Genomic DNA, 115,343 nt, shown 5'->3' with positions numbered 1-115,343 from the left:
GATGAGAATTTTATTTAAAAATTAATTTATTAAAAAATTTTAGCGCTCTTAAAAATTGAATAAGAAGAATAGCATTTTGAATGAAGGATAAGAATTACAAAGATATGAACCAAATTAGAGTAGCTCAATTAAAAGTGATAATTATGTAACTAAAATAGTGAAAAACATACTTTGATTGACATAAGTGACGAAATGACACAATTTTTTGTAAGGAGAATAAAAATAATTTGGTAAATAAAATGAAAGAAATTCAATTAATTAATAAAAAAACAAAAGAAAAAATACAACTTAATGCTGATACGGTTCGAGTTGATCAAAGCTCCATTGTAAAAATCAAAATTTCTAAATCAGATATTGTCCAGATGTCTCAAGACGGTACAAATCTGATTTTAGTATTGAGAAATGGCAAAAGATTGGTGGTTGAAAATTTTTATGCAAACAATCATGAAGGTTTAACGTCTAGTCTTGTGATTGAAGAGCAAAGCGGTACTTTATATTGGTTTGATGAGGTGACCAAGCAATATAAGCAGATTTCAAGGACAGATACATTATTACCATCTTCCTCGTTTCTTGCAGAAAATTGGGAGTGGATAGCGATTGGTACATTGCTCATTGGTGGAGTTGCAGCGACAGACAGTGGTGAGGTTGAAGATGATGAACAGTTAGAGCTAAATGAGCCAGTGCCAATAGATCCTGTGCCGGAAGTGCCAGTAGAACCTGAACCGGAAGTACCGGTAGAGCCAGAACCTGAACCTGAGCCTGAACCGGAAGTACCGATAGAACCTGAGCCAGAAGTTCCGGTAGAGCCAGAACCGGAACCAGAAGTGCCGGTAGATCCAGAACCTGAACCAGAAGTACCGGTAGAGCCTGAACCGGAACCAGAGCCGGAAGTACCGGTAGAACCTGAACCGGAACCAGAGCCGGAAGTACCAATAGAACCAGAGCCGGAACCAGAAGTGCCAGTAGAACCTGAGCCAGAGCCGGGGCAACCAGAACCAACAAATCCAACACTTCGACTAGCTCGACTTAACCTAGTTGAACAAAATGAAGATACCGTTCCTGATCAAGAAGCTGTGAGCAGATTCAAAACATCACAAGAATTTATGAGGAATAGCTTTGAAGAGCAACAAGTGGCAGTTGATACTAATCATGATGTTATTCCATCAGATGGGAACGAGGACATTATTGATGCTAAACAGCTCATAGATTTTATTTCTTCGGGCTTAGATAGCAATACGCAAGTTTATAAAATACTAAATACAGCGGATGCAATTTCAAATTTAAATAATCAGATGAATCTGTTGTTAGAGGGTACAGAAAAAGAAAGTAGTTTGATGGATATCGACTTTATGCGAACAGATACTGTTTCATTAGCTGAACTGCTTTCTGATTCTAGTCATGTAGACAATATTATTGTAGTAGGGAATGAAGGGGATCAAATTATTATTCAAACTGATGCTGAAGAGGTTGCGCAAGCCAGCGATCCGTTGATATTGGAAAATCAATCAGATCTCATGTTGCAACAGCTTTTATCTGAGCAGCAACAGATTATTGGTTAAATATTTACCTGATCGATAGTTGCTAAAAAGCAGTCCTAAAACTGCTTCCTTACTAATTTTTAAGGCACCAGAATATCCAGCTCACGCAAGATATTACATAGCTTGATCATCGGCATGCCCATTAACGTCGTCTGGTCCTGACCAATCATTTCTTCAAACAGACTAATGCCTAAGCTTTCACATTTAAAGCTACCAGCGCAGTGCAGAGGCTGTTCAATGTCAATATAACGTTCGATTTCAGCTTGAGATAGCTTGCGGAATTTTACCTTATAATGCTCAACCAGAGTTTGCTCAAAACCGCTAGATTTCTGTTGTACGCTCAGTGCTGTACTAAAATATACAATCTTGTCTGAATTGGCCTGTAACTGGCGAACTGCCTTTTCAGCAGTTAAGGGCTTGCCAATAAAGATATCTGGTGCGCCTTCACGCCAAGCCACCTGGTCAGAGCCAATGACGATTGCATCTGGGTGTTGCTCAGCCACATGTCGGGCTTTTTCAAAAGCCAGTCGCTTGGCTAAGTCATCCGCATGATTTTCACCTTGCGGTGATTCATCGATATCCGGGACGATCGATACGTAGTCAAGACGTAAGCGATTCATCAATTCTTTACGGGTCTGGCTGGAAGAGGCCAGAATAATCTTTGCGGTATTCATTAGACAGCGTATTCTTCTAAAACATGCAGGGGGACATAGGCTAGAACTGCTTTATGACAGGCTTGCAGTTTGATTGGTGGCGCCTGGCCTGCTTCATAAGCTTCCACCCAGCGCGTCACGCAAATACACCAGAAATCACCTGGCTGAAGCCCCGGAAAACCGACTTCTGGTAACGGTGTAATCAGATCATTACCTACTTTTTGGGAGAAATTTAAAAACTCCGAAGTCATCTGTGCACAAACTGTATGCTGGCCCAGGTCGCTAGGGGAAGTGTGGCAAAAACCATTACGGAAGTAGCCGGTAATCGGGTCAAAACAGCAGCTCGCCAATGGCTCGCCCAAAACATTTAAACGGTTTAAATCTGGATCTGGATGTATCGACATGGGTACTGAATCTGATGGATGCTTTTTCCTATCATAACAAAACTTTGGCAATCGTTAGCTTTTCTGCAAAAGATGCTAACCTTTTTCTGCATAATCATTTAAAATCGCCTCGTTTTTAATATCTATAAAGAGAGCTCTAGATGAACTTTCAACGTATGACTGACCTTGACCTTGCGGGTAAGCGTGTTCTTATTCGTGAAGATTTAAACGTCCCTGTTAAAAATGGCGTGATTACTAGCGATGCGCGTTTACGTGCAGCATTGCCAACTATTAAAGCTGCCGTAGAAAAAGGTGCAGCGGTTATGGTGTATTCACACCTTGGTCGTCCAGTTGAAGGTGAGCCTAAAGCTGAACAGTCACTTGCACCTGTAGCAGCATATTTGACTGAAGCATTAGGTCAGGAAGTAAAGTTATTCACTGACTACCTGGATGGCGTTGAAGTTCAACCTGGTCAAGTGGTTTTACTTGAGAACTGCCGCTTCAACGTCGGTGAAAAGAAAAATAATCCTGAGCTTGCAGCGAAATATGCAGCACTTTGTGACGTATTTGTAATGGATGCATTTGGTACAGCACACCGTGCAGAAGCATCTACTGAAGGTGTGGCTCGTCTGGCGAAAGTGGCGGCAGCGGGTCCTTTACTTGCAGCAGAATTGGATGCTTTGGGTCGTGCGTTGAAAACTCCTGAAAAACCAATGGTGGCAATCGTTGCTGGTTCCAAGGTTTCAACTAAACTAGACGTATTGACTTCACTTTCTGATATCTGTGATCAATTGATCGTAGGTGGTGGTATTGCAAATACTTTCCTTGCAGCTGCTGGCTACAATGTAGGTAAATCACTGTGTGAAAGTGATTTGATCGACACAGCTAAAGCAATTGCAGCAAAAGTTTCTGTGCCACTTCCAACAGACGTTGTGGTTGCTAATGCATCTGAAATCAATTTTGATGACTTCCTGGGCTCATTAGCTGCTGCTAAAGCGGTTGTGAAAAAAGTTGAAGATGTTGCTGACAACGACATGATCCTTGATGTAGGTCCAGAAACTGCAAAAGCATTTGCTGAAATTTTGAAAACGTCTAAAACGATTCTTTGGAACGGTCCAGTGGGCGTATTTGAAGTAGATCAATTCGGTGAAGGCACGAAAACTTTATCATTAGCGATTGCTGAATCGGAAGGTTTCTCGATTGCAGGTGGTGGTGACACGCTTGCTGCGATTGATAAATACAACGTTGCTGACAAAATTGGTTATATCTCGACTGGCGGCGGTGCATTCCTTGAATTTGTCGAAGGTAAAACCCTTCCTGCAGTTGCGGTACTCCTAGAACGCGCTTAATTGCATGTTTTAGCCTAAAAAAAGCTGGCCAAGTGTCAGCTTTTTTTATGTCATTTTTTTTGACAGCGGATACTTACCATTCATGGCTTCGTCATTAAAATGCAATAAATCTGTCATAAGATGCAGATATTAAATCACCAAATGACGAGATTACGTGATGAAAAAACAGTTAACTTTAGCGGCATTATTGGCAGCATCATTGGCTCTGACTGCATGTGCGAAACAGGAAAATGCCCCAGCAGCTGAAGCAGAAGCTTCGGCAGCTGTTGCAGATGAGACTGTAACGCCAGAACAGCAAGCAGCGATTGATGCAATTGATCAGCCGGTTCTAGATGAAAAAAATACCGACATTCCTGCTGAAATTGCGAATGCTCCAGCAGATGCAGCGACTGCAGACGAGTCAGTTGCAGCAACTTCGGAAGCTGTGGCACCTTAATTGGATCAATGTGAGACAAAATCCCTGCAAATGCAGGGATTTTTTTTAAATAGTGTTATTTGTTGCTGAATTGAAACCTTTGTGCATGTAGAATATGTGGCATTCACTGGGAGGATATTATGGCTCTTATTTCATTGCGCCAGCTCTTGGATCACGCCGGCGAACATGCTTACGGCGTACCAGCATTTAACGTAAACAACTTAGAACAAATGCGTGCCATTATGTTGGCAGCAGACCAAACAAATTCACCTGTAATCGTACAGGCATCTGCGGGTGCACGTAAGTACGCAGGTGCACCGTTCTTGCGTCATCTGATTTTGGCAGCAATCGAAGAATGGCCACACATTCCAGTGGTAATGCATCAAGACCACGGTACCAGCCCTGACGTATGTCAACGTTCTATCCAGTTAGGCTTCTCATCAGTGATGATGGATGGTTCTTTGGGTGAAGACGGTAAAACACCAACTTCATATGAATACAACGTCGATGTCACTCGTCGTACGGTACAAATGGCGCATGCGTGTGGCGTTTCTGTTGAAGGGGAAATTGGTTGTTTGGGTAGCCTGGAAACAGGTATGGCGGGTGAAGAAGATGGTGTAGGCGCTGAAGGTGTGCTCGATCATTCTCAGCTTTTAACTTCAGTTGAAGAAGCGCGTCAATTCGTTGCTGATACTAACGTCGATGCTTTAGCAATTGCTGTAGGTACTTCTCACGGTGCGTATAAATTCACGCGTCCACCTACAGGTGATATTCTTGCGATCGACCGCATTAAAGAAATTCACGAAGCACTGCCAAATACGCACCTTGTAATGCACGGTTCAAGCTCTGTGCCACAAGAATGGTTAGCTGTAATTAACCAGTATGGCGGCGACATCAAGGAAACTTACGGTGTTCCGGTTGAACAGCTGGTTGAAGCGATCAAACACGGCGTGCGCAAGATTAACATCGATACTGACTTGCGTTTAGCATCTACTGGTGCAATGCGTCGTATGATGGCTGAAAAACCAAGTGAATTCGATCCACGTAAATTCTTTGCTGCAACAGTTGAAGCAATGAAGCAAATCTGTGTAGATCGTTACGAAGCATTTGGTACAGCAGGTAATGCTGACAAGATTCGTCCAATCTCATTGGAAAAAATGGTTTCTCGCTACTAATTGCTAGCCTGAAATCATGCTTGAAAGCCCACAAAAATCTTGTGGGCTTTTTTTGTATTAAAATAGCGTACTTAAAAATAATGATGAGCATGCAATGGAACTGATCTTTGCAGCTGCACTATGCAGCGTTATGGTCTCGATTTTACTCAAGACAGGAAGGAACAGGGGACTCAATCCCATTCATCTGATTGCTTGGAACTATGCCACAGCAAGTGTTCTTTGCTATTTCTGGTTTAAACCTGATCTGGCACATGTATCAGTCACTCATACGCCGTGGTTACTGATTTTTGCTTTAGGCATCTTGTTGCCAAGTGTATTTCTGCTACTGGCTCGGGCTTTGCAAACAGCGGGGATCCTAAAGACAGAAATTGCCCAGCGTCTATCAGTCGTACTTTCTCTTGCAGCAGCTTACTTCATCTTTCAGGAACAGTTTAGCCAGCTGAAAATCATTGGAATCGGCCTTGGAATCACTGCGGTGATTTGTGTCCTGTTATCTAATCGGAATGATAATGGCAAAGGAACTCGAGGTATACTGTATCTGGGATTAGTGTGGGTCGGATATGCACTGATTGATGTGTTATTGAAATACACCACCAGTTTGGGATTACAGTTCGCTGTGACGCTGAACCTGATGTTCATTTGTGCCTTTATTTTCTCAATGACTTATCTAGTGATTAAATATCATCATCTTGGTGATTTGAAGCATATTGGCGCCGGGCTGGTTCTAGGGGGGCTGAACTTCGCCAATATAGCGTTTTATGTTAAAGCGCATATGCTGCTAAAAGATACACCAGCGATTGTGTTTGCGGGAATGAATATTCTGGTAGTGGTGTTTGGGGTACTTGCAGGCCTGGTCTTCTTTAAAGAGCGTCTAAAGCCTGCAAGCAGTCTCGGGTTGGTGCTGGGGCTTGCCAGTGTTATCTGCTTAGCCTATGCCATGTCTGCTTGACATAGGCACTGGCATAATCTAATGGTAGGCGAATCAGGTCTTCTTTTTCAGCCAGGCCCAGAAGCATGCCAGCCTGTCGGCAGTGTGGACAATGCGGATAACGATGCTGTTCATGCTTATATTGATGTAGATAGATTTTTTCGCAGTGTTTGCATTCAAATTTCATTGGTCTGGATGGAAGAACTGACATGGATACCTCTATTGTTATTCTGAATTATAAGTGTTCTTTAGTTAAGCAAAAATTAGGCCCATAATGACAAGTAAAGGGGCTTTGCGCCCCTTTTATAGCATAAAATGCTTACAGTTTGGTGAAAACATCTTCAGCTTTCAGACGGGATTTTGGCAGCTTGGCATTGAAATCATTTTCACTGCGGTAACCCAAAGTCATAATTACAGATGGAATCAAGCCTTGTTCATTGAGCTTCAATTCTTCAGTAAGAATGCCTTCATCAAAGCCACCAATGGGCGTTGCATCTACACCTTCGATTGCTGCAGCAATTAACATTTGACCCAGTGCAATAAAGGTCTGGTTTTCTGCCCAACGCTGAATATCACCTTTTTCATTACGGTAATATTCAACATAACCTGTACGGGTATTGCGCTGTGCTTTTTTGGCGATTTCATCTTTAAAACGGCCGAGTACATCATCACGTTCCAGAAGATTATCTAAATGCTGCTCAGTAATGTCAGCTTTAGTGCAGAAAAGAATCGTATGCGAAGAATCCAATACTTTTGGTGCATTATAGGCATATGTGCCCACCAAAGCCTTGGCAATACGTGCTTTGGCATCCGCATGGTCAGCGATAAAAAAATGCCAGGGCTGGATATTAATTGAAGAGGGAGCCAGGCGAAGAATCTCGGACAAACGATCAAACTGTTCCTGCGGAATTTTCTTGGATGGATCATAAGCCTTTGTCGTATAACGAGATTCAGAAACCTTAAGTAAATCCATGACTGGACTCCATTCGTCTTTGTTGATCTTGGATGGGGGCATACAGTAAAGTCATGCTGTAAGTGAAGTGGATTATTACAATAAATTTCCTTCAGGCAAAGCGTAAGTTGTGCAGATATCTACTATTTATAATGTTAGCACTTAGAGCTTTGGCTAATGATAAAAGAGCTTTTCACTATTGGCACTTTTTGCCAAGAGGCGTTTAATAAGCTTATAAGCAATAACATGCAAGCGAGCGGGCGTATGCAATACACCAATTACTTCAAAAGAAAACTCAAAACTGAACAGCAAATCGGGTTATGGGTCGGTCTGGCAGATGCTTACGGTACAGAAATTGCTGCCAATGCCGGCTATGACTGGCTGCTGATTGATGGTGAGCATGCACCTAGTGATTTAAGAACCACGTTATCGCAACTACAAAGTATTGCAGCCTATCCATCCCAGGCAGTGGTACGCCCACCCATTGGCAGTGTACAGCTCATCAAGCAGCTTCTGGATATTGGCGCGCAAAGCTTACTCATCCCCATGGTTGAAACGGTTGAACAGGCCGAGCTGATGGTAAAAGCGGTACGTTATCCACCAGAAGGGATCCGGGGTGTTGGTGCAGCGCTGGCACGTGCTACTCGCTGGAATAGTATTCCGAATTAGTACCAAACCGCTCATGAAGATATCTGTCTGTTGATTCAGATTGAATCGGTAAAAGGTCTGGAAAATCTGAATGAAATTTTAAAGGTTGATGGTATTGATAGTGTTTTTATTGGTGCAGTGGATCTGTCTGCGACCATGGGGTATCAAGGCAATCCAAATCATCCTGAAGTTCAAAAAGCCGTGATTGACGCGATTCAGCGGATTCGTGCTGCTGGTAAAGCGGCCGGTATTCTGTCGACACAACATGATATTACTCAAAAATATCTCGATTTGGGTGCTGAATTTGTTGCGGTTGGCGTGGATACCAGTGTACTGATGAATTCTTTGCGTGAACGGTTATCTAAATATAAGCAGGGTACTGAAGTGGTGAAATCTGAAGGTGGATATTAGCCACCTAGTATTTTCCAAAATAACGAAAGCAACTGATTACAGTTGCTTTTTATTTGTCTTGGTTTTATGAGGTCAGGTTTTTAAACTGTTTCAGAAATCAATGCAAAGCTTTGATTGCAATATATTTAGTAATGCCAGGTCATCAGCTGTATTTCTTGCTCAGGATCACCAGAAAGTTCAAGAATCTGCGCAGATTCTTCTCGCCAGTCGCCTAATACAATCCGCTTTTTTCCATTTACATCATGAATATTGGCACGATGAGTATGACCATGAATCAGCAGATCGACATCTTGTAGTGCGGTGTTAACAGCATCTTGATTCACGTCCATAACCTCATAGCTTTTGAATTGCTGCGCTTCATGGCTTTTCTTGCGAAAACCTTGTGCCAACCGGGCACGAAAAGACAACGGCATTTTTCTTAAAAAGCCGACTAACCAGGGATGACGGATAATTTTACGGAATCTTTGGTAGCTGATGTCATCAGTGCAGAGTTCGTCGCCATGTTCTATACGAATCTTTTTGCCAGTAATCGTTAAGAACTGAACATCGGGCAAAAGTTGTCCTGTGAACTGATTTAGAAAATCTTTGCCCAAAGCGAAGTCACGGTTACCGACCAGAAAATAAACCTGATTACCCACTTTGGTAAACTGTTTTAAATGCTCAACAATTTCATCCAGCCAAGGAGCGGTATAGTCGTCACCAATCCAGGCATTAAACCAGTCACCCAGAATATAGAGTTGGGTATTCTTATCTTTATAGGTATCTAATAAATCTAAAAACCCCCGAACGAGTCGAGGGTGATCAGGTGACAAATGTAAATCGGCGATAAACAGATGGGTCACAAATCTTTTCCTTTTATTCCTCTCTAGATCCCTCATTCATATGAGGGATTTTCCATTACACCGTTTTAAAGCATCGCTTTAAACTCATAAAGAACGGAGAGGACTTTTTTTATTCAGAAATGATTTTTGCAGACTCGATTACAACGTTCTCTAGTGGAACGTCAGCGTGGTAGCCACGGTTACCAGTGCGAACACCTTTGATTGCATCAACAACGTCCATGCCTTCAACAACTTTACCAAATACTGCATAACCCCAACCTTGTGCAGTTTTGCCAGTATGGTTAAGGAAAGCGTTGTTTTTCACGTTAATGAAGAACTGAGCAGAAGCAGAGTGAGGTGCTTGAGTACGTGCCATTGCAATGGTACCAACGTCGTTGCTCAGGCCGTTGTCAGCTTCGTTTTCAATCGCGTCACGCGTTGCTTTTTCTTTGAAGTTTTCGTCCATGCCGCCGCCTTGAATCATAAAACCATCAATAACGCGGTGGAAAATTACGCCGTCATAAAAACCGTCACGTACATATTCTAAGAAGTTTGCCACTGTTTTAGGTGCTTTTTCAGCGTTTAATTCAAGAACAATACGACCTTTATTGGTGTTTAATTCGACTTGAGGAAAACTCATTGTGTAATCTCCTGATCATGACCTTTGAAGTCATGGGTTTTTTTGAATGAGAGAAGCATAAGCAAACTGTAATCGACAAGGCAAGCAAAAATATACTTTTCTCGGATAAAATTCTGAAAATCGTATCTTATTTATGCATTGTTCCAGCAGGCAAATCCAGATGGTTGCCTGCGCTTTACCAATTAACAATGACACATTTTTTTGCAAGAGTATGTTTCTTTTCTTAAACAGCGACATGCGATTAGATTTATGAAAAAGTTCCGGATCATTCATCCAAATTTGCATGCAATTGCAGCAGACCTAGCCTGATCATTTTAAAATGATTGAATAGAAAACAAATGCCACAGTTAGCAGTTGAGAGATTGATCACCTAAAGTTAAACTAGGGGACTTTAGTTTATGTTTTACGGCATGTCTAAAGCCTCCCGTAACAGGACATAAAACCCTTAATTTTAACTTTAGAAGTGAATGATTGATCATGAAGCCAAATGATGTTGTTACATCTCTGCCCGAGAACCCGACCCAAAACAAGAATGCAGTCGATTCAGCGCAGCAGCAGGAACAACAACCGGGCTTAGATTTTGTGCGCCAGGTCATCACTGATGATTTAGAAGCAGGCCGTACCCAACAAGTGGTGACACGTTTCCCACCTGAGCCGAATGGTTACCTGCATATCGGACATGTAAAAGCGATCTGTCTGAACTTTGGTATTGCTCAAGAATTTAATGGTTTATGTAATCTGCGTTTTGACGATACTAACCCGGATGCTGAAGAACAAGAATATGTTGATGGTATTGCCAGTGATGTGAAATGGTTAGGTTTTGAATGGAATGGTGAGCCGCGCTATGCATCGAGCTATTTTGATCAGCTTTACACCTGGGCTATTCAACTGATCGAACAGGGCGATGCCTATGTGGATTTACAGTCTCCAGAAGAAATCAAGTTAAACCGTGGTAACTTTGTAGAACCAGGTAAAAACTCGCCACAACGTGATGCCACTGTTGCTGAAAACCTAGAGCGTTTTGAAAAAATGCGCAATGGCGAATTTGCGGAAGGTCAGGCTGTGCTTCGTGCCAAGATCGACATGGCGTCTCCAAACGTGCATATGCGTGATCCGATTCTGTATCGTATCCTGCATTCTGAACATCATCAGACTGGCGACAAATGGAAAATCTATCCAATGTACGACTATGCGCATCCATTATCCGATGCCATTGAAGGTGTAACACACTCTTTATGTACACTGGAATTTCAGGATCATCGTCCATTCTATGACTGGGTGATCGAGAAAGTTCAATCACCAGCTGTTCCACGTCAGTATGAATCAAGCCGTCTGAATGTCGACTACACCATTACTTCTAAGCGTAAGTTGCGTAAACTGGTTGAAGGCGGATATGTGAATGGTTGGGATGACCCACGTATGCCAACTGTCGTGGGTATGCGCCGTCGTGGTTTCACCCCGGAAGGCCTGCGTGACTTCTGTAAGCGTGTAGGTGTATCTAAGGTTGATGGCAGTATTGTTGATGTAGCAATGCTGGAGTATTGCATTCGCCAGTCTCTAGAAAATGCGGCTGCACGTGGTATGGCAGTACTTAATCCACTAAAAGTGACTTTAACCAATCTGCCAGCGGATATGGATCTGACGCATTCTCGTCACCCAAATGTGGATATGGGCGAGCGTGTGATTCCATTGACCTCTGAAATTTACATTGACCGTAAGGACTTTGAAGAAGAACCACCTAAAGGCTTTAAACGTCTGATTCCTGGCGGTGAAGTGCGTCTTCGTCATGCTTATGTCATCAAGTGTGATGAAGTGATTAAAGATGAAAATGGTGAAGTCGTTGAGCTGAAGTGTTCAATTGATCCTGAAACTTTAGGTAAAAACCCGGAAGGCCGTAAAGTCAAAGGTGTAATTCACTGGGTATCTGCAACGAAAGGTATTCCTGCAGAAGTTCGTATCTATGACCGTCTGTTCACTGAATCTGATCCAGAAACTGGGGATGATTTCCTGGCGAACTTGAACCCTGAGTCATTGAAAGTGGTACAAGCCGTGATTGAGCCAGCACTTGCAGAGGCTAAACCGGAAGATCGCTTCCAGTTTGAACGTGAAGGCTACTTTGTGGCAGATCAATATGATCACTCAAGCGAAAAGCCAGTGTTTAACCGTATTCTGGATCTAAAAGACAGCTTTAAGCCAGGTAAATAAGTTGTATCCGGTGAGTGATTTAAATTGTATTGACTATCTTCTACCAAGGCAAATTGGCTTCGGCAGAGTCAAAACAGTTTGGTTCTAATAAACCTTTAGATAGCCCAACTTCGGTTGGGCTATTTCTATGGAGTGTAAAACAAGAACATGATCGTCCGTGATAAAAGTAATAGTTTTAGCCTGCTGTTTGCCTGGCATGGCACCATTTTGCCCAAGGTATTACCCGCGCTTATTTCAGTGATTCTGATTTCTGGGGTACTGGTTTATTTGAGTCGGGAGCATTTTTTTAGCCTGCCTGCAGTGCCTGCAATTGGCTTCACCATCTTTGGGGTAATTCTTTCGATCTTTCTGAGCTTTCGAAATACCGCCTGCTATGATCGCTGGTGGGAGGGGCGTAAGCTTTGGGGTGCATTGATCGCCACCACGCGTCACTTGAGTCGGGATACTCACATACTCGATACTGAAGACAGGGAACTGCTCTTATACCGGATGATGCTGTTTACCCATTTATTGCGCGATCGTTTGCGTCAGCAAGAGAGTAACATTGAGCATTATCAGCTTGATACTCAGTTTGATCCAATTGCTTTCAATCAGCTTAAGCAGCAGGTTAATCCTGCGCAATGGGTACTGGAACAGATGCAGAAGCATTTAGTAGAATGTTATCGATCAGGGCAGATCTCCGATATTATTTATAATAACCTGAATCAGCATACGGTAGAGCTCGGAAATATTCAGGCAGGTTGCGACCGGATTCTGTCGACGCCGTTGCCATTTTCTTATTCCGTACTGTTACATCGAGCGGTGTATTCTTTCTGTTTTATTCTGCCTTTTAGTCTGGAAGCCAATTTAGGGTTATGGACGCCAGTCCTGGTGGCATTGATTGCCTATCTGTTTTTAGGCCTGGATGAGCTGAGTGCCGAGCTGGAAGAACCTTTTGGACTACAGGACAATGACCTGGCGCTTGATTCAATTGTGCGCCTGGTTGAGCGGGAAACTTTAAGCTCTATAGGACGGGAAATACCTGAACCTTTACAGTCCTGGAAAGGACATCTGAGTTAAGTTGGTTATTTTTGTCCATATTAAAAGCCCCATTTATTTGGGGCTTTTAATTAGCGTTTTTTCAGGTTGCTGAGTATGTTCCTGGAACTGTTCCTGTAGCTCACGGTATTGCTGCAAACGTCGTTTTGCTTTGTCGCGTAATTTCTTTTTAATATACAGTGCCAAGGCAAAGCAGGTGGTGGTTAAGGTGAGAAACATACTGTTCATGAAGCTCATCATCGAACTGATATAACCAATGGTGGTTAGACGGTTCATCATGCGGATCACCTGCGGGCTGCTTTCCACGCCAGTAATTGCCCAGGTACATAAATGTTCACAGTTATTGATAATCAGATGATAATTATTTTCATGCATGCGTGAACGCATACGACGCACAACTTTACGGCCTTTATATTTGGTATGCGCATATTCCTGAACCTGGATTGGTTTACCATGACTAAACTTGTCAATCGAGGTAATTTCAATCGGGTGCTTTTTAAATAAGTGCGCAAAACCGGAATAATGGATCACACGACCTCGTCCGGCATAAATACCATGATGGGTATAGCCGAAGTGTTTGACCATAAGGTGAGCACCTAAGGGAAAACGTTGAGTTTGTTGCATATGCCACTGAATGCCAATTGATGTACAAATGTTTCAAGAAACCAAGTTTAACGGGTTTTTGTGATTTTATCGATGGTTATGTCTGAAAAATCAGCGAACTGATCAGTTGTGTTAATAATGGAATGATGAAAAAAAGTAGAAAGCTTAAGATTAAAATAGCCTAAGCACTATTGAGGATCACTACTCAACCAAGACAAGAGCTAGAGCAGAACATACAGATTGAATAATGCTTCTATTTAAAAGTTCCAGCCAATAAAAAAGCATTTGCTTTCACAAATGCTTTTTTAAAATAAAGCCTGACCACTACTGTAATGGCAAGTGCTGCAGTTCATTCAGTTCCTTACGGCTATAGCCGCGAGAAGCGAGAACTTTTTTGATACCGACAATCACGTCTTCATCAGTTGCTTTTGCCAATGCTTCAAGAAGCTGTTCATTTGACTTACAAGCGCAGTCATTTTCAACACAAGCAATTTGATTCTTGTGTTCATTTTGTTGTTCAGCAGTGAACAACTTTTGCCAAAAACTCATAGAGCCTTCATACATGATCTAACATAGCTTGAAATATAGCCAATTAAATAAATAAAGCAATAGGACCTATGTGATAAAAGCAGCAAACGGTCTTCAAAATTTCCGATTGCAGCCGGTGTTTCAAACGATATTATTCAGTTGAAATAATGAAATTCATGTATAAGTCCATTATTTTAAAAACAAAAAATGGAGCTATTAGAAACTCCATTTATGTAACAAAAAAATAAATTGAAACAATATTTTTAGCGTTTTTCCAGCAGCACACCTGACTCCACATGATGGGTATATGGGAACTGGTCGAACAGGGCAAATTTAGTAATTTTATGCGTCTGAGACAGCTGTTTCAGATTGTCATGCAATGTATCTGGATTGCAAGAAATATAGATGATACGTTCGAAGCGCTGCAGTAACTTGAGTGTTTCATCATCAATACCGGCACGTGGTGGGTCGACAAAGACGGTATCGAAGTCATAAGTTGAAATATCAATTTTGGCTTCTTGCAAACGACGGAACACACGTTCACCGTTATAGGCTTGGGTGAATTCTTCAGCAGACAGACGAGCCACCTGAATATTGTCGATACCGTTCTGCTGAATATTCCATTCAGCTGCATAGACTGAAGATTTCGCCAGTTCGGTCGCTAATACACGACGGAAGCAGGTAGAGAGTGGTAAGGTAAAGTTGCCATTACCACAGTAAAGCTCCAATAGGTCTTTATCAGACTGCTGTGCAGCATTGCATGCCCATTCCAGCATTTTCTGGCAGACTTGCGCATTGGGTTGAGTAAAACTGCTTTCAATTTGCTTATATTGATACTTGCGATCGAACACAGTCAATTCTTCAACAACATAGTCATCAGTTAAAATGACTTTCTGCCCACGACTACGACCAAAAATCTTAATATTGAGTTGTTCTGATATGGCTTTAGCTGCAGCTTCCCATTCAGCAGTCAGTGGGCAACGATAAACCAGTGATACCAACATTTCACCTTTTAAAGTGGCAAGAAAATGCGCTTCAAAGAGACGATTTGATAAAATAGGCTCAGCCTTAAGTGCTGCCAATAAGAGTGGCATTAAGGCATTAATACTGCGGTCGGCAACCGGAAACTCATCAATACGGATGACTTTTTTATTATTGTTCTCATCACGTTCAAACATGGCATAAAACAGGTCATCTTCTGTATGCCAGATCCGAAACTCAGCACGCATGCGATAGTACTGTTCAGGTGATTCGAATACTTCTAAAGCAGGTGGTTGATATTCGGCAAATTGCGCGCTAATGCGTTCAACTTTGGCATCCAGTTGTTGCTGATAAGATGAGGTCATATGCAGTAAAAATCGCAAATATTTTGAAAGCCAAGATGGTAGCAAAAAATTGCTGTTCTGCCTAAGACTATTCAGGGAAACAGGCTGGAAAATCTGCTAAAAAAAGGCCAAATCTACAAAGGGGAGAGATTTGGCCTTAAGAGGAAAGAAATTAAAATAAAATAAGTGATAAAGCTGCTTATAAGCCTGACATGGTCATCAAACTGGCATTACCACCCGCTGCTGCGGTATTAATGCTAATTGCACGTTCAATTACAAAACGTTCCACCGGAATCTCATAATTTCCGGAACTTAGATGAGTAATACCTACAATTGGACCTTGACGTGTTGCAATACGCTGCTGCAGATCAATCAGTGCAGAAGCATCACCATGATGCAGTACAGCTTCGAAATCACCAGATTCGATATCTTTAATCACTTTAATAGCCTTTACCACTTTTGCTGACATACTTTGTAAATGTTTAAGTATGAAAGTATTGTCTGCCAGTACAGCCGGGCGACTACCCACCGATATAATCGCCAGTAATTGCTGAATCTGATCAGCATCATTCGTTGCCAGAGATAATACACTTTCACGTGGCAAGATCATGTACTGGTTTTCTTCACCTGTTGGACCTTGCAGGCTAAAACTGTGCCCAGTTGTGATTTTAGCCGGAGTGGTTAAGGAAATCGTTGGGAAAGTTTTATATACCCAGGCTTTAAATTCCTGTAGCAATGGATTTTCAAGCGTTGCCTGAGCAGAATTCATCGCATAAGGTTGAGCTAACTTTTTCTCAGATACCTGATGCATTAAACGGTAAATATAAAGTGGACCACCGGCTTTTGGACCAGTGCCGGATAGACCTTCACCACCAAATGGCTGTACCCCAACGACTGCACCGACAATATTGCGGTTAATATACAGGTTGCCGACATGTGCTTTCGAGATCACAGTCTGCATGGTTTCATCGATCCGGGTATGTAAACCCATAGTCAGGCCATAACCCTTACTATTGATCTGATCTAGCAATTGTGGCAGTTGGCCAGCTTTATAGCTAATCAGATGTAGCACCGGACCAAAAACTTCACGTTCCAGATCATTCAGGTTGGGCAGTTCAATTAAGGTAGGCGGAATGAAGGTGCCTTGAGCCAGTTCAGAAGCATCCTGATTAAACATCAATTGATGGACTTTATGGCCTTTGCTGCGCATCTGGTCAATATGCTTCTGAATGTTCTGCTGGGCTTCGGCATCAATGACCGGACCAATATCGGTTTTAAGCAGAACTGGATTGCCAACACGCAACTGCTGCATGGCACCTTTTAACATATGGCGTACAGTGTCCAGATTATCTTCCTGTACACACAATACACGCAGGGCGGAACAACGCTGACCGGCACTATCATAAGCAGAGTTAACTACATCCAGCACTACCTGTTCGGTCAATGCAGATGAATCGACAATCATGGCATTCTGGCCACCAGTTTCGGCAATCAGGGTCACACTTTCGCCAAACTGGTTTAACCGTTTGGCTACAGTTTTTTGCAGAATCTTTGCTACTTCGGTAGAGCCGGTAAACATGATGCCTTGAATGCGGGAGTCCTGGCTCAGCTGGGCACCAATGGTTTCACCACGACCGGGCAACAGTTGCAATACATCTTGTGGAATGCCAGCTTCCCAGAGAATTTGTACAGCTTGGGCGGCAATCAGCGGAGTCTGCTCAGCCGGTTTGGCAATCACAGTATTACCCGCCACCAGTGCTGCAGAAATCTGGCCGGTAAAAATTGCCAGCGGGAAGTTCCAGGGGCTAATACACAGTACGATGCCCAAAGGCTGGATATGGACATTTTCAGACAGATCTGACATCTGGCCAGCATAATAACGCAGGAAGTCAATCGCTTCACGTACTTCAGCAATGGCATTGGCATAGGTTTTACCAGCTTCACGCGATAGCAGAACCATCAAGGGCAGCAGGCGTTGCTGCATCAGCTCGGCGGCTTTATTCAGACAGGCGGCACGTTCATTCTTTGGCAGATTGGCCCAGAAATGTTGTGCATTGGCAGCTTGGATCAGGGCAATTTCTGCCTGTTCAGTCGTTGCTTCATAAACGGTACCGACGATATCCTGATGCTGAGCTGGATTGATTACGTGTACAGTATTACTTGTATCAGGTTCTGAAAAAGCTGTGCCCATTGCTGCTGCCTGGAACTGGGTATCAGCCAGACTTGCTGCAACTTCATTTAAAGCATTGAGTTCCGCGTCATTGGCCAGATCCAGTCCAGATGAATTGATACGTGTGCCATAAAGATCTTGAGGATAGGGAATATGAGGATGTTTGGTACCCAATACATTTTCCTGTTGAGCGGTCTTTATAATTGTCTGACGAGGATTCTCGATCAGATCTTCAACTTTTAAGCTCTTGTCCGCGATGCGATTCACGAAAGAAGTATTGGCACCATTTTCCAGCAGACGGCGTACCAGATAGGCCAATAGGGTTTCATGATTGCCGACTGGGGCATAGATACGACATGGAATACCGAGCTTGCCAGCCGCTTTGTCACCGACCACATTTTCATATAGCGGTTCACCCATGCCGTGCAGGCACTGGAACTCGTATTGACCGGCGTAGTAACGTTCCGGGTTGGCAAGTTGGTAAATGGTGGCCACAGTCTGTGCATTGTGAGTAGCAAATTGCGGATAGATATAATCAGGTTCTGCCAGCAGTTTACGTGCGCAGGCAATATAGGACAGGTCAGTATGTACCTTGCGGGTAAATACCGGATAATCCGCCATACCTTCGATCTGGGCTTTCTTGATTTCGCTGTCCCAATACGCACCTTTGACCAGACGGATCATCAGGCGTTTCTGGCTGCGTTTAGCCAGATCAATGATGTAATCCACGACATAGAAGCAGCGTTTCTGGTAGGCTTGAATCACGAAACCAATGCCTTTCCAGTCATTGAGTGTCGGTTCAAAACACAGGCGTTCTAAAAGCTCTAAGGAAATTTCCAGACGCTCGGTTTCTTCCGCATCGATATTCAGACCGATATTGTACTTTTTCGCCAGAACCGCCAGATTCAGTACTTTGCTATACAGTTCATCATTAACACGATCCATCTGTGAGCGTTGATAACGTGGATGCAGCGCAGACAGTTTAATGGAAATACCCGGGCCGTTATAAACATCTTTATCTGTTGATGCCTGACCGATGGCATGAATTGCATTTTGATAATCCTGATAATAACGTTCTGCATCCGGATAGGTTAGTGCTGCTTCACCCAGCATGTCATAAGAATATTGGAAACCTTTTTCTTCCAGACGTTCGGCATTTTTCAGTGCTTCATCAATGGTTTCGCCAGTCACAAACTGTTCACCCATCATACGCATCGCCACATCGACCGCCTTGCGGATAATGCCACGGCCACTGCGTGCCAAAAGGCCAGTTAACAGACTTGACAGACTTTTCTGTTGTGGGGTTTCCATCAGCTTTCCGGTCAGCATCAGTCCCCAGGCCGCAGCATTGACAAACATCAGCTGGCTTTGCCCGAGATGTTCTTTCCAGTTGCCCTGATTGATCTTGTCACGAATTAACAGGTCGCGGGTCGCCGTATCCGGAATACGCAGCAAAGCTTCTGCCAGACACATCAATGCAATACCTTCCTGAGAAGACAGCGAAAACTCTTGTAATAGCCCTTGCACAATGCCGGCCTTGCCACCTGAACCTTTACGTTCACGTAAGGAATGCGCCAGATCAAAAGCCAGGTTCTGGATTTTGTCCGTCAGTTCCGAGGAAATTTCACTATGTTCCAGCAGGGTTTCCACGCACTCGGATTCTGCACGTCGCCATGCAAAATTAATGCGCTGTTCATATTCATTTTTATCCTTAAATTCAGCAATATAATTCGATTGCTGCATGGCATTCGAGTGCGAATTTGGGCGTAGGATGGTGGACATAGTGACTTCCTGTACTGCGTCAAACGTTTCTTTGAGTTGAATGAGTTTTAATCTATAATCCCAAAATAATTGACGAATATCTCACTATAGTTTGTATCATTTTTAGAGAATAATTCTAATGAATAGCCCATATGTAAGCCTTGACCGAATAGATATTCGTATTCTTGATTTGCTGCAATCTGAATCGAAAATTTCCAATATCAAACTGGCAGAAATGGTGAACCTGTCGCCAACAGCAGTACTGGCACGGGTGCAAAAATTGACCAAGGAAGGATTTATTCTCGGTTATGAAGCCCGTCTGAATCCCGTCAAGCTGAGTAACGGTTTTGTAGTTTTCGTCGAGATCTTGCTGGATAAAACTACACCGAATGTACTGGAAGAATTTTCTGAAGCAGTGCAGCATATTCCGGATATTGTGGAATGTCATATGATCAGTGGTGGCTTTGATTTTGTAGTAAAAATCCGCTGTGCGAATATGGATGAATTCCGTAAAATTTCCGGAGATATTCTGTGGCAGTTGCCGGGCGTAAAAGAAACCCGCAGTTATCCGGTGATGGAAGTAATTAAGGAAACCCAGCAGATCAGGCTGAAAGTACCTGCCAAAGCTAAAGTATAAAATGCTGATAAAACAAAAGGAACATAAAGTCCCTTTTGTTTTTGAAATAGAAAGACTATTTCTTCATTTCTGCCATTTCTTTTTGATATTCGGCTTTCGCCAGTTCAAAACGATTGACTACATCGTGACTTGGAGCCTTATCTAGCAAACTAACAATCACAATGCTAAGCGCTGCCAGAATAAAGCCGGGAATAATCTCGTACAAACCTGTATCGCCCATATAATTTTTCCAGGCAATTACGGTTACTGCACCTACTACCATGCCCACAATTGCGCCATTGAGAGTCATGCGTTTCCAGAACAGCGAGAAGATGATCAATGGGCCAAACGCCGCACCAAAGCCTGCCCACGCGTAAGCCACTAGACCGAGAACCTTGCTGTTCGGATTGATTGCCAAGGAAATTGCAATCAGGGAAATCACAATCACCATGCCACGACCAACCCAGATCAGTTCTTTTTGCGAAGCATTTTTACGCAGGAAACCTTTGTATAAATCTTCGGTAAGAGTCGTAGAACAGACCAGCAGCTGACAACTTAACGTACTCATAATCGCAGCCAGAATTGCAGCCAGAACGATGCCAGCCACCCAAGGATTAAACAGGATTTTGGTCAGTTCCATAAAGACTGTTTCAGGATTCTGGTTCACGATCGCTGCAGCAGGTAAATCAGGATTAGCTGCAAAATAAGCAATTCCGATATAACCTGCAGACATTGCACCCACCAAACACAGGATCATCCAGGTCATGCCGATACGACGTGCAGCGGGAATGGTTTTTACCGAATCTGCCGCCATAAAACGCACTAAAATATGCGGTTGGCCAAAATAGCCTAAGCCCCATGCCAAACTTGAAATAATCGCCACTATACTCAGACCTTCCAGCATATTGGATGCATGTGGACGGGCTGTTTCAAGCAATGTACCGACCTGTTGAGCATTATCACCCAATGCCAGATAGGTAATGATCGGGGTAATTAACAAGGCGAAAATCATCAAACCGGCCTGAAAGGTATCGGTCCAGCTGATCGCCAGAAATCCACCGATACACACATACAGAATCGTGGCAACAGCACCGAGCCAGAGTGCAGTGGTATAGTCCCAGCCAAACAGGCTTTCAAATAAGCGTGCACCTGCAACCATGCCGGAAGCACAGTAAATCGCAAAGAACACCAGAATCACGATTGCAGAGAGCAAGCGTAAAATCCGCTTCTTATCCGAAAAACGGCTGGTAAAATAATCGGGCAATGTCAGGGCATTGTTCTGGTATTCGGTGTGGGCACGCAGGCGGCCAGCCACCAGGAGCCAGTTCAGCCAGGCACCAATAATCAGACCAATCGCAATCCAGACTTCAGACAAGCCAGACAGGTAAATTGCACCAGGCAGACCCATCAGCAGCCAGCCGCTCATGTCGGAGGCGCCTGCCGAAAGTGCAGTCACCACACTGCCCAGACTTCGCCCACCCAAAATATATTCATCAAAATTGGACGTTGCACGATAGGCGTATAAACCAATTCCAATCATGGCGACGATATAAAACAGAAAAGTAATCAGTGTCGGGTTTAGCGAGCTCATAGGCAGAGTATCCTTAAATATTGCACATCATCATCCGGGATGATTTTTTGTACTGCGTTCACAGGGCAGTGATTCAAACACGGTTTAAAAATTACACTCTGTAACAGTTAGGCAGTTTTTATGTATGCTTTATGTAGATTTGATTTTTTAAATATAATCTTATGAAATTTAAAATGGCTAAATAAAGCCAAGAATAGTCTAATTTAGAGCTAAGAAGCTAATTTTTAATAAATAGTTAAAATCATTAAACTTTTGTTATTTTATTACACAAAGTTACAAAACTAACAGCAAATGCGAATTAGACATATTTTGTTGCAAATATCACTTAAAAGATTTCTATTTGTTTCTGACCACTCCGCGCATAGTGAAAGAGCACCATTAAGGTGCATCATCGCCAAGAGTAAAAAATATGGATAATATGCTTCAAATTGACTTGAATAGAATCGAACAGGATTTATTGGGTAAAAAACAGATTCCACAGCATAATTATTATGGAATTCATACTATACGTGCGCTGGAAAACTTTCAGATATCAGGTTTAACTGTAGGACAGCAATTACACTTTATCCGCGCTTTAGCACAAGTTAAAAAAGCGTCTGCACAAACCAATCTACATTTTCAGAAAATTTCAGAACAACAATGTGCAGCCATTCAGCAAGCCTGTGATGAGCTGATTCAACATCCGGAAAACTGGCAGGATGCTTTTCCACTGGATCCTTATCAGGGCGGAGCCGGTACTTCCATCAATATGAATGCCAATGAAGTAATTGCCAACCGTGCGCTGGAACTGATGGGGCATCGTAAAGGGGAATATCATATTCTGCATCCGAATGATCATGTGAATACATCGCAATCTACCAATGATGTCTATCCCACGGCACTGCGTCTAGCGACTTATACACGTTTAGATGAACTGCTCAATGTGCAAAAATCTTTGATTGATACTTTATATAGTAAGGCTACAGAATTTCAGTATGTGATCAAGATGGGCCGTACTCAATTGCAAGATGCCGTTCCTATGACTATGGAGCAGGAGTTCCGCGCTTTTGCGACTTTATTAAAAGAAGATTTTAAGCTGATTGAGCAGATGCGTCAGTTATTGCTGGAAGTTAATCTGGGTGCAACAGCAATTGGAACTGGTGTAAATACACCAACGGGTTATGCCAAGCGTGTTGTAGAAACTTTGGCACACATTACTGATCTGCCTTTAAAAGGCGCGGAAGATTATGTAGAAGCGACCAGTGATTGTGGCGTATTCATTATTCTGTCTAGCAGCCTGAAACGTCTGGCAGTCAAGTTGTCCAAAATCTGTAATGACTTACGTCTCTTAAGTTCTGGACCACGTACCGGTTTGGCAGAAATCCGCTTGCCAGAATTACAAGCAGGTTCTTCGATCATGCCAGCCAAAGTGAATCCAGTGATTCCGGAAGTGGTGAATCAGATTGCATTTCGGGTAATTGGCAATGACCTGACCGTGACCATGGCAGCGGAAGCTGGACAATTACAGCTCAATGTCATGGAACCTGTCATCGCGGTATCTTTAAATGAATCGATTCAATTACTGACCCACGGTATGCAGACGCTACAGCAAAAATGTATTGCCGGCATTCAGGCTAATGAGCAGAACTGTTTAAATGCCGTGATGCGCAGCATCGGTATTATCACTTTACTGGAACCACTGCTAGGGCACGGCATGTGTGATGAAATCGGAAAACAGTGTATTCGTGAAAATAAAACTGTGCCTCAAGTCGTACTGGAGCTGGGTCTGCTCAGTCAGGCTCAGTTAGATCAAATCTTTGCCTTTGAAAATCTGGTCTCGGAAGTACCTAGCGAGATCAATCAGCTGGAGCAAGTATCCTGAAGTTCTTAAGGTTTTGAATCACGATTTATAGGTTCGTGCTGATTTTAACCATTTGCCTCAAATCCCGTCTGTGGGTTTGGGGCATTTTCATCTAGACTATATCGATCATACGATGAATTGAGTGTATAGCATGTTTGAAAAAATCAGTAACTTATTTAAATCAAACAAACCTGATCCGGCTCAGGCTTTTTTGGAAGAGAATCATATCCAATATATAGAAGGGACTGGTTATATTGTGGATGGAATTAATTTAAATCAGGAGCTAGGTGAAAGACTGGAATATCTGTCTAACCGACGCATGAAAACATTTAATGATTTGAAAGAATTATATTCTACAGCTATGATCATTAATGAAAAAATTGATCTGGAAATTGCCAATCAACGTTTTAATTCAAGATTAGGCAATACTGAAGAAAATTTGCTGCAATTTAAAGTAATCGTAGAAAAGTTGAATGATTACTACCGAAATTTTCTGCGTGAGAAAAAATAGCATTTGAAGTGGAAAGAAACCATTATTCTCCTGATAGCAAAGACTGCATAAAAATAACGAAATGCGCAGATACCATCGTGATAGTATAAGGGATATGTTGTTTAGACTTTAAAGCTATATACATGTTCCAACAAGAAATTTCCCAACTCAATTTAAAACAACTCAAGGCTGGTGAACGACGCTGGTTAGGCAACCTGCAGGGATCATCCACAGCATTATTGCTGAAGGAAATTGCCAAGCAGCATAAACAGTTATTTGTGGTTGTGGCCCGCAATAATCAGCACCTTGGTCAGCTGGAAAGTGAACTGGAATTTTATGGCATCAAGCCGACTATATTTCCAGACTGGGAAATTTTGCCTTATGACCGTCTGTCTCCGCATCAGGACATTGTCTCTGAACGTCTGGCAATTCTTTCCAATATGCCGCAAACCGGGGTGTTGCTGTTATCTGCTTCTACGCTGGCACAGCGTGTAGCACCAAGCTCATGGGTATTGGGTGAACACTTTGATATTCGTGTCGGGCAAAAGCTTGATCTGGAACAGCAAAAGAAAAAACTGATTCAGGCGGGTTACCATCTGGTTGATACGGTATATGACCATGGTGAATTTGCAGTCCGCGGCAGCATCATGGACATTTATGCCTCTGGTCAGGATGCACCGATCCGGATTGACCTGTTCGATGATGAAATTGAAACGCTGAAATTTTTTGATCCGGAAACCCAGCGCACTACGCGAACTTTAGAACAATTTACCGTATTACCGGCACAAGAATTTCCACTGAAAGAAGGGCGCGCCACTTTCCGGGACCGTTATGGTGAGCTGTTCCCGACAGCAAACCCCAAGAAAAACCCGATGTATCAAGATGTCATGGATGGTATTGCTTCGCCGGGTATTGAGTTTTACATGCCGCTTTTCTTTAGTGCAGAAGCGATGCAAGCTCACAGCACTTTGGCTTCATACTTACCAAAGAATGGCATTGTCATTACAGATCGCGGTCTGGAAGAGTCATTAAACCAGTTTTGGGCTGAGGTGGTACGTCGTTATGAGGATCGCCGTCATAATGTGGATCAGCCAATTCTACCTCCGGAAATGCTGTTTACCCAGACTAATCTTGTGCTGGAACAATTGAACCAGTTTGGTCGCATTATTGCCTCTCAAGATGTTTTTGATGAAAAAGCTGGCGTGATAAATCTGGATACTCAGACACCGCCACGACTGCCGGTCGATCCGAAACGGGAAAAGCCATTCATCGAAGTTAAAAAATATATCGATGCAGCTAATCATCCTGTTCTACTCGTGGCTGAAAGTGCAGGTCGCCGAGAAACTCTAAAAGATGCACTGCGTCCAAGTCTGGGTGATATCCCGACTGTCGAGAATTTTGATGCCTTTGTCGCATCATTACATGCGATTGCCATTACTAGTGCACCCTTAGAACGTGGTCTGGTTTTGACTGATCGTATCACTGTGATTTCGGAAAACCAGCTCTATGAACATCGGGTGGTACAGCGCCGTCGCAAGCGTCAACAGGAAGTATCCGAAGAATTCCTGATTCGCAGTCTGACCGAGCTGACCATTGGTGCCCCAGTTGTACATATTGATTATGGTGTAGGGCGTTATGCCGGCCTGATTACTTTGAGCATTGACGATCAGGACCATGAATTCCTGCAACTGGATTATGCCGATGATGCCAAGGTTTATGTACCAGTCACCAATCTGCATCTGATCAGCCGTTATAGTGGTGGTGATCCTGATCTGGCACCACTACATAAGCTCGGAACAGATGCCTGGAGCAAAGCAAAACGTAAGGCACTGGAACAGATTCACGATGTCGCAGCCGAATTACTGGATATACAGGCACGACGTTCATCCAAGCCCGGGATTAGTTTTGAACTGGATCAAAGCCTGTATATGCAGTTTGCCAGCGGTTTTGCCTATGAAGAAACGTTAGATCAAGCCAATGCCATTGAAGCAACTTTATATGACATGCAGCAGGCCAAACCAATGGATCGTCTGGTTTGTGGTGATGTGGGCTTTGGGAAAACTGAGGTCGCAATGCGTGCTGCTTTTGTGGCGGTGCAGAATAACCGTCAAGTCGCAGTTCTGGTCCCAACCACTTTGTTAGCACAACAGCACTATGAATCCTTTAAAGACCGCTTTGCGGACTGGCCAGTACGCATTGAAGTGTTGTCACGTTTCGGTTCTTCTAAGGCACATACTAAAACGATTGATGACCTGGCAGAAGGCAAAGTGGATATTGTGATTGGTACGCATAAAATTTTGCAGGAAAATGTCCAATTCAACAATCTTGGCCTGATGATTGTCGATGAAGAACACCGTTTCGGGGTGCGGGACAAAGAACGTATTAAGGCTCTACGTGCCGATGTGGATATGTTGACTCTGACCGCAACACCAATTCCCCGTACCCTAAACATGGCTTTTAGTGGTATGCGTGATCTTTCAATAATCGCGACACCACCAGCACGTCGTCTGGCAGTAAAAACCTTTGTACAGGAACAGACCAATGACACCATTAAAGAGGCGATTCTGCGTGAATTGCTGCGTGGTGGTCAGGTTTATTTCCTGCATAACGAAGTGGATACCATTGACCGTGCGGCAGAAAGCCTACGTGAACTGGTACCAGAAGCGCGTGTCATTGTTGCCCATGGGCAGATGCGTGAACGTGAGCTGGAGCAGGTCATGCAGCAGTTCTATCACAAGGAATACAATGTTCTGGTGTGCTCGACTATTATTGAAACCGGAATCGATGTGCCGAGTGCCAATACCATCATTATTGAACGTGCGGATAAGCTCGGTCTGGCCCAGTTGCACCAGTTGCGGGGGCGTGTTGGTCGTTCCCATCACCAGGCGTATGCTTATCTCTTGGTTCCATCGATAAAAGGTTTAAAAGGCGATGCTGAAAAACGCCTGGATGCGATTCAACGGGCTTCAAATCTGGGCGCGGGTTTTATGCTGGCAACCGAAGATCTGGAAATCCGGGGTGCAGGTGAACTCTTGGGTGAACAGCAAAGTGGTTCGATGCAGGCGATAGGTTATAGCCTATATATGGAAATGCTGGAAAAAGCTACCAAAGCCATTCAAAAGGGCAAGACACCGAACTTTGATGCACCATTATCTTTAACGGCAGAAATTAATCTGCATATGCCAGCCTTGATTCCGGATGACTATCTGGGGGATGTACATCAGCGTCTGCTGTTCTATAAACGTATCAGTAATACCAATACCCAAGACAAACTCGACAATATCCGTATGGAGCTGATTGACCGTTTTGGTATTCCACCACAACCAGTGAAGCAGCTATTTGCAGTACATCAGCTTCGTCTAAAAGCAGAACAGCTGGGCATTACCAAAATCGACATTGGCGGTCAGGGCGGTCATATCGAATTTGCTCCGGATACGCCAGTGCAGGCCATGAGTATTATCCAGATGATGCAGAAACATCCGACCTATTTCCGGATGAATGGCGGGCAACGTTTGAAAGTCATGGTCATGCTCGAAGACTATCAGAAACGTATTCAGTTTTTAAACGATTTGCTGGATAGCCTGCTGAAAGAGCTGCATTAAAAAGGTTTTAAAAAATGGGTCAGAAAAGGAATTCTGACCATTCGTTTAAATCGATGGCGAAGTCACCCCTCAATGGAAAGAAAGTCTTGATTAATTTGTGTGATTCGGTAAAGTCTGAGTTGTGACCGAGTTCATAACAAATCCTCCAAATTTGTATTTAAACACATTGCTCACAATATTCAGCTAGCACTGGATATGTTAGTATTAGCCATCATTCTAATTTTGCATCATTTATAAAGATATGTTTAGTTTGCATCCTCAACTTGCTCAAGATACGTTTTTTGTAGGCGACTTTCCTTTATCAACATGTCGTTTGATGAATGATATGCAATTTCCGTGGTTAATCCTGATTCCACGTGTGCCGGGCATTACAGAATTATATGAACTTAGCCAGGCCGACCAGGAACAGTTCCTGCGTGAATCAAGCTGGTTGTCTAGTCAGCTTGCGCGTGTATTCCGTGCAGACAAAATGAATGTGGCTGCATTAGGTAATATGGTTCCACAGCTGCATTTTCATCATGTAGTTCGTTACCAGAACGATGTGGCTTGGCCAAAACCAGTGTGGGGAACTCCTGCGGTTCCTTATAGCAGTGAAGTTCTTGCTCATATGCGTCAGACGTTAATGCTGGCTCTACGTGGTCAGGGAGATATGCCATTCGACTGGCGTATGGATTAATTTGATCCCATGCTGCAATCAGGCCTGTAAATTATACAGTGCTGCAAGGAGCAACTGAGTGCAAATAGACGATTGGGTACATAAAGAGCCGAAACAGTTTGAATATTTCCATCGATTGATGGGATATATCATGCTGTCGCTGGTCATCGTCGTTTTTCACTATACAGAGCCTGATACGCAGTACCAGATTTTTATCCCGTTTTTCTTTCTTGCGATTATACTGGCTCTGCCGAAGCTGTCGCGCTGGCTCATCTATCGCTACAATACTAGTATCAAGCGTAATGTCTTCTTTGTGCTCGACATTGCTGTAATTGCAGTCATTCTTTCTGCAATGCATATGAGTCTGGTACTGTCTTTATTGGGATTGGTCGCATTGCTGTATACCGCAATCAGTAACAAAATTTCATTTTTGACGTTTTCATTGGCAAGCCTGATCGGTATTGCCATTTTTTATTTCTGCAATATTTTTATCTTTGGTTTTGGTGAATATTTTCAGCCAACCAGCAATGAGTTGACGGTTCTGGGCTTCCTTTGTCTGGTGACCTATTTTGGTGTGGGGAATTACTATCAAACCACGCGTGCACGTTATATGGCGCAGAAAAAGAATCATTATTATGATCAGATGAACCGTTATATGGAATTTGCCAACCAGCTGAGCCGTTATGCACCCTTGCAGCTGTGGCAATCAATTATGAAAGGTGAGTCTGAAGCCAAGATTGAATATAAACGTAAGAAACTTACTGTATTTTTTTCCGATATCCAGGGTTTCACGGAACTCTCTGAAACGCTCATTCCAGATGACTTGGCCTTCCTGCTGAATGACTATCTCAGTCACATGACAGAAATCGCCAAGCACTATGAAGGCACGGTAGATAAATTCATGGGTGATGCGATCCTGATCTTTTTCGGTGATCCGCATTCTGATGGTGTTGAGCAGGATGCCAAAAACTGTCTGGATATGGCGATTGCCATGCGTCAGCAGATGAAAATCCTGCGTGAACGCTGGGTGAAAATGGGCTATCCACCGCTACACATCCGTATGGGTATTTCGACGGGTTATTGTCACGTTGGCAATTATGGTGCTAATCACCGTATGGCTTATACGATTGTGGGACGGGATGCCAACCTGGCAGCACGATTGCAATGTGCTGCTGAAGTAGATGAAATCCTGATTTCTGAAGATACCCATACACTTATCAAGAATGACTATCTTTGTGCAGGAAAAAAACCAGTATTCCTGAAGGGGATTAAAGAGCCAGTACGTACCTGGCAGGTAATGGAGCGATTTACTTCAGAGAAAATTGATTATCAACGCTGGTTTGACTACGAATATAAAGGTTTCCATCTGTTACTTAATCTGGATGAAGTACAGAACTACGAATATCCTAAACTGGTGCATGTGCTTGAAAATATGATTAAGCGGATTCAGACCCAGCAGAAGATGACCAATTCACAAGGTATTGTAAAGTTAAAACTTGAAGATGAAATCATTGAACATCTACCAGCGAGTACAGCAGAACCTGTGGTATTAGAAAAAGAGACTGAGAAGCAGGAATATGAAACCAGGTCAGATCAATCAGAAAAAAAGACCAGTCGCGCGAGTTAAGACAAAAATCAATCGCCATAAAGATCAGATGTAAAAAAACCACGCTCAAGCGTGGTTTTTTATGAAAATCGCTTAGTGATTTTCTGAAGCATGGTTGATGGTGTATTTCGGAATTTCAACTTCCAGATCTTCGTCCACCACTTTGACCTGACAAGACAAACGTGAATCAGGCTCAAGGCCCCATGCACGGTCTAACAAATCTGCTTCAACATCATTCATTTCTTCCAGGCTGTCAAAGCCACGACGCACAATCACGTGACATGTGGTACATGCACATGACATATCGCAAGCATGTTCAATCTTAATCCCGTTATTTAGCAGGCTTTCACATAAATTGGCATCTTGTTCAACTTCAAACTCAGCACCTTCAGGGCAAATTTGCGCATGTGGAAGAACTTTAATACGTGGCATAGTCTTTACCTTAAATTAGTTTGAGTTTGACCAGTCGTCGAGTTTAGTACCTTTCAGTGCTGCATCGATATGCTGGTTCATACGAGCAGCTGCAAATGCATCACTATGTATTTTAAGCTGTTCTACGGCAGATTCAATCGCTTTGATATCTGTACCTTGCAGCTCCTGTTCAAGCTTGGCTTGAGCAGCTTGCAGATCAGTAAGCTGCTGTTCACTTAACAACGTCGCATCCATTTTCAGGGCCTGAGTAAGTGCTTCAAGTTCACGTTGGGCTTCAACTTTAGTTTCCTGAAGATGACGCAGGTTCTTGTCTTCTTCAGCAAATTTATAACCTTCAAGCAGTAAACGCTCTGTATCTTCGCTCGATAAACCATAAGATGGCTTGATATCAATCTGTGCTTTCACACCAGATGTGGTTTCTTGCGCAGCTACGGTTAATAGACCATCAGCATCCACCTGGAAAGTCACTTCAATACGTGCCTGACCTGCAGTCATTGGGGGAATACCGTGGAGCACGAAGCGACCCAAGCTACGGCAATGCTCCACCAGATCACGTTCACCCTGAACTACATGGATCAACATCGCGGTCTGACCATCTTGATAGGTGGTGAATTCTTGACGGCGTGCCACAGGAATCGCGGTATTACGTGAAATCAGACGTTCTACCAGACCACCCATGGTTTCAAGACCCAGAGACAATGGTGTTACGTCTAATAATAATGAACCGTCGGTTGAATTACCAATCAATTGATTCGCAGTAATCGAGGCACCAATTGCAACTACTTCATCCGGATTGATGGTACATAGAGGTTCTTGATTGAACACTTCACGCACTGCTTTCTGAACGGCATAGGAGCGGGTAGAACCACCTACCAGAACAACATTTTGAATATCGTCCAGTTCCAGTTTGGCATCACGCATTACACGTTTACAAACGCTAATCGTTTTATCCAGTGCAACTTTAATGATTTCTTCAAACGTTGGACGATCTAATGTTAAGACATGATCCAGCAGTTTTAATTCTACAGACTCTGCATCAGAAAGCGCTTCTTTGGCTTTACGCGCAGCTGTAATGAAATGTGCATATTCAGCATCATTGAGGGTTTCAATATTCAGCTGTTTCTTGGCCCATTTTAGAATCAGACGATCCAGGTCATCACCACCCAGAGCAGTATGGCCACCAGTCGCTAATACTTCGAATACGCCTTGCGAGAAACGCAGGATAGATACGTCAAAAGTACCACCACCTAGGTCATAGATCACATAGTTGCGATCTGTACTGAGGTTAGTTTCCTGATCCAGACCATAAGCTACAGCAGCAGCAGTAGGTTCATTCAGTAAACGAAGTACATTTAAACCAGCCAATTGTGCCGCATCACGAGTTGCCTGACGTTGTGCTTCATCAAAATATGCAGGAACTGTGATGACAGCGCCATTAATCTCATTTTTCAAGCTTGCTTCTGCACGGTCTTTCAGCTGTTTTAAGATTTGTGCTGAAATTTCGACGGGTGTTTTACGACCTTGAGCAGTCTCAAATGCTGGCATTTCATTCGCTTCACCCACTAAGGTATACGGGTGGTGGAATTTAATATCCGCTTGAGAACGACCCATAAAACGTTTTACAGAAACGATGGTATTCTTTGGGTCGGTCATTATGAATGGTGCAGCTTCATAGCCGTACTGAGTGCTTTGCTCTGCATAATGAACGATAGAAGGAAGTAACACACGTCCTTGTTCATCATTAAGTACTTTGGCTTTACCTGAAAGAACCGTGGCGACCAAAGAATGGGTGGTGCCTAAATCGATACCAATCGCAATGCGGTGTTCATGCGGTGCACTTGATTGACCTGGTTCTGCAATCTGCAAGAGAGCCATAGTGTTACATCCTTTGCACGTTAAATATTAAAGAGAGAAATTAAAAATCGTCATCGAGGTCAAAGCTGTCGTCATCGAGGAAACGGTCTTCCGCTTTATCGATATCGGCCATGACTTTGACAAAGAAGCGCAGTTTACGCACAGTATCGCGAGCCTCAGCCCAGTCTTCCTCTTCATAATCTATTTTGAATTCACGCACCAGACCATCAATCCACTGTTGAACTTCAACTTTCAAGGAAGATAAATCTTCTGCCGAAGCTGCATCATCAAGCTGCTCACGAATTTCAAGCGCATCTTGCAGGAACTCAAAATCACTGATGGACTGATCCAGATGATAATCCTGTTTTTTCAATGAAAGTAAGTAAGCAGCGCGACTATCCACGGCCGACAAAACCTTATATGCCTGATTGATTTCACTTGATTTGATCAGGGCCTGGTCTTTGTCTGCAGCTTTATCTGGATGATATTGTTGCTGTAACTTTAAAAATTCAGCTTTTAAAGCAGCTGAATCAATATCAAGTGCGACAGGGAGGTTGAACAACTCAAAATGATTCATGGGAGATTGGATCCACGATTAATATGCAAATTAACTGCAATGTACAGCTAAAAACTACTGCCTAAATGCAATTAAAACAGTGTAGAGGACACTGTTTTAATGATGCAAGGATAAATGTACGCTAATGATTAAGCCTTATACAGTGAAGGATTCACCGCAGCCACATTCACCTTTCTTGTTCGGGTTGTTAAATTCGAAGCCTTCATTCAGACCATTTTTTACGTAGTCCATCTCCATACCTTCGAGATAAACCAGGCTTTTCGGGTCAACGAAAACTTTAACACCAAACTGTTCAAATACTTCATCATGTGTATCAGCGTCATCGACAAATTCAAGCACATAAGCCAGACCAGAACAGCCTGAAGTTTTCACACCAACGCGAATGCCTTCACCCTTACCACGATTTTTCAGGTAATTGCTGATATGAGTTGCAGCATTTTCAGTTAAATGGATCATGAAAACTCCGTTAATCTTTCTTCAAAAATACACGTCAGCAATTAAGCTTTCACTTTTTTGCTACGATAATCTTCTACAGCAGCTTTAATGGCATCTTCAGCAAGTACAGAACAGTGTACTTTTACTGGAGGAAGAGCAAGTTCAGTTGCAATATCAATATTCTTGATCGCTTGAGCTTCGTCCAGAGTTTTACCTTTTAGCCACTCGGTTACCAGTGAGCTAGAGGCAATTGCTGAACCACAGCCATAAGTTTTAAAACGTGCTTCTTCGATCACACCTTCATCATTCACTTGAATCTGAAGACGCATCACGTCGCCACATGCTGGTGCACCCACCATGCCTGTACCTACGTTTTCTGCATTTTTATCTAAAACACCAACGTTACGTGGGTTTTCGTAATGGTCGATTACTTTTTCGCTATAAGCCATGTTGCTTCTCCAAACCTCGGGGTCAGCCTAATATTAAATATGGGGATTAAAAAACTTTTATCAATGAGATAACAACATAAATGCTGTTATCTTTGATGCAAGATTAGTGTTCAGCCCATTCAACTGTAGAAAGGTCGATACCTTCTTTGTACATATCCCAAAGCGGAGAAAGTTCACGTAACTTCTCAACAGCAGCTTTAGTGACTTCAAGTACATGATCAATATCTTCTTCAGTGGTGTATTTACCCAAGCTAAAGCGGATTGAGCTGTGTGCCAATTCGTCTGATAGGCCCAATGCACGTAGAACATAAGACGGTTCTAGTGTTGCAGAGGTACATGCTGAACCTGAAGATACTGCTGCATCTTTCAGAGCCATCATTAGTGATTCACCTTCAACAAAGTTGAAGCTCACGTTTAGGTAGTTCGCAACGTTATAAGTTTCGTGGCCATTCAGGAATACCTGTTCAAGGTCACGTAAACCATTCCAAAGTTTGTCACGAAGTACACGTAAACGCGCTTGTTCAGAATGCAAGTTTTTACCTGCAAGTTCGAATGCTTCACCCATACCTACGATCTGGTGAGTCGCAAGCGTACCAGAACGCATGCCACGTTCGTGACCGCCACCATGCATTTGTGCTTTCAGGCGTACACGTGGGCTACGACGTACGAACAGAGCACCGATGCCTTTAGGACCATAGATTTTGTGTGCAGAGAAGCTCATCAGGTCGACTTTCAGTTGAGAAAGGTCAATTTCAACTTTACCTGCAGCCTGTGCAGCATCTACGTGGAAGAAAATTTTCTTGGCACGAGTGATTTCACCAATTGCAGCAACATCCGTTACGGTACCAATTTCGTTGTTTACCATCATCAGGGAAACAAGAATGGTATCTGGACGAATTGCAGCTTCAACCATGTCTGGTGTAATTAAACCAGTTTTTGGTTGTGGTTCCAGGTAAGTAATTTCAAAGCCTTCAGACTCCAGCTCACGGCATGTATCCAAAATTGCTTTATGTTCAATTTTAGACGTAATAATGTGTTTACCTTTAGATGCATAGAACTGAGCTACACCTTTTAGGGCAAGGTTGTCAGATTCAGTTGCACCAGAAGTCCATACGATTTCACGTGGGTCAGCTTTGATAAGGTTAGCGACCTGTTCACGTGCGTATTCAACTTTTTCTTCCGCTTGCCAGCCGTATGCATGTGAACGAGATGCAGCATTACCGAAGGTACCTTCGAAAGTTAAGCATTCCATCATGCGTTCTGCAACTTGAGGGTCTACAGGAGTGGTTGCTGCATAGTCAAGATAAATCGGACGTTTCATGTCAAATACCTGTAACCGATAAAAGAGCTGAATCAAAAGATGCTGAATTTTGGCGAAGTGAAACGGTTTGAACGTTGTCACGTGCTACAAGGTCAGCAAGCGAGATTTTTGCGAGATAATCGGCAATGTGGTGGGAGAGTTCCTGCCATAAATCGTGAGTCAAGCACATCGCACCATTTTGGCAGTTGCCTTTATGGTCGCAGCGAGTGGCATCAACAGTTTCGTTTACAGCTTCAATGATTTCTAACACAGTGATGTCCTGAGCATTACGCGCCAAATGATAACCACCATTGGCACCACGGACACTTGAAACTAAGCCATGACGTTTTAGTTTCGCAAATAACTGCTCAAGATAGGCAACGGAAATAGTTTGACGAGCTGCAATTTCAGCAAGCGTGATCGTTTGTTCAGTTGGCTGCAAAGCTAGATCAAGAAGAGCAGTCACTGCGTAGCGACCGCGAGTGGTTAAGCGCATGATTCGATACACATGGTTAGACTAGATGTGTCGATTTTAAGAATCCTGACTAAAATAGTCAAGTTTTTTTATTATGCAAAGTGAAACGTTAAATCGTACCAAAAAGAAGGCTTTATTAAGCAAGCCAATTATATACTAATAACGTAATTAAACCTACAGTGATAAGACCAAAGATTATATTAATTTGCTTCTGACGACGTTGCATGCGTCGAATCCGGTTTTCATACTGCTTAACTTCTACTTGTAGGGTGTTAATTTTAGAACGTTGCTGGTCAATTTTATCTAGAAGTGGGGCCAGACGATTACGTGAAGTAACGACTTCAGACTCGTCTCTTGGTTCATACAGCCACTGTTTCCAGTCAGCAAGCAGTTTCGGCAGGGCAAACAGGGTCAGCAGATCACGGAATTCGTCTTTCAGGATCTGATTGCCATCAATACGCATAGCCTTAATACTGCGACGATTACCAAAAATAAAGATTTTGATCAGATCGGATAGATTAGTACGCACATCAAGGTCAATGATCTTATTTGGCGCTTTATGGTCAAATAGCAGACCCTTATCGGTAAACTGCACATAAAAGTCGAAATAAGGAATATAACTATTAATCTTAATAGCGATATTTTCATCAATAAACTTTTTAGCTTGTAATGCAACAACGCGATCATGTTTTAGAATAAAAGTGAAAATTGTTTCTAAAACAATTAAAGTCATTGTCAGCAATAAGTGCGGCTGCTTTTGACTTTGCTGCGATTCGCTCATAGATACAACCAATCCTTTCCTGAAAAATTTGAAATATAAAACATCCTGCCTAATTGATATTTCAGGGATTAAACTTAAAACATGAAATAAATTGCTTTGTAGAACAGTTTAGCAAAACTGGCAAGTATTAAATTTGCTAATATGCTGTAATTTTGTAGATTTCTATATAAAATTTGCATAGAAAATAATCAGGAGGCGTGCACATGGACAAATCTGAAGCGGCAATGGATGCAATTCCGGAAACAGAACAAAAAATATCAAAAGCTAAGTCGAGATTAGGATCAGAGCGTAAGTCGGTCCTCGACTTTCGAAAATATACCAAACAAATCTGGCTGGCTGGACTGGGTGCATTCTCTCGTGCCGAAGAAGAAGGCAATAAATTATTCGACTCTTTGGTCAAGGTGGGAGAAGAGCTAGAATCCAAAACGACTGACATTGCCGACCAAACTGTCGAAAAAGTCTCAGAAAAGGCCAAAGAGTCTGTCACAGATACCAAAGATAAAGTTGAAAAATTAATTGATCACTCTGTTCATCATTCCTTGAATCGTATAGGATTAGTGACGCTGAAGGACGTACAGCATCTAGAAAAACTGATCCTGCAGCTGCATGCTAAAGTCGATCAGTTGATGGAAGAACAGGGGAAAATACAGGATGAATTGTCTAAAAAATCACAACGAAAGTGACTTTATTCATTATTCAATGTTTTTTTCGCTTATTTTTTAAAAAAAAAGAGGTCGAAGAGTATTGCGTTTAGCCCTAAACCATTGTTATAAAGTCGCTATGGCAATTTAAACAAATTCTTGGACCTTAAATAAACGATATTAAGAGGACGTAATTTTCATGAATAAATCAGAATTAATTGATGCAATTGCAGAGAAAGGGGGATTATCTAAGGCTGACGCTGGTAAGGCTTTAGATGCTACAATTGCTTCTGTTACTGAAGCGCTTAAATCAGGTGATACAGTTACTCTCGTTGGTTTTGGTACTTTCGGTGTTAAAGAACGCGCTGCACGTACTGGCCGTAACCCACAAACTGGTGCTACGCTAGAAATCAAAGCAAGCAAAGTACCTAGCTTCAAAGCTGGTAAAGGCTTGAAAGACGCTGTAGCTTAATCGCCAACAGCAACCAAACGCGCCTCACTAGGCGCGTTTTTTTATTGATTAATTAAATAGTCAGGATTAACACATTCATTCAGTGGGTTTTTTCGGGTAAAATCCCATGCAAATAAAATATTGGAATACTTATGGAATCTTTTCGTAAAGTTATTAAGGGTTGGCTGGGCAAGGTCTTGCTCGTTCTGTTTTTAACCCCTTTAGCGCTTGTAGGTATTGAAGGATATTTTAGTGGTGGGAACAAAGATACAGCCAAGACGGTAAATGGCACAGATATCTCTAAAAAAGAACTGGAATCTCTGACAAAATCATTCAAAGAACAATATCTCAGTTATGCCAATGGCGATGAAACATTATTAAATCAGGCATTCATTGATCAAAAAGCAATGGATACGCTGGTTGCACGTACAGTTTTGCTGCAACAAGCTGAAAACCTGGGCATCAGCCTCAGTGATCAGCAAATTGAGCAAATGATTGCTCAGCAACCGAGTTTCCAGCAAAATGGTCAATTTTCAAATGCGCTCTATGAAAACTATTTGCGCTCTGTAGGCATGAACAGCCAGCAGCTGATTGCAAGCCTGCGCACTGACCATGCTCTTAAAATGTTGTCATCTACCTTTATTGACTATCCATTGGTTAGTAAACTGGAAATTCAGCAGATTGCTGACTTGCAGACTGAACAGCGTCATGTGCATATTGCCAGTGTCAATCTTGAGAACTACAAGAAAAACGTTAAGGTGACTGATGCAGAAATTGCAGCTTATTATGAAAAGCATAAGACTGTATTCAAGCAGCCAACGAGTGTGGATGTAGATTACGTAGTTTTAAAAGCGGGTGATATTAATACCGCTGCTGTTACGGTAACCGATGCCGAACTACAAGATGCCTATAACAGTTTTGTTGCGGCGCAAAAATCGACTGCTAAGCCAGAAGTGAAACATATCCTGATCACTGCGGATAACCGTTCTGAAGCTGAAGCGCAAAAACTCGCAACAGATGTAGCAGCTAAGATCAAGGCGGGTACAACATTTGCTCAGGCTGCAGCTCAGTATTCAGAAGATCCTGAATCTAAGGCCAAAGGCGGTGCAATCGCAGTTTATGAAGCGGGTGTGTTCGGTAATGCTTTTGATAAAACTGTTGCTTCATTACAATCTGGTCAGGTTTCTGCACCCGTGAAAACAGATTACGGTTATCACATCATTGCTGTACAGGCACCTGATGTAGCTGTGCCATCATTTGAATCACAAAAAGCACGTCTGACTGAAGAGGTGCTGGCTTCTAAAAAATCAAATGCATTCTCTGATACTGTGAATAGCCTGAATGATATGGTGGTCAGCAGTGACTCACTGGATGTGGTAACACAAGAAGTTAAAGGTGTTCGTGTACAATCAGCCAAAGGCGTGACATTGTCTACACGGGATCCGTTACTCAGTGATGCCAATGTGAAAGTGAAGCTGTTCAATGACGATGTGAAGAATGGTGACCGTAATGTATCTTCTAGCATACAGTTGGCAAACGGTGATGTAGCCTGGGTGAAAGTGCGTGATTACCATGCAGCAGGTGAGCAATCACTGGCGGAAGCGAAACCACGTGTTAAAGCAGAACTGATTGAAGAAAAAGCGCGAGCTCTTGCAAAAGCCCAGATTCAGAAATCATTGGATGAGTTTAAGACCAAACCTGCTGCTTCTGTAGCAAAAGGTAATCTGGTGTTTGAAGATGCGGGTATCTATACCCGTGCTGAAGGCTTGCTAAAGCGTGATGTACAGCGTGCAGCATTTAGCCTGAAAGCACCTAAAGCTGGATTCTGGTCTGTGACGACTGCAAGCTTGCCTAATGAGCTGGTAGTGGTTGCTGTATCTGAAGTGAAGAAGAATCCGATTGATGTCTTAAGCGAAGAACAGCGTACTGAACTGGCAAAACTTTATGCCCAGTTACGTGGTCAGCAAGAATTTGATGATTATACGCGTTATCTGAAATCGCAAGCGAAAATCAAATAACAGATTTTCCTTTAAAAAAACCGGCTTTCGAGCCGGTTTTTTTATTTTCTGGGAAAGTTTTTGCTCTATAAGAGCGCCATCTTTAGAGTCAAGGATACATTGAAATGCTGAAACGTGTTTTAAATTTTGGTAGTAAATTCCCTGATGAGTAAATAAAAAAGAGGGACATTTTATCCCGCTTTTTTAAATAGTTCGATTTACTCGGCACGAACCTTAATTTCATAGCCGGTATATTTACGGATATTAATAACACCGGTATCCAGGATCAGGTACTGGCCTTTGATACCTTGTAATTTGCCACGGATCACTGGGGTTTTATCCAGATTATGTGATTTGATCTTTTCAGGATAGCTTTCTACCGGATAAATAAACTCGCGTGGGCGCTCTTGTTCCAGAATCTTGACATTTTCATTAAAGTCCAGACTCATGCTGAATTCATCACGAATACTGGTAATTTGCGGTTCGAATTCATCCAGCAGCTGATCACGGATATCAATCAGGTTAAGGGGCTCAGCCTCACCTTTGAGCAGTTTGCGCCAATCGGTTTTATCGGCAACCTGGGTGCCAAACATGACTTCCATTTGACCTGAAAGACGACGAGAACCTACTTTCATGATGGGTAAGGCTTGCGTTGCACCCTGATCCAGCCAGCGTCCTGGCATATGGTTGACACGGGTAATTCCGACTTTAAGTCCACTGGAATTGGCTAAATATACAATATGAGGCTGGAAGCATACTTCATGCGCAAAGGTGTCTTCACGGCAGGTACCTAAATGATAGTGGCAGCTCTCAGGCTTCATAATACACATGTCACAAGATGCTTTGGTTTTAAAGCATTTGAAGCAGTGACCTTGAGAAAATGATTTTGATGTTTTGGTACCACAAGACACGCAGTAGATATTACCGGTCCATTCGATCTCGATTTCTTGACCCAGACTAAATGGAAGATCAATTTCTGAACGATCTAATATGAATTTATATTCAACATTTGCCCTGTGTATATCTTGATCAGTTACACTAAGGTTCTTGAGACCGGCATGCATTTTATGGCAAATGCCTTGAAGTTCCATATAAATTACTCACTTAAATCATAAGGATGCTGTTATGACTGAACAGAATGTCATCACTTCGATGCTAGACGATTTTGCGCAGGAACAGCCCATAAAAACTGCGATTTGTATTGGTCAGGATTTGACCCAAATCAAGTTTAATCAGTCCATTCAATGGCATTATTTTAGCGTATCTGACTTTTTAAGTCTGCCTTTTCAGCAACGTTATGATCTGGCAGTAGTGATGCTAGATACACCTGAAACGAGTGAGTTATCAGATCAATTGATCAGTCAGATATTGGTCAAGTTGCGTGACTTATTTGCAAAACGTCTGGTCGTAGTAAGCCGTTTGCAGGATGAGAAACTACTTCGTTCTTTAGGGCTCACCCAACTTATTGATAAAACAACACATAAGGCCGACTTTGCCCTATGGCAATTTAATATTCTGACCTATAAGCATGTACCAGATTGGTTTAATTCCAAATTCTGGGCCAATCCGGAAAATTGGAATAAGTTCCGTTGGTAAGGAAAAAATCTAATAAATTTCATTGCAAATATTAACATATTCATCCATTTCAACCTTCTGTTCAGCACGTATGCTGTAAGAAAGATTGACAGGATAAGCAGTATGACAAACCTCAGTAATATTGTAGAGATGCTGGCCAAGCAGGCCTTAGGCGGTAGTCAGCAACAGCAGAATACCAATCAGCATCAATCCCAAAACCAGTCGCAACAGTCACAAGGTGGTTTGGGTGGAATTCTTGGTGCCGTACTTGGACAGTTAAATCCGGGTAATACGCATCAAACTGGTCAATCCCAGCAAGGCGGCTTGGGTGGGATTTTAGGTTCTGTACTGAGTCAACTGGGTGGTGCTGGTCAGCCACAGCAGCAGTCAAATCAGCAGACGCATCAGCAACCTCGATCATCAGGATTGGGTGCAGGTGGAACTAAGACCTTACTTATTGCCGTATTGCCATTGGTACTTGCCTGGATTCAAAAGCAGGGTGGTTTACAGGGAGCACTGGATAAGCTTAAAGGTCAAGGCTTAAATAGTCAGGTTGATGACTGGGTGTCTACAGGTCCTGGTGAGAATGCGCCCGTGGATAACCAGCAGTTACAGCTGTTATTTGATGATCAGGAAGTCGAACAGGTGGCTGAGCAGGTGCATGCCCCAAAGCAGGATGTATATAGTGCTATTTCTAAAGTCTTACCGCAGATAATTGATTCATTAACTCCGCAGGGTGAGCAAACCAGCAAGCAGGAAGCCAATAATGATATTCAGAATGTCCTGAACATGGTTTCAGGTTTCTTAAAGCGTTAACTGAAATTTCTTTAAAAAAAGCCCGGCTATAAATGCCGGGTTTTTTGTATTTTTATAAATTATGAGTGTTCCAAATCCAAGCTAAACAGACGATTAGATTTGCTGATTTTTTTGGCAACATAATGTGATTTGCGCAGACGTATTAAAATAATCTGAGATTGGAATTCTAGCTCACCAAATTCCGGCTCCACCTGCACATAATGTAGCTGACCAAATTCATCCCTTACACGGGCTTGAGCTGAAAATCCGGGACGAGCATTGCCACTGGAAATGGTTGCCAGACGACCAATCAGATTGACATGGTGCTTTTTGTATTTAGGTGGAATCACCTGATCCAGACAGTGAATCATAAATACTGTAAAAAAAATTGCAATAATCAACGCAGGAATAATCAGGTAATACACCGGTAGAAATTCCTGTTCCTGAGAATAGATCAGCAGTTGCAGCACATAACCGGCAACACTAAAATTCATCAGCAGGAAAAATACAATTAAAATTTTCGAAAATTTAACATTAAGCAGGTCGAGATTGCGGAAGTAGAAAGGGGAAATCTGTTTCAAAAATTTCGTCGGGCGAATTTTAAATAAATAACCTAAGGTTTCTACCACGCCCAGCAAAATCACAGCGAATAAACTTAAATGAAAAGGCATCAAGTTATAGTCTACGAAAAATGCCGGCATGGTAGCGTCCAATTTCAGAGTTATTCTGTGAGGTAAATCCCACCATCAGAATGCACGTTAATCTCTACTTTTTCAAGTGCTTGACCTTGACATGGACCAGAAATACATTCTCCGGTTTCAACCAGGAATAAAGCACCATGGGTTGAACACTCAATAAATTCCTGATCACGATCTAGAAACTGGTTTTCCAGAAACTCCAGTTCAACCTGCAAGTGTGGACACAGGTTCTGGTAAGCATAGAACATACCATCGCGTTGAGTAATGAAAATGGTGTCGCCATTTGGCGTTTCAAAAGAACGTGCTTCACGTTCCGGGATGTCTTCGGTCATGCAAATTTTAAACATTAAGCGCATTCCTTTTGGAAGTTTTCCAATAACGCAGCATAGTCAGCAATGGCCAGACGTGGGCCAAATTGTGAAACCACCTGACTTGAAATCAGAATTGCCAATTCAGCTGCAACTTTCCAGCCTAGGCCTGCATTCAGTGCATACAGGAAAGCACCGGCAAAGGCATCACCAGCACCATTGGTATCAACTGCAGTTACAGCACGACCCGGTACAGTAAAGCTTTGACCTTCATTGCAGATCAACGCGCCTTTGGCTGACAATGTAATGACAATGTGTTGGCTGATTTCTTGCAATTTAACTAAAGCGGCTTCAAGCGTTTCAGTCTCAGTGTACATCAACGCTTCTTGTTCATTACAGAACAATAGATCTACGCCATCTGCAATCATTTCGTCCAGGCCGGCACGTGCATATTGCACCATGGCTGGATCAGACAAGGTTAAAGCAATTTTCGCATCACTGGCACGGGCAATGGTACGTGCCTGTTCTACAGCATGACGGGCAGTTTCTGAAGTCGACAGATAACCTTCGATATATAGCCATTTTGCAGTTTTGAGAGGTGTGAAATCAATTTGAACGTCAGTCAGTTCCGCAGTGATACCCAAATAAGTATGCATGGTACGTTCTGAATCTGGACTTACCAGTACCATACAGGTACCAGTAACACCTTCACTGATTGAACGGGTTGTGGTTTGTATGCCGGCTTCATTTAAACCATCCAGGTAGATTTGACCCAGATCATCATTCCCGACACGGCAGGCATAGAAAGCTGAACCACCGAGCGCAGCAAAAGCCACAGTCGTGTTTGCAGCTGAACCACCAGATGCCTGGCCTTTATAGTTTTGCGTGGCTTTCAGGTTCTCATACAGCGCAGCTTGTGTTTCACCATCAGTCAGTTGCATGGTGCCTTTTTGCAGGTTGTGTGCAGTTAAAAAGTCGTCAGATACTTTAAATTCCTGGTCAATTAGCGCATTACCAATTGCAAAAAGATCAACATTTGCCATGTCAGAGAGTCACATTCAAAAAACGAAAGTCATAAGTTTACACGAATGCTCAGGTTTGCTATAGGGTGTTAAATCATTTTCAAAAAGTTTTAGGGTATGCTGTAAGGCATTCATTTCGCACTTTGGTCGAATTAAAGCAGATAAATTTCGTAATCCTGCGGTCGTGCCATTGATTTAAATAGCGGATTTTATTTATAAGTGTTATATCACCTGTAACTGCATATTCATGCAAATGCAGGTTGAGCCGAGACTACAATTTCTGACAGTGTGTATATATGGATATTAAAATCGTAAAAGCCGAGCAATTACCAGATCAAATCGAAACTTTTGCTGCTCTGGCAAAAAAGGAAGGCTATGATTTAATTGAGAAATTAGTTGAAGAATATCGCACAGGAAAAAACTCCTTCAGTAAAGATAATGAATATCTTGCTGTGGCTTATGATGGAAACAAGCTGATTGCTTGTGGCGGTTTGAACCAGCAATGGGGACCAGATGGTGTGGAAGAGCGTATTGGCCGTGTACGTCGTTTCTATGTACATCCGAAATATCGCCAGCATGGAGTAGGCAAGCAATTACTGGCTTATCTGGAACAGTTAGCACGTCCGCATTATTCTGCACTTTGCCTGCATACTGAAACCAAACTGGCGGCGAGCTTTTACCAGAAGCAAAATTATGTGTTTGTCGAAAACCATCCGAATTACAATTACTTTAAATATCTGATCTAGCCGATTTTCAATTTTACAAATACGGTTCATAAACTTGGTGATTCAATTTCTGAATGACCAAGTTTACTTAATTCGATCAAAATGATCGGTTTTCAGCGTGAATAATAACAAAAACTACAGCTATAATGCGATCAGTTGTTTTTTATCTAAAAATTAGGAGATCGCATGACTGTAGATGTCACTGAAACCATTTCACAAACTGTACATCCTGCGTTTCAGTTGGTACGTCAACACCATGTTGAAGCTTTAGACATTTTAGTGTCTGAATATAAACATAATGTGACCGGCGCCATTCATTATCACCTGGCGACCAATCACGATGAAAATGTCTTTTTAGTGGCTTTCCGTACGCAGCCAATGGACTCTAAAGGCGAAGCGCATATTCTTGAACATACCGCGCTTTGCGGTTCAGAAAAATTTCCGGTACGTGATCCATTCTTCCTCATGATTCGACGTTCCCTGAACACGTTCATGAATGCCTTTACTGCGGCGGACTGGACAGCTTATCCGTTTGCCACCCAGAATGATAAAGACTTCCAGAACCTGTTAGAAGTATATATGGATGCTGCTTTTGCAGCGAACCTGAATCCGCTGGATTTTGCCCAGGAAGGGATCCGTATTGAGCTGGAAAATGGTGAACCGGTTTACAAAGGTGTTGTGTTTAATGAAATGAAAGGTGCAATGAGTTCACCTTCAGATCAGCTCTATCATACGCTGGCGCATTACCTGTTCCCGGATACCACCTATCACTACAACTCAGGTGGTGATCCTAAAGATATTCCAGATCTGACTTACCAGGAATTAGTTGATTTCTATAAGTCACATTACCACCCAAGTAATGCGGTATTCATGACCTTTGGCAAGAAGTCAGCTTATGAACTGCAAGAACAGTTTGAAAACTTGGCACTGTCTAAATTTGAACAGGGTGAGACTTTATACTCCACACCTGAAACCCGTTTGTCTGCACCGGTATCAGTGACTGATACTTATGCAGTTGATGCAGAGGATTTACGTGATAAAACCTATCACGTTATTTCCTGGTTACTACCGGAAGCAAGCGAAATCAAACTTCGTCTGGGTATGCGTCTGGTAGAAGGTATCCTGTTAGAAGATTCGGCATCTCCACTACGTCATTATCTGGAAACCTGTGGTTATGCAGATGCAACAGGCCCATTCATGGGGGTTGATGACTCTAACTTTGAAATGACTTTCTATTGCGCAGTTCAAGGCTCAAACCCAGAACATGCTGAAGAATTTAAAAATGGCGTATTCAAGATTCTGGAAGATGTTGCTGCGAAACCGGTAGATCAGCAGGCAGTAGATGCGATTCTGCATCAGATTGAATTGCATCAGCGTGAAATCAATGGTGATGGTACGCCATATGGTTTAAGCCTGATCCTGAATGGTTTAGGTAGCGCAATTCATCACCGTGATCCGGTTGAAGTCTGGGATGTGGATTCTGCAATTGCCGCAGTTAAAGAAGAACTGAAAGACCCGATGTGGCTGTCTAATCTGATCAAAGAACATCTGATTGATAACCCGCACCGTGTGCAACTGACACTGGTTCCAGATGCCACCAAATCTGCGAAAGAGGCCGAAGCGGAAAAAGCACGACTGGCAGAAATTGGCAAGACACTGACTGAAGAACAAAAAGCTGAAATCGTTGCGCAGACTGAAGCTTTAAAAGTTCGCCAGGATACACCGGATGACCTGAACCTGTTACCTAAGGTTGGCCTAGAAGATGTGCCTGCTGAAATGCAGATCGTACAAGGTCAGTTGCGTGAAGTGATTTCCAATGGCATCGATACGCCATTAAACCTTTATTATGCTGGTACCAATGGTATTTATTACCAACAAGTCTTGGTACAGATTCCTGATGAAGTGGTGCAATCGCCATATTTTAACCTGCTGTCGATTCTGGTTGGTGAAGTGGGTGCGGGCGAATATGATTATCTTGAATTCCAGCAAATCCAGACTGCTGTTAGCGGCGGATTGGGTATGGGAGCTTCATTACGTTCAAAAGTAGATGACAAGAATAAGATTTCTGCCTGGTTAACGCTCACAACTAAATCTCTAGTAAATAACCTGCAAGCGATTCAGTTGCTGAAAACCGGTTTTGAGCAGCTTCGTTTTGATGAAAAAGGCCGTATTATCGAATTGCTGCAACAGCGTAAAACACGCTGGCATTCGCGTATTTCGGGCTCAGGCCATAGCTATGCGATGCAGGTAGCTTCACGTCAGCACAGTGCTTTAGCGACCCGTGATTATCATAACACTGGTCTTGGTGCATTGAACTGGCTGATGAATCTGGTTGCTCAGATTGAGAAAGATGAAGCTGCTTACGATGCCATGATTGAAGAGCTGAAACGCATTCATCGTATTTTACTGCAAGCTCCAAAACAGTTCTTACTGGTTTGTGAAGAACCGCAAGCGGACCATCTGGTAGAAGAAGTTCAGAATGTTTGGGATAAAGTTGCTGTGGACCGTAATCCGGTACAACTTGCTCAAACTGAAAAAGTACTGAATGAAGCAGATGAGGCATGGCTGATTCAGGCCAATGTTCAGTTCTGTGCAGCAGCTTATCCGGCAGTAGAAGTATCTCATCCAGATGCAGCACCATTGATGGTCTTGGCAGGTTATTTGCGTAATGGATACCTGCATAGTGCGATCCGTGAAAAAGGCGGTGCTTATGGTGGCGGTGCCAGCTATGATGGTAATGCCTGTTCATTCCGTTTCTACAGCTACCGTGATCCACGTTTAGCAGAGACTTTCAAGGACTTTAATGCAAGTGTTCAGTGGCTATTAAATGCGGAACAACAGCCACATCAACTGGAAGAAGCGATTCTGGGTCTGATTGCCAGCATGGATAAGCCGGGTTCACCAGCAGGTGAGGCAATTACAGCTTGTTATGCTTACCTGCATCAGCGTACTCCAGCATTCCGTAAGCAGTTACGTGAACGTCTGCTCAATGTGACGCTGGAAGACCTGAAACGTGTGGCTCAGCAATATCTGGTAGAACAACAGCCGTCGCGTGCTGTGGTTGCACCCGTGGCAAAACGTGAAGCACTGGAACAGCTCGGATTTGTAATTCAACAAGTTCAATAAAATAAAAAAGGAAAATTGAATGGCGCTTAATTCGTTTAAGCGCCCAACTTTGCAGCTGAGCATTTTGCTGGGCTGTATGGGTGGGGCGCAGGTGTATGCAGAAGAAAATCAAACGACTATCCCCAGCAGTCCGATGCCAGCAACGGCTGAGGCCTGTGCCGCGGTAGAAACCAGTGCAGAACGTCTAGCATGTTATGATGCTTTGTTCAAAGTACCAGAAGCTGAAAGAGTGGTACTGGTATCTGAACGCCGCGCAGCTGCTGAACTTGCGCCTGAACCCGATAACCTGAAAGCTAGAATTGATAAAACTGTTTCTACAGTAACGGTCAGTGAAGGCTCGCCACTGAAACCAAACCTGTCTTTATTGGACAGCCGTTGGGAACTTTCACCGGAAAGTAAACTGGGTACTTGGAATATCCGTTCTTATCAGCCGGTGTATGTATTACCAGGATTTTGGACCTCTGAGAAAAATGAGTTTCCTGAAAGTCCGAATGAACGTAATACGGTAACAGAAGATCAGAACCTGAAATCCATGGAAGCCAAGTTTCAGCTTTCACTAAAAACCAAAGCAGTAGAAAATATTTTTGGTAATAATGGTGATATCTGGCTGGCGTATACCCAGTCTTCACGCTGGCAAGTATATAACTCTGAAGAATCACGTCCATTCCGTGAAACCAATTATGAACCAGAAGCCAGTATTGTATTCCGAACCAATTACGATTTATTTGGTCTGGACTGGCGTATGCTAGGTCTGACCATTAATCATCAGTCAAATGGCCGTTCCGATCCACTATCACGTAGCTGGAACCGGGTGATGCTGAATCTGGGCTTTGAGCGTAATAACTTTGCCCTGATGCTACGTCCCTGGTATCGTTTTGAAGAAGACCTGCCAGATGATAACAATCCGGATATCGTCGACTATGTCGGTCGTGGCGATTTGACTGCATTTTATCGCTGGAAAGATCATGACTTTTCACTTATGTTGCGTCATACCTTAAAAGGCGGTGATGACAGTCGTGGTGCAGCGCAATTTGACTGGTCATTCCCGATCAGTGGTCGTCTGCGTGGACATTTTCAGCTGTTTGATGGCTACGGTGAAAGCCTGATCGACTATAACCATAAGGCGACGTATGTCGGCTTGGGTGTTTCGTTGATGAACTGGTTCTAAAAAGCATTATCATCAAAAAATCCACGTGCTGACATGGATTTTTTGTTTTATATCGAAATTACCCAACCTGAATTTCTGAAGGTGGATGTTTAAGGCGGCTCTTTTTCGGTGTGGCAATAAAATAGGCCAAGGTCAAAGGGCCTAAACGACCTGCAAACATTAACAGCATCAGAATCAACAGACTGGCTGGCTGTAATTCAGAAGTGATGCCACGAGACAACCCAACTGTACATGCGGCAGAAACCGTTTCAAACAGCAGATCCAGAAAGTCCTGATCTGGCTCCAGAATAAGCAGACTCATAAATCCGGTTGCAATCAGGAGAGCAGTAATACAGACCACTGCCAATGCTTTAAAGGTGGTTTTCTCTGGAATCGAATGCTTGAATAAACGAATTTCATCTTCACGCCGTAGGAAGCTAATTACACTAATCACTACAATGATAAAAGTTCCGACCTTAATGCCACCTGCGGTACTTAAAGAACCACCACCAATAAACATCAGGAACATGGTAACTAAGGTGGATGCATTGGTCAGCTGATCCATCGGCAGGCTGTTAAAACCTGAAGAACGCGGTACTGTGGCATGGAACCAGGCATTGACCGCCTGATCGCCCATACTCATCAATGCCAGTGTTTGAGGATTAGAAGCTTCCAGAATCCAGATCAGGATAAAGGCAGAAAGATTCAGTGCAGCAATGGTACTCAAAATCAGCTTACTATTGGTACTCAGTTTGCGCCAGCGTTTATGCTGTCGTACATCCATCAACACCAAAAAGCCAATGCCGCCAATGATATACAGCATGCTAATGGTGAAGGTAATAAGATACTGATCGGCAAAGCTCATTAGACTATTCGGGAACAGGGAAAAGCCACCATTGTTAAAGGCAGAAATACTATAAAAGGAAGCGTAGAAAAAAGCCTGGGCAAAGTTATAGTCCTGCAGCCAGGCAATAGTCAGAATTACTGTGCCAATTGCTTCAAAGAACAGCGAATATAGAAACACACCTTTAATGGTAGTACTGATCTTTTTCAGGCTGGTCTGACCGATGGACTCCTGAGCCATGACCTGTTGCCTTAGTCCCATTTTAGGCGCCAGACTCATGGCAGCCAGAATGGCAAAGGTCATAAAGCCGAGTCCGCCACATTGCAGGAGAATCATGATTACGATCTTGCCGAAGACCGTATAAGCTTCTCCGACATTGACCACAGACAAACCGGTAATGGTCACCGCAGAAGTTGCAGTAAAAACAGCCTGAAACCAAGTGACATCACCATGATGAGAAACTGGCAGTATTAACAAGATTGAACCAACCAGAATCAATGCCAGAAATCCCAATGCGATAATGCTGGGTGGACTGAGGTTAATAGTCCGGTTTTTATGAGCAGTTATTTTCATAGATTTTTAAAATGTTTGGACAGGCGACGTAAAGGTTCCAGCAAGCCCTCAACAAGCAGAATATCACCTTCTTTAAGAATAAGATGCGGGTCGAGGATATATTGAACCACGGGGCCACGCTTGTGCAGAATGGTTTTAATTTCTGATGCATGATCCATCAGCTGATTGAGTTTGATACCACTTTGTTCGGTATGAATCTCAATTTTGACCAGATAACGATTATCCTCAAGCGCCATATAGCGGCTGACCATCGGATAACTTAAGGATTGCGCGATCCGAACGCCCATATCTTCCTCGGGATGAATAATCTTATCCACCCCAAGATGAGTCAGGATCATATGATGGGCTTTGGACTTGGATTTGGCCCAGATTTTTTTAACTCCCATATTCTTGAGGTGTAGGACGCAGAGAATACTGGCTTCAATATCTTCACCAATCGCCACCACCACCGCTTCACAGTTCTGAACATTTAGTTCGTCCAGCACATGTTCATCCGTGGCATCTGCAATCACGGCATGGGTGAGTTCATCTGAAATGCTTTCAACATATTTTTTATTCAGGTCGATGCCAATTACTTCATGTTTGAGTGACATCAGTTGTGTGGCAACAGTGGCACCGAAACTTCCTAAACCGATCACAGCAAACAGTGCCATGTATTTTTCCTAAAGTTGCTGCGCTTATACATGCGCTTTCTATTAATTTACGTGCTTATCTTAGTGCTTAATTAATTTTTCAGCTATTTGCTTTACATAAATATTATCAAAGACCTGCGTTCTTATTTGCTTATATCAAAAAACCGCCTCGAAAGACGGTTTTTAGTTTAGATATCAGAATCTGAAATTATTTCAGGAAGCGTTGATAACCCAGGTTATTGGTAATCTCGTCATATGGATAGGTGATACTCTCCAGAGTTTCGATCAAACCGTCTGGATTCTGCTTTGCATCTTCAGCTTCCAAACCGACTAGTACACGACCTTCAGCCGCGCCGTGGTTACGGTAGTGGAACAGAGTGATGTTATGAGTTGGGCCTAGACGTTCAAGAAAAGTCAATAATGCACCTGGACGCTCCGGAAATTCGACACGGAACAAACGTTCATTTTCAATGTCTGCGTGACCACCAATCAGATAACGGATGTGCAGTTTTGCTACTTCGTCGTCAGACAGATCATCAACGTCATACTGGAATTTCAGGTTTTCATAAATTTCCTGACGTTCTTTTTCGCCATTTTTCAGGCTAATACCCACGAAGACCTGAGCTGCAGTTGCATCGCTGGCACGGTAGTTAAACTCGGTGATGTTGCGGCCTTGCAGGGCACGACAGAAACTCAGGAAAGCGCCTTTCTGTTCAGGAATGGTCACGGCAAAGATTGCTTCTTTACGCTCACCGAGTTCAGTACGTTCGGCAATATAGCGTAAACGGTCAAAGTTCATGTTGGCACCACAAACAATCGACACGATATTTTTACCTTGAATGCCGTGTTCAGCGACGTATTTTTTAATCCCTGCCAACGCCATTGCACCAGATGGTTCTACAATACTACGGCATTCGTCATAGGTATCTTTAATTGCTGCACAGACTTCATCAGTATTGACCAGTACCACATCAGGTTCAACAATTGGACCAGAATTATCTGATTTTTGCAGGCGGATGACCTCAAAAGGTTTTTCACCAATTTGTGCCACTGCAGTACCATCGGCAAATAAACCGACAGATGGAAGAATCACACGTTCATTGGCTTCTAAGGCCGCTTTTAAGCACGCGGATTCATCATATTCCACAGGAATAACTTTGACATGCGGAGCAACATCTCCCAAGTACGCTGCAACACCGGCTATCAGACCACCACCACCAACAGCAACGAAGACATATTCTACATCACGCCATTGACGCAAAATTTCATTGGCAATGGTACCTTGACCGGCCATCACCAGTTCATCGTCATAAGGTGGAATAAAGGTCATGCCATCTTCTTCGGCACGTTGAATCGCATATTTATTGGCAACGTCGAATGAATCACCGTGCAATACGACTTCGCCACCTAAGCGTTTTACCGCCTGAACCTTGATATCAGGCGTAGTTTTTGGCATCACGATAATCGCGCGAATCCCCAGCTTTTTCCCTGACAGCGCCACACCTTGGGCATGGTTGCCTGCTGAAGCTGTGATAACGCCACGTTCGAGTTGTGATTTCGGTAATTGACTAATACGGTTATAGGCACCGCGTAGCTTGAATGAAAAAACCGGTTGTAAATCTTCACGTTTAAAGCGAATGTTATTATTTAAGCGTTCGCTAATTCGTGGCGCTGCTTCGAGTGGGGTTTCGATTGCAACATCGTATACAGTTGCTTGTAAAATTTGTCGAACCAAACGAGACAGCATGTTAATTTTCCATCTAACAGTTTAAAATAAGCACTTATTGTAACAAACCACGCGGCTTTGCGGTTTAAAAATACTGCAAAAGTCCAAAATAGTTGAGTGATGTCATGAGTCTATATGCAACCCAAGATGAGAAAAAGCAAGCTGCAGCAAAAGCAGCGTTAAAGCACTTACCAAAAGGGGGCATTTTAGGCGTCGGTACTGGGAGTACTGTTAACTTCTTAATCGAACTTTTGCCTGAACTTCAATTGGAAGCAGCAGTTGCAAGTTCTGAAGCCACTGCACAACGCCTTAAAAAATTAGGCATTGAAGTTGTCGATATGAATAGCGTAGGCGGTCTGGATGCCTATGTCGATGGTGCGGATGAAATCGACCGCCATATGCACATGATCAAAGGTGGCGGTGCTGCGCTGACACGTGAAAAAATTGTTGCATCTATTGCGAAAAAATTCGTTTGTATCGTTGATGATTCTAAGTGGGTGGAACAGTTAGGTCGTGAATTTCCGCTTCCTGTAGAAGTGATTCCAATGGCACGTTCTGCAGTCGCACGTAAAATTGTTGCTTTAGGGGGGGACCCTGCGTACCGTGAAGGTGTAGTCACCGATAACGGTAACGTAATTTTGGATGTTTATAACTTAAATATTTTGAATGCATTAGAGTTAGAAAAAACTTTGAATGACATTCCAGGTGTTGTTTGTAACGGTATCTTTGCATTAAATAAAGCTGATATTGCTGTGGTTGCTACTGATAACGGTATTGAAGAGCGTACTGCGGTTTAATTAAACTTTCTAAAAAAATCCCCCTAAATCTCCCTGAGTGAAGTTTTAAAGCACTGCTTTAAAACAAGCGCAAGAAGGGAGACTTTTGAAAGCCCCTCTTTGAGAAAGAGGGGTTTGGGGAAATTAAAAAAAGAATAAAAATGACCTTATCCGACTTACCTGAAATTCAAATTGTCCGAAATATTCGCTCAACACGTTTAAAGCTTCGTGTGGATGGTACTCAAATTCGCCTGACTGCACCCGTATTTTGCACAAAAAAACAAATCCAGAATTTTATTAATGACGCCGAAAGCTGGTTACTCAAAACCTGGCAATCCCAGCAGGAAAAAATTCAAAGTATTGATCGTAGTTTGCCTGCTAGCTTGCAGCTATTTAATCTGAATCAGCCAATATCAGTTCAATACCAGGCTCAGAAGCATAATTTTATTCTGGATCATGAAAACTATACGCTCTATATCAGTGATCGAAATCCTGAAAGCTACTTAAAAGCTTTTGTGATTGCCTATGCCAAACAACAGTTACCGGTTTATCTTGAACAGATTGGTCGGGAAACAGGATTATCTTTCAATGTCTGTAATATCCGCCAGCCGAAAACCCGTTGGGGCAGCTGTTCTGCCAGACATGACATTATGCTGAATAGCGGTATTATTCTGTTTCCTGAAAATATCGTCCGTTATCTCTGCGTGCATGAACTGGCACATACCCGGCATTTTGATCATAGCCCGCATTTTTGGACTGAAGTGGCCCGGCATGATTCAGACTATCTAATCCATCGAAAAATATTGAAAAACACTGCAATGCCATGGTGGTGGGTCAGTCAGAATTAATGCAAGAATCATTGGACTTCTTTCATAAGTCATTTTTTACTCAGCTCCAAATTATAGATTCCCGCGATTAAACTAAATCTTAATCCTAGTCTTTTGCCTCTGTTACGATATCGCTCGGCAAGGATTTTGAAGGTTTTCAAACTGCCAAATACATGCTCAATCCCAATTCTTCTTTTATTGATTTCCTGATTGTAAGGTTTTAGCTCGGGATCTAGTTTGCAGCGTTTTTTTTGCTTTTAATGGCAATAAGCTATTTGGATACACTGTATAGATCCCTTGATAACCCTTATCTGCAAGGATAAAGGCGCCTGCAGGAATCTGATTCAAGTTGCGTTTGAAAAGCTCGAAATCATGTACAGCACCACGACTCGTGCATAAACTCAGAATTTTCTGAGTTCTATAATGAATGATGGCTTGAACTTTGAAGGTATGTGTTTTCTTTTTGCCACTATAGCTTTTTTTCTGTTTTTTTAGGCCTTTGTATTGGAATTTCTGTGGCATCTACGATCACTACATTCCAGTCGATGCCTTCACCTTCGGGCAAGTTTTTCGGTAAATTAAATAGTTTAGACTGAATCAGGCAGTCTTCAACATGACGGACGATTCTTGAGGCAGTCGGTTCTGAAACCCCATAACTCGTAGCAACGTGAAATAATGTCCGGTATTCACGCCAATAGCTCAGACAGAGTAAAACCTGATCTTCTACACTTAACTTAGATGGTCTACCTTTAGCAGGGACATGCATTTTCAGTTGTTCAACCATTAAATCAAAGGTTGACCATGAGATGCAGGTGTATCGCTTAAACTGTGTTTCAGAAAGCTTCTTTGAATCGATGTATTTCATCCGCAGATTATGCACGAATGCCAAGAAATCCGGAGTGCAAATATTAACCAAAAAGAAGATCGTTTTTTGATTTATGAAAGAGATCTAATGATAACGATAAATTAGAACTCCTCATGATGCGGTTAATCCTCACAATTTTAATTTTTATAGTCTCGCTTCCTGCGCTGTTTTTTTACGGACTATTTTTATACAGTATTTTTTTCCCAAGTTTACCCATGGATTATCCTTTAACCGTCAAATTTTTTATGCTGACAGGAGTGCTCGCGTGGGGAATGCTATTTTATATGGCTATTTTATGGGTTAAATATCGCCAAATACCTAAAACAATTTCAGCCAGTGCAACACTATTGGCTATTTTAGGGTTAATTCCATTTATGATTCGACTAGACGCCATTATCTTTTTGGCATTACCTGCTTTCTTATTTGTAATTTATCTTTGTCATTATAGTTGGTCTACTCCAGTAACGAGCAAACACGTATAAAGGTGTTTCAATTTTATCTTTAAACATGCATTTCAAAATATATAAAATCAGCATTCCTCAGTGAAAGAGTTTAGAAAATGTGAACTTCCTGTCATACTACCTGGCATAAAGGAAACATCTAGTTAGAGGTAATTATCGTGATTTCAGTGGGTATTGTGGGTGGCACAGGTTATACAGGCGTTGAACTTTTACGTCTATTACTGCGACATCCAAACGTTAGCGTCAAAGCACTGACATCACGTACCGAAGCAGGTCGCTGTGTAGACGATATGTTCCCAAGCCTGCGTGGTCATACTGATCTTGAATTTTCTGATCTCAGCCTTGATTTATTAAAATCTTGTGATGTCGTATTTTTTGCGACACCACATGGCGTTGCGATGAAACATGCAGAAGAACTGCTAGCTGCAAATACCAAGGTAATTGACCTTGCCGCAGATTTCCGTTTACAGAATTTGGCACAGTTTGAAAAATGGTATGGCATGCAACATGCTTGTCCATCTATATTACAAGATTCTGTATATGGTCTGTCTGAACTGAATCGTGACAAGATCAAACAGGCGAATGTGATTGGTAACCCGGGTTGTTATCCAACAACCGTGCAGCTCGGCCTTGCACCAGTATTAAAATCTGCGGAAGCTTTAGTGAAACCTGAAAGTATTATTATTGATGCTAAATCAGGAGTTTCAGGCGCAGGTCGTAAAGCCAGCCTAGGCATGATCTATTCTGAAAATGCAGATAACTTTAAAGCTTATGGCGTAGCAGGTCACCGTCATCATCCTGAGATTGTAGAATCGTTAGAAAATATCTCAGGTCAAAAAGGTGTATTTGACCATATTTTATTTGTACCACATCTGGTGCCAATGATTCGCGGTATGCTGTCAACTATTTACATTGACCTGACTGAAGCAGGCCAGATAGCAGATTTGCAGGCACTCTATGAACAGTTCTATGCCAATGAACAGTTCGTTGATGTCATGCCATCAGGCAGTTCGCCAGAAACCCGTTCAGTACGTGGTGCCAATGAACTCCGTATTGCACTGTACAAGCCTCAACCAACGAAACTGGTTATTCTGGTAGCACAAGATAACCTGGTGAAAGGTGCAGCAGGTCAGGCGGTACAGAATATGAACCTGATGTTTGGCTTTGCTGAAAACGCTGGCTTGCAAAACATTGCTTTATTACCATAAAAAACGTATTACAACTTCACACACATTTGAATTTCGATTTAAATGTGTGTCTTGAAAAAGATAGAAGAGATGACAATGCCGAATAATGAGCCTCACGATCTGACCACAGATGACAAGAAGAAAATGCCATTTCTGAAAGGGAACACGCCACTTGCGATAGGTGCTGCAATTCTGGTACTGAGTAGTGGTTTACTTGGCTATTCGATAGGTCATCGTCAAGGTCTGACCGTTGTAGGTTTTGAGGCGGATGCTGAACAGCTGGTTGAGGTTGTACAAAAGCAGAAAGCCAGTCTGGAAACACTGAATAAAACCCTGAATACAGCAACGCAGGAACGTGATCTGGCCGTAAGTAATGCCAATGACCTGTATCTTGCGATGAATAAAACCCGTGATGAATATACGCAGGCAGAAAGCCTGGCGACCTTATATCGTGAAGTACTGCGTCAGCGTGGTGGTATGCCTTTATCTGTTCAGCACTTGGCAGTAAAGCCTCTGCCTGAAAATGCCTTTGAATATCAGCTTGATCTGATTCAGGTAAGTCCAAGCAAGGGGCGTGTTTCCGGTTCGGTTGAATTGCGCCTGATTCGGGGAACTGAAATTTTAATTGTGCCTTTGGCAGATAAAAACTTCAATTTCGAAAATTATGAACGTCTGACTGGTCGTTGGACAATGCCGAAAGGTTTTGTACCAGAATTTATAGAAGTTCGACTGACTGGTACAAGCAAGCCTGTTACCCGCCGTTTTAGCTGGAGTAAGGGCGAGGCAATTGAAAATCAATCTGCATTCCTGTCAGAGATTCCTCAGACAGAAGCCAATGCAAACTAAAGTGTGAAATGTAAATCTTATGCCTAGCAACAAGCGTCATATTTGTTTAAGTGAAATCAAGAACTCTTTTAATCAGTCCGGGGTGGTTGACTGGCACATAAGCCCACGCTTGGCAAACGACCCTTTTCATGACGAAAATGCTGATATTGCAGTACAAACAGCACCGCCAGAGTTGAAGCGTCCACCGATGTATGCGGTGGTATTGATGAATGACGATTACACCCCAATGGAGTTTGTAATTGAAATTTTACAACAATACTTTGCAATGAATCTTGACCAAGCTACGCAAGTAATGCTAACTGTACATTATGAAGGAAAAGGTGTTGCTGGCGTCTATCCAAGAGACATTGCGGAAACGAAAGCGAACCAGGTCAATAATTACGCTCGATCACAAGGTCATCCTTTACTTTGCCAGATAGAGCCTAAAGATTAAGGGGGTTGCATGCTCAGTCGTCAATTAGAAGTATCACTACGTTTGGCTGTTAGCATGGCTCGTCAAAAGAGACATGAGTTTCTGACAGTAGAACATTTATTATTGGCTTTACTCGACAACGATTCTGCCGTGAATGCCCTTAAAGCATGCGGTGCAGACATTATTGTGCTGCGTAAAGAACTTGAAGAATACGTAGAACAACACACTCCAAAACTCGGCGAAAATAACGATCAGGCACCTCATCCGACTGAAAGTTTTGACCGGATCCTGCAGCGTGCCATTTTCCATGTACAGTCAAGTGGTGGAGACCGTACGGTAGAAGGTGCGGATATTCTAGTTGCGATGTACTCAGAGCGTGATTCGTTTGCAGTGTATCTGCTGAAACGTCATCAGATTAACCGTTTAACCTTGACTCAATATTTGTCGCATGGCACCCGCAAGGAAGAAGTGCAGAACGAAGAAGAAATTGAAGAACTGGACGGCGAAACTGGTTCATCGAATGCTTCAGGTCCACTGGATCTTTATACCACTAACCTGAATCACGAAGCGCAAAAAGGTAAAACTGATCCATTAATTGGTCGTGAAAAAGAAATTGAGCGTGCTGCACAAATTCTTTGTCGTCGCCGTAAAAATAATCCGTTGCTGGTCGGTGATCCGGGTGTGGGTAAAACATCGATTGCTGAAGGTCTAGCTTGGCTGATTGTCAATGGTAAAGCGCCTAAACCATTAGAAAACGCTGAAATCTATAGTCTGGATATCGGTGCACTGGTGGCAGGAACCAAATACCGTGGTGACTTCGAAAAACGTCTGAAACAACTTCTCAATGCCTTAAAGAAAAAACCGGATGCAGTGCTGTTCATTGATGAGATTCATATGATCATTGGTGCAGGTTCTAGTATGGGCAGCACCATGGATGCCTCGAACCTGATTAAGCCAGCACTGGCAAATGGTTCATTGCGTTGCATAGGTTCGACCACATTCCAGGAATACCGTCAGGTCTTTGAAAAAGATCATGCTTTATCGCGCCGTTTCCAGAAAATTGATGTGAATGAGCCTTCTATCTCTGAAACTATTGATATTTTACGTGGTCTGAAATCTAAGTTTGAAGATTTTCATCATGTTCAATATGAAGATCAGGCTTTGGTATCAGCGGTAGAACTATCAGCGAAGTTTATTAATGACCGTTTCTTGCCAGATAAAGCCATTGATGTGATCGATGAAGCGGGTGCGCAACGTCGTTTAAAAGCCGAGCAAGACGATAGCCTGATTACGGTAGAAAATATCGAAGACATCGTGTCGAAAATTGCCCGTATTCCACCAAAAACAGTTTCTAAAGATGACAAGACTGTATTAGAAAATCTTGAGCGTGATTTGAAACGTGTGGTCTTCGGTCAGGATGAAGCCATTGAAGCACTCGGTTCGGCAATCAAGCTGTCTCGGGCAGGCCTGAAATCTCCAGATAAGCCAGTCGGTAGTTTTGTCTTTGCCGGTCCAACGGGTGTAGGTAAAACTGAAGTCACCAAGCAATTAGCAAAACTGATGGGCGTGGAGCTGGTTCGCTTCGATATGTCTGAATATATGGAACGTCATGCGGTATCCCGTCTGATTGGTGCACCTCCAGGCTATGTTGGTTTTGACCAAGGTGGTTTGTTGACCGATGCGATTCACAAGAATCCGCATTGTGTATTGCTACTGGATGAAATCGAAAAGGCACATCCGGATGTATTTAACCTGTTGCTGCAAATTATGGATCATGGCTCATTGACCGATAACAACGGTCGTAAGTCAGACTTCCGTAATGTGGTGCTTGTACTGACCACCAATATTGGCGCTGAAAGCATTTCACGTGTCAGTATCGGTTTCATGGAACAAGACAACAGCAATGATAACCAGGAAGCGATGAAAAAAGCATTCTCACCTGAATTCCGTAACCGTCTCGATGGCGTGATCCAGTTCAAGGCCTTGCCAAGTACGATCATTGAAAATGTAGTCGACAAGTTCTTAACCGAGTTGCAGGCACAGCTAGATGAGAAGAAAGTTATTCTGGAAGTGGATCAGAGTGCACGTGAATGGATGGCTGAAAATGGTTATGACCGTTTAATGGGTGCTCGTCCAATGCAGCGTCTGATTCAGGAACATCTGAAAAAACCATTGGCAGAAATGATTCTGTTTGGTGAGCTGGCAGATAATGGCGGTAATGTTGCTGTATCTGTGAAGAAAGAAAATGGCAAAGCTGTAGGCTTGAAACTTGAAGTGTTTGAAGATCAGACTGCTGAACCAGCCTAAATTCTACTCATCGTGAAATAACCCGTGCTTGCACGGGTTATTTTATTTCTTTATTGCTATGATCTGATCAAGATTTATTGCCTGGCTAAGATTTAACAAGATATGGAATTTCAGTTCACTAAACTTATTACGACTTTTTTTCTGTTCCTGGTCACGGCGGTGATGGAAATTCTAGGCTGTTATTTTCCTTATCTGATTTTGAATCAGGGAAGAAGTCACTGGTTATGGATTCCGACAGCTCTGGCTTTGGCAGCTTTTGTCTGGCTATTAACTTTGCATCCAGCTGCTTCAGGCCGGATCTATGCAGCTTATGGTGGTATCTATATCTTTACTGCTTTGATGTGGTTGCGTTTTGTAGATCAGATCAGCCTGTCTCGATGGGATTTGCTTGGTGGTGCAGTGGTGATATTTGGGGCGCTGATTATTATCATACAACCCCAAGGTTTAATCCGTTGATTGACTTCCTGTAGAAACTTAGTTCCCTTTACAGTCCTTCTGTGATATTTCAACGTCATAAGATCGAGTAGTGGAACTCAGTTCTAGCATCACTTTATAGGGATTTTCTAACTGATAACGGTGCTCAAAGAAAATACCGCAGTTCTGTAATAAGTTTTTGCGGATAAGCTGAGTCACTTCCTTAGGACCTAGATCTTTTTCAAACTGGGCAAAGTCGGGAGTAATAATTAAACCTTTTAATTCGGTTTTATTAGCAGTGAGTTTCAGTCGTTCAATAATTGTGTTGTGATCAATTTGCAGGGGCAAAGTTTTAGAATCTTCCGCACTTAATACAGCCAGCATTTCATTCAGTTCTGCTTTTTTCTTGATTTTAAATTTTGAATCAATGATCTGTTGCTGTTGCAGGTATTGATCAAATTCGGAAGCATTAACCTGACTACTAAGAAAACTAATGCCAAGGGTTAAAGCAGTGAATAGATTTATTTTATATTTCATTTAAGGCCACAAATTATTACTGTGTTTTGCGGATTATAAGAGCATGAATAAGATCTGTACGCAACTCTACCTTGGTTAATTCTCCTGCCTCCTCAGATTTCTTCTTTTTGCTTATTTTTAAATATTAAAGTTTTAACGATCTTTTATGTGAAAAATCTATTAATAATTACACTTTATTTTTTGTGTGGGATTTCATCTAGGTTTATAGTCTTACACCTCCCCACGCAGCATACCGGTAAGTACGTAGGGTGCATGCAAAAAAATATCTAAGTTTAAAGGCATAAAATATTGACCTATAAACAAGAAACTTCAATGATTTAAAAATAAGGATGTCATATTTTGAGTCAAGCTTATTCCAAGCAGGAAAAAAACAGTCGTATTAAAGGAATTGTCGGGGCAGCCTCCGGTAACCTGGTCGAATGGTTCGATTTTTATATCTATGCTGTATTTGCGGTTTATTTTACCAAGGCACTCACTGCACCAAATATGGACAGTTCAACTCAGGCAATTTATGTTTGGGGTGTATTTGCTGCCAGCTTCTTTATGCGTCCGATAGGTAGCTGGCTATTTGGCCGTATTGCCGATAAACATGGCCGTAAAAAATCCATGGTCATTTCGATCTGTTTAATGGCCATCAGTTCATTCCTATTCGCAGCTTTACCAACTTATGAGCAGGTGGGTATGGCAGCACCATTCTTGCTGCTGCTGGTGCGTCTGTTACAGGGCTTATCAGTCGGTGGTGAATATGGCGCTGTTGCGACCTATATGAGTGAGCTGGGTTTAAAAGGTCAGCGTGGATTTTTCTCATCTTTCCAATATGTGACCTTGACCGGCGGTCAGTTGCTGGCAAGTTTACTCGGGGTTATTTTCCTGGGCTTTATGAGCGAACAACAATTACTTGATGGTGGCTGGCGTATCCCGTTTGTGATTGGTGGTATTGCGGCAATTGTTTCTTTATTGGCACGTAGCCGTCTAGAAGAAACGCTATCTACGGAAGATAGCGATAAGGAAGATTCAGGTACACTTAAAGAATTGTTCAAGAACCATTGGAAAACATTCTTGCTGGTGGTTGGCTATACTTCAGCGGGTTCACTAAGCTTCTATGTAATTACGGTTTATTCAAAAACCTATTTAACCAATATCGGTATTGATCCAAAGACTGTCGGATTTATTATGACCGCCTGTATCTTTATATTGATGATTGCACAGCCAGTTTTTGGTGCTTTATCGGATCGAATTGGTCGTCGTACCTGTATGCTGCTGTTTAGTGGGTTGATGGCGATTGCGATTTATCCGGTCATGGCGGTCGGTATGCGGGCCTTCAGTGATACCCCAGTAATCGTTGCATTATTGCTGATTTTCCTGATGATGTTACTGAGCCTCTATACTTCGATTGGCGGTATCGTAAAAGCAGAAATGTTCCCGCCACATGTACGAGCTTTAGGAGTAGGTTTCTCTTATGCAGTGGGTAATGCCGTCTTTGGTGGTTCAGCACCTTCGGTCGCATTACAGTTTAAATCAGCAGGTATTGAAAATACCTTCTTCGTGTATGTCATTGTGATGCTGATTGTATGTTTCTTCTGTAGCTGGCAATTACCGAAAGAACCAAAATATTTAAAAGATGATCATTAATCTTTGAGCAATAAAAAAGCACCAAATTCGGTGCTTTTTTATTAAAAGAGCACTTAGTCTTTTTTCAGATTTTCATTAATCAGAAATTCAACCAATGCTTTCTGAGCATGTAGACGGTTTTCAGCTTCATCCCAAACCATAGCATTTTTGTGATCCAGCATATTCTTTGAAATTTCTTCGCCACGGTGTGCTGGCAAACAGTGCATAAACAGGCAGTCGGGGTGAGCCAGATCCATCAAGCGCTCATTAACCTGATAATCAGCAAATGCTTTTTCACGGATTTTCTGTTCTTCTTCCTGTCCCATACTTGCCCAAACGTCAGTCACGATCAGGTCAGCATTGACTGCTGCATCTTCAGCTGAGTCAACCAGCTCTACACAGTGTGCAAATTCAGACAGGAATTTTTCTTGTGGCTCATAACCTTTAGGAGCAGCAATTTTCAGCTTAAAGCCCCACATATGCGCAGCTTCAATATATGAATTACACATATTGTTGCCATCACCGATCCACGCCACAGTTTTACCTTCGATTGGACCACGATGTTCCAGGTAAGTCTGCATGTCAGCAAGCAGCTGGCAAGGATGGTGGTCATCAGTCAGAGCGTTAATCACGGGTACTTTTGAATAAGAAGCAAAGCGTTCAACGATGTCATGACCAAAAGTACGGATCATCACTACATCAAGCATGCTTGAAATAACACGTGCAGAATCTTCGATAGGTTCGCCACGGCCCAATTGAGTATCACGTGAAGACAGGAAAATTGCGCTGCCGCCGAATTGGGTCATGCCAGCTTCAAACGAAACACGCGTGCGGGTACTGGATTTCTCAAAAATCATCCCCATAACTTTACCAACAAACGGTTGGAAAACTTCATTGTTATGCTGTTTGCGCTTGAGCTCGATGGCGCGTTGCAGTATCTGGTTAAGTTCTAAAGTCGATAGATCGCGTAAAGTCAGAAAGTGACGGAGAGCCATTCGTTACTCCACAATAATTGCTGAAAAACTGGTTCAACAATTAGTTGTTGGTTAGTTAAAAAAATACGGAATCGGCTAATATACTATATGAATAGGAAATTGCAAAAAAACTAGACTTTTTGATGACCGTCCAAGAAACGATCGACACAATAATTCACATATTCGACAGTTTCCTGATCAGTTTCATCGCTTGGCAAACCCATTAAAATGCGCCATTCCATATTTCTTAAAATACCGAAATACAATTGTGCAGAAAATAATGGATTTGGACAGCTAAGTAGTCCTTTGGCATGTGCCTGTGATAAAACTTCAGCAATCGAGTGCTGGATATGTTTTGGTCCCTGTTCATGAATATGCCGAGCAATATCCAGATTGCGTCCACTTTGTTCCAGCACCAGACGCATAAATGCGGCATTTTCCGGCTGTTTGATATGCTGGTAGAAGTTCAGCAAGGTCTGAATCAAATAGCTTCTAAAGTCTTTAGAACTGTCTAAAGAGAAGGGCAGACAGATATCTTTAAAGAACTGGGTACGGCGATAATCACAAATCGACTTAAATAGGCCTTCTTTATTGCCAAAGTATTTATAAATAGACGCCTTGGAGCCACCGGCATGATTGACAATATCATCCAGTGATACAGCATCATAACCATGTTCCAGGAACAGTTCTGTTGCACTGATCAAAAGGGCGAGACAGCGCTCATGACCACGCTTGGTCTGTGGCACATCTTTGGCTAAGGGTTCCAGTTGAACGAGATCCTGCATATTGACGACTAAATCAGCACTTTTCGATTATTTCAGTTGCCATCATAACAAAGTTGTGCACACATTTCATGGAGACTGCTGTATCTATTATCTTGACTAAGATTTATGTTAAATCTATCCGCATTATTTGACTAAAGTTTTAGAGTTTTTATTCTATCAGACCATGGATTGAGCATTTTGAATAGGTATACTCGAACTTCAATAATTATAGCCAACACTGTGGAAAGGGAAGATGACACAACAAATGTCTGCAGGTTTAAAGTTTAGAGAAGCATTAGAAACTGAGAAACCACTACAAATCATTGGAACCGTAAATGCCTATGCAGCCATGATGGCGAAACAGGTCGGTTATAAAGCCCTTTATGTCTCTGGTGCCGGTGTGGCCAATTATTCTTATGGATTGCCTGACCTGGGTATGACCAGTCTTGATAATGTCCTTGAAGATGTACGCCGTATTACTGAACGTGTGGATACGCCATTACTGGTAGATATTGATACAGGCTGGGGTGGCGCATTTAATATTGCTCGTAGCATTAAGCAGATGATTGCAGCTGGCGCAGCAGCCGTGCATATTGAAGACCAGGTAGCACAAAAGCGTTGCGGCCACCGTCCAAATAAAGAAATCGTATCGCAACAGGAAATGGTAGACCGGATCAAGGCGGCAGTGGATGCCAAAACGGATTCTAACTTTGTAGTCATGGCACGTACCGATGCCTTGCAAAAAGAAGGCTTACAGGCTGTGATTGATCGTGCTTGTGCATGTGTAGAGGCGGGTGCGGATGCGATCTTTGCTGAGGCAATGACGGACATCACTATGTATAGAACAGTCTGCGATGCGGTGGGTGTACCTGTTTTGGCAAATATCACTGAATTTGGTGATACACCGTATTACACCACCGAAGAACTGGCTGAGCAGGGCATTCGTATGGTGCTATATCCACTGTCAGCTACCCGTGCAATGCAAAAGGCTGCTTTGGAAGTGATGCAGTCGATCCGTCAAAACGGTACTCAAGTAAATGTACTGGACAAAATGCAGCAACGAAAAGAACTCTACGAATTTTTAGATTATCACAGCTTCGAAGACACATTAGATAAACTGTTTAAGCAGGAGAATTAAAACAATGGCTGAAGGAAAAGTACTCACTGGCGCAGGATTGCGTGGACAAGTTGCAGGGAAAACGGCACTTTCAACAGTAGGCAAAAGCGGTGCAGGACTGACATATCGTGGTTACGATGTGCAGGATCTGGCAGAACACTGCCAGTTTGAAGAAGTGACTTATCTGATTTTCTTTGGTGAATTGCCAACTGCTGAGCAGCTTGCAGCTTATAAGACAAAACTAAAGTCATTACGTCGCCTTCCGCAAGTACTGAAAGAAGTGCTGGAACGCATTCCGGCGGACTCGCATCCAATGGATGTGATGCGTACCGGCGTCTCCATGCTGGGTAATCTGGAAACAGAAAAGTCTTTTGCTGAACAGCAGGATGTAGCGGATCGTATTCTGGCAACGCTACCCGCGATTATCTGTTACTGGTATCGCTATAGCCATGACGGCATCCGTATTGATGAAAATACCGATGATGATTCAATCGGTGCTCAATTCCTGCACTTACTGCGTGGTGAAAAGCCAAATGCGCTGCATGAGCAGGTGATGAATGTATCACTGATTCTATATGCAGAGCATGAATTCAATGCTTCAACTTTCACTGCACGCGTATGTGCATCGACATTGTCTGATTTGCATTCTTGTATTACCGGTGCGATTGGCTCACTACGTGGTCCCCTGCATGGTGGTGCCAATGAAGCCGCGATGGATATGATTGAAAACTGGAGGTCGCCAGAAGAAGCTGAGCGTGAAATGCTGGGTATGCTGGAACGTAAAGAAAAGATTATGGGCTTCGGTCATGCAATCTACAAAGACAATGATCCGCGTAATGGCATTATCAAGCAGTGGTCAGAGAAGCTGGCGAAAGATGTAGGCGACACCGTACTTTATCCAGTCTCAGTCCGTTGTGAAGAAGTCATGTGGCGTGAGAAAAAATTATTCTGTAATGCTGATTTCTTCCATGCATCTGCTTATCACTTCATGGGTATTCCAACCAAACTGTTTACACCGATCTTTGTGATGTCACGGGTTACCGGTTGGGCAGCGCATGTAATGGAACAGCGCGCAGATAACCGTATTATCCGTCCGAGCGCAGACTATACGGGTCCGGAACTACGCAAAGTGATTCCAATTGCTGAGCGCGGCGCCGTAGCAGTTTAAGGTGCAGATATCATAAAAAAATAAGGTCTCCAGTCAGACCTTATTTTTTTATACACTATTTTTATTTAGTTCTAGTTTTATTAAATTTTCGTTTAACGGCTGAGCAGGGCGGGATCTTCAATGTGATACCCGGTTTCAAATTGAATGCCTAAATATTTTACAGTGACCAGTAATTTATCCTGTTTCGGAATTTTATAGATCTGATTCAATCTTAAATCAGGTTTATAGCTGATGGCCTGTTGTATTGGACTCTTATAGTGACCTGATTCAATTCGATATTGATAGGTCCATTTAGGTACGCTTTGTTTCGGATCATGCCATGCAGGTGCAGTGCCTTTTCTGGTCTTTAGTAACTTGAGCTGAATATTCTGCTTCGGAAGAGGAACTACCGGAGTCAAACGTTTTTTGATTTTGGCAATTTCCTGATCAAACTTCTTGCTATTCTGATCATAGTCAATTTTCTTGGTTTTAGGATTGATATATAGGGAATTGACCTGAATCAGCTGGTTTGGCATCTTGGATTTAAAATTATAATAATACAGTTGAGGCAAGCGTCCACGCCCATCCAGATAATGGCGCAACAGATAGAGTTTTTGATCCTTGGCTTCATAACCCAAAACTTCAAGGTTTTGTGGGCCGCCCACCGTCGCAAGGCTCAATGGACTAAGACAAAGACCAAGTAAAAACAAACTAATATTAGCTTTCATCATTATCCTCATCCACTAATTTTTTATAAAGACGCGAAATTAAGCAGTTTTGCTATCAATTAAATCCATCATTTGATCCGCAATCTGTTCTGTCAATATATCCAGGCGTTCCTCAGGTGTACCATCAATCAGATAGCGATAATCATAAGTTTGACCTTTATAGAAAACCGAAACAAAAAACGTTCCTACCGGTTTTTCTTTACATTCACTGCCACCAGGTTTGAGCAAGCCGGTACAAGCTACGATCAAATCTGCTTCTTGAAACAGCTTCTGACCGGTAATCGCAAGCGTATTCGTCACTTCCGGGGATTCTGGGGAATATTTATCAATTAAATCCTGAGGTACCCCTAAGATTGACATTTTCAGATTGGCATCATAACAAACCAGTCCACCGAGTAAAATTTGTGCACCACATTCTTTATAAAGTGAAAACTGGCTGCTTAAATAGCCTGAGCTTGCACTTTCTACAAAAGCAACTTTCAGTTTTTTTTGTTCGAGTAAATCACAACATTCTTTTAACATGGCTATCATTTTTATTTGAGGGTGATGTATTCAATGTATAGACGAAATGCGGGTTCTTCAATCACCCTTACGATTGTATACATTTATACAAAACATGCTGTTAAAAGCTAAATATGAGATACACATGTTCAAAATTCAGCTGATGAGGCTGTTTGACCAAGAGTTAAGCAAAATTTGCATTTAACGGTATCATCTCAGCTTAAACAGTGGTAAAAATAAAAATAAAGTGCTTGATGAAAGTAGGTTGTTACAATGAAAACTACAGTTAAATATGTAGTCCTGAAAAGTCTGGACTATCAGTTGGGTACCCCTTTATTTCAGGAAGAAATTGATGCGGATGCACAATATTTTGATCAGATTCCTGCGATTATTACCTACCAGAATTTAAAATTAAAGGTGAAAAGCAAGGAGTTAAAACGTTTGCAATTACCCGATGAAAAAGAAGATACCCAAACGATTATTGTAAAAATGGTCGCGATTTAATTGATAATTTGAATAAGATTAAAAAAAAACCTCTTTCTTAGAGGTTTTTTTAATAAACTATTAGATAACAATATATTATAAAATATTTACTTGCTTATTTTTATTTATAATATAAAGTGTTTATAATGCAGTAATTAATATCTTAAAAGGGTTACTTTGTTTTGTTTTTGTTCCTCGCTTTAATCATATACTAATAATTAAAAATAAAATTTTCCTTAATTTTTAGGGGAATATCATGAAAAAACTTTTATCAGCAGTAATTCCTTTGGTTTTTATTTTTGGTCTTTCTGCATAAGTGAATGTATTGATCAATCTTCAGATGGTTACAGATTGCGGAAACTATGTCGTAGCGCATGGGATTAACGATTCTGCTTATATACAAAATTATAATATGATGGAAAGCTATACTAATTGACTTAACTATATTTAGACTAGAATGATCGGTAATTGGGTCTTCGCCCCATACTTACCCCAATTGTTTAATCTTCTCAAAAATGACTTATATTTTAATTGAGTGTATAACCAATCTTTGATATTCCCTGTATAAAGTATTTAGAATCTTTATATAGGTTTTGATGTCTTGAAAAAATATTAAATCTAAGTTTTATAGTTAATAATTTTACGAATTATACATAAAATATTTATATTTTAAAAAAATAGAATTTTGCATTTTTTAAGATATAGATTTCATCTGCACATATTAGTAGCTATTCTTATTATTTACGAGATGCTTGGGTAAATAATGTAAGTGTAAAAATGGATTATCAATAGTTTAAATCAATTTATTTTACATTGAATTAGTCTGTAACAGGTTATGACTTGGAGTTTATGCAGAAGGCTGTAGAGTAAATACTGAACTCGTAAAGATCGGTTCATTTACTTATAAAGGAAAAAGGAGCGTCTCCAATGGCTAACCAAAACCAACAAAATCCGAACCAGAATCAGCAACAGCGTCAGCAAAATCAGCAAGACCAATGGCAAAACCCAAATCAACAGCAACAGCAACAGCCTAACCAGCAAAATCAACAGAACCCAAATCAACGTCAGCAAAATCAGCAGAACCAGCAAGATCAACAGAATCAGCAGGATCTGCAACAGCAACAGCAGCCTAATCAACAAGGTCAACAGCAAGATTCAACACAACAAGCTCATCAGCGTGATCAACAAAATCAACGCGGACAACAGCGCTAAGTATTGAAACTTGAAGAAAGCCGCTATAAGGCGGTTTTCTTTTGGGCTTCATAACTGAATTTAAGTTTGGAAGGACGTTGATGAAGAAAATGTATAATAAAGTACAATCCCAAAAATTATGCGCCTTATTTTTAAAGGTTATGTAAATAGATAATAGTTAATTAAATTTTTGATCATTCTATAAATCAAAGAAGCTAAATTGATTGTAAATTAATCAATAAAAAATATATTAGTTTCATTTATTATTAGACTTGTTAAAGTTGGCCTGCATTGTAATAGGTGGACTTTGATAGGACAGTCTGATTTTTATTGATGAAATTTGAGTCTAAACCTCTACGATCCAGCGTGGATAAAAAGTATTTTCTGTTTCTTCAACGAAAATAATATTATCAACATGAAAATTTCGGATACCATCTCTGCGAATGTCATAACAAAAAAATTTCTCAGTCTTACCTTTACGACGATAACTATAAGGTTCCGCCTCGCGTGTTTCAATTGAACCGTCATCTTCTCGCGCAGTGATGATAATGGTATGCAAGTTACGTCCAGCTGAGGAAATTATTTCTTTGATATGCCGATTACTCATATTAACCTCGATATCAATATAAATATCGCATGAAATACAAATGATAAACTCATGTTTTAAAAATAATTCTAATCGGAGTTTTATTATGTAGTATCTCTAGAAGGTTATGGTTTTGTTGTGTATCCATCCCTTAATAAAATTTCTATTTTAATCAGCTATAAGATAACTGATTATCTTTGTTAGCTGACTTTCAAGAAAAATTTTATTTTTAAATCATTTGAATTATAGATTTAGGCTAAGAGCAAAATTAGCGTATAATTTTTTTTAAAACATTTTAAATTTTACTCTTCTTTCTTTTTAGTTACACAAATGATGATTGTTGACTATTGAATAACTTTAACCAATGTTTGAGCATAAGAATTTCTCATGATAATTATGAAGGGATCGCCATGAAAGATGAAGAAAAGCCTTTAAACTTTAATGATGATAATGAGCCTCTGGAATTTGATGACGAGGAATTTATTGATGATAAGAAGGAAGATGAATTATATAATGCAATTACTAAAGATGGTTCAAGTGTTGACCCGGCAGATGATGCTACGCGTCATACACGTCCGGAAGATGGTGATCCTATAGAAGTGGAAGAGTGAAACTAATTTTAATCCAATAAAGCCCAATTTTATTTGGGCTTTTAATTGTCTTTTAAAAAGTGTTAATAAAATATTTTTGCTCTATAAGTATTTAAATAAGTAAACTGAATGCTGTTATGAGTACTTAATTTTTCTTATCTAATAAATTTTCTTTATTCTGAGGCTTGGCAATAAATTCGTCTTTCATTTCAATAAAAAAATCATTGGCTTCTTCATGACTACAGTGCAACCAGTCATAGCGCAATTCTTCTGGGATGACAATAATCGAACGCTTTTCATCGTCTGGACGGTGAAACTGTTTCATAAATGGATGTTTATCTGCGTTCATGGTCAACATTGAAAAAGATCTGATTCTCTTGCCATCAATATGGGCATCATCATAAATTGCAGCAACAGTAAAAGGGTTACCATCTGCATGTGAAATTCCAAACCAATGTGAATTTCCCTCTATATATTTAGGTTCATAGAACACATCTACAGGCACCAATGCAAATTGGTTTTTTACCCAGGCATGCCGAAAACTGGGTTTGCTGGCAACTGTTTCAGTACGTGCATTGTAGGTGTGACGACCAAATTTTAATTCTTTTGCCCAGGAAGGGATTAGTCCAAAATGAGCAATATCGAGTTCAAAATTTTCCGTGCCACGCATAATGATAGGAGCAGGTGCAAGTGGATAGACATGAGATTTAATTTCTAATTCTAGCTGCTCTTCATGAATGTCGAGTAAAGACAAGCGTTGTTTCGAAGGAAACTCATAGTTTGAGCACATAATTGACCTCTACATTCTAATTTTTATCTGTAATAAAAATTAAGATAAGATGAATATAGACACAAAACCACTTAAAAACGTAATTACACTTTTTGCAGGTTTGGAATAACTTTCCACTCAGTATTAAACATGAAATATAAATATTTTACTCTTTAAGAAATTGATCATGTAATGCACTCAGACTTAGTATGCCGGATGCCTGTTATTTTATTTTTATTAGAATAAGAACATAATTAAACAGAAGTAATTTAAGTCATAATTAACTTAAATTGACCTTTTTGACAAAACTGTGGTGCAAGACAGTAGGTTAATTACAATGTTTACTTAACTGTATATTTTTTACCCAACACCATTTATCTTACCTACATTCAATTACATACAGAACATAAAATCATCAAAACTAAGTTGGAAGGCAACAATTTTGAATGATAGTTTAAGTTTAACTTTTTAGTATCTGAGGTGAACAATGAAATTGTTGACATTATTAGGTGTAGGTGTGGCTGCAAGCTGTTGCTATCAAGTTATTAAAAATAATCAGCCAATTCTCGCAAATCCGGATTTTGATGAGACAGTAAAGCGATTTTTATTAAAAGAGTTCTCGGCTTAATTGCTGGAACAATATTGTTAAGTAGATTCCTCAAATTTTCTTAGATTCAGGAAATTCTTAATGTGATGTAAATGATCTTATTTAATTTTTAATAAGATGATATTTAAATCAAGGCAGTTAAAAGAGGAAAATACTTAAACATTCCCATAAACTTATTCATAGGAAGAAAAATTATGCTAAACCTTATATTTTGTTTATTGGCTTTGAAGGGTGCAACTGAAATTGATCATCAGGTCCATGGGGGCGAGGTAGGTGACAATAACGATTGAGTCTAATTAAATAGACGCTCATAAAACCCGCTAGAGAGAAAATTTTATCTTTATCAATTAAGATTTTAGTTAAATATTTTATTGACAGTTTCTTAAATCTTGATTATTTTACTAGGTGTTCAAAAAGCTCCACACTTGATTAAATATCGAGTTTTATCCGCATCTTCCCCAAGGTGCGGTTTTTTTTATAAAAAAATATTAATTTTTGCCCTTCCTAAGAAAAAAACGATGTTTTAAATACTCACTTAAATTTAATTTTTTCTAAATCTGCTGGGAAAAATATAAATAGGGCAAGAAATGTATTTTCATTTATTTCTGCCGTTAAAAATACCTGCATGTACCCTGATAAATAAGATAGCAATCCAGATATTGCTTCTTACTCTATTATCAAAATCGATAATGAAGTCTCAGCTGGTTGATAAAATCAGGAGGGTGTTACGATGAGTAATTTCAGTTTATCATCACTATTCCGTCGGAGTATTGGTTTTGACCACTTAAGTGATCTATTCGATTTTGCATTACAAAGCGATACGCCAAATTACCCCCACTATAATATTGAAAAAACAGGAGATAATAATTATCGTATTTCTGTTGCAACTGCAGGATTTAATCAGGATCAACTCGAGATTAATTTGGAAAACAAGGTACTGACTATAACTGGTAAAGTAGTAGAAGAAAACGATCCAAACGTTGAATATTTATATAAGGGAATCGCAAGCCGTTCATTTAAGTTATCGTTACGCCTGGATGAACATGTAGAGGTTCAGCAGGCAGATTATGATAATGGTTTATTGACTATAGATCTGCAACGGAGAGTCCCTGATGAGGTGATGGCACGCTAGATTCCTATTGGTCGTAAAAATAATGAAAAGCTATGGGGAGAGTCGAAGACTCAATAATAAAAATAGTTTTTCTAATAAGAATAGAACAAATTTAAGCCACCTTCGGGTGGTTTTTATTACCTTCAGAACTAAGTTGCTGGTTTGATTATTTGTTGCAATAATTAAATTTCAGACTTATTTAATATGGATATATATTTAATTTGTATATATATTTATATTTTTTATAGATTGTCTATTGTTTGATCGTTGTATGTTTTATCAACGATTCTAAATCAGCGCAAAATGGTTAAGGGGAAAGCTCACAAGAATGTGGGCTTTTTTATTTTATACACATAAATTAACCTTTCATTTAAAAAAACTTTCCAAATAGCTTTGGAATGCAATCCATATAGATGATACCTATAGAGGTTGTTATTTCTAATCTATTGAGGTGAGCAATGAAATTACTAACATTGATTGGCGCAGGCGTATTGGCTGGATATTGTTATAAAAAGGCTAAATACAAAAAGGGAAATGCAAAAAACTGTTCTCATCACGAAGCGGAGACAGAATCTAAGGCATCAAATACCCCTGAATAAATTAATAAAAGACCTCACAAATGAGTGAGGTCTTCGACTATTTAGAAAGGAAAAATAACAATCAAATGCAAATATTGGCTAAATTAATCCTTGGCCTTGTTTAACTGAAGAAACGACTAGGCTGAGTATTTGTTGATTTTGCAATTAGTAGCTTTCTAGGTAATTTATATATTTATGAGAAGTCCTCAACTAGTTTAACAAGTACTTAAAGAAACATAAAACTAACGGGTAAGAACTATTAGTATATATTTCCTATACTTAAATGAATCTATTCAGAAGTTATCTTTAAATAGTTTAAAGAGAAAATATTTGGCTAAGGACCATAAAATGGTAATCAGGGATTGATTTGTTTAATTTTATATTAATTTCTATAGTTAGATGAGATTTTTAAATTCTAGGGATCATTCCCCTTATATTTTGAAATAGGGGGGGCACTAAAGCAAGGAGATCGATATGTTCCAGTTCGTACTTTGCTTATTTGGCCTACATAGTACGATTGAGTTTGAATGTACGGCTGATAGCGAAGAAATTAAGTTATGTCGCGATTGCTTGAAAGAAATTAAATAGTTTTAGTAGAGCAGGGCTACATGTATTTGGATATAAAGTTACCCTGTTTCTTAAGGTGAAGTCAGGGTTTGTCTATTAGAAGCTAAAAAATATCATTAAATATTCAATAGAAACTAAAAATGATAAATCTTTGTATGTGGTTCAATGATTTTGATGAAAATGATCAGTGTGAATAATGAAAGTCATATTTTTAAAGATTGCATATTGAAGTATATCGTCTGTCGATTTAATGATAGAAAATATAATTAACTGGATTCATTAGATTTAATCTGAATTAATAAAGTGCAAATATTTTAAAATTTCTAGTAATCCTTTATATTTAGGATTCAGTGTTAAGATAGGCTACAATATAAGTAACAAGAAGTCAGAGTGTCCTTTAATGACTAAGCTTGAAATATTAATAACTTTATTGGCTATCGTAATTATTAGTACAGTCATCTACGTATTGGCCCATACTTTGTAATCAAACCTCCCTCGGGAGGTTTTTTATGAAGTATTATTTGTGGATACTCATTCATATAAAGCTGTAATGAACCAAAAGCTCATAAAAAATATACCAAGTATCAAATGTTAATGAAATAAGGTGGATATTTTTATTGATAATGAGAAATTTCTGATATTATTTGATGTATGACAATGATTTAATTAACAAAAAATTGGATAAAATTTTGTAAAATTAATTTCGTAAAATCTAAGAATTTACAAAAAATAAACTTTATAGATTGTTGAGCCGAGATGAAGACAAACGAATACAATATGATTCATTCTTAAATCTTTTAAGTTTATAAATCATTAGGTAAGCCTATTTTAATGCTCAATCTTCCCCTCCAGTCGCGACTTGGCGGATTCTATTTCTGTTATAGCATACTTGTGGGGTAGGTTAATTTATTAAATTAAATAAAAACAATTATTTATGGTGATTTTGAAGGGTGTTTTATTGATTAAAAGTTTGACTTGTAGACTATTTGTAGACTGTTGAGAAACATGATTTAATCATTGCGAGCTAAAATTTTGATGATCAAATTATGAAACTCAACAAGTCCAATGTTGATGCTATCTCATTGTGTGATTCTGGTCAAAAGATATACCGTGACCAGGAGTTAATCGGATTCGCTGTCCGAGCTACCACCAAATCCAAATCTTATATTGTGGAGCGCCGTCATGCAGGGAAGCTTTACCGAGTCGTACTCGGTAAGACCAATGAAATATCTGCAATCGCTGCACGTGCCAAAGCACAAATGATTTTGGCTCAAATTGCTAATGAGGAATACCAGAAACCAGTAAAAGGGAAGGCTGCTGAGAACCCACTGGATATCACAGTAGGTCAGGCACTGGATATCTATATCAAGCGCAATGACTTTAAACCTAAAACTATACGTCAATATAATAAATATTTTGACCTATATTTAGGCTGGTCAAATCGAAAGCTATTTGAGATTACTAAAAATGAAGTACTGGATAAGTTCCTGACAGTTTCAGAACTAAGCAAATCATCCGCAAATGGAGCTATTTCACTACTAGGTACATTGTGGAAATACATCCATGTGCTTTATTCATCGGATGAAGCTCCAATCCTAAAATCTAATCCGGTTGATATTATTTCAGTTACCAAAGGCTGGAATACACTTGAACGTCGAGAGCGTCATCTACATAAAGATGTCATTCACAAATATTATAACGCTGTCCTGAATTACCAAGATGAATTGAATCTCGAAAATACGGCACGATCCAATACTCACCGAGACATTATCCTATTTACGATGTACACCGGTTGCCGCCGTCAGGAAGTTTGTGGACTGAAGTGGTCAGATATCAATTTTAAAACTGGTACCGTACTTTTTAGAGATACAAAAAATGGTACGGACCATCTGTTCCCAGTAGGTGATCATCTGCTGAAGATCTTAAAGGACCGTTACCTGTTAAGAGAAAATGACTGGGTGTTCCCAGCAACTAAAATGCCGACTGCAGCTAACATGCATGCAACTAAGGTTGACCGTGCATTAAAAGTGCTTGGGGATCAGGTGGACTACTATGTATCAATGCATGATTTCAGACGTACCTTTGCCACGATCTGTAACCTACTACGCTTCAATATCTATGTGACTAAGCGACTTCTCAACCATACACAAAAGCCACGCATTGATGTCACTGGCGGTTATGTACAAATTCCCATGGAAGAGCTGAAAGCATCTATGAATATGATTGAAGCGGTATATCAAGGAAAAATAGACTGCTTTAATTATGAAAGCGTTTGGGATGAACGTCTAAAACAAATAAAGGCAGGGTAAACCTGCCTTTTACTATGCATACTGCGCTGTACAGGTGACTGTACGGCTTTTCTCATATGCCAGTACATCACTTTTCTTATAGGCTACACGCCGTCCAATTTTGGTGTAAGGCAAGTCAGATCCATCACACCGCATACGTGCCAGCGTCCAAGGTGAACAACCCAAGTACATGGCTACAACCTCATGACTAAAGTTTTGATCAGCTGGAGCTTTTAGAAACCGCTGAAGCATTTCTTGTTTATTCGCTTCAGTTTCATTTGCTAAACTTTTTAAGCTCATTAAGAAACCTCCTTTAAGCTTTGTTTTACCGTTTCAGGCAGTCCAAACACATCTTTAAAAGCTTCATCAAATCCACCACTAGCAATAAATTGATCGATACTGTTTTCAGGTTCTTCATGCTGTTCAGTATGGGGTGAAAGCATGAGGTAGATTGCATCTATATTTTCTTTATTGACTTGAATGATGGTTGATTCACTCTTGCATGTCATAGGAAGTCGTAAATCTCCCTTATAACCTTCAACAAATGTCAAAAATGCTTCTGTTTCTGCCTGGTTTAAGATAAGGTCAAAAGGCAATTCTTTATGTAGTTCGCCAATAATAAAGTTGGCCACTTGGATATTAGTCATCATGCCAGCTCACTATTTAAAAAGGTAGTTTCATTCCACCAATTAGGGCTTTCTTCCAAATATTTAGAATGATCATCCGCGGAAAGATCCCATTCCTCAAGGGTGACCGCTTCAGCAATGCATTCACCAACTGTTTCAAATGCTTCAATAGCCTCTTTACGCAAACGTTCAACAACTTGCTCACCCAATTCTTTTGATGGAACAGGATATAAAATTTCTTCTGAATCAGGTTCTTCGGGAATATTGACTGCCCATAATTTGTTATCTTCCATCACGCCACCTTCACATCTAAATAATCAGGACAACGCAAGTGCATTTCATATTCATCAAATAGCACCTGACATGCTGCATTACCTGTTAAATCTTTCTTTAAAAACACATAGCTCAATGCTTTACGTGTGTCTTTCCCACTAAAAGTCGAACTGCCATCTGCAAGTTCTTTTTTCACATAACCCAATTTTTCCAACCAAAGCTTGAAGCCTGCTTCATGTTTCTGTTTGATTCTGAAGATCATCTGTACCCCCAGCTGTAAATAAAGTTTTGAATACAATCTTCAATACCGAAAAGACTGATATTGCGATAAGTCCGGATCCGACCTCTGTGCTGAATAATCAGCACTCGGGTCATTGATGAATATTGATAACTCATGATGCCTCGCTATTGTAATCAGCATGTTGCATTGCAGTTTTACGCTCAGCGTAAATTTGCAATAGTTCCTGGTGATCTTCTGGATTGAATTTTGCAGCTGGTATTGCTGGCGCTAGACGCTCTAAAGCTTCAATCGAATCCATTTCCTGAATGCGGTTAATCAGCATCTTTTTCTTTTGTGTATAGAGCATATCGACTGGATAGCTTGATTGACCGCTACCTGACATCATGTCTTTACAGATTTTGTCCTTAACAACCTTAGTGGCTTGTTGATCAACTTCATCAATCAAACTTGGTTGCATGACTTCAATGACCTCATCTGCGATTGATTCAGGTTCAACCTTAGGCGTGTATTGCTCAGGATCCAGTTCAAGCAATTTATCTTCAGTCAGCTTGCACAAGTGCTGTTGATCTTTTTGATCTAGGTGTCCATTGGCCAGAAATACGTGACGGAATGAAAGAATGTCATCAGCCTTAGTAAACTGGTCAATTTGTGCTGTGAATTTCTCAACAAGCTTTACAGGGTCGGTTTCAACTGAATCTTCTTCAGTTTCTGTAACTGGTGATTCAGTATTATCAGTGGCTTCTTGCTCTATGGATTCAATAGGCTGAACTACCTCTGGCTCAGGCTGTTCAGCATCCTCCTTGGCTTTTCGACTACGACGCTTCTTTTCAGGCTTGTAATGACTTTCTAGCGTCAAAGGGTAAGGAATATCTCGTCCAAGAAGTTTACCAATTGCCTGAAGTTGCAACTCAGCATTTTCCTGATCCGCTTGGGCGAAACCATAACGTACAGATTCAACATACTTTCCAGACAGTGAAGTGAATTGAGTATGTACAACACAATGAGGGAAAACCAGGAAAATTTCTTGACCCTCCACCACGTCATCAAGTGTTAAAGGTTTAGTAAACGTAATACCAGCCAATTCCATGGTTTCAACCTTGATGCAGAACTCATAGCCAGGCATTGCAAAGATAGTTGCCGGGAAACGATCCAGATCATCGAAATCCATCAATTCACCAACGGCGCGGCACATAATTTTTCGGCCAGCCATCATTGCTTCAAAAGCTTCTTTTCCGTTTAAAATTTTCATGCCATTGATTCCTTTGCTAATTGTTCAATTTCTTGTTGTACCGCTGCCAGTTTGCTGGCTTCAATTTGGTTTAGTGCATCAATACCTAGGTGCTCACATACTGTTTTTGCATCCAGGCCACGTGCATCAATGAAGTCTTGAAATTCAGCTAATTGTTGATCTGAAAGCCCAAAAAACTCAGCAGGTTCACACCATGCACCACGTTCTTTATCAAATTGACATCCCATTTCTTCAGCACGTGTTTTCAGAGCTGCGCGCATTTGCTTGTAATACGTGTGATTCTTATCAATAGATTCAGTGAGCTGATTTAAGTCACTTGCGTATTGCGCTTCAGCACAGCTTTGAATGTAATTTTCCAAATCTTCTTGAGCTTTGATTGCTGCAAGTTGCTCTGGTGTCATGGTGTTAATGTGATCTTTGGCCTGCTTGATTAAGTCAGCCAGAAACGTAGGACTGGCCTTTAAATCTGGCACCCACACTTCACCAGTTTCACCGCCAAGGCCACCAGCATTCTTAGCGTGATGGGTAGGGCAAGGCTTAAAGCTGATTACTCGGGCATGTTTACCTTCACCAGTGGTAACCGTGGTTAGGTAACCCATGATGTCTGCAATACGGTAAAGCTCATTACGGTTCTTACCACCCAGATCAGGACGATAGATTACCTGGTCGCCGTTCTGGTCTTCTGATGCATGTGCAATGAATACCACATCCTTACCGGCTGAAATCAACGTGTTCACGTATTGCTTAAAGATGTTATTGGCCAGACCTTGGGCTTTAAGTTTCAGTGAGCCATCTTTCTGCTTATTGGTGCTGTTCAGCATTAAATGGGTCTTGATGCTTTCCAGCATTGCGCCCACAGTATCAATAACCACGGTGTTATAAGGTGCCAGGTCTTGAGGTGTAAGGTTCGCAACATCAGCCCATTGATTCACCTGAACAACTGCACCGCGACGAAGTTCACCAGTACGGTGTGCGCCTTTGTCAAAGTCGAAAGAAATAGCCTTGTCACCTGTAAAGCCAATAGATGTTTTCCCTAAGCCTGGATCGGCATACAGGTAAGTAATAATTGCTGAAACCAGTAAAGGTTGATTGGCTGGAATAATTGGTAGTGCCATGATTACACCTCCACCAGGTTATTTTTTTCAATGAAAGTAGAGAGCAATAAATTGATATTGCGGTGGTCGTTATGGTCAGTGAAATCGTTATATGGATTGCCATTGGCATCTGTAATCTTGTCTACTGCCAGATTGGTGATTTCAACCGCTGTAAAGTCAGAACCTGGTACGCCGTAGCTATCAGGATGTGCTTCAAAGTCAAAACTGACTTGCAAACGGAAGCCGTCAAGCTTTACAACAGCAACACCAGTTTCACCGTCAATTTTAAGAGTTTGCACGCCGTATTCAGAAGGCTGAGAATTGCCATAGCTTGGCTTGTATTCAGTTGCTTCCGGTTTAGCAATTAGAGTTAAGGCAGCAAGCGTTAATGCTGAAGAAGCAAGAAACACTTTTGCAGAGTTGAAAGGATTTGGTTTTACGTTCATAATTTCTTTACTCACTGAGAGAGAGTGGGTCATGCCTCAAGTAGTTACCGCTACGTTGGGGCTTTTTGTTGTTTGTGAGATTTAGTTTACCAAAGGAAACTTTATAGTCAAGAGGAAAGTTTATTGAAAGAAACTTTTTATTCTTTATGGAAACTTTTATGTTTTAATAGACAAAAGAAAACCCACCGCTGGGGTGGGTAATAAGATAGTAAAAGTCTATTTGAAAATATGAATTTATTAAGCAGTAAAGGGCATTTCTAAATCCATCTGTTTATTAAAAATATCGACTTGCTTTATTGAGTCACAATAAATCATTACCTCAGAACCCTTGGTTTTATAATATGCGCTATAGTTAAGCTCATAGTCTTCTTGGTGATACCCTTTATAGATTTCCTTAATTTCAGGGCAATTATCATAGGAAACTATCCACTTGGATTGAACTAAATCCAAGGCATTTCTAATTTCAACATGATCATCATGATTGTAAAAATTTCTGTAAAGTCCTTGGCCTTTCACATAGTATGGAGGATCAAGATAAATTAAAGAGCCTTGAGGGAGAAATTCATCTACCTGTTTTAAAAGGGCTAATGCATCAAGATTATAAACTTTTATACGATCTTGATATTGACCTATTTTTTCTATTCGTTTGACTAGATTTTCTTTTGTGAAACGAGCATCTAATTTATAGTGGCCATTCTGCTTTTTTCCGCCTATTACACCACCTTTCAGAATACCAGAACGGTTAGTTCTATTGAGAAAGAAGGCTGAAAATCCATGCTCTAGCAATGAATGGTCTTCAGGTGTAGCTAAAATATGCCTTTGTTTATGCCATTCTTCAATTGTAACTGGTGTGTCTGTTAGTTTCTTTAAAAAACTCTCTGTTTCGCGAGAAGCAGAATACCAAAAGTTAAAGATAGCCACATCAAAGTCGTTAATGTGAATATTTTTACAATAATCGTTAAAAAGTAAATCTAAAGCAACACCAGCTCCCCCAGCATAAGGTTCTAGGTAGTCGCCGCAAAGATCATTTGCTTCCATTAGATCTTTTACAAATGGTGCAAACTTACCTTTGCCACCAGGATAACGAAGTGGGGTATTAAAAGTAGCCATATCTAATTAAACCATAAAAAATTAAAGTTGGCCACAAACACTAGAAAGCGATTCAATGAATAGTTTACTCTCTTCGTTAAACTCTTTGGAGTAAATTTTGAATAATTGAATCTTGTCAATAATGTCTCTATGTGACATATACCATCGTTTAAGTATCTTACGATTCACTCCTTTAATATCCAAAAGTGTGGATATAACGGGCAAAGTTTCACCTTGTAAAAATATTTTTAAATCCATCATATGAGTATGATAATAGTCTGTCGTGAACCATTCTGGAGTTTGATTATTCCAGAACTCCAAATTATCACCTTGATTTTCATATTTATTAAATAAGTACATATAGGCCAATTTATCTGGTCCAACTCCTGAATAAGTATTACCCTCATAAGGAGGGAGGATACAAATATTATGTGAGTTACTGATTAATTTATTTTTTTTATTAGAGGGATTATTGTCAATTGAATCACTATCCAAAATTAAAACTGATTCTCTAAAATGTTGAGAGCTATTTGAAAGTGCGAATAAGTTATCGCAACCTAATTTTGCTGGAATTAAATTTAATTCCTTTCCAAACTGAGAGTAAGTATCAATAATATCTTGGGAAGAAATTATAGATAACATAAAGTCGTGTGCTTCTAAGTCTTCAAAGTATACATTGCATTGAGGAAGTTTTTCTTGGACTTCTGGAGTGTAAGGTACTAAAAGCATATCGTTCTTAATTTTAAGATATGTCGCATTTTGCATTGCCCTTGGTATATTTGTATCCATTAGATATACAACGGAATCCTTTTTATATTCCAAAGCATCTTGGTGACTTAGAATTGTTTTAATAATAGTAAGTGAATGACTTGTAACTATTATTTGTAAGTTTAATTTACTACCTAAAATTTTTAATTGTTCAATTAGTCTTTTTTGCGCGTGTGGGTGTAATCCTGCTTCTATTTCATCTATTACTAGCATCCCCCCAGTATACTCATTACCAATTTTATTTTTTAATTGATTAAATGATGCTAATGCGGTAACGATCGCGCTAATAGAATCTTGGCCTAAAGATATTGACAAGGAGGGGTGTCCAAGATCTGGTACTTTTGATCCTTTATTTGAATTTGAAAAATCATGAGTAAATATATTATTTTTCTTATTTCTGTAGGGTAAAATTGAGTCGAAAATATTATTAATGAAATCAATATCTTCTTGATCTAATTGTGAATCAATAAGGTCTATATCATCCCATGAAAATTCCCCAATAGGTGTAATTCTACTCATTCCTAAATATAGAGTTGGAATATTTACTTTTGCATCTTTACCAATACCATGCGCACTGCCCAGTAAAAAGCTTTCAGGAACTGTTCTTGGAATCACTCTTAATCTATAAATATATCTATCATTTGCATCAAGGGCTTTAACTTTTTCTATTTCGTCTTTGGGAACTTCAACCATAAATTTTTTTATAGATTTTTCACTTTCAATTTTTGTTTTTTGATTACCTTCTACACTACATTTTTTAGTGAAAATTTCAGCTCCAATTTTGTAGTCTAAAAAAGCTTCATATTGGTTGCTTAATTTTTTAAAGTCATTGGTATAATCTAAGAAGAAAATCTCTGAAAAAACTGATCTAAATGTTCTGCCAAATAACGATTTATGTTTTTTCCCTTCAGAACTATTAGCTATTAATCCCAGAATTGTGGATTTACCAATACCATTATGACCTGAGATAACGGTTATTCTAGGTGAAATTTCAATTTCGACATTTCTTAACTTACGAAAGCCATTATTAGTAAATCGTACTTTCTTTAATTTCATAACAACCCCAACTTAATCCCGATCCAAGAGCCGCTCGGGTTGCGGCAAACTAATCACCCATTAAAATGCTTGATAGATATGAATAAATTTCTCAACGAATCAAACATAAAATCATTCTTCGCCATCATCTTTTCCATTATTAATATTTATATTTTTAATAATGATCTGATTGATAACCTGAGAGGGGGAGGATTGAATGTCTACCTCATCTTTTTCTATCAACAACTTCTTTATATCGTGTTTTTTAGAGAGGTGCTTTATCCACTCAGTCAAATAGTTACCAGCAACACCAAGCGATAACCCTTTAGCGATTTCAATAATGATTTCATAGCTGCCACTATCAACAGCTCTTGTTTGTACCCCTTGATGCCTGCTAAATGGTGCTATTTTTATAACAAATTTATCCCTAAACTCAGGGTTGGTTCTAAATGCAACAATCTCTTCAATAGGTATTCCAGATATTCTAATTCCAACACCCGCACAAATATCCATTAATTTCCCCCCTGTTCACCTAAACTCTATTAAAAAGCCGCATATAGCGGCTTTTATTATTTTCTAAATTCTCTGTGATGCTGAACAACTACACCAATAATTGAAATGGGGTGCTTTTGCGAGTTGTGAATAGGGAAATCTGGATTTAGCGGAACCAATTCAAACACTTCACGGCCATGCTCATCAAAACCTACGACCCTGTATTTCTTGAAAGTAACTTCATATTCACCATTCTGAGCTACCACATAATCACCAGGTTGGGGAGTGATTGAAGCATCAATCACAATATCATCACCCGGCTGGAACTCGGGGTACATACTCATACCTTCGACTGTCACACTAAAAATAGTGCTTGGGTCTTTATTCTCATATGTAGTGAGGGTATATCCCTTTGGCTCACCACCATCATAAGCAACTTCTCGCCATAATCCCGCTTGAACAAAATCTAATACTGGAATCCTTGTAAGTTTTTTCCCGTTAAAGCTGACGTTATTAAAACCTTTGTCATCTTCTTCTTTTACAGGGCCGCCAAGATTTTTAAGGCCCTCACCATCTAAAATCCATTCGGGTGATGTTTTTAAGGCTTTTGCAAGAGATGTGATGCTTTTGCCACTAGGGACATTCACACCCGAGATCCATTTGGAGACCGTGCCTTTACTAAGGCCTGTGGCCTCAATCAGATCAACTTGCTGAAGGTTAAGTTCCTTCATTCTCATCAAGATACGTTCAGAAACGCTGCTCATTGCAAAATACCCATAACAATTGTTTCCAATGGTAAACACTATTATTGACCTAAAAAGAAACTTATGGTTTACTTAGGGAAACTAAAAGTTTATCAAGGTAAACATTATGACTGTCGATGACGTAAAGGAGCATTACAGAGCTGAAACTGATGCAGACCTAGCGCGAATTTTAAAAAAAACTCGCGGAGCAATTAGTAAGTGGCGCTCCTATGGAATCCCAGCTTCAACCCAAGCAATTCTCCAGATCCAAACCAAAGGCAAGTTAAAGGCAAATCTGGAAGCCTTAACCGCTTAAACCAATTATCACCAAATAAGCATTTGAAATAAATGTGAATAAACAAAGGGATTCACACATGGAATTCAGTAAAGAAGCGCAAAGCGCAATGTACAAGATGATTCACCAGACACCAGGTATTGATCCAAAGCAAATCGCTGATGTTTTAGGTGACTCACATAAAACTGTTTTGAATTATGCAAATCCAAATATGGATTACCTTCCAAGCCTGAAGAAATTCGAAATGATGCTTTCCTTCACTGGCAATCCAGTTGTTTTGCGTGCATGGGCGCATCAACTGGGATTGGCCTTGATTCCTACTGGTTGTGACGGCAGCAAACATCACGAGCTATCAGTGATCGAGGCAATGATGCAGGGAAATATCTGCAATGGACAGGCAAATCAAAAAGTATATGAGGCCTATGAAGATGGCGTAATCACACCGCAAGAATATGAAGAAATTCACAACATCTTTCAACGGATCATCGAGTTTGCTACAGCGGCAGATCAGGCGGCCTTCAAACAAATGAAGCGCTACACATCAAATGCACAAAATGAAAAAGCCTGACGGTCTAGGTCAGGCTTTTGATATTCAAAACACTTGGAGAGAATTTTAAATATGAAATCAAATCTAGCACATGAACCACCAATACCTCAAGGGCAAGTAGTTCATTTTCCAAAAAATGAGCGCAAGGCTATGTCGAATAAAGAAGAGCGCTACACCAAGATGCCTAATGGCTTAATTGACAGCCAAATAATGGCTCAACTGAACGACAAGGCATTCAAGTGTTTAATGTTTGTCATGCGCCAAACCATTGGATTTGACCGCACATCTCACCCAATTGCTATCACTCAATTTCAAAAATATTGCGGCATCAAAAAACGCGATACGGTTATGTCATGTATTCGTGATCTGGAAGAGCTTGGCTTAATCAAAGTTGAAAGAACAACAGGTTGCCTAAACGAATATCAATTTACTCCTGACCAGTACCGCGAAAAGGGACTAGTACCGAATGATGGTAGTACCCTTAAAGGTGATGGGACTAGTACCACCAAACGGGACGGGACTAGTACCGCGAAAGGTGACGGGACCAGTACCGTTGAACGGGGCACTATTAAAGAAACACTTAAAGAAACATTTAAAGAAAACTTTAAAGAGAAAAACGCGCAAGAAAATTCAGTTGATCAGGTATTGAATCTCTGGACACCAGATTTACATTCCCTGAACTCATGGTTGCAACGAGCAGGCGAAATGCCAATGACTCAAGACCTGATCAACCAGATCTTGCTTGAAGTGAATGCTCACTACGAACCACGTTTGAAAGCTGGATTGATTACAGACACCCAGATGTATTCAAACTTCGTGAAGTGGATCAAACGTAAATACACTCAAAAAACATATCAATCCTCTGAAAAACAAAATTCTAATCTGGATGTGAACACTGCCTGGAACAATCAACCGGTAAAGCAACATGCACCAGTGAATTCACCAGTACATATCCCGGAGGACTTCGTATGAACGCAATGTCGATGCTGAATCAGGGATTGAAACAAACACAAGAGATCTGCTCGAAACACAAAACCCCTATGGTACAAGCTGGGCCATTCCAGAAGTGCCCACAATGCGCCGTAGAGTTCCTGGAAGAACAAAAGCGAAATGCACAGGCCGAAATTGATCGTCAGGTACGTGAAAAGCATTTTTCAGGTGCTCAACTTCCAGAACGCCATGCTCAGTCAGGTTTTAAAAATTACAACGTTCAACACGCTGGACACCAAAACTCATTGAATCGGGTTGTTGCATTTGCAAAGAACATGATCAACGGCGACAAAAATAACTTCGTGATGGTAGGGCCTACTGGTACAGGTAAAACCCATCTGAGCTGCGCAACTGCAAGAACACTGCTCAACAAGGGCAAGTATGCACGCTATATCACCAGTGAGGATCTGGCACAACGAATCATGAACGCCTGGGATGCACCAGACGCAACTGAAAAATCTGTGATCTATGACTTTACGCAGTACGACTTGCTGATCCTGGATGAATATGGACTGCATGACCGTGATAAACGCCGTGAGCTGGTCCATAAAGTTCTTTATGCACGCTATGACCGCATGAAGCCGACTATGTTGATTTCAAACCTAACCCTTGAAGAGCTGAAGAAAGACTTGGGTGACCGTCTATGGTCTCGATTCCAGCAAGGTGGATTGACAATTGTCGAGTGTAACTGGGCAGATCAGCGTGTAGGGCAAGGCTTAGGGGGTGGGGTGTGAGTATAGATGTTCAGGTTACGGCAATTGACCGCAAAAAGCAGGTAGTAATTGTTGAGGCATATCAGGATGCAAGGCGCATTTTCAAAAGCCCAATGCCATACAAAACTGAAACCAGGGCAAGTATTGAGTCGTCACTAAGAAAGGAACTTAAGAATTTTAACCGCCCATCATGGGGTGGAATGAACATCGTATTCATGTGCCGTATTGGAGATGTAAAGTGAAAAATATAAGAGATCAAAAAACAATGGATTGGTGCGAGGAACTGGAAGGTCTTGTATATGCACCAGTAATCAATCACGGCACTGTTTACGCATACAACAAACATAAATGCCGCTGCGAGTTCTGTAAGGAAGCTAAGGCAATTAGCAATCAACGTGCTGCTCTTAAAGCGAAGATGAGGCAGGTGGCGGCATGAATATACCAACCATTCAGCGATTCGAGGAAATCAAAGACATCTTGGTGTATGTTGCCTTTTCAAAACATGAGGTCACATCGGCAGAGCTTGAAGAGCATGTATGCGACAAAACGCGCTCTCAACTGAATCTTAAGTTAAAAGCATTGGTTCAGGCTGGCTACCTGGCTTTTACTAAAAAGCGTTGCACCAGACTGTACGTGGCCACAGATAAAACCAAACAGTTATTTGGGGTAAAAGCGTGAAGGACTTAAATAAAACTCTGATGTTTATTTTCATGGCCATCGGCGCCGTTGTATTGAGGGTCTGGGGTGAATGACCAGCCACTCCATCGCTGAATATAAAAAAATGGTGAAAGCCACCAGACCGAAAGGGCGCTCTATACGCCCTAAGGTTAAAGGCAAAAGAGTACCGAATGAGTTTGAAGCGAAGCTGGCCAGAGAGTTAAGGACTTTAAAAATAGATTTTGAGCAGGAGTTTTATTTTCATCCTGATCGTAAGTGGAGAGCTGATTTTCACTTAATAGGTAAAAAGATATTGGTAGAGGTTGAAGGTGGGATCTGGAGTGGTGGACGTCATACAAGGGGTAAGGGGTATATCGGTGACATAGAAAAATATAACGCAGCAACGATGATGGGTTATCAGGTAATACGGTTTAGTACGGATCAAGTGAAGTCAGGTCATGCGATCCAGCAGATAGAAAAAATGGTAGGGGAATAGGGATGAATGCGATGGTTGATAGAAAACATTTTTCGGTAGCTATTAATTGGGCGGAGCAGCCTATTGAATGGCATTTGGAGCAATACGGGTCATGGCTTTTGGTTGATGAAAACTATGTGTGTTTAGGGGCATCAAGCATTTTAGGGCATTTAATTGATACGGTTAATGGGGTGTGTGTTGATAAGCGGGAGCGTGTGGCGCCACGATGTAAAATTAATGATGTGCATGCTGATGCTGTGAGTGACATGCTGACTGCTCTAATGAAGAATGAAAATTCCAAAGTTCAGAAATGGCTCAAGATTGTCATCATGTTCTATGTAGAGTTTAAGTCAGAGGCGACCATCGCTAAGCAGCTCGGCATATCTGAGTTCTCAGTGGCTAGAGACAAGATGTTAGGCATGGTTCGGCTGGCAACTAAGTATCAGTTTAGAAGCCGCATAATTGGGGCTTGAAAGTCAGGGTATATATTGATATATTCATGTTATAGTGATCGAAGTGTACGTTAAAGCACTAGATTGATTTAAAAGCTCGCCAAATGGTGGGCTTTTTGTTATTTAAACTATTATTATTTTTATATTTAGCTAAAAAGCAGTTTAATAGTATCCACTATGCTATAAGTCGACTCCGTTATCTATTTTAAATAATCAAATGAGAGCGAATGGATGATGAAGATGGGTGTGGGTGGTGTGAGCTTATATATGCTGAAGCACTAAAACTATATAGACCGTCGAAATATGAAACAGTTAATAAACTTAGATTTCTTGCTTCGATTTTAGAGTTATTTGCAGAGATACAAAACGAGGATGCAATTGTCGAAGTGAAAGCTGTGAATATAAAATTTAAGTTTAGATCTAAGAATTATGTATTTTGGTTTTTTGAAATACCAGATTTCAAAGATAGAAAACTATACCTTGCTTATATGTCTAACCATTTAAGTAAGCTGTAAGCCAATTGATAAGAAAGTTTGCTAAATAGTGAGCTTTTTTGTTGTCTAAAATAAAGCGCCTGTCGTATAACTAATAAGACATCATATTTTTAGTGTGATTGATTCAGAGTTAAATCCTGCTGGACGTACAGATTAAACAAGTTTGGCTATTAAATAATCTTTATGACTAAATGATGATCAAGTTATTAATAAATATAACTTAATTATTACATGTTAAAACATTCTGCATATATTTCTTATACTTAGTTGTGATGAGCAAATGATATCTTGTGTTCATTCCTAGAACCTTACGAAAACAAATAAAAGATGATTTAAATCCTGCCTGTTTAGCCCTCCAGCTAAGCAGGTTTTTTATTTGAAAGTAAAAGTTAATAATATGGTCTTGCATATAATATTTTTAAGTATATAATTCAGCCCAGATTCTATCGCTGTAGTTTCTTTTTCAAGTTTCTGCCTCCTTTCCTTAAAGGAGGTATTTTTTTGTCTGGAGAAAAGCATGCTCCAATTCATATTCTGTTTATTTGGCTTTCACGCTGCGACTGAGATTGATTACACGGTTGATGATGAAGAAATTAAAGTGTGTCGAGATTGCTTGAAAGAACTGAAATAGTCCATCTATAACTATTTCCATTCAGGTTTAGTAGTTTGTAATTTATTGTCACGTGATGTATACGATAATTTGTTAAAGTGTCTTAAATGAATGAAAAGCCAAAGAGTCTTATTTATGAAATCACAACTTATTGCAGCGCTTTTGTGTTTATATCCATTAGGATCTGCATACGCAACTGAATGCTTTATCGCAACAAGAAATGATGTGCCTGGTGATCTAAATGATATGATTTATAAGAATAAGTATGATTTTAGGGGGTATGCACTTACCTGCAATTATTTAAAAACCATGAATGCTGGTATTGAGGTGGCTAGTACAACTTTTACTCATGATGGTGGTGGGATTGCAACTACAGCACTAAATATTAGACTCTTTGATCTTAAATTAGCTCAAGAGACAGGAAAGTTTTTATATTCAACGTCTTCAACTAATGCAGTATGGACAGGACCAGGATCGGAATTAAACTCACAAATTGAAGCAATTAATAAGGTATTTGGCAGTATTAACGTAAATATAGTTAGTTTAGAAAGACAACGAAAATTATTTGGCATTAAGCAATATTAAAAACAGTATCAGCTTATATACAATTTGATCCTGTACTAATAGATTTAAGTCACTTAATAGCCGGACGTATTACGGCAAACAAAGCCCCTCGCATTCTAGATGTTGAGGGGTTTTTCTTTTTTATTGGTGGTACCCATGACAGACAAAGTACAAGCTAAACAAGACTTAGAATTTTGCAGTGCTGAGCTGTCTAAGTATCAGAACCTCAGTAGATCTGGGCTTAAGCGGAATCAAATGATTGCGATAGATGAAATTATGATTGAACTGAAACAACGAATTAAAAATCTTAGAAATATGCTGCAATAAAAGATTAGTCAAGATATTTAAAATGATCACTTTTGATATTGTTCTATGTACCTTTTATCTTTATATCTATTAATGGTAGACATGAAGCTAAGGCATTCTCTAATGACAAAAATTGAAATGTTGGTAACTTTATTGGCGATCTTAATTATAAGCTCAATAATCTATCTAATAGGGCAAACGTACAAATAAAACCTCCTTCGGGAGGTTTTTTAATGGCTGATCTTTTATGGATGAGAAAGCATACAAAATTTTTACTCAGAAGATCCCACCCAAAAAGAAATCACGAACCAGACCATTACCTAAGCCTGGTGAGAAATACTTAGAAGCATTCGATCGACTCAAAGAAATTCTTGATCGGATGGAAATCAAGTACGAAGAATATTTTCATTTTAAAAGCACTAAGCATTGGCGCTTTGATCTTCACCTTATCGAATATCGAATACTGATTGAAATTGCAGGTGGTCCTTGGTCAGGCGGGCGTAAAGGCAAGCTGGCTACAAAAGCTTGGAGCATAGACCGCTATGATCATGCTGAAGAAATGGATTATCGATATCACCATTTTGAAGTTAGTGATATCAACATGGGCCGAGCTACGGCGTGGTTAAGAAATTTAAAGGCATCACATGGAACAACAATTCAGACCATTCCCGCCGTCGGATCTGATTGATCGAGCTGAGGAAGAAGAAGCAATCCGATTGGCACCTGCACCAGAGCTTAAAGAATGGGTCGTGAATAACTGGCTAACTTTAGGCGGTGAACTGCATAACCCGGATCATGACCATATAGCTGAGCTCCTTCACGACAATGAAGAGTTCTTTGCGTTCGCCTGGGCATCATCTGCCGCCGTAGCGAAAAAGCGTATGGTATTGGGTCAATGTGAAAAAGTAATGTTCAACCAAGGTGGCTGGAAGAAAGCACGCCAGGAACAGCAGATGCGGGATTGGTTCGGCTTTGTACCTCAATACCTCATCACCATTGATGCCACTTATTGCGAACAAGCTTCAGATCGTGACTTCTGCCGGCTGATAGAACACGAGCTTTATCACATCGGTGTTGAGCGTGATGAGGACGGCGAGATAATTTATAGCGATCATACAGGTTTACCTAAGCATTATCTGGCTGGTCATGATGTCGAAGTGTTCTTTGGTGAGACTAAACGATGGGGGGCAGACGAATCTGTTAAGCGGCTTCTGGAAATATCTAAGAATGCGCCGTTTGTATCTGAAAAAAGTATGGCTGCGTGTTGTGGGAATTGTGTCATCGGCTAAATTTTTTTACCTATTTTGCTATACGTAGCTATACAAAGAGGTGTTTATGGCAGCACTAAAAGAGCCTGTAAAAATGTTTATAGTTCAGTCTCTTGCATGCTTTGAAACCCCTCAACAAGTAGTGGAAGCTGTAAAGCAAGAATATAAGATTGAAATCACCAGGCAGCAGGTCGCACTTTACGATCCAACTAAGGTGGCTGGACGTAACTTAAGTAAAAAACTAAAGGAATTGTTTGAACGTACTAGAAAGGATTTCCGGGAAAATATTGAGGATATAGCAATTGCTAACAAAGCATTTCGCCTCATGGAACTTCAAAAAATGTATGAGGATTCTGGTCGGAACAAACGTGCAAAGCAAAACCTGCTCAAGCAAGCCTTTCAAGAAACCGATGGTCGTGTGACAAAGCAGGAAATCACCGGTAAAGATGGTAAGCCAATAGAAACCATAAATCAGAATGTTCCGACCGAAAGCTACCTGAAAGCAAGGGAGCAGGTTTTAAATGATTATTGACCCAGCTCGTGATTTAGCAATTCAGATTGAAGCACAAGAGGATTTGTATTTCTTCACTCGATATATGTTTAAAGAGCGTCGAAAATATAAGTGGCTGCATAATTGGCACCATAGAGTTTTGTGTGATGCTCTTATGAAGGTGTTTCGTGGGGAAACCAAACGCCTGATTATTAATATTCCACCGCGCTATTCAAAGACTGAAATTGCTGTAATTAATTTCATGGCTTGGTGTTTTGGCAAAGCGCCTGACAGTGAGTTTATTCATGTCAGCTACTCAGCAACACTCGCAGCAAATAATGCCTTCCAGACGCGAAACCTAGTGCAGGAAGAAGCATACAAACGTGTATTTCCTGATTTTGCATTACGTGATGACAGTAAAGCTAAGGATGATTGGCGTACCGCTGAAGGTGGTGTCTGCTATTCACAAGGAACCGGCGGTACGATTACAGGTTTTGGTGCTGGTAAATTTCGAGATTCATTTGGCGGGGCAATCATTATTGATGACCCGCATAAAGCCAGTGAAGCCCGCTCTGATACGATCCGTAAGGGTGTAATCGAGTGGTTCCAAAATACACTTGAATCTCGTACCAACTCACCAGATACACCCATCATTGTCATCATGCAGCGTTTGCATGAGGAAGATTTGGCAGGCTGGCTGCTTGACGGCGGTAATGGTGAAGAATGGGAGCATTTAGAGCTTTCAGCCATTCAGCCTGATGGATCAGCGCTATGGCCAGCTAAACACAGCATTGAAACGCTTGAAAGAATGGAGTTGGCAGCGCCGTATGTCTTTGCCGGACAGTATAGACAGAGACCATCACCACCAGCAGGTGGTTTTTTTAAACCTGACCATATTGAAATTGTGGATGCACTACCTGCGGATATTACTCACCAAGTACGTGCCTGGGATCTGGCATCTTCTGAAAATGAAGGTGACTTCACAGCAGGTGTACGTGAGGCCAAAAGCCGTGATGGTTATATCTATATTGTGGATGTACAGCATGCACAGCTTGGACCGGACGGCGTTGAGAAACGTATTAAGCAAACTGCGGAGTTGGATGGTAAGTCTGTAGCAATTCGCTTACCTCAAGATCCGGGGCAGGCTGGTAAAGCCCAGGCAAAGAACTTCATTACAAAACTATCTGGTTTCAACGTAAAGGCCGAAACGGTATCGGGTGACAAGATTACTCGTGCTCAACCATTTGCAGCTCAAGTCAACGTAGGCAATGTAAAAATGCTTCGTGGTGACTGGAATAAGGCATTCATTGAGGAATTACGAAACTTTCCGAATGGTAAACATGATGACCAGGTGGATGCTGGTAGTGATGCCTTTAACGAGCTGAATGAAGCTAGAACTCCGAAAAAACCCGCAGGTGCAGGATCTCGAACTTATTAAGGTGTTTACATGGCAAAGTCTAAAAAGGACAAAGCGTCAAAAAAGGCTTTGTCTTATGGCAATCTATACACTCAAGAAGCAGTTACTCAGTTCTTGGTAAATTTTGGCAAACAGCCTGATACGGATGAAGTACTACGCAAAGCCGGAATTACTCGCCATAGGTTGCGTATATTGCTTGATGATGATGAGATTGCTCAAGTAGTTGAAACACGGATTGATGCATTGTTAGCAACGCCGTTGCGAATTGAACCAAATGATACGGATGAAGCGGAAAAGCTGAATCTAATCTTGAAAGAATGGTTTCATGAAATCGCTACTGGTGCCATGAGTGCGCTGTTATTTGGTTACTCGGTCCAAGAAGCTGTGTATGAACTAAAGCCTGAAGGCTATGTAGGTATTCAGTGGATTGGTGAGAAACCAATGCAATGGTTTGAGCCTAAGAATGATGGTCGGCTAATCTATCGTCAGGATGGAAACAATGCAGAGCATGAGGTAGATCAAGCATTCAAATTCTTCTTAACACGCCGTAAGGCCACATACGAACAGCCATACGGTAAAGCATTATTAGCCACACTGTATTGGTTATTCTTCTTTAAGCAGAATGGCTTCAAATTCTGGGCTAAATTCTTAGAACGTTTTGGAACGCCAATCCTATTGGGTAAGTGCAAAGACACTGACACCGAGGATATGAGTAGAGCGCTATTAAATGCTCATGCTCAAAGCGTACTTTCAATTGATATAGAGGATGATGTTCAAATCCTATCTGCACCAGGAACAAACGGTTCAGCAGGTGCAGCATTCGAATCGTTCAATAATCAGCTGATTCGCCAGATCCAGAAAGTTGTATTAGGGCAGACACTTACCAGTGGAACGGATGGAAAGGGAAGTTACAGCCTTGGCCAAGTGCATGAAAATGTGCGGATGGATAAGCTTAAGTCTGACATTCGATTGGTTACGCCAACATTGCAGGCTGTGGTTGATGCTTTATGCGCTCTGAATAACTGGGGCGAATACAAAGTGATGCTTGGTGAGAAACCTAAACCACTGAATAAGGATCAGGCTGAGCGCGATGTTCATCTTAAAAATGCAGGTGCTAATCTCTCAAATGCCTACTTCATTCGTGAGTACGGGCTTGAAGATGGTGATGTAATTGAACAGAACCAGATTGGCTTCAATCAATTTACCGCTTTACCACGCCAAGCATTCAACTTTAAAGCATCTGCAAATAAGCTTTCACCTGAGCAAAAGGAAGTGGAAGAGCTGACTGATGGCCAGGATGAATTGCAGCTATTGAAACCGGATCAGGTCAAGGAATTGGTGTTCAAGTCTGATGGTCCAGAAAGCTTGGCTTATAACTTAATGCAATTAATACCTGATGCAACTCAAACCCAGTTCACGGCCAATCTAGACCAGGCTTTATATGCTGCGGATGTGTTGGGGTATGTGACGGCTCAAAACGGGAAGTAAGTTATGCAACCAGTCACGTTTCTTGAGGCGCTTCACTACGCTCACAGTAAAAAGATCGTGTTACCTGATGAGTTCTACTCAATGGATCTAAAGACCCGGCAGATGGCAACCACGGTTAGCTTTCTATCGAGTCTTGAGCAAATTGAGACAGTTATTAAGGCGGTGAATAAGTCGATTGCCGACGGCGGTACCTTTAAAGATTTTCAGAAACTCATTAAAGAATCTGAAATCATTCTGCCAAAGCATTACCTGGACAATGTATTTCGTACCAATATCCAGAGTGCTTACGGTCATGGGCGGTGGCAACAACAGCAACGGAATAAGGCTAAACGATCTTATCTGATGTACTCGGCGATCAATGATAGTCGGGTGCGTCCAAGTCACTTGGCTTTGAATCGTATTGTGCTGCCAATTGATCATCCATTCTGGCTGACACATTACCCGCCGTTGGGCTTTCGTTGCCGATGCACATGTCTGGCCTTAACCGAGAAGCAGGCATTGAAGTACGGCATCACACCAGATGATAAGTTGCCAGAAGTGGTTGAAGCTTTGGATTGGTCATCACATCCTTTGCAGTTTGGTGAACTTGAATCGCTGGTGGATAAAAAGATCAGTGCTTCGAGTTTAGATAAGGAATATCTCCTCGAGCAAAAGCAAGTCATTCAAGCGGAATGGACTGCATCCAAAAAGCTGACAAGCCTGTTTGCACCAATGGATGATAAGACTCGGGACCTGTTCGACATGGTGGCTAATACAGTGATTCCACTAGACCCAAGCATCCGGCCAAGTGCGATTCGTACTTTTCTGGATTATGTGCAGGGAAATGATGCTGCACTGAGCGGCTATTTAAACTCTGCTACAAGCGCTTTGGCTGATGATGTTCTTAAGCGCTGGCTGAGTACCGATATGGCAGCTATTCAGGCTGTGGCAAGCAATACAGCTTCAACCGTGGTGGGTGCTGTTACTCTTAATCAAGTAACGGCTTATCAGATCGGGCAGACAATCCAGTTGAATGCGCCGTTACTGATGGCTAGTAGTGGTTCAAATATCGTGATTCAGATTGAGAATGCAAAAGGGCTCGGTATTGATTTGAACATGCTCAATGCTGGTGAAGGCGTTCTTATGCCGATGGGATTGTCTTTTGAAGTGATTTCGATTGAAACGGTTGAAGGGCGAATGGTTTATACTATCAGGCCATTGATCAATTAATTTATTAACTAATTAATCTGCTTTAGGGCAATGTTTAAGCTACATTTTTTATACAACGAATGGAATATTTAAATATTGGATTAGGGTCGAAGTGGATTTATAAAATCTGTATAGCTTAGTCACTTGGTTGGGATATGGACTGTTTTGCAATTGAGATCGAAATACCCGCAGATAAGTGCCCTAAAATAAGAGGCCGAAAGCAATTAATAAGAGAAGGAAAGGCAAAAGTTTTTTTATCAAACAATACCTCTACAAGGAGAGCGCTTACAGGATTTACAAGGTATGGGGTATCGAGCGGAAGGAATGTAATAGTCCTAACTCCATATGAGTTCAAAGATCGTAAGAACCAAATAACAAACTTTCTAAATAAGAGGTTTGATAGTGAATGGAAACTTAAGCTGATACCTATAAAGAATACTTAAACTAATGACCCACCTTAGTGGGTTTTTTTGTACCTATTTTATGCCGTCCGAAAGGGCGGTTTTTTTATGGAGCATGAAAATGCCAGATCCAAATGAAGAACGGCTGAAGTATCTCTTTAATGCTGCGGCAATTGAAGTGCCAAAAGCTGAAGAAGGGCAGAAACGAAAATTCAAAGGCACTGCTTATGCTGGTGGACGTGTTGATGGTCATTGGTACTGGGGGCGCTCTGGCGTGGTCTTTGATCTTGATGGGATCGAGATTGATAAGCCGACAGCCTTGCTTGAAGAACACTTTGGCTCAAGTCGAATTGGTGTTGTTCAAACCGTAGATACGAACGGAAAGATTGATGTTTCAGGCGATTTTCTTACGAACGCCAAGGCGCAGGAAATCGTTCAAGACTCAGATGATGGCTTTCCATTCCAGATGTCGATGATGATTGATCCTGGATCTATTGAAGAAGTTTCGCAAGGCAAGACAGTCACTGTGAATGGTCAAATGTTTGAAGGTCCTATCACAATCTTCCGTCAAAACCGCATTCGTGAGTTCACGATCTGCTCGACTGGTGCCGATCGTAATACATCAATCAAAGCCTTCTCAGGCAAAGCCAATCCAAACCCAACCAAAGAGGACACCGACGTGACCGAATTAGAAAAAGCACAACAGGCCAAAGAGCAGGCAGAGCGTGAACGTGATGATGCCCTGGCTGAACTTAAGCAATTCAAAGCACAAAAGCGTGCTGATGAAATTGCAGCTTTAGAAACTGAGCTGAAAACACAGTTTAGTGCTGAAGATAAAACGGCTTATACCAATATGGATGATTCAGTTTTTGCCTTTACTGCAAAGCAGCTTCGTCAATTTTCTGCAGGTAGCCAGCAGCCACCAGCTGGACAACAACAGCAAACACAAACACCAAGTGTAAATCCGGCATTTGCTCACTTGTTCACTCATCAAGCCAATCCGGGGCAGGGTGGTCAAGCCCCTCAGGGCTCGGCTTTAGATCAGGCATTTAATCAGTTTGTAGCAGCACAGCAACAAGGAGCTAAATCATGAACCAAGTATTAACAGGCACTATTGAAAATAAACAGCTAGTGGTCGGTGACGGCGTACGTACAGAAAATGCCAAAGTAAAAACTGCTACAGCATATAAGCGCGGCGATTTACTTAACGTAGATGCCAATAATGTTGCTGATCATCCTGTTGTCACTGAAGGTGTAGTAGGTGAATGGAATGTAATTGCTGTGTCAGATTTCACAGCAGCGCAATCTACTTACCATGCGGCTAATAATCTTGAGATGCCGATCTACGTGCAGGGTGCATTTGATATTGCAGTAGTTACAGTGAATGGAACACCTCTGACTACTGCTCAATATGATGCAGTACGTGCACAAGCATTAAAAAACAAAATCGAACTTCGTAAAGTTGTGGGGAACTAAGACATGAGTCAAACTTTTACATTTCAAAATGCACCAGTGGAATTGCTGGATGTACCACAGCTGGTATTGCTGACTGATACCACTCAAAAGGTAGATACCTGGCTGATGGATCGCTTTTTTCCTCAACGTGTTTCCTACACTAAAAAAGAAGTTCCAGTTGGGGAACTGAATACAGCGACTCCACTTGCGCCGTTTGTTACTCCGACTGCAGCTGGCCGTCAGATTAAAGTAGGTGAGTCTGGTAACGTTAAATTCGTTAAGCCAGCTTATCTGAAACCAATGATGACGGTAATGCCAAGTGAAGTGCAGAACACTGCTCTTATCGCACGCTTACGTCAATTTGGTGTGATTGCCACTGGTTCAAATCGTTTATCAGATGCTGATCTGTTGTTAATCGATCAGGCTCAAAAAGCACTGTATCTGCGTCAGTCTATCGAAAACCGAAAGCTATTAATTGCTCGTGATGTGCTTCTCTACGGTAAAACCACTTTTGCTTCTGCAGACTTCCCGATGTATGAAGTGGATTATGAACGTAATGCAGCGTGTAAATTTACGCCGTTGATCAAATGGGGCCAAGCGGGTGCTACTCCAGTCAAAGATATTCAGACAATGATTGATCTTTCTGTTGAGCATGCGGGCACATCACCAATCATGGCTTTAACTACTTCGAAAGTTTATAACACGCTGATTAAAGACCCTGAGTTTAAAGAGAAGTTTATTGCTCCTTATGCGGGTGTGAGTGTTCCACTTACTCCAACTTTTGATCAGTCTGACAAACCTCAGTTCCGCGGTACCATCGATAACCTGGAAATCTGGACATATGATGCGAAGCACAGCATGAATGGAAGTGTAGAACGTTTTATTCCAGAAGATTTCTTTGGGCTGGTTTCTGATGCTAATGGTTGGATTGCTCACTGTGCACTTCAGAACGTTGAAGCATTTGGTCAGGCTTTAGAGTTCTATTTAAGCCAATGGCAGGAAAAGAATCCATCAAGCATTCAATTATTGGCTGAATCATCTCCACTTGCTGTTCCAAATAATAAGAATGGTTTAGTCGGTGGTCGTGGCTTCGTATAAGGAGAATAAAATGCCAAAGTACATTGCAAAACAATCGATCGGACACTTTCGTCCAGGTCAGGACGTAGAAGGGCTTGAAGCTAAACAACTTCAGGCCCTTTTAGCATCTGGAGCTATTGAAGAATATCAAGAACCGGAAGCGCCCAAGGCAGACAATACAGCTGCTCGCCTGGCTGAGCTTGAAAAGGCTAATGCTGAGCTGACGAAAGCCAATACTGATCTTGAAGCTGCGAAAGCGAAGGCTGATCAAGAGGTTGCTGCTCTGAAGGCCAAGGTGGCTGAGCTTGAAAAGGCAAAACCTGCTACAAAACCTAAAGCAGATGCTAAGCCTGCCGACGAAACCAAGTAGGTGATCTATGTACGCGACTGAATCAGATTTGGTCGCACGATTTGGTGATGAGATTGAAGGTTTGAAAACAATGCTTCCTTCTCAATCATCTATTCAGGATGCGATTCAGGACGCAACAGAGGAAATCAATGGTCATATCGGTGGCCGTTATCCTTTGCCGCTGTCTAATGTGCCGAGTAATTTGAAGCGTATGGCGTGTGACATCGCACGCTATCGTCTTTACTTTCAGCAACCCACTGAGGAAGTGCGGCAGCGCTATGAGGATGCAATTGCATTCTTAAAGCGTGTGGCTGATAACAAAGCGCATTTGCAAATCCAATTGCCTGAAACAAACCAGATCGTGGATGACCAACCCAAAGGACGACCTTCGACGGCGCCAGTCGGCACTTCATATACCGGTGGCGTATTTGGAGATTCTATCCTGGATCAAATGCCAAGCATGAAGTGAGGTGTTTATGGCTTTCGCAATAACCATTCAAGCTGACAGTTCACCTATTGAAGCAGTGCTTAAGCAATTAGGTAGCTTTGACTCATTAAAGGCTCAGTTATTTGATGAGATTGGTGCTGGACTTGTAGATAGTGTGCAGCATCGATTCTTAACGGGTACTGGTGTGAATGGGAACCCGTGGAAGATTTCATGGCGTGCACGTATGCAGGGTGGTGAAACGCTTCGAGATACTGGCCGCCTGATGAATTCCTACACACACAATGTTCTTTCAAATGGTGTGGAGGTGGGTACAGATGTTGCGTACGCGCCACATCTGCATTACGGCGCAACAATCCTACCTAAGAATGGCCAATACATTACTTTTGCGGTAGGTGGGCAATATCGGAAAGTTAAGCAATCCATTCTTCCACCACGGACCCAGCTCGGCATTAGTGCTGAAGATGAGGTCATGATTTTGGATATTGTCGGGAGTTTTATAGATGAGCACCTTCTTCGCGGTACGTGATGAGATTGCAGAAAAACTGAAAGAGATTCCAGAATTTCTAAAGATCTATACGCCATTGAATTCAGTCAGTGTGACAGAGATGTCGCAGGTCACGCCGTCAGCACATGTCAATTTTGTCCGTATTGATAAAAAAGCCAGTGCAGGTCGTGGAAGTGTTAATCAGATCGGTCAGCAATGGGCGGTCACGGTGGCATGTCGCAATGCTCAATCTCAGATGACTGATGGTCGGGCGGTAAGTGATGAAGCAGGACTATTGACAGAGAAAGTAATTCAGTTGCTTTCAGGCTGGCAGCCTCAGACATCACGTACGGCGCTGGAATTTATTTCAGTTCGAGATGGCTACAGTCCTGGCTTTGCATACATCACGATTATTTTTGAATCACAAAAATTCATTTAGGAGCCAGTCATGGCAAAACAATACAAGGCAACTCAGCCTGTCGGCCGCTTTCAAAAGGGCGATGTGGTCGGTGGGCTGAGTGATGCACAAATCAAAAAATTACTGGCAGATGGTGTCATTCAGGAACTACCTGAACCTAAAGCTGCTCCAGCCAAGAAAACTACAGGGGATGAAAAGTAATGGCTAAAGAATATATTTCGCTGCAAGGTAAGTTTTACCTGTCAGAACTTGTGAATGGTGTTGCTGGTGCAATGCGTCACCTGGGTAACGTGCCAGACTTTGAATTGGAAATAGGTGCTGATGTCGTTGAACATAAAGAATCAACATCTGGTCAGCGTACTACTGACTTCACCATGATCAACGCAACATCAGTGAATTTCACGGGAACGCTGGAGGAAACCGATCCAGAAAACCTTCAATACATCCTGTCTGGTATGAATCACGCCGTAGCGACCACTACAGCGACAGATGTATCACTGGGTACTGTGGTGGCTGGTAAAGAAATCAAACTGGATGGTTATAATCTGAAAACGGTTTCATTCAAGGATTCAACCACTGGCACAGCTAAGACTGTTGATCCAGAGAATTATACACTGGATGCTGTATTTGGTACTGTGGTTTTCCATGATGTATCAAATCTGACTATGCCGATCTTAGCCACTTACACCACTGGAGCAGTGACTAACACCACTCTGGCATCCGACTTTGAAAAAGAGTATGAGCTTTTCTTCAAGGGCATCAATACCGCGAATGGTAAGCATATGGCTGTACGTTTATGGCGAACCAAGAAGTCACCAGAAACCACTTTCCCGCTGATTCATGAAGAACTTGGTCAGTATGAAATCTCTGGTCAGGCTTTATCCGATGTAACGAAGCAAGCAGATCCGGCATTAGGCTTATATGGCCATGTTGTGACGATTCCGGCAGCAGCCTAACTCCATACAGGCACAAAGAACTCCACGGCGCATTAGCGTCTTTTTTTGTGCCTGTGTTTTGATTTAATAATAATTGATTTGATGATTTATATGAATAGTTACATTTTGTATCTTTTTGTTATTGAGCTTGGCTTTTAATAAGTTTAAGGTTTAGACATCAACATGTTGAATGGAATTTGAATTGTCTAAGCTTGAACTAATTATATTAATTTTATTAGGTTCTCTTTTAACTTTATTGGTATATGGTATATGCCAATCATTCAATTATCACTTCAAATTTTTTTAAATGATATATAACTATATTATTGAAAAGTTCTATCTATAGGAAAATTTTATAAAAAAACTTACAAAACTACTTATATAAAAATACTTGTGTTGAGAAAATAATAAAGTAAGGTTGCTCTAATTTTGGAGACCTTATGAAGATTTTGTTGTTAATTTTTTTCATATTGATTCTAGTTGGATGTAACTCATCGGCTGATTTTGAAAATCAAAAAGATCCTCAAGCTTTAGAAAAAGCCAATCTCAAGGCTGTTAGAGAAAATACCCTAAAGTTCCTACCTAATACTAAATCAGTCAAATTCCGTAATCAATTTAGAGATTGTGGAGAACTGAGTTATATGGAAGATAATAATCAATATAGTCCTTTCAAGCGGTTTGTGATGGTAGAGAAGAATATAATTCTTATAGAGGGTTGGACGGGGCAAGAGCAATTCGAATTGGCTTGGAAGGTGTCTTGTTGATCTGCCAGTAGAGAGATAATCAAAAATTCTTGTAACCTTTTATACTTAGGTTTCGTTTTTAAAGGCCACTCTTTAGAGTGGTTTTTTAATGCCTGACATTTAATTCGAGATTCCATCATGAATGATTTTTTCCTAGCAACGAATCGCAGTGTCAGAGTGAATGACATCGAAGTACGCCAGATCCAGATGAAAGACTTCGATACCTGGGCAATGCATGCTGAGCCGTTAAAGAACTTCATTAAAGACCAAGATCATTCAGATGAGATTTTGACAGAGTTATTCAAAGCTCATGTTATGCAAGTCATTTCGACCATGGCATGCGTTACTGATCTGGACAATGAATCACTAGTGGAACTTGCTGCTGATGAACAGGGATTTAAAGATCTGCTTAAAGCAGTGCTTCTGGTCAATCAGGCCTATTTCAAATACGAAAAGCCAGAACGCGGTATTAAAAAGAAAGATGACTCCACCTGGTTTGATTCATTCCAGTTTCTGGTGTCAATGGGCCATCAACATAGTGAAATCATGGAAATGACCTACGGTGCATTCCAGAGCTACGTTAAGGCTGCAAATAAGCTGTATAAGCAGGGAATCTTCAATAACGCCGTTGCAGCACGTGTAGCTCAGTCCGATAAGAAAGGCTTTGAATCGTTTAAGAGAGAAATGGTTTCTGATTGATAAAGAAATAAGCAAACAGTAGTATGGCCATATTAAATCAATACTTATAAGGGGTCATATGGGAAGTTATATTGAAGAGAACTTGGCTAGAGATGAAAAAATTATTATCAAAGCACAAGTGACATGGTTATCTCAATTCTGGTATTTGTTGTTCGGGGGGCTATTTATTTTATCTGCGCTGGGATCAAAGAGCGGAGTTTCTTTGTTTATCGGACTAATTTTAATTGGGATAGCTGCTATACATGTTCTAACAACAGAGCTAGCTCTAACAAATAGGCGTATCATTGCTAAGTCTGGATTAATTCGAAGAAATACAATTGAATTAAAAGTAAATCGTGTTGAAAGTTTAGGTGTTGATCAAGGCATCTTGGGGCGAATTCTTAATTTTGGGTCTATTGTAGTTAAAGGGGTGGGTGGCTCACATGCACCAATTCCATATATTTCACGACCAATGGAATTCAGACAGCAAGTAAATAATTTTCTCGATGAATTAGATGATGCTGATAAAAAAGTATCGTAAATCAAAAGCACCTTAGGGTGCTTTTTTAATACCTAACCTATACCCGCTTAGGCGGGTTTTTTATTGCCTAAATTTAGAGGTCAGCATGTCTGGTAAAAATTTAACATTCAAATTAGTCATGGATGCCGACACTAAAGGTTTTGTTGGCAATATCAAGCAGTCTGAAGATACAGTTAAATCAGTATTCAACACAATTAAGCAAGAGTCTGATCGATTAAAACAAGCAACCACCGATGCCTCAAAGGAAATGGGTAATATCATCCCTAAAGGCACTAGTGAGTTGGCGGATAAGCTTTCTCAGTCTCTAAATGCTGCTACAGGCATTATTAAAGATGCTGGTGACAATGCAAAATCTACAGCAGGGAATTTTACTGATTTTGGCAATAGAACCGAAAAAGCTTTAGGCCAACTTAAAGGAGATTTAGCTCAAGCCAAGCAAAACCTTGAAGCGTTTTCAAAAACTAAAGCTTCACCTGCAGATATTGAAAAAGCACAGGTCCAGGTTGATCAACTAGAAAAAGAAGTACAGCAAGCAGATCAGGCTTTTGATGGATTCCAGGCAGAAGTGGGCAAAGCCAATACAAGTCTAAAAGAAACGGATACAGCTGCTCAGACGGCGCAGAAGGGAATAGGGGTACTAAAAACTGGATTTACCGCCCTTATTGGGGTTATGGGCGGTATTGGTATTGGTTTGGGCCTTCGTGAATTAGCAGAGGCCGCGGATTCCTATACCAACCTTTCAGCTCGAATCAACATCGCAACCAGTGATGGTGGAAACTTTACCCAAGCTATGGCGGGGGTGCACCAAGTTGCGTTGATGACCAACTCAAGTCTGGATGCCACCGCGGGTCTATTTACGAAAGTGAATGATACCGGTAAGCAGATGGGGATGACCCAACAGCAAAGTCTTGATCTGGTCAAAACAATTAATATGGCCATTCAGACTGGTGGTGGATCGGCAGCTGCAGCTGATGCAGCAATAACCCAATTCACGCAAGCATTACAATCTGGCGTACTCCGTGGTGATGAATTCAACTCCATCATGGAGCAGGCTCCAGGCATCTCAAAAGCATTGGCCCAGTCTTTGGGTGTGACTACCGGTGAACTGCGTAAGATGGCTGAAAACGGCGAACTGTCAGCCGAGAAGGTCATCAAGGCACTACAAAGCCAATCCGCTGCAATTGAAGCTGATTATGCTAAGTTCCCAACCACCATTGGCAATGCCCTACAGAGAATCGCTACACAATGGCAGATTCTGATTGGCACGATGGACCAAGCAAACGGCGCATCTGCAACTGTGGCGCAATGGCTGGTTACTCTTGCTGACAATATGGATGTGATAGAGACCATACTCGAAGATATTGGTGAAGGCTTTATCTGGGTAGGGGATCAGCTTAAAAAAATCGATCCAGCCACAATTGATGCACTTAAAGAGGCATTAAGCACTACCTACGAGACTATTCAGTCCATGGCTGGTTCTTTAGGCAATGGAATTGGAATCGCCGTAGACCAGCTTAATACGTTGCTTGGAGCAATATTTAATTTTGAAAGCGGCATAGATACAGCAACAGATAAGACTAATGGCTTCACCAAAGCCTTGCAGGCTCTCAATGTAGTATTTGGATTCATTGGTGATGGTTTTGAAGCAATTAGTATAGTTGCCAACCTGCTTGCTGGCGTGTTTTATGATGTTGGTGCTGCATGGATAGGGTTTAAAGCCAATTTCAAATGGGGTGATGCCAAGGATCAGGCTATTGCAGATATGGATGCAATGGCCAAGAAAGCACAGGATTATTATGACCGTGCAACTGCTGGTGCAATGGGCTTTAAATCTGCAGGTATTGCTGCTATTGAAGACATTGGAAAGACCCAAGATCAGAAAAACCAAGAATCCCTGCAGAGCAACAATGCCACCTTTGCAGAACTAGCAAAGCAGAATCAAGAATTTACCCAAAAGTCTAAAGATTTGGCAGCAGAACGTGCGGCCATCGATGCGCAGTTAAACCAAGCTCGCAAGGATGGCAATCAGTCAACCATTGATGCAATTATCCAGAAATCTAATGAGCTCGAGAGTCGTGAAAAGGAGCATGCAACCAATAAGGCCGCATTAGATAGGGATATGCTGGCTTCCGCTCAGGCCACCGCTGAAGCAGCTATCAAAGCCAATGGCGGTGTCATGGATGGCGTGATGCAGGCCGATCTATTAACCAAGGGCTATATCGTCACCATCGATGAGGCTGGCAAGGTTAGTGTCCAGGCAAGTCAGAGTGCAGAACAGGCTGCTGAAAGCGCTGCCAAAAAAGAAGAAGCTCTAAGGCTGGCCAAGGAAAATGTTAAGAAAGCCGATGAGGAATATCTGGCTTATCAGAAACAGGCTGCAGCTGAACGTGCGCTCTTGGAGCAACAGATTGAACAAGCCAAAAAGTCTGGTGATTTAAATGCTTTAGCTTCTGCTCAGGCATCCATTACCGCCATCAATGCTAAAGAAGCAGAGTTGGCCAATAACCGTGATTTACGGATTGCTGAATTAAATAAGGCTAATACCGGATCTGGCCAAGTGGCAGAAACGGCTTATTCAAGAGCATCTGCAGCTGCCAGGCTATTTGGTGTGGATCTTGATGTTTCGCTAAACAGGGTCTCCAAGTCATTTTCTAGTTCAGGGAATGAACTGGATGGACTCAAGACAAAGTTAGGTGAGGCAGGGTATACAGGAAAACAGGCTGGTGATGTGCTTTACCAAGCATGGGAGGAGTGGCTTAGCAAGGCTAAAAGCCAAGCTGAAATTGACTATGCCAAAGCTAAACTTCAGGAGTTTGGTACCCAAGGTCAGATTTCAACATCTCAGGTTGAGCAAGGTTTAATTGCGATCAAGCTGCAAGCTCAAGAGTTACCTGATGATATTGACCCGGTTACTGAAGCGTTTAAGCGTCTTGGTATTCAGACCAAAGAGCAGTTAAAGCTTTCCGCTCAACAGGCCTTAATGGATTACATCACGATTCGGGATAGTGGCAAGGCCACAGCTGAAGGCATTCAAAAGGCCTATGAAAAAGCTGCTCAGTCTGCGGCTGCATCCGGTGACGCAGGAAGAATTGCAGCGGTAAATGCAATGAATGCCGGGCGTAATCTAGAAGTGCAGATTGATGATACTGGAAAGGCTGTTGTCAAAACCATGGATGATTGGACCAAATCCAATGACCGCGTTAAGGATTCCGCACGTGGCATTGGTGATGGATACCGTCACGCAGGTCAGATCGCAAGGGAAGAAGCTAAATCCTCTACCGAAGCCTGGGCGGATGCACTTAAAGCAACTCAAGGCAAAATAGAAGCATCAAAGACTGGAAAAACCGCAAAATATGGACTTTCTGTTGAAGAAATTGAACAGAAATTAAAAGATATTGGGTATGAAGGTGATGCTAAGCAAAAGGCTAAGGAGCTATTTAAGGCTGCTGAACCAGTCGCAGGTGGTTACTACAAATCTGCATCCAACGAATGGATGAAGAAAAATTATGGGGTATCTGCTTACGACAATCAAAAAGCTATGGGTAACGGCATGTATGTACTCGAGCAGATTGAGAAACTGAGCCAATATGTTGGTAAGAATAGTTCTAGCAGCTTGAATAATTACGCGCCGTCGATTCCTTCTGCACCATCAGTTAGAGATACGAGCCAGCCAAGCAAAGAGGTTACCTATAATTTTGACTTCAATGGCAAGCAGATGAAATTTAGCGGGCCAGCAGGACAGGAATCTTTAATGAATGAACTTGTGAATCAATTAAAAATACAGGCGAGATCAACATGAAATTAATCCGCTTAAGCACATCAGAAACCGTCCCATTAGAGGACGGTTTTTTATGGCCTGATGAATTCTCATGGAAGGCCATTGAGCAGAATCAAGCCTATGCCATGGATGGCTCCCTGATCATTCAGGAAGGAAAAAAGAAGTCGGGCCGACCAATTACCTTACAGCCAGCAGATCAGGAAATGGGCTGGATCAAGCTACGTGAACTGCGGACTGTTTTGGAATGGTCCAAGCTGCAAGGTGAGAATTTCAGACTGCAGTTTGAGCAACCGCATGACAACCGACAATTCACCGTCAAATTTAACCACCAGGATGGGGCTTTAGAAGCTGCGCCGGTAAAAGGAATTCCAGCGGTATCACTGGATGATTATTTTAATGTGACCTTACGCTTTACGGAGTTAGACGATGGCGATTGAAACCAAGGATTTAGTAATTTACAAGTCTGAACGCTTGACCGATAACTCTGATGGTGGTGGTAAATATTCTGGTGTCGTGGTGCAGGATGGGATCAGCAATAACCTGTTCAATGATGTATCGGAAATGGATCGCACCATGGGTGATGTGTCTATGCGTAAAATCTTTCCAGCAGTCACGACTGAAGATACTGATTTATTAATGGGTGCAACAGTCTTTGTATCTGAGCTACCAGAAGACCCAAACGTATCGGCATTACTTTTCAGTACCAAGAACTGGACCGATGAACGCCAGTCTGCCCAGAACCGGGTAGAAAATTATCTGGCCAAAGGTGGTCAGATTGCCGGTACGCCGTTGGATACGCACTGGAAAGGCATGTCTTCACTTCAGGTGACCATGTTTCCGCAAGAAACCGAAAGCTCGGTCGGGGATACCATTGTTCTGATCAGTGATGAAGGCAAAGCTTTAGAGCATGAGCAGTTCGTTCGTATTACCAAAGTTGAAACTCGTACTGCCATTATGGTGGTGGATGGCAAAAACGTGGAATACAAGATTGCCACCTACTCACTCAATGATGCTTTGGAAATTGATTTTGTGGGCTTGTCAGCGCGTCAGTGGTATGCAGGCAATCCATCAAAAACCATTATCCGCGATACTATTGTTGCGGATACCGGTCTGTACTACTCATCCACCGCATTGGCATCCGATGCGAATGTGGGTGAGTTCACAGTCAATGCTAAAAGCATCTTTGCTCAACTCATTCCATCTGCTCAGACTGAAACCCCGATTATTGATGTGAATGCTGCAGGTGAAAGCGTGGTACTGGTGGCGGGTAATGAAGGTACCATCACGGTCAATTACCCGAATATGGTGATTGGTGTGAGTCAGAATCTTTACATTGGCTCAGCCGTGATTCCGTCGAGTATATCCTTCACTTTACAAGGTCAGCAGATCACAGGCCAAGGCGGATTGCTTAAGAACGCTCAAGGCACCCAGGTCGGCACAATTGACTACCAGCGCGGCTTAATCCAATGGACTGCAGCAGCACCAGCTGGCACTGTAAGCTTGAATATTACGTTTAAGCCAGCAGCTGCACCAAATCAGTATTACCAGAGTCACGCAATTCCAGTGACTCAGAATAACCAGAGCACCAACTGGACTGGAGTTTTAATTCCGATTCCAGCACCTGGGGCTTTGTCAATCTCGTATATGAGTCAGGGTAAGTTCTATACATTGCAGGATGATGGATCAGGACAGCTTAAGGCTGCCAGCCCTTCATTTGGTTCAGGCATGATCAACTATGAAACAGGCTCGTGGCTATTAACCACTGGTGCACTGCCGGATGTAGACACACCAATTCTACTGAACTGGGGAACACCAATTGTTACCTTCGTACGGTCAAATCTGAATGTAGACAAAGCTGCCTTTGATTTCGATTTAGGTCGACCTGGTGTCTTGCCGGGCATCACCATTAACTGGATGCTTGAAGGTGAAGCGAAAACTGCGACCTCCAATGCTCAGGGTAAATTTACCGGTGATGCCACTGGTGAAATCAACTATGCCACCGGAGTTGGAAAGATCATCCCAAGCAAGCTACCTCAAAAAGGAACAGCTTTCTCCGTGATCTACAACTACGGATCATCACTTGAGCAGACCAAAATGGATATTGCTCCAGATGCCAACCAAAAACTAGTCTTTAACATTGGTACCGGAGCAGCGATTCAGCCAAATAGCGTATATCTGGAAGTACCTGTGCAGAGTATTGATGGAAAGATAACCGGTACGGTCAACCTGTTTGATGTGCCGGTAAATTCAACGATTGGCAATCTGGTCAACTCGCGCGGTCAGGTACAGGGCAGCATTACCTATGCCACTGGCGCAGTCAAAGTGACACCAGATGCATATCAACAGGTATTCAGAAAAGAGTACTTCCCAATGATGTCGGCAACGTATGCAGCAGCATAGCGAGGAAATATGTCCTTTTATTCTCCACAAACATCCAAAATTCAGGGCGAACAGGTTGAACTCAAAGCCTTTAATGCTGTTGATGTTCGGGTGAAATACCGCGATACATCAGGTTCAAATTCGGCAACTCATACCGTAACAGCAGATAAACTCAAGCTAGATTTATCTTCCGGCTTTGATGAGCAAATCCTTACAGGCTCAGCCCGATTTAAAGTTGGCGCGGACACCTTTCTGGATCGCACTGGCTTGCTTTATCGCAATATGAATCCAGCGAATAACAGCGGGATTCAATCTGGTGTGATTCAATACGGCACCGGCATTGTTGAAATTGACTCCTGGACACCGAATGCAGATAACACGATTACTCTGGAATCCTTAACTACCACAACCGATCTATTGCCAGTCAATAAAATCAGCTTTAGAACACCGATCATGCCGATTCGTCCACAATCCTTAACTGTGGTAGTGGGCACCATTGAATTTGGCCAGCTCACATTAACCGCTGATGAAAACGGCGCGATTGAAACCAGCCGGGCGCATGGTCAGGTCAATTGGGAAAATGGTTTTGTCACGATTTACTTCTATACCAAAACCAAAATCACTGAAGTTAATAGGGCAGAGATTGAAGCGAATGACTGGTATGATCCACTGCTTGAATATGATGAGCTGGATGGCCGTTATATTAACGTTCCAGTCTGGGTAGATGCCTCATCAGTACGCTATAACGCTGTGGCTTATACCTACATTCCGCTAGATTCTGAAATTCTAGGTTTATCAGCTACTCGTTTACCGATTGATGGTCGGGTGCCGATCTTCCGTGTAGGTGGCATCGGGATTGTCAGCTCAAGCAAAGCACAAGAGCTGCCCAGTGCAATTGCAGGTACCACATACGATCTGAATGATCAGCGTATTTCATGGACAGAACTTGAAGATGCCAATGGAACGAAAGTCGCTTTCGATTTATACACGGTTGATTATGATTATGGCCGCGTGACATTGGGTGGTGACTTTGTGCTAGGTAATCTGGTTGCACCACTAACAGTGAAATACCGCTATCAGGATATGGGGCTGATCCGTGATGTTCAGATTAATGGTCAGCTGACTTTTACCAAACCTTTAACCCATAACTATGATGCAGTAGATACCATTGTTGGATCTGCATTGGTCATTGGTGATATGCAGGCGCGTTACACCCGCAAGTTTGTACAAGGCTCATGGAGTAATGTATGGGTTGATGAGCCAACGGGTGCCGGCATTTTAGCAAACTACAACGACTCGCTGTATCCACTTCAGGTCACCAATAAGGGTACGATCCAGGAACGCTGGGCACTGATTTTTACTGGAGATCAATCTTTTCGATGTATTGGTGAGTATTCAGGGCAAATTGGTACTGGTACCACTAATGCGGATTATGCACCAATTAACCCGGTCACTGGCGTGCCGTATTTCATCATCAAGAAAGAGGGTTGGGGCGCGGGTTGGGCCAATGGCAATGTCCTGCGCTTCAATACCGTGGCTGCAAACTTTCCGGTCTGGGTAATTCGCACTGTAAAGCAATCGGAACCAGCTGTGCTGTCAGACCAGTTCCAGATCATGCTACGTGGTGACATTGACCGCGTTGTTTAGAATTTAAGTCAAATATGGCCGCTTTAAGCGGTCTTTTTTATGGATCAAATAAAATGGCAACAGATGTAGATGTGCAGTTTTTTAGTCATTTAAATGGCTTAACCCTGGGTAATAATTGGGGGGACTTGATTCGTATGCTCGACAAAGCTTTGGTGACGGGCATTGATTTCACCCAAATCACAGCGGCATCGATTAATGAGCAGGGTGATGTACATATAACCTTATATTCAGACCACAAAGCCATGCTGTTTCAGGTGGTTGAGCTAGCAAGTTTTGCACCCGCCTCATTAAATCAAAAATATCGCATTAAGGGCGTGCTAAGTGCAACAGAGCTGATCTTAAAACCACATACTGCAATTACTGAAACAAATATCACAACGGTTGGTTCAGGGAAATTAGCATCATTGGGTTATGAGATTGTTTTTCGCGATACAAATGATGTAAAGCGGGTTTATCGTGCCAAAAATCCAACCGCGCAGCATCCGTTTATTCGTGTTGATGAGTCACTCTCGAGTGATGCAGGATCATATACAAGTACATACATTAAGTCTGCTATGGTCGGACTTTTGGAGCACATAGATCACATAGATGACTTTGAGAATCCTGACGTTTTACAATTACCTTTCGACCCTGCCGACCCTGCTAAAAATTGGAAGATCATAGGCACAGGGACAAATGTGCAACGTGGATGGTCTCTTTGGCATTGGGCTTGGAATGCAAGCCCTGACTACAATATCAATGCCACCAACGGTACGCTGGGCGGCAATCGAGGATTTACGCTTTGCGGAGATAGTGATGCGTTTTATTTAAATATTGCACCTCACCCCACAACACGCACCTCGAAGTTTACATACGGTTGTGGTTTATTTGACTCAAGCTTGGACTCAGGCGTAGTACCATCGTGGTTTTTAGCTACAACCTTGGCACTTCGAAGGGCATCTGACGGGCACGATTCTACCAATTTGAGGGGTGGATTTGCCTTTGGTTTGTCGGATAATACGTCTCGCGTGTTTGTAACTAAATACACGCCCGCATCACCGATCAGCGCGCACGTTTCCGCCTTGCCAGTAATGCCAAACTATCAGTCGGGGATCTCAGGCTTTGCGAGCGCAGGTATTATGCCGTGCATAAGCATCCCACTGAAAGATGATAATAACTACTTGCGAGGCACATTTAAACATATCGCTTACAATGCTAAATCGGAGACTGTAAACGAAACAACCCCACGACTAGCTGAGAGCTCTATGTACGTATTAGACACTTTGCAAACAAGCACATCGGGGAGTGGCAATGGGTCTAGCGCGTATTATCTGGGAGAGCTTAAATGAAGCCTGTTTCTTGGAAAATAATGCCCTCATCAAGTTACATGCAAAATGTGGCAGGCAGTGTGATTACTAAAATCCAAGGCTCAGTTAAAAAGCTTGGTGTGCAATATCAAGATGCTACTGTGGTGCTTTATAACAAGGCTAATTTGCAACCAATTGCTGTTCGCAGACCCAATCAGAACGGTGATTATCAGTTTCTGGGGCTTAATGCTGACTTAAAAACCTATGTCGTGGCGTTTGATCGTAAGCAGCAATTTAACGCAGTCATACAAGATAACGTGGTGCCGAAATGAGTAAAACTTCAGTCAATGCCCGGCTTGCCATGATCCAAGCCTTTTCAAACTTTATGGATAGCGGTAGCCAAAGTGCTACCGTTGTTTTTTATGAAGGTGTGCAGCCTGCTAGTCCTGTGGTTGCAGCGAATTCAAATAACGCCCTAGTGGCTCTGACTTTTCCTGAGCCATGTATCAAAGAAAACACTGCTACTTATGTGGAGTTTCATCCGACCGATACAGGCACTGTTATTAAAGCAGGCACTGCAACGTGGGCGCGTATTTATAATGGTGCTGGTGATGTCGCTGCCGATCTAACAGTGGGCACGGATATTAGTCTTGCTAACACCAATCTCGCGCTCGGCGGTACGTTGTCAGTCACATCAATAAAACTCAGACCTTAATTTAAAAGGGTGCTCATGTGGATTTTAAAAATAAGCTCGGCACCGTTGATGCACACAACCTAAACTCAAACTTTAAGCCTGATAATACTGATAGCCACAACATCATTCTGAATTTTGAACATCTGACTGATGGCTCGACCAATCTTAATTTTGGTGATGATGGGCGAATTCAAACATGAGGTGCGACAGTTTCAAAAGCCATATGATAATCAACAAGCTGAGCAAATTTCTCTAATGGTGTAAGCCAATCTAACGCCTTTCTAGGACGAGTATTCAGTGACATGGCAACTTGATTTAAATAATGCTGATCTGCCTGATTTAAATCAATCCCTTTAGGTAAATATTGCCTAATTAAACCATTCATATTTTCGCATGTGCCTTTTTGCCAAGGTGAATGTGGGTCACAGAAATATACATCTATGCCTAAATCTTCTTCGAGTATTTTATGTTCTGACATCTCGCGTCCACGGTCATAGGTCAACGTTTTACGCAGTTCTGCAGGTAAATATTTCAGAGCTTCAGTTAAAGCCTTGCGCACTGATTCTGCCTTTGCATCAGGTAATGTTGCCAAGATACAGAGCCGTGTATTTCGTTCAATAAGTGTTGCTATCGAACTTTTATTGTCTTTACCTTTAATTAAATCAGCTTCCCAATGACCCGGTATTTTTCTTTCTTGAACTTCGGCTGGGCGCTCATGAATAGTTTTAATATCCTGTAATATAGAATCTTTTTTAGGTTCACCGTTAGCTTTTCGCTTTTTATTTTCATGACGCAGACAGGATAATAAGTCTTTTTTCAACTCACCCTTTGGTAATGCTCGTATCGTTGAATAAATCGTTGTATGGCTTACATTCATTGTTTGATCCAAATCAGGAAATGTCTTTAAACGCTTTGCTATTTGCTGAGGAGACCATAAACAACGGATCGCTTCAACAATAAATTTCCAGAGGATTGAATCGATTTTGAGTTTTCTGTGACCACGTCTACGTCTAGCGAAGGTGTTATCAGAAGCATATCGAGCTTGATAAACGTCATTGATGCTATTTCTTTTAAGCTCACGATAGATCGTACTAGGATGTCTTTTAATGAGTTCAGCAAATTTTCTGGCTGAAAAGCCTTCTTTTCTTGACTCAAGCATTAATGCAGTACGATCTTCAAAGTTAAGATGATGGTATGACAATTTTATATACTCCATAAACCCTTTAAATTAATTAGGTGGTTTATGTCGCACTTCAAGTTTTACTCTGCC

General features: G+C 41.5%; 122 protein-coding genes and 1 pseudogene. 75 read left to right on the top strand and 48 right to left on the bottom strand.

Annotated features, from left to right (window positions below):
• Window positions 1-239: 239 nt before the first annotated feature.
• Entirely contained in the window at window positions 240-1,559 is a 1,320-nt protein-coding gene (locus tag ACS72_RS06885) for a BapA prefix-like domain-containing protein (RefSeq protein ID WP_005221771.1), read from the top strand.
• 59 nt (window positions 1,560-1,618) lie between these two features.
• On the opposite strand, the gene ACS72_RS06880 is transcribed toward ACS72_RS06885, so the two are convergent.
• Complete coding sequence (locus ACS72_RS06880; protein ID WP_004812682.1) at window positions 1,619-2,212, bottom strand: nucleoside triphosphate pyrophosphatase; 594 nt, start codon at window positions 2,210-2,212, stop codon at window positions 1,619-1,621.
• Window positions 2,212-2,595: a DUF2237 family protein gene (locus ACS72_RS06875; RefSeq protein ID WP_005221773.1), complete on the bottom strand. Its 384-nt coding sequence runs from the start codon at window positions 2,593-2,595 to the stop codon at window positions 2,212-2,214. The genes ACS72_RS06880 and ACS72_RS06875 overlap by 1 nt, the downstream gene beginning before the upstream one ends.
• 140 nt (window positions 2,596-2,735) lie before the next feature.
• Between ACS72_RS06875 and ACS72_RS06870 the strand changes: the two genes are divergently transcribed.
• From ACS72_RS06870 to ACS72_RS06855, 4 genes are all read left to right on the top strand, one after another.
• Window positions 2,736-3,923, top strand: a complete 1,188-nt coding sequence (locus tag ACS72_RS06870) for a phosphoglycerate kinase (RefSeq protein ID WP_005221775.1) — start codon at window positions 2,736-2,738, stop codon at window positions 3,921-3,923.
• A gap of 157 nt (window positions 3,924-4,080) precedes the next feature.
• The gene (locus tag ACS72_RS06865; RefSeq protein WP_004812685.1) at window positions 4,081-4,359 is read left to right on the top strand and encodes a hypothetical protein; all 279 of its coding nucleotides are present in this window, start codon (window positions 4,081-4,083) and stop codon (window positions 4,357-4,359) included.
• A 119-nt stretch (window positions 4,360-4,478) separates the two neighbouring features.
• Window positions 4,479-5,513, top strand: coding sequence for a class II fructose-bisphosphate aldolase (fba, locus tag ACS72_RS06860; protein WP_004812686.1), 1,035 nt, complete (start codon window positions 4,479-4,481; stop codon window positions 5,511-5,513).
• Window positions 5,514-5,607: 94 nt separating this feature from the next.
• Window positions 5,608-6,462 carry a DMT family transporter gene (locus ACS72_RS06855; RefSeq protein ID WP_005221778.1) on the top strand — a complete coding sequence of 285 codons (855 nt, stop codon included), beginning with the start codon at window positions 5,608-5,610 and terminating at the stop codon, window positions 6,460-6,462.
• Here ACS72_RS06855 and ACS72_RS17355 read toward each other — a convergent pair.
• Both ACS72_RS17355 and nfsB read right to left on the bottom strand, forming a co-directional pair.
• The gene (locus ACS72_RS17355; RefSeq protein WP_004812688.1) at window positions 6,431-6,652 is read right to left on the bottom strand and encodes a hypothetical protein; all 222 of its coding nucleotides are present in this window, start codon (window positions 6,650-6,652) and stop codon (window positions 6,431-6,433) included. The two genes, ACS72_RS06855 and ACS72_RS17355, sit on opposite strands and share 32 nt — an antisense overlap.
• A 108-nt stretch (window positions 6,653-6,760) precedes the next feature.
• Window positions 6,761-7,414, bottom strand: coding sequence for an oxygen-insensitive NAD(P)H nitroreductase (nfsB, locus tag ACS72_RS06845; RefSeq protein WP_005221780.1), 654 nt, complete (start codon window positions 7,412-7,414; stop codon window positions 6,761-6,763).
• 243 nt (window positions 7,415-7,657) lie between these two features.
• On the opposite strand from nfsB, the pseudogene hpaI reads away from it, so the two are divergent.
• Window positions 7,658-8,452 (top strand): annotated as a pseudogene (gene hpaI, locus ACS72_RS06840) (4-hydroxy-2-oxoheptanedioate aldolase).
• A gap of 125 nt (window positions 8,453-8,577) precedes the next feature.
• Here hpaI and ACS72_RS06835 read toward each other — a convergent pair.
• Window positions 8,578-9,294: a UDP-2,3-diacylglucosamine diphosphatase gene (locus ACS72_RS06835; RefSeq protein WP_048881669.1), complete on the bottom strand. Its 717-nt coding sequence runs from the start codon at window positions 9,292-9,294 to the stop codon at window positions 8,578-8,580.
• Window positions 9,295-9,403: 109 nt separating this feature from the next.
• Window positions 9,404-9,913, bottom strand: a complete 510-nt coding sequence (locus ACS72_RS06830) for a peptidylprolyl isomerase (RefSeq protein WP_004812701.1) — start codon at window positions 9,911-9,913, stop codon at window positions 9,404-9,406.
• A gap of 477 nt (window positions 9,914-10,390) precedes the next feature.
• Here ACS72_RS06830 and ACS72_RS06825 point away from each other — a divergent pair, with 477 nt between their 5' ends.
• Window positions 10,391-12,118, top strand: a complete 1,728-nt coding sequence (locus ACS72_RS06825) for a glutamine--tRNA ligase/YqeY domain fusion protein (RefSeq protein ID WP_048881668.1) — start codon at window positions 10,391-10,393, stop codon at window positions 12,116-12,118.
• Between the two features lie 147 nt (window positions 12,119-12,265).
• A complete protein-coding gene (locus ACS72_RS06820) occupies window positions 12,266-13,177 on the top strand; it encodes a bestrophin family protein (RefSeq protein WP_048881667.1) in 912 nt (303 codons plus the stop codon).
• A gap of 33 nt (window positions 13,178-13,210) precedes the next feature.
• Here ACS72_RS06820 and ACS72_RS06815 read toward each other — a convergent pair whose 3' ends face one another.
• From ACS72_RS06815 to putA, 4 genes are all read right to left on the bottom strand, one after another.
• A complete protein-coding gene (locus ACS72_RS06815; RefSeq protein ID WP_004812708.1) occupies window positions 13,211-13,780 on the bottom strand; it encodes a lecithin retinol acyltransferase family protein in 570 nt (189 codons plus the stop codon).
• Between the two features lie 303 nt (window positions 13,781-14,083).
• Window positions 14,084-14,308 (bottom strand): hypothetical protein, encoded by a 225-nt coding sequence (locus tag ACS72_RS06810; protein WP_008305254.1) that lies wholly within the window; start codon window positions 14,306-14,308, stop codon window positions 14,084-14,086.
• A gap of 242 nt (window positions 14,309-14,550) precedes the next feature.
• Window positions 14,551-15,633, bottom strand: a complete 1,083-nt coding sequence (gene trmA, locus ACS72_RS06805; protein ID WP_004812711.1) for a tRNA (uridine(54)-C5)-methyltransferase TrmA — start codon at window positions 15,631-15,633, stop codon at window positions 14,551-14,553.
• Between the two features lie 178 nt (window positions 15,634-15,811).
• Window positions 15,812-19,564 carry a trifunctional transcriptional regulator/proline dehydrogenase/L-glutamate gamma-semialdehyde dehydrogenase gene (gene putA, locus ACS72_RS06800; protein WP_048881666.1) on the bottom strand — a complete coding sequence of 1,251 codons (3,753 nt, stop codon included), beginning with the start codon at window positions 19,562-19,564 and terminating at the stop codon, window positions 15,812-15,814.
• Between the two features lie 118 nt (window positions 19,565-19,682).
• On the opposite strand from putA, the gene ACS72_RS06795 reads away from it, so the two are divergent.
• A complete protein-coding gene (locus ACS72_RS06795; protein ID WP_048881665.1) occupies window positions 19,683-20,180 on the top strand; it encodes an Lrp/AsnC ligand binding domain-containing protein in 498 nt (165 codons plus the stop codon).
• Window positions 20,181-20,235: 55 nt separating this feature from the next.
• Here the strand turns inward: ACS72_RS06795 and putP are convergent, their stop codons facing one another.
• A complete protein-coding gene (gene putP / locus ACS72_RS06790) occupies window positions 20,236-21,750 on the bottom strand; it encodes a sodium/proline symporter PutP (protein WP_048881664.1) in 1,515 nt (504 codons plus the stop codon).
• Between the two features lie 409 nt (window positions 21,751-22,159).
• Here putP and aspA point away from each other — a divergent pair, with 409 nt between their 5' ends.
• From aspA to ACS72_RS06765, 5 genes are all read left to right on the top strand, one after another.
• Window positions 22,160-23,611 carry an aspartate ammonia-lyase gene (aspA, locus tag ACS72_RS06785; protein WP_048881663.1) on the top strand — a complete coding sequence of 484 codons (1,452 nt, stop codon included), beginning with the start codon at window positions 22,160-22,162 and terminating at the stop codon, window positions 23,609-23,611.
• Window positions 23,612-23,741: 130 nt separating this feature from the next.
• Window positions 23,742-24,101, top strand: a complete 360-nt coding sequence (locus tag ACS72_RS06780) for a hypothetical protein (RefSeq protein ID WP_048881662.1) — start codon at window positions 23,742-23,744, stop codon at window positions 24,099-24,101.
• A gap of 122 nt (window positions 24,102-24,223) precedes the next feature.
• Window positions 24,224-27,682 (top strand): transcription-repair coupling factor, encoded by a 3,459-nt coding sequence (mfd, locus tag ACS72_RS06775; RefSeq protein WP_048881661.1) that lies wholly within the window; start codon window positions 24,224-24,226, stop codon window positions 27,680-27,682.
• A 241-nt stretch (window positions 27,683-27,923) separates the two neighbouring features.
• A complete protein-coding gene (locus tag ACS72_RS06770; protein WP_004894486.1) occupies window positions 27,924-28,358 on the top strand; it encodes an HIT domain-containing protein in 435 nt (144 codons plus the stop codon).
• Window positions 28,359-28,416: 58 nt separating this feature from the next.
• Entirely contained in the window at window positions 28,417-29,964 is a 1,548-nt protein-coding gene (locus ACS72_RS06765; RefSeq protein ID WP_048881660.1) for an adenylate/guanylate cyclase domain-containing protein, read from the top strand.
• Between the two features lie 72 nt (window positions 29,965-30,036).
• Here ACS72_RS06765 and fdx read toward each other — a convergent pair whose 3' ends face one another.
• The 8 genes from fdx to ACS72_RS06725 form a co-directional block, all read right to left on the bottom strand.
• Complete coding sequence (fdx, locus tag ACS72_RS06760; RefSeq protein ID WP_004812732.1) at window positions 30,037-30,375, bottom strand: ISC system 2Fe-2S type ferredoxin; 339 nt, start codon at window positions 30,373-30,375, stop codon at window positions 30,037-30,039.
• Window positions 30,376-30,390: 15 nt separating this feature from the next.
• On the bottom strand, window positions 30,391-32,250 hold the full coding sequence (gene hscA, locus ACS72_RS06755; protein ID WP_048881659.1) for a Fe-S protein assembly chaperone HscA: 1,860 nt from the start codon (window positions 32,248-32,250) through the stop codon (window positions 30,391-30,393).
• Between the two features lie 40 nt (window positions 32,251-32,290).
• Entirely contained in the window at window positions 32,291-32,806 is a 516-nt protein-coding gene (hscB, locus tag ACS72_RS06750) for a Fe-S protein assembly co-chaperone HscB (protein ID WP_004812736.1), read from the bottom strand.
• A gap of 135 nt (window positions 32,807-32,941) precedes the next feature.
• Window positions 32,942-33,262: an iron-sulfur cluster assembly protein IscA gene (iscA, locus tag ACS72_RS06745; RefSeq protein ID WP_004812739.1), complete on the bottom strand. Its 321-nt coding sequence runs from the start codon at window positions 33,260-33,262 to the stop codon at window positions 32,942-32,944.
• Between the two features lie 41 nt (window positions 33,263-33,303).
• Complete coding sequence (iscU, locus tag ACS72_RS06740; RefSeq protein WP_004812740.1) at window positions 33,304-33,690, bottom strand: Fe-S cluster assembly scaffold IscU; 387 nt, start codon at window positions 33,688-33,690, stop codon at window positions 33,304-33,306.
• A gap of 103 nt (window positions 33,691-33,793) precedes the next feature.
• Window positions 33,794-35,011, bottom strand: coding sequence for an IscS subfamily cysteine desulfurase (locus ACS72_RS06735; protein ID WP_048881658.1), 1,218 nt, complete (start codon window positions 35,009-35,011; stop codon window positions 33,794-33,796).
• A 1-nt stretch (window position 35,012) separates the two neighbouring features.
• On the bottom strand, window positions 35,013-35,486 hold the full coding sequence (locus tag ACS72_RS06730; protein ID WP_004812744.1) for an Rrf2 family transcriptional regulator: 474 nt from the start codon (window positions 35,484-35,486) through the stop codon (window positions 35,013-35,015).
• Window positions 35,487-35,601: 115 nt separating this feature from the next.
• Entirely contained in the window at window positions 35,602-36,246 is a 645-nt protein-coding gene (locus ACS72_RS06725; RefSeq protein ID WP_004812747.1) for a hypothetical protein, read from the bottom strand.
• 203 nt (window positions 36,247-36,449) lie between these two features.
• On the opposite strand from ACS72_RS06725, the gene ACS72_RS06720 reads away from it, so the two are divergent.
• The 3 genes from ACS72_RS06720 to ACS72_RS06710 all read left to right on the top strand — a co-directional run bounded on the left by ACS72_RS06720 (window position 36,450) and on the right by ACS72_RS06710 (window position 39,356).
• Window positions 36,450-36,929: a phasin family protein gene (locus tag ACS72_RS06720; protein ID WP_048881657.1), complete on the top strand. Its 480-nt coding sequence runs from the start codon at window positions 36,450-36,452 to the stop codon at window positions 36,927-36,929.
• Between the two features lie 157 nt (window positions 36,930-37,086).
• Window positions 37,087-37,359, top strand: coding sequence for an HU family DNA-binding protein (locus tag ACS72_RS06715; RefSeq protein WP_004279807.1), 273 nt, complete (start codon window positions 37,087-37,089; stop codon window positions 37,357-37,359).
• Window positions 37,360-37,490: 131 nt separating this feature from the next.
• The gene (locus tag ACS72_RS06710; protein WP_048881656.1) at window positions 37,491-39,356 is read left to right on the top strand and encodes a SurA N-terminal domain-containing protein; all 1,866 of its coding nucleotides are present in this window, start codon (window positions 37,491-37,493) and stop codon (window positions 39,354-39,356) included.
• A gap of 197 nt (window positions 39,357-39,553) precedes the next feature.
• Here ACS72_RS06710 and ACS72_RS06705 read toward each other — a convergent pair whose 3' ends face one another.
• Complete coding sequence (locus tag ACS72_RS06705) at window positions 39,554-40,426, bottom strand: DUF2797 domain-containing protein (RefSeq protein ID WP_048881655.1); 873 nt, start codon at window positions 40,424-40,426, stop codon at window positions 39,554-39,556.
• 34 nt (window positions 40,427-40,460) lie between these two features.
• On the opposite strand from ACS72_RS06705, the gene ACS72_RS06700 reads away from it, so the two are divergent.
• Window positions 40,461-40,931: a DUF6231 family protein gene (locus tag ACS72_RS06700; RefSeq protein ID WP_048881654.1), complete on the top strand. Its 471-nt coding sequence runs from the start codon at window positions 40,461-40,463 to the stop codon at window positions 40,929-40,931.
• A 102-nt stretch (window positions 40,932-41,033) separates the two neighbouring features.
• Complete coding sequence (locus tag ACS72_RS06695) at window positions 41,034-41,726, top strand: YidB family protein (RefSeq protein ID WP_004894511.1); 693 nt, start codon at window positions 41,034-41,036, stop codon at window positions 41,724-41,726.
• A gap of 59 nt (window positions 41,727-41,785) precedes the next feature.
• On the opposite strand, the gene ACS72_RS06690 is transcribed toward ACS72_RS06695, so the two are convergent.
• The 3 genes from ACS72_RS06690 to ACS72_RS06680 are packed head-to-tail and all read right to left on the bottom strand — an operon-like array spanning window position 41,786 to window position 43,754.
• Window positions 41,786-42,406 carry an OB-fold-containig protein gene (locus ACS72_RS06690; protein ID WP_004812753.1) on the bottom strand — a complete coding sequence of 207 codons (621 nt, stop codon included), beginning with the start codon at window positions 42,404-42,406 and terminating at the stop codon, window positions 41,786-41,788.
• 20 nt (window positions 42,407-42,426) lie between these two features.
• A complete protein-coding gene (locus ACS72_RS06685; protein ID WP_008305220.1) occupies window positions 42,427-42,735 on the bottom strand; it encodes a Rieske (2Fe-2S) protein in 309 nt (102 codons plus the stop codon).
• 14 nt (window positions 42,736-42,749) lie between these two features.
• A complete protein-coding gene (locus tag ACS72_RS06680; protein WP_008305218.1) occupies window positions 42,750-43,754 on the bottom strand; it encodes an adenosine kinase in 1,005 nt (334 codons plus the stop codon).
• Window positions 43,755-44,029: 275 nt separating this feature from the next.
• Between ACS72_RS06680 and ACS72_RS06675 the strand changes: the two genes are divergently transcribed.
• The 3 genes from ACS72_RS06675 to ACS72_RS06665 all read left to right on the top strand — a co-directional run bounded on the left by ACS72_RS06675 (window position 44,030) and on the right by ACS72_RS06665 (window position 48,752).
• Window positions 44,030-44,479 (top strand): GNAT family N-acetyltransferase, encoded by a 450-nt coding sequence (locus ACS72_RS06675; protein ID WP_004812759.1) that lies wholly within the window; start codon window positions 44,030-44,032, stop codon window positions 44,477-44,479.
• A 165-nt stretch (window positions 44,480-44,644) separates the two neighbouring features.
• A complete protein-coding gene (locus ACS72_RS06670; RefSeq protein WP_048881653.1) occupies window positions 44,645-47,584 on the top strand; it encodes an insulinase family protein in 2,940 nt (979 codons plus the stop codon).
• A gap of 19 nt (window positions 47,585-47,603) precedes the next feature.
• On the top strand, window positions 47,604-48,752 hold the full coding sequence (locus ACS72_RS06665) for a phospholipase A (protein WP_004812763.1): 1,149 nt from the start codon (window positions 47,604-47,606) through the stop codon (window positions 48,750-48,752).
• Between the two features lie 58 nt (window positions 48,753-48,810).
• Here the strand turns inward: ACS72_RS06665 and ACS72_RS06660 are convergent, their stop codons facing one another.
• The 3 genes from ACS72_RS06660 to ilvA form a co-directional block, all read right to left on the bottom strand.
• Window positions 48,811-50,148, bottom strand: coding sequence for a TrkH family potassium uptake protein (locus ACS72_RS06660; RefSeq protein WP_004894527.1), 1,338 nt, complete (start codon window positions 50,146-50,148; stop codon window positions 48,811-48,813).
• A complete protein-coding gene (locus ACS72_RS06655) occupies window positions 50,145-50,801 on the bottom strand; it encodes a TrkA family potassium uptake protein (RefSeq protein WP_004812766.1) in 657 nt (218 codons plus the stop codon). Before ACS72_RS06655 ends, ACS72_RS06660 begins: the two co-directional genes overlap by 4 nt.
• Window positions 50,802-50,988: 187 nt before the next feature.
• Window positions 50,989-52,527: a threonine ammonia-lyase, biosynthetic gene (ilvA, locus tag ACS72_RS06650; protein WP_004812768.1), complete on the bottom strand. Its 1,539-nt coding sequence runs from the start codon at window positions 52,525-52,527 to the stop codon at window positions 50,989-50,991.
• Between the two features lie 104 nt (window positions 52,528-52,631).
• On the opposite strand from ilvA, the gene rpiA reads away from it, so the two are divergent.
• On the top strand, window positions 52,632-53,303 hold the full coding sequence (rpiA, locus tag ACS72_RS06645; RefSeq protein WP_004894532.1) for a ribose-5-phosphate isomerase RpiA: 672 nt from the start codon (window positions 52,632-52,634) through the stop codon (window positions 53,301-53,303).
• A gap of 140 nt (window positions 53,304-53,443) precedes the next feature.
• Window positions 53,444-54,130 carry a SprT family zinc-dependent metalloprotease gene (locus tag ACS72_RS06640; protein ID WP_048881652.1) on the top strand — a complete coding sequence of 229 codons (687 nt, stop codon included), beginning with the start codon at window positions 53,444-53,446 and terminating at the stop codon, window positions 54,128-54,130.
• A 29-nt stretch (window positions 54,131-54,159) separates the two neighbouring features.
• On the opposite strand, the gene ACS72_RS19565 is transcribed toward ACS72_RS06640, so the two are convergent.
• The 3 genes from ACS72_RS19565 to ACS72_RS17350 are packed head-to-tail and all read right to left on the bottom strand — an operon-like array spanning window position 54,160 to window position 54,974.
• Complete coding sequence (locus tag ACS72_RS19565) at window positions 54,160-54,312, bottom strand: transposase (protein WP_108619318.1); 153 nt, start codon at window positions 54,310-54,312, stop codon at window positions 54,160-54,162.
• Window positions 54,305-54,631 (bottom strand): transposase, encoded by a 327-nt coding sequence (locus ACS72_RS06635; RefSeq protein ID WP_004894538.1) that lies wholly within the window; start codon window positions 54,629-54,631, stop codon window positions 54,305-54,307. Before ACS72_RS06635 ends, ACS72_RS19565 begins: the two co-directional genes overlap by 8 nt.
• Window positions 54,579-54,974, bottom strand: a complete 396-nt coding sequence (locus ACS72_RS17350; protein WP_071320558.1) for a transposase family protein — start codon at window positions 54,972-54,974, stop codon at window positions 54,579-54,581. The genes ACS72_RS06635 and ACS72_RS17350 overlap by 53 nt, the downstream gene beginning before the upstream one ends.
• A 113-nt stretch (window positions 54,975-55,087) precedes the next feature.
• On the opposite strand from ACS72_RS17350, the gene ACS72_RS06630 reads away from it, so the two are divergent.
• The 6 genes from ACS72_RS06630 to ACS72_RS06605 all read left to right on the top strand — a co-directional run bounded on the left by ACS72_RS06630 (window position 55,088) and on the right by ACS72_RS06605 (window position 60,643).
• Window positions 55,088-55,456, top strand: coding sequence for a hypothetical protein (locus ACS72_RS06630; RefSeq protein WP_248603874.1), 369 nt, complete (start codon window positions 55,088-55,090; stop codon window positions 55,454-55,456).
• Window positions 55,457-55,587: 131 nt separating this feature from the next.
• Window positions 55,588-56,643 (top strand): N-acetyl-gamma-glutamyl-phosphate reductase, encoded by a 1,056-nt coding sequence (gene argC / locus ACS72_RS06625; protein WP_171249851.1) that lies wholly within the window; start codon window positions 55,588-55,590, stop codon window positions 56,641-56,643.
• A 75-nt stretch (window positions 56,644-56,718) separates the two neighbouring features.
• Window positions 56,719-57,468, top strand: coding sequence for a DUF6776 family protein (locus ACS72_RS06620; protein WP_048881650.1), 750 nt, complete (start codon window positions 56,719-56,721; stop codon window positions 57,466-57,468).
• A gap of 19 nt (window positions 57,469-57,487) precedes the next feature.
• A complete protein-coding gene (gene clpS, locus ACS72_RS06615) occupies window positions 57,488-57,901 on the top strand; it encodes an ATP-dependent Clp protease adapter ClpS (protein WP_048881649.1) in 414 nt (137 codons plus the stop codon).
• A gap of 9 nt (window positions 57,902-57,910) precedes the next feature.
• Entirely contained in the window at window positions 57,911-60,187 is a 2,277-nt protein-coding gene (gene clpA / locus ACS72_RS06610) for an ATP-dependent Clp protease ATP-binding subunit ClpA (RefSeq protein ID WP_008304701.1), read from the top strand.
• Window positions 60,188-60,289: 102 nt separating this feature from the next.
• The gene (locus ACS72_RS06605; RefSeq protein ID WP_048881648.1) at window positions 60,290-60,643 is read left to right on the top strand and encodes a YnfA family protein; all 354 of its coding nucleotides are present in this window, start codon (window positions 60,290-60,292) and stop codon (window positions 60,641-60,643) included.
• An 18-nt stretch (window positions 60,644-60,661) separates the two neighbouring features.
• On the opposite strand, the gene ACS72_RS06600 is transcribed toward ACS72_RS06605, so the two are convergent.
• Entirely contained in the window at window positions 60,662-61,138 is a 477-nt protein-coding gene (locus ACS72_RS06600) for a hypothetical protein (RefSeq protein ID WP_048881647.1), read from the bottom strand.
• Window positions 61,139-61,477: 339 nt separating this feature from the next.
• Here ACS72_RS06600 and ACS72_RS06595 point away from each other — a divergent pair, with 339 nt between their 5' ends.
• Entirely contained in the window at window positions 61,478-62,770 is a 1,293-nt protein-coding gene (locus ACS72_RS06595; protein WP_048881646.1) for an MFS transporter, read from the top strand.
• A gap of 53 nt (window positions 62,771-62,823) precedes the next feature.
• Here the strand turns inward: ACS72_RS06595 and argF are convergent, their stop codons facing one another.
• Together argF and ACS72_RS06585 are read right to left on the bottom strand one after the other, a co-directional pair.
• Window positions 62,824-63,744, bottom strand: coding sequence for an ornithine carbamoyltransferase (gene argF, locus ACS72_RS06590; RefSeq protein ID WP_048881645.1), 921 nt, complete (start codon window positions 63,742-63,744; stop codon window positions 62,824-62,826).
• Between the two features lie 110 nt (window positions 63,745-63,854).
• Window positions 63,855-64,508, bottom strand: coding sequence for a TetR/AcrR family transcriptional regulator (locus ACS72_RS06585; protein WP_048881644.1), 654 nt, complete (start codon window positions 64,506-64,508; stop codon window positions 63,855-63,857).
• 232 nt (window positions 64,509-64,740) lie between these two features.
• Between ACS72_RS06585 and prpB the strand changes: the two genes are divergently transcribed.
• A complete protein-coding gene (gene prpB, locus ACS72_RS06580) occupies window positions 64,741-65,625 on the top strand; it encodes a methylisocitrate lyase (protein WP_004810717.1) in 885 nt (294 codons plus the stop codon).
• Between the two features lie 4 nt (window positions 65,626-65,629).
• A complete protein-coding gene (prpC, locus tag ACS72_RS06575) occupies window positions 65,630-66,772 on the top strand; it encodes a 2-methylcitrate synthase (RefSeq protein WP_048881643.1) in 1,143 nt (380 codons plus the stop codon).
• A gap of 92 nt (window positions 66,773-66,864) precedes the next feature.
• Here the strand turns inward: prpC and ACS72_RS06570 are convergent, their stop codons facing one another.
• Complete coding sequence (locus ACS72_RS06570; protein WP_048881706.1) at window positions 66,865-67,479, bottom strand: hypothetical protein; 615 nt, start codon at window positions 67,477-67,479, stop codon at window positions 66,865-66,867.
• 39 nt (window positions 67,480-67,518) lie between these two features.
• On the bottom strand, window positions 67,519-68,001 hold the full coding sequence (locus ACS72_RS06565; protein ID WP_048881642.1) for a CinA family protein: 483 nt from the start codon (window positions 67,999-68,001) through the stop codon (window positions 67,519-67,521).
• Between the two features lie 252 nt (window positions 68,002-68,253).
• On the opposite strand from ACS72_RS06565, the gene ACS72_RS06560 reads away from it, so the two are divergent.
• Both ACS72_RS06560 and ACS72_RS06555 read left to right on the top strand, forming a co-directional pair.
• Window positions 68,254-68,484, top strand: a complete 231-nt coding sequence (locus ACS72_RS06560; RefSeq protein WP_004809153.1) for a hypothetical protein — start codon at window positions 68,254-68,256, stop codon at window positions 68,482-68,484.
• 906 nt (window positions 68,485-69,390) lie between these two features.
• Window positions 69,391-69,675 carry a hypothetical protein gene (locus ACS72_RS06555; RefSeq protein WP_004809157.1) on the top strand — a complete coding sequence of 95 codons (285 nt, stop codon included), beginning with the start codon at window positions 69,391-69,393 and terminating at the stop codon, window positions 69,673-69,675.
• A gap of 325 nt (window positions 69,676-70,000) precedes the next feature.
• Here ACS72_RS06555 and ACS72_RS06550 read toward each other — a convergent pair whose 3' ends face one another.
• Window positions 70,001-70,261: a WYL domain-containing protein gene (locus ACS72_RS06550; RefSeq protein WP_048881641.1), complete on the bottom strand. Its 261-nt coding sequence runs from the start codon at window positions 70,259-70,261 to the stop codon at window positions 70,001-70,003.
• Between the two features lie 389 nt (window positions 70,262-70,650).
• Between ACS72_RS06550 and ACS72_RS06545 the strand changes: the two genes are divergently transcribed.
• Window positions 70,651-70,851 carry a hypothetical protein gene (locus ACS72_RS06545; RefSeq protein WP_004809161.1) on the top strand — a complete coding sequence of 67 codons (201 nt, stop codon included), beginning with the start codon at window positions 70,651-70,653 and terminating at the stop codon, window positions 70,849-70,851.
• 124 nt (window positions 70,852-70,975) lie between these two features.
• Here ACS72_RS06545 and ACS72_RS06540 read toward each other — a convergent pair whose 3' ends face one another.
• A complete protein-coding gene (locus tag ACS72_RS06540) occupies window positions 70,976-71,620 on the bottom strand; it encodes an SOS response-associated peptidase (RefSeq protein ID WP_048881640.1) in 645 nt (214 codons plus the stop codon).
• 466 nt (window positions 71,621-72,086) lie between these two features.
• Here ACS72_RS06540 and ACS72_RS18185 point away from each other — a divergent pair, with 466 nt between their 5' ends.
• The 4 genes from ACS72_RS18185 (at window position 72,087) to ACS72_RS06530 (ending at window position 76,771) form a co-directional block, all read left to right on the top strand.
• Window positions 72,087-72,227: a hypothetical protein gene (locus ACS72_RS18185; RefSeq protein WP_004809164.1), complete on the top strand. Its 141-nt coding sequence runs from the start codon at window positions 72,087-72,089 to the stop codon at window positions 72,225-72,227.
• Between the two features lie 709 nt (window positions 72,228-72,936).
• The gene (locus ACS72_RS06535) at window positions 72,937-73,338 is read left to right on the top strand and encodes an Hsp20 family protein (protein ID WP_048881639.1); all 402 of its coding nucleotides are present in this window, start codon (window positions 72,937-72,939) and stop codon (window positions 73,336-73,338) included.
• 437 nt (window positions 73,339-73,775) lie between these two features.
• On the top strand, window positions 73,776-73,916 hold the full coding sequence (locus ACS72_RS18180) for a hypothetical protein (protein ID WP_167367443.1): 141 nt from the start codon (window positions 73,776-73,778) through the stop codon (window positions 73,914-73,916).
• A 1,592-nt stretch (window positions 73,917-75,508) separates the two neighbouring features.
• Window positions 75,509-76,771: an integrase family protein gene (locus ACS72_RS06530; RefSeq protein ID WP_048881638.1), complete on the top strand. Its 1,263-nt coding sequence runs from the start codon at window positions 75,509-75,511 to the stop codon at window positions 76,769-76,771.
• Between the two features lie 12 nt (window positions 76,772-76,783).
• Here ACS72_RS06530 and ACS72_RS06525 read toward each other — a convergent pair whose 3' ends face one another.
• From ACS72_RS06525 to ACS72_RS06475, 11 genes are all read right to left on the bottom strand, one after another.
• A complete protein-coding gene (locus ACS72_RS06525) occupies window positions 76,784-77,050 on the bottom strand; it encodes an AlpA family transcriptional regulator (protein ID WP_048881637.1) in 267 nt (88 codons plus the stop codon).
• Window positions 77,050-77,400 (bottom strand): hypothetical protein, encoded by a 351-nt coding sequence (locus ACS72_RS18175; RefSeq protein ID WP_048881636.1) that lies wholly within the window; start codon window positions 77,398-77,400, stop codon window positions 77,050-77,052. The genes ACS72_RS06525 and ACS72_RS18175 overlap by 1 nt, the downstream gene beginning before the upstream one ends.
• Window positions 77,397-77,669 carry a hypothetical protein gene (locus tag ACS72_RS06515; RefSeq protein ID WP_048881635.1) on the bottom strand — a complete coding sequence of 91 codons (273 nt, stop codon included), beginning with the start codon at window positions 77,667-77,669 and terminating at the stop codon, window positions 77,397-77,399. The genes ACS72_RS18175 and ACS72_RS06515 overlap by 4 nt, the downstream gene beginning before the upstream one ends.
• The gene (locus ACS72_RS06510) at window positions 77,669-77,911 is read right to left on the bottom strand and encodes a hypothetical protein (protein ID WP_048881634.1); all 243 of its coding nucleotides are present in this window, start codon (window positions 77,909-77,911) and stop codon (window positions 77,669-77,671) included. Before ACS72_RS06510 ends, ACS72_RS06515 begins: the two co-directional genes overlap by 1 nt.
• A gap of 130 nt (window positions 77,912-78,041) precedes the next feature.
• Window positions 78,042-79,139 carry a hypothetical protein gene (locus tag ACS72_RS06505; protein ID WP_048881633.1) on the bottom strand — a complete coding sequence of 366 codons (1,098 nt, stop codon included), beginning with the start codon at window positions 79,137-79,139 and terminating at the stop codon, window positions 78,042-78,044.
• Window positions 79,136-80,254: an ATP-binding protein gene (locus ACS72_RS06500; RefSeq protein ID WP_048881632.1), complete on the bottom strand. Its 1,119-nt coding sequence runs from the start codon at window positions 80,252-80,254 to the stop codon at window positions 79,136-79,138. Before ACS72_RS06500 ends, ACS72_RS06505 begins: the two co-directional genes overlap by 4 nt.
• 2 nt (window positions 80,255-80,256) lie before the next feature.
• Window positions 80,257-80,679 (bottom strand): hypothetical protein, encoded by a 423-nt coding sequence (locus ACS72_RS06495; protein ID WP_048881631.1) that lies wholly within the window; start codon window positions 80,677-80,679, stop codon window positions 80,257-80,259.
• Window positions 80,680-80,916: 237 nt separating this feature from the next.
• Entirely contained in the window at window positions 80,917-81,789 is an 873-nt protein-coding gene (locus ACS72_RS06490; RefSeq protein WP_048881630.1) for a DNA adenine methylase, read from the bottom strand.
• A 21-nt stretch (window positions 81,790-81,810) separates the two neighbouring features.
• Window positions 81,811-83,592: an ATP-binding protein gene (locus tag ACS72_RS06485; protein WP_048881629.1), complete on the bottom strand. Its 1,782-nt coding sequence runs from the start codon at window positions 83,590-83,592 to the stop codon at window positions 81,811-81,813.
• Window positions 83,593-83,703: 111 nt separating this feature from the next.
• Window positions 83,704-84,084 carry a hypothetical protein gene (locus tag ACS72_RS06480; protein WP_048881628.1) on the bottom strand — a complete coding sequence of 127 codons (381 nt, stop codon included), beginning with the start codon at window positions 84,082-84,084 and terminating at the stop codon, window positions 83,704-83,706.
• A gap of 56 nt (window positions 84,085-84,140) precedes the next feature.
• Window positions 84,141-84,827 (bottom strand): LexA family transcriptional regulator, encoded by a 687-nt coding sequence (locus ACS72_RS06475; RefSeq protein WP_048881627.1) that lies wholly within the window; start codon window positions 84,825-84,827, stop codon window positions 84,141-84,143.
• A 106-nt stretch (window positions 84,828-84,933) separates the two neighbouring features.
• Between ACS72_RS06475 and ACS72_RS06470 the strand changes: the two genes are divergently transcribed.
• The 35 genes from ACS72_RS06470 (at window position 84,934) to ACS72_RS06295 (ending at window position 114,094) form a co-directional block, all read left to right on the top strand.
• Window positions 84,934-85,122: a hypothetical protein gene (locus tag ACS72_RS06470; RefSeq protein WP_048881626.1), complete on the top strand. Its 189-nt coding sequence runs from the start codon at window positions 84,934-84,936 to the stop codon at window positions 85,120-85,122.
• Window positions 85,123-85,180: 58 nt separating this feature from the next.
• Window positions 85,181-85,669 (top strand): phage regulatory CII family protein, encoded by a 489-nt coding sequence (locus tag ACS72_RS06465; protein WP_048881625.1) that lies wholly within the window; start codon window positions 85,181-85,183, stop codon window positions 85,667-85,669.
• 51 nt (window positions 85,670-85,720) lie between these two features.
• On the top strand, window positions 85,721-86,620 hold the full coding sequence (locus ACS72_RS06460) for a replication protein (RefSeq protein WP_048881624.1): 900 nt from the start codon (window positions 85,721-85,723) through the stop codon (window positions 86,618-86,620).
• Window positions 86,617-87,372 carry an ATP-binding protein gene (locus ACS72_RS06455; protein ID WP_048881623.1) on the top strand — a complete coding sequence of 252 codons (756 nt, stop codon included), beginning with the start codon at window positions 86,617-86,619 and terminating at the stop codon, window positions 87,370-87,372. The genes ACS72_RS06460 and ACS72_RS06455 overlap by 4 nt, the downstream gene beginning before the upstream one ends.
• A 411-nt stretch (window positions 87,373-87,783) precedes the next feature.
• A complete protein-coding gene (locus tag ACS72_RS06440) occupies window positions 87,784-88,029 on the top strand; it encodes a hypothetical protein (RefSeq protein ID WP_048881621.1) in 246 nt (81 codons plus the stop codon).
• 70 nt (window positions 88,030-88,099) lie between these two features.
• On the top strand, window positions 88,100-88,504 hold the full coding sequence (locus tag ACS72_RS06435) for a DUF559 domain-containing protein (protein WP_048881620.1): 405 nt from the start codon (window positions 88,100-88,102) through the stop codon (window positions 88,502-88,504).
• A gap of 2 nt (window positions 88,505-88,506) precedes the next feature.
• Complete coding sequence (locus ACS72_RS06430) at window positions 88,507-88,956, top strand: hypothetical protein (protein ID WP_048881619.1); 450 nt, start codon at window positions 88,507-88,509, stop codon at window positions 88,954-88,956.
• A 206-nt stretch (window positions 88,957-89,162) separates the two neighbouring features.
• Entirely contained in the window at window positions 89,163-89,450 is a 288-nt protein-coding gene (locus tag ACS72_RS06425) for a hypothetical protein (protein ID WP_048881618.1), read from the top strand.
• Between the two features lie 724 nt (window positions 89,451-90,174).
• On the top strand, window positions 90,175-90,624 hold the full coding sequence (locus ACS72_RS06420) for a hypothetical protein (protein WP_048881617.1): 450 nt from the start codon (window positions 90,175-90,177) through the stop codon (window positions 90,622-90,624).
• 135 nt (window positions 90,625-90,759) lie between these two features.
• Complete coding sequence (locus ACS72_RS18170) at window positions 90,760-90,930, top strand: hypothetical protein (protein ID WP_171249848.1); 171 nt, start codon at window positions 90,760-90,762, stop codon at window positions 90,928-90,930.
• A gap of 226 nt (window positions 90,931-91,156) precedes the next feature.
• Window positions 91,157-91,597, top strand: coding sequence for a hypothetical protein (locus ACS72_RS06415; protein WP_048881616.1), 441 nt, complete (start codon window positions 91,157-91,159; stop codon window positions 91,595-91,597).
• Window positions 91,554-92,198, top strand: a complete 645-nt coding sequence (locus tag ACS72_RS06410; protein ID WP_048881615.1) for a putative metallopeptidase — start codon at window positions 91,554-91,556, stop codon at window positions 92,196-92,198. Before ACS72_RS06415 ends, ACS72_RS06410 begins: the two co-directional genes overlap by 44 nt.
• A 46-nt stretch (window positions 92,199-92,244) precedes the next feature.
• Window positions 92,245-92,709 (top strand): DUF2280 domain-containing protein, encoded by a 465-nt coding sequence (locus ACS72_RS06405; RefSeq protein ID WP_048881614.1) that lies wholly within the window; start codon window positions 92,245-92,247, stop codon window positions 92,707-92,709.
• Window positions 92,699-94,105, top strand: coding sequence for a phage terminase large subunit (terL, locus tag ACS72_RS06400; RefSeq protein ID WP_048881613.1), 1,407 nt, complete (start codon window positions 92,699-92,701; stop codon window positions 94,103-94,105). The genes ACS72_RS06405 and terL overlap by 11 nt, the downstream gene beginning before the upstream one ends.
• Window positions 94,106-94,114: 9 nt before the next feature.
• Window positions 94,115-95,572: a DUF935 family protein gene (locus tag ACS72_RS06395; RefSeq protein ID WP_048881612.1), complete on the top strand. Its 1,458-nt coding sequence runs from the start codon at window positions 94,115-94,117 to the stop codon at window positions 95,570-95,572.
• A gap of 3 nt (window positions 95,573-95,575) precedes the next feature.
• Complete coding sequence (locus ACS72_RS06390; protein ID WP_048881611.1) at window positions 95,576-96,781, top strand: phage minor head protein; 1,206 nt, start codon at window positions 95,576-95,578, stop codon at window positions 96,779-96,781.
• Between the two features lie 501 nt (window positions 96,782-97,282).
• On the top strand, window positions 97,283-98,254 hold the full coding sequence (locus ACS72_RS06380) for a hypothetical protein (RefSeq protein ID WP_048881609.1): 972 nt from the start codon (window positions 97,283-97,285) through the stop codon (window positions 98,252-98,254).
• Window positions 98,251-98,637 carry a hypothetical protein gene (locus ACS72_RS06375; RefSeq protein WP_048881608.1) on the top strand — a complete coding sequence of 129 codons (387 nt, stop codon included), beginning with the start codon at window positions 98,251-98,253 and terminating at the stop codon, window positions 98,635-98,637. The genes ACS72_RS06380 and ACS72_RS06375 overlap by 4 nt, the downstream gene beginning before the upstream one ends.
• 3 nt (window positions 98,638-98,640) lie before the next feature.
• On the top strand, window positions 98,641-99,714 hold the full coding sequence (locus tag ACS72_RS06370; protein WP_048881607.1) for a major capsid protein: 1,074 nt from the start codon (window positions 98,641-98,643) through the stop codon (window positions 99,712-99,714).
• Between the two features lie 10 nt (window positions 99,715-99,724).
• A complete protein-coding gene (locus tag ACS72_RS06365; RefSeq protein WP_048881606.1) occupies window positions 99,725-100,063 on the top strand; it encodes a hypothetical protein in 339 nt (112 codons plus the stop codon).
• 7 nt (window positions 100,064-100,070) lie between these two features.
• Window positions 100,071-100,511, top strand: coding sequence for a gp436 family protein (locus ACS72_RS06360; protein WP_048881605.1), 441 nt, complete (start codon window positions 100,071-100,073; stop codon window positions 100,509-100,511).
• Window positions 100,512-100,518: 7 nt separating this feature from the next.
• The gene (locus ACS72_RS06355; protein WP_048881704.1) at window positions 100,519-101,016 is read left to right on the top strand and encodes a phage virion morphogenesis protein; all 498 of its coding nucleotides are present in this window, start codon (window positions 100,519-100,521) and stop codon (window positions 101,014-101,016) included.
• The gene (locus ACS72_RS06350) at window positions 100,991-101,413 is read left to right on the top strand and encodes a hypothetical protein (RefSeq protein WP_048881604.1); all 423 of its coding nucleotides are present in this window, start codon (window positions 100,991-100,993) and stop codon (window positions 101,411-101,413) included. The genes ACS72_RS06355 and ACS72_RS06350 overlap by 26 nt, the downstream gene beginning before the upstream one ends.
• A 9-nt stretch (window positions 101,414-101,422) precedes the next feature.
• Window positions 101,423-101,593, top strand: a complete 171-nt coding sequence (locus ACS72_RS18165) for a hypothetical protein (RefSeq protein WP_005236576.1) — start codon at window positions 101,423-101,425, stop codon at window positions 101,591-101,593.
• The gene (locus ACS72_RS06345; protein ID WP_048881603.1) at window positions 101,593-102,348 is read left to right on the top strand and encodes a hypothetical protein; all 756 of its coding nucleotides are present in this window, start codon (window positions 101,593-101,595) and stop codon (window positions 102,346-102,348) included. The genes ACS72_RS18165 and ACS72_RS06345 overlap by 1 nt, the downstream gene beginning before the upstream one ends.
• 419 nt (window positions 102,349-102,767) lie before the next feature.
• Complete coding sequence (locus ACS72_RS06340; protein WP_048881602.1) at window positions 102,768-103,091, top strand: hypothetical protein; 324 nt, start codon at window positions 102,768-102,770, stop codon at window positions 103,089-103,091.
• A gap of 117 nt (window positions 103,092-103,208) precedes the next feature.
• A complete protein-coding gene (locus tag ACS72_RS06335; RefSeq protein WP_048881601.1) occupies window positions 103,209-103,769 on the top strand; it encodes a hypothetical protein in 561 nt (186 codons plus the stop codon).
• Between the two features lie 58 nt (window positions 103,770-103,827).
• Complete coding sequence (locus ACS72_RS06330; RefSeq protein ID WP_004893891.1) at window positions 103,828-104,289, top strand: PH domain-containing protein; 462 nt, start codon at window positions 103,828-103,830, stop codon at window positions 104,287-104,289.
• An 85-nt stretch (window positions 104,290-104,374) separates the two neighbouring features.
• Window positions 104,375-108,088 carry a tape measure protein gene (locus ACS72_RS06325; RefSeq protein WP_048881600.1) on the top strand — a complete coding sequence of 1,238 codons (3,714 nt, stop codon included), beginning with the start codon at window positions 104,375-104,377 and terminating at the stop codon, window positions 108,086-108,088.
• The gene (locus ACS72_RS06320) at window positions 108,085-108,504 is read left to right on the top strand and encodes a hypothetical protein (RefSeq protein WP_048881599.1); all 420 of its coding nucleotides are present in this window, start codon (window positions 108,085-108,087) and stop codon (window positions 108,502-108,504) included. The genes ACS72_RS06325 and ACS72_RS06320 overlap by 4 nt, the downstream gene beginning before the upstream one ends.
• A complete protein-coding gene (locus ACS72_RS06315; protein WP_048881598.1) occupies window positions 108,494-110,467 on the top strand; it encodes a hypothetical protein in 1,974 nt (657 codons plus the stop codon). Before ACS72_RS06320 ends, ACS72_RS06315 begins: the two co-directional genes overlap by 11 nt.
• 9 nt (window positions 110,468-110,476) lie before the next feature.
• The gene (locus ACS72_RS06310; protein WP_048881597.1) at window positions 110,477-112,093 is read left to right on the top strand and encodes a hypothetical protein; all 1,617 of its coding nucleotides are present in this window, start codon (window positions 110,477-110,479) and stop codon (window positions 112,091-112,093) included.
• A 53-nt stretch (window positions 112,094-112,146) separates the two neighbouring features.
• On the top strand, window positions 112,147-113,421 hold the full coding sequence (locus ACS72_RS06305; RefSeq protein WP_048881596.1) for a hypothetical protein: 1,275 nt from the start codon (window positions 112,147-112,149) through the stop codon (window positions 113,419-113,421).
• Window positions 113,418-113,711, top strand: a complete 294-nt coding sequence (locus tag ACS72_RS06300) for a hypothetical protein (protein WP_048881595.1) — start codon at window positions 113,418-113,420, stop codon at window positions 113,709-113,711. Before ACS72_RS06305 ends, ACS72_RS06300 begins: the two co-directional genes overlap by 4 nt.
• Window positions 113,708-114,094: a hypothetical protein gene (locus ACS72_RS06295; protein WP_048881594.1), complete on the top strand. Its 387-nt coding sequence runs from the start codon at window positions 113,708-113,710 to the stop codon at window positions 114,092-114,094. Before ACS72_RS06300 ends, ACS72_RS06295 begins: the two co-directional genes overlap by 4 nt.
• A gap of 169 nt (window positions 114,095-114,263) precedes the next feature.
• On the opposite strand, the gene ACS72_RS06290 is transcribed toward ACS72_RS06295, so the two are convergent.
• Window positions 114,264-115,232 (bottom strand): IS30 family transposase, encoded by a 969-nt coding sequence (locus ACS72_RS06290; protein WP_005804963.1) that lies wholly within the window; start codon window positions 115,230-115,232, stop codon window positions 114,264-114,266.
• Window positions 115,233-115,343 lie beyond the last annotated feature (111 nt).

The organism is Acinetobacter sp. VT 511 (assembly GCF_001077515.1).
GTDB classification, from domain to species: domain Bacteria; phylum Pseudomonadota; class Gammaproteobacteria; order Pseudomonadales; family Moraxellaceae; genus Acinetobacter; species Acinetobacter schindleri.
This window is presented reverse-complemented; position numbering and strand designations above follow the sequence as displayed.

Bases quoted from the DNA above. Each gene is read 5' to 3' on its own strand.
- ACS72_RS06420 (WP_048881617.1), top strand. From the start codon at position 90,175: ATGAAATCACAACTTATTGCAGCGCTTTTGTGTTTATATCCATTAGGA.
- ACS72_RS06410 (WP_048881615.1), top strand. From the start codon at position 91,554: ATGGAACAACAATTCAGACCATTCCCGCCGTCGGATCTGATTGATCGA.
- ACS72_RS06465 (WP_048881625.1), top strand. From the start codon at position 85,181: ATGGAATTCAGTAAAGAAGCGCAAAGCGCAATGTACAAGATGATTCAC.
- ACS72_RS06555 (WP_004809157.1), top strand. From the start codon at position 69,391: ATGGCTAACCAAAACCAACAAAATCCGAACCAGAATCAGCAACAGCGT.
- ACS72_RS06290 (WP_005804963.1), bottom strand. From the start codon at position 115,232: ATGCTTGAGTCAAGAAAAGAAGGCTTTTCAGCCAGAAAATTTGCTGAA.
- iscU (WP_004812740.1), bottom strand. From the start codon at position 33,690: ATGGCTTATAGCGAAAAAGTAATCGACCATTACGAAAACCCACGTAAC.
- ACS72_RS18185 (WP_004809164.1), top strand. From the start codon at position 72,087: ATGAAATTGTTGACATTATTAGGTGTAGGTGTGGCTGCAAGCTGTTGC.
- prpB (WP_004810717.1), top strand. From the start codon at position 64,741: ATGACACAACAAATGTCTGCAGGTTTAAAGTTTAGAGAAGCATTAGAA.
- ACS72_RS06820 (WP_048881667.1), top strand. From the start codon at position 12,266: ATGATCGTCCGTGATAAAAGTAATAGTTTTAGCCTGCTGTTTGCCTGG.
- rpiA (WP_004894532.1), top strand. From the start codon at position 52,632: ATGAGTCTATATGCAACCCAAGATGAGAAAAAGCAAGCTGCAGCAAAA.
- ACS72_RS06435 (WP_048881620.1), top strand. From the start codon at position 88,100: ATGACCAGCCACTCCATCGCTGAATATAAAAAAATGGTGAAAGCCACC.
- ACS72_RS06495 (WP_048881631.1), bottom strand. From the start codon at position 80,679: ATGAACGTAAAACCAAATCCTTTCAACTCTGCAAAAGTGTTTCTTGCT.
- ACS72_RS06335 (WP_048881601.1), top strand. From the start codon at position 103,209: ATGAATGATTTTTTCCTAGCAACGAATCGCAGTGTCAGAGTGAATGAC.
- ACS72_RS06810 (WP_008305254.1), bottom strand. From the start codon at position 14,308: ATGAGTTTTTGGCAAAAGTTGTTCACTGCTGAACAACAAAATGAACAC.
- ACS72_RS17350 (WP_071320558.1), bottom strand. From the start codon at position 54,974: ATGAAATACATCGATTCAAAGAAGCTTTCTGAAACACAGTTTAAGCGA.
- ACS72_RS06705 (WP_048881655.1), bottom strand. From the start codon at position 40,426: ATGGAACTTCAAGGCATTTGCCATAAAATGCATGCCGGTCTCAAGAAC.
- ACS72_RS06735 (WP_048881658.1), bottom strand. From the start codon at position 35,011: ATGAAACGTCCGATTTATCTTGACTATGCAGCAACCACTCCTGTAGAC.
- ACS72_RS17355 (WP_004812688.1), bottom strand. From the start codon at position 6,652: ATGTCAGTTCTTCCATCCAGACCAATGAAATTTGAATGCAAACACTGC.
- ACS72_RS06315 (WP_048881598.1), top strand. From the start codon at position 108,494: ATGGCGATTGAAACCAAGGATTTAGTAATTTACAAGTCTGAACGCTTG.
- ACS72_RS06540 (WP_048881640.1), bottom strand. From the start codon at position 71,620: ATGTGCTCAAACTATGAGTTTCCTTCGAAACAACGCTTGTCTTTACTC.
- ACS72_RS06630 (WP_248603874.1), top strand. From the start codon at position 55,088: ATGATGCGGTTAATCCTCACAATTTTAATTTTTATAGTCTCGCTTCCT.
- ACS72_RS06880 (WP_004812682.1), bottom strand. From the start codon at position 2,212: ATGAATACCGCAAAGATTATTCTGGCCTCTTCCAGCCAGACCCGTAAA.
- ACS72_RS06545 (WP_004809161.1), top strand. From the start codon at position 70,651: ATGAAAGATGAAGAAAAGCCTTTAAACTTTAATGATGATAATGAGCCT.
- trmA (WP_004812711.1), bottom strand. From the start codon at position 15,633: ATGACCTCATCTTATCAGCAACAACTGGATGCCAAAGTTGAACGCATT.
- hscB (WP_004812736.1), bottom strand. From the start codon at position 32,806: ATGAATCATTTTGAGTTGTTCAACCTCCCTGTCGCACTTGATATTGAT.
- mfd (WP_048881661.1), top strand. From the start codon at position 24,224: ATGTTCCAACAAGAAATTTCCCAACTCAATTTAAAACAACTCAAGGCT.
- ACS72_RS06535 (WP_048881639.1), top strand. From the start codon at position 72,937: ATGAGTAATTTCAGTTTATCATCACTATTCCGTCGGAGTATTGGTTTT.
- terL (WP_048881613.1), top strand. From the start codon at position 92,699: ATGATTATTGACCCAGCTCGTGATTTAGCAATTCAGATTGAAGCACAA.
- ACS72_RS06780 (WP_048881662.1), top strand. From the start codon at position 23,742: ATGTTTGAAAAAATCAGTAACTTATTTAAATCAAACAAACCTGATCCG.
- ACS72_RS06365 (WP_048881606.1), top strand. From the start codon at position 99,725: ATGCCAAAGTACATTGCAAAACAATCGATCGGACACTTTCGTCCAGGT.
- ACS72_RS18175 (WP_048881636.1), bottom strand. From the start codon at position 77,400: ATGATGACTAATATCCAAGTGGCCAACTTTATTATTGGCGAACTACAT.
- ACS72_RS06690 (WP_004812753.1), bottom strand. From the start codon at position 42,406: ATGCCGGCATTTTTCGTAGACTATAACTTGATGCCTTTTCATTTAAGT.
- ACS72_RS06430 (WP_048881619.1), top strand. From the start codon at position 88,507: ATGAATGCGATGGTTGATAGAAAACATTTTTCGGTAGCTATTAATTGG.
- ACS72_RS06455 (WP_048881623.1), top strand. From the start codon at position 86,617: ATGAACGCAATGTCGATGCTGAATCAGGGATTGAAACAAACACAAGAG.
- aspA (WP_048881663.1), top strand. From the start codon at position 22,160: ATGGATAATATGCTTCAAATTGACTTGAATAGAATCGAACAGGATTTA.
- ACS72_RS06345 (WP_048881603.1), top strand. From the start codon at position 101,593: ATGGCTAAAGAATATATTTCGCTGCAAGGTAAGTTTTACCTGTCAGAA.
- ACS72_RS06310 (WP_048881597.1), top strand. From the start codon at position 110,477: ATGTCCTTTTATTCTCCACAAACATCCAAAATTCAGGGCGAACAGGTT.
- argF (WP_048881645.1), bottom strand. From the start codon at position 63,744: ATGGCTCTCCGTCACTTTCTGACTTTACGCGATCTATCGACTTTAGAA.
- ACS72_RS06655 (WP_004812766.1), bottom strand. From the start codon at position 50,801: ATGGCACTGTTTGCTGTGATCGGTTTAGGAAGTTTCGGTGCCACTGTT.
- ACS72_RS06720 (WP_048881657.1), top strand. From the start codon at position 36,450: ATGGACAAATCTGAAGCGGCAATGGATGCAATTCCGGAAACAGAACAA.
- ACS72_RS06390 (WP_048881611.1), top strand. From the start codon at position 95,576: ATGCAACCAGTCACGTTTCTTGAGGCGCTTCACTACGCTCACAGTAAA.
- ACS72_RS06485 (WP_048881629.1), bottom strand. From the start codon at position 83,592: ATGAAATTAAAGAAAGTACGATTTACTAATAATGGCTTTCGTAAGTTA.
- ACS72_RS06855 (WP_005221778.1), top strand. From the start codon at position 5,608: ATGGAACTGATCTTTGCAGCTGCACTATGCAGCGTTATGGTCTCGATT.
- ACS72_RS06570 (WP_048881706.1), bottom strand. From the start codon at position 67,479: ATGAAAGCTAATATTAGTTTGTTTTTACTTGGTCTTTGTCTTAGTCCA.
- ACS72_RS06505 (WP_048881633.1), bottom strand. From the start codon at position 79,139: ATGAAAATTTTAAACGGAAAAGAAGCTTTTGAAGCAATGATGGCTGGC.
- ACS72_RS06665 (WP_004812763.1), top strand. From the start codon at position 47,604: ATGGCGCTTAATTCGTTTAAGCGCCCAACTTTGCAGCTGAGCATTTTG.
- ACS72_RS06380 (WP_048881609.1), top strand. From the start codon at position 97,283: ATGCCAGATCCAAATGAAGAACGGCTGAAGTATCTCTTTAATGCTGCG.
- ACS72_RS06350 (WP_048881604.1), top strand. From the start codon at position 100,991: ATGAGCACCTTCTTCGCGGTACGTGATGAGATTGCAGAAAAACTGAAA.
- ACS72_RS06680 (WP_008305218.1), bottom strand. From the start codon at position 43,754: ATGGCAAATGTTGATCTTTTTGCAATTGGTAATGCGCTAATTGACCAG.
- ACS72_RS06415 (WP_048881616.1), top strand. From the start codon at position 91,157: ATGGATGAGAAAGCATACAAAATTTTTACTCAGAAGATCCCACCCAAA.
- fdx (WP_004812732.1), bottom strand. From the start codon at position 30,375: ATGCCACGTATTAAAGTTCTTCCACATGCGCAAATTTGCCCTGAAGGT.
- ACS72_RS18170 (WP_171249848.1), top strand. From the start codon at position 90,760: ATGACAGACAAAGTACAAGCTAAACAAGACTTAGAATTTTGCAGTGCT.
- ACS72_RS06635 (WP_004894538.1), bottom strand. From the start codon at position 54,631: ATGCCACAGAAATTCCAATACAAAGGCCTAAAAAAACAGAAAAAAAGC.
- putP (WP_048881664.1), bottom strand. From the start codon at position 21,750: ATGAGCTCGCTAAACCCGACACTGATTACTTTTCTGTTTTATATCGTC.
- ACS72_RS06730 (WP_004812744.1), bottom strand. From the start codon at position 35,486: ATGCGCTTAACCACTCGCGGTCGCTACGCAGTGACTGCTCTTCTTGAT.
- ACS72_RS06865 (WP_004812685.1), top strand. From the start codon at position 4,081: ATGAAAAAACAGTTAACTTTAGCGGCATTATTGGCAGCATCATTGGCT.
- ACS72_RS06300 (WP_048881595.1), top strand. From the start codon at position 113,418: ATGAAGCCTGTTTCTTGGAAAATAATGCCCTCATCAAGTTACATGCAA.
- nfsB (WP_005221780.1), bottom strand. From the start codon at position 7,414: ATGGATTTACTTAAGGTTTCTGAATCTCGTTATACGACAAAGGCTTAT.
- ACS72_RS06515 (WP_048881635.1), bottom strand. From the start codon at position 77,669: ATGGAAGATAACAAATTATGGGCAGTCAATATTCCCGAAGAACCTGAT.
- ACS72_RS06360 (WP_048881605.1), top strand. From the start codon at position 100,071: ATGTACGCGACTGAATCAGATTTGGTCGCACGATTTGGTGATGAGATT.
- ACS72_RS06830 (WP_004812701.1), bottom strand. From the start codon at position 9,913: ATGAGTTTTCCTCAAGTCGAATTAAACACCAATAAAGGTCGTATTGTT.
- ACS72_RS06440 (WP_048881621.1), top strand. From the start codon at position 87,784: ATGAATATACCAACCATTCAGCGATTCGAGGAAATCAAAGACATCTTG.
- ACS72_RS06660 (WP_004894527.1), bottom strand. From the start codon at position 50,148: ATGAAAATAACTGCTCATAAAAACCGGACTATTAACCTCAGTCCACCC.
- ACS72_RS06370 (WP_048881607.1), top strand. From the start codon at position 98,641: ATGAGTCAAACTTTTACATTTCAAAATGCACCAGTGGAATTGCTGGAT.
- ACS72_RS06825 (WP_048881668.1), top strand. From the start codon at position 10,391: ATGAAGCCAAATGATGTTGTTACATCTCTGCCCGAGAACCCGACCCAA.
- ACS72_RS06330 (WP_004893891.1), top strand. From the start codon at position 103,828: ATGGGAAGTTATATTGAAGAGAACTTGGCTAGAGATGAAAAAATTATT.
- ACS72_RS06525 (WP_048881637.1), bottom strand. From the start codon at position 77,050: ATGAGCTTAAAAAGTTTAGCAAATGAAACTGAAGCGAATAAACAAGAA.
- ACS72_RS06585 (WP_048881644.1), bottom strand. From the start codon at position 64,508: ATGCAGGATCTCGTTCAACTGGAACCCTTAGCCAAAGATGTGCCACAG.
- ACS72_RS18165 (WP_005236576.1), top strand. From the start codon at position 101,423: ATGGCAAAACAATACAAGGCAACTCAGCCTGTCGGCCGCTTTCAAAAG.
- ilvA (WP_004812768.1), bottom strand. From the start codon at position 52,527: ATGCTGTCTCGTTTGGTTCGACAAATTTTACAAGCAACTGTATACGAT.
- ACS72_RS06480 (WP_048881628.1), bottom strand. From the start codon at position 84,084: ATGGATATTTGTGCGGGTGTTGGAATTAGAATATCTGGAATACCTATT.
- ACS72_RS06340 (WP_048881602.1), top strand. From the start codon at position 102,768: ATGAAGATTTTGTTGTTAATTTTTTTCATATTGATTCTAGTTGGATGT.
- ACS72_RS06355 (WP_048881704.1), top strand. From the start codon at position 100,519: ATGGCTTTCGCAATAACCATTCAAGCTGACAGTTCACCTATTGAAGCA.
- ACS72_RS06490 (WP_048881630.1), bottom strand. From the start codon at position 81,789: ATGGCTACTTTTAATACCCCACTTCGTTATCCTGGTGGCAAAGGTAAG.
- ACS72_RS06550 (WP_048881641.1), bottom strand. From the start codon at position 70,261: ATGAGTAATCGGCATATCAAAGAAATAATTTCCTCAGCTGGACGTAAC.
- ACS72_RS06460 (WP_048881624.1), top strand. From the start codon at position 85,721: ATGAAATCAAATCTAGCACATGAACCACCAATACCTCAAGGGCAAGTA.
- clpA (WP_008304701.1), top strand. From the start codon at position 57,911: ATGCTCAGTCGTCAATTAGAAGTATCACTACGTTTGGCTGTTAGCATG.
- ACS72_RS06670 (WP_048881653.1), top strand. From the start codon at position 44,645: ATGACTGTAGATGTCACTGAAACCATTTCACAAACTGTACATCCTGCG.
- ACS72_RS06695 (WP_004894511.1), top strand. From the start codon at position 41,034: ATGACAAACCTCAGTAATATTGTAGAGATGCTGGCCAAGCAGGCCTTA.
- ACS72_RS06700 (WP_048881654.1), top strand. From the start codon at position 40,461: ATGACTGAACAGAATGTCATCACTTCGATGCTAGACGATTTTGCGCAG.
- ACS72_RS06725 (WP_004812747.1), bottom strand. From the start codon at position 36,246: ATGAGCGAATCGCAGCAAAGTCAAAAGCAGCCGCACTTATTGCTGACA.
- ACS72_RS06500 (WP_048881632.1), bottom strand. From the start codon at position 80,254: ATGGCACTACCAATTATTCCAGCCAATCAACCTTTACTGGTTTCAGCA.
- ACS72_RS06320 (WP_048881599.1), top strand. From the start codon at position 108,085: ATGAAATTAATCCGCTTAAGCACATCAGAAACCGTCCCATTAGAGGAC.
- prpC (WP_048881643.1), top strand. From the start codon at position 65,630: ATGGCTGAAGGAAAAGTACTCACTGGCGCAGGATTGCGTGGACAAGTT.
- ACS72_RS06560 (WP_004809153.1), top strand. From the start codon at position 68,254: ATGAAAACTACAGTTAAATATGTAGTCCTGAAAAGTCTGGACTATCAG.
- ACS72_RS06885 (WP_005221771.1), top strand. From the start codon at position 240: ATGAAAGAAATTCAATTAATTAATAAAAAAACAAAAGAAAAAATACAA.
- ACS72_RS06770 (WP_004894486.1), top strand. From the start codon at position 27,924: ATGTTTAGTTTGCATCCTCAACTTGCTCAAGATACGTTTTTTGTAGGC.
- ACS72_RS06305 (WP_048881596.1), top strand. From the start codon at position 112,147: ATGGCAACAGATGTAGATGTGCAGTTTTTTAGTCATTTAAATGGCTTA.
- ACS72_RS06295 (WP_048881594.1), top strand. From the start codon at position 113,708: ATGAGTAAAACTTCAGTCAATGCCCGGCTTGCCATGATCCAAGCCTTT.
- putA (WP_048881666.1), bottom strand. From the start codon at position 19,564: ATGTCCACCATCCTACGCCCAAATTCGCACTCGAATGCCATGCAGCAA.
- ACS72_RS06470 (WP_048881626.1), top strand. From the start codon at position 84,934: ATGACTGTCGATGACGTAAAGGAGCATTACAGAGCTGAAACTGATGCA.
- ACS72_RS06375 (WP_048881608.1), top strand. From the start codon at position 98,251: ATGAACCAAGTATTAACAGGCACTATTGAAAATAAACAGCTAGTGGTC.
- ACS72_RS06510 (WP_048881634.1), bottom strand. From the start codon at position 77,911: ATGATCTTCAGAATCAAACAGAAACATGAAGCAGGCTTCAAGCTTTGG.
- ACS72_RS06620 (WP_048881650.1), top strand. From the start codon at position 56,719: ATGCCGAATAATGAGCCTCACGATCTGACCACAGATGACAAGAAGAAA.
- ACS72_RS06405 (WP_048881614.1), top strand. From the start codon at position 92,245: ATGGCAGCACTAAAAGAGCCTGTAAAAATGTTTATAGTTCAGTCTCTT.
- ACS72_RS06325 (WP_048881600.1), top strand. From the start codon at position 104,375: ATGTCTGGTAAAAATTTAACATTCAAATTAGTCATGGATGCCGACACT.
- ACS72_RS06715 (WP_004279807.1), top strand. From the start codon at position 37,087: ATGAATAAATCAGAATTAATTGATGCAATTGCAGAGAAAGGGGGATTA.
- ACS72_RS06815 (WP_004812708.1), bottom strand. From the start codon at position 13,780: ATGCAACAAACTCAACGTTTTCCCTTAGGTGCTCACCTTATGGTCAAA.
- ACS72_RS06685 (WP_008305220.1), bottom strand. From the start codon at position 42,735: ATGACCGAAGACATCCCGGAACGTGAAGCACGTTCTTTTGAAACGCCA.
- ACS72_RS06795 (WP_048881665.1), top strand. From the start codon at position 19,683: ATGAATAGCCCATATGTAAGCCTTGACCGAATAGATATTCGTATTCTT.
- ACS72_RS06875 (WP_005221773.1), bottom strand. From the start codon at position 2,595: ATGTCGATACATCCAGATCCAGATTTAAACCGTTTAAATGTTTTGGGC.
- ACS72_RS06565 (WP_048881642.1), bottom strand. From the start codon at position 68,001: ATGTTAAAAGAATGTTGTGATTTACTCGAACAAAAAAAACTGAAAGTT.
- ACS72_RS06675 (WP_004812759.1), top strand. From the start codon at position 44,030: ATGGATATTAAAATCGTAAAAGCCGAGCAATTACCAGATCAAATCGAA.
- clpS (WP_048881649.1), top strand. From the start codon at position 57,488: ATGCCTAGCAACAAGCGTCATATTTGTTTAAGTGAAATCAAGAACTCT.
- iscA (WP_004812739.1), bottom strand. From the start codon at position 33,262: ATGATCCATTTAACTGAAAATGCTGCAACTCATATCAGCAATTACCTG.
- ACS72_RS06870 (WP_005221775.1), top strand. From the start codon at position 2,736: ATGAACTTTCAACGTATGACTGACCTTGACCTTGCGGGTAAGCGTGTT.
- fba (WP_004812686.1), top strand. From the start codon at position 4,479: ATGGCTCTTATTTCATTGCGCCAGCTCTTGGATCACGCCGGCGAACAT.
- ACS72_RS06395 (WP_048881612.1), top strand. From the start codon at position 94,115: ATGGCAAAGTCTAAAAAGGACAAAGCGTCAAAAAAGGCTTTGTCTTAT.
- ACS72_RS06475 (WP_048881627.1), bottom strand. From the start codon at position 84,827: ATGAGCAGCGTTTCTGAACGTATCTTGATGAGAATGAAGGAACTTAAC.
- ACS72_RS06600 (WP_048881647.1), bottom strand. From the start codon at position 61,138: ATGAAATATAAAATAAATCTATTCACTGCTTTAACCCTTGGCATTAGT.
- ACS72_RS06605 (WP_048881648.1), top strand. From the start codon at position 60,290: ATGGAATTTCAGTTCACTAAACTTATTACGACTTTTTTTCTGTTCCTG.
- ACS72_RS06425 (WP_048881618.1), top strand. From the start codon at position 89,163: ATGGATGATGAAGATGGGTGTGGGTGGTGTGAGCTTATATATGCTGAA.
- ACS72_RS18180 (WP_167367443.1), top strand. From the start codon at position 73,776: ATGAAATTACTAACATTGATTGGCGCAGGCGTATTGGCTGGATATTGT.
- ACS72_RS06530 (WP_048881638.1), top strand. From the start codon at position 75,509: ATGAAACTCAACAAGTCCAATGTTGATGCTATCTCATTGTGTGATTCT.
- ACS72_RS06710 (WP_048881656.1), top strand. From the start codon at position 37,491: ATGGAATCTTTTCGTAAAGTTATTAAGGGTTGGCTGGGCAAGGTCTTG.
- hscA (WP_048881659.1), bottom strand. From the start codon at position 32,250: ATGGCTCTCTTGCAGATTGCAGAACCAGGTCAATCAAGTGCACCGCAT.
- ACS72_RS06640 (WP_048881652.1), top strand. From the start codon at position 53,444: ATGACCTTATCCGACTTACCTGAAATTCAAATTGTCCGAAATATTCGC.